The organism is Mycobacterium sp. ACS4331 (assembly GCF_001667265.1).
In the GTDB taxonomy this organism is placed as follows: Bacteria; Actinomycetota; Actinomycetes; order Mycobacteriales; family Mycobacteriaceae; genus Mycobacterium.
Genome location: NZ_LZHW01000048.1, coordinates 1 through 104,900, shown reverse-complemented (window position 1 = coordinate 104,900; position 104,900 = coordinate 1). Strand labels below are relative to the sequence as shown.

Genomic DNA, 104,900 nt, shown 5'->3' with positions numbered 1-104,900 from the left:
CCACATCGACTACACGTAGTCGGCGCCAGCCCACCTCCCCGCCGTGGTGTTCGTCAACATGTGGAGCGACTCACCGCTCTACCGACGTCTCATCGACGACGTGGCCGTCGCCGCGCGGCGACACCGCAAACCCGTGGCGATAGCCGCGGGTGCAGGCGAGGTCGGCGAGTTCGCCAAAGAGGTCATCGGCGATGACGGGGCCGTCGCCCTCGGGTACGGCATCCGGGGCACGCTGCGCGGCCTGCACACACTCGGAAGCATCGTCCGCGACCGACAGAACATCGGCGACCTCGCCGCCGCACCCGCGCCCGTACCGTGCCCATCCGAGCCCGTCGCCGATGCGAGCGGCCTCCGGTTCCTGCCGTTCGGTGACGTCATGGAACTCCTTGGCCGGTTCGACATTCCGACCGCACCGTACGCCGTGATCGGGGCGGAGGACTCAGACATCAGCGCCCCGTTCCCCGGGCCCTACGCCGTCAAACTCGCCGACGTGGCCCACCGGACCGAGTTGGGCGCGGTGGCCCTGAACATCAGCGCCGACGGACTGGCGGAGGCGGTGGCCCACATGCGCGACATCGCAGCACAACATGGCGTCGCGTCGGCCGTGGCCGTGCAGCCGATGACAGCCTCGCGCGGTGAACTGCTCATCGGGGTCGACGGCCGCAGTGAACTGGGCCCGATCGTAATGCTCGGTCTTGGCGGAGTCTTCGTCGAGGTGCTGCAGCGCGTCGGCGGCCGGCCCGCACCGTTGACGACGGCGGATGCCGAGGCCCTGATCGAGGAGTTCCGGGACGTACGACTGTTGCACGGATTCCGCGGATCTCAGCCCTGGCACCTCGACCAACTCGCTCAGACACTCGTCGGTCTGGGGAATCTGGCGACCGCCGGCGGTGACTGGATCGAATCCCTGGACGTCAACCCACTTCTGGTGACCGAGGACGGGCTCGTGGCCGTCGATGCGCTGTGTATCGTGCGCCAGCCGGAATAGCTTCTGACACCACGACGAAGGCCACCACCTGATGGGTGGTGGCCTTCGTCGTCAGCGGCCGATCAGAACGCCGCCTCGTCGAGTTCCATCACGAAGTTGTCCACCCGCAGCGCAGCCTCGCGTTGGGCCGCGACCAGCGGCAGGATCTCACGGGCGAAGAACCGTGCCGCGGCCACCTTGCCCTGGTAGAACGCCACATCGGACGCACTCGGTTCGGCCCCCAGTGCACGCAGAGCGACCTGCGCACCGCGCAGAAGCAGCCAGCCGACGACCACATCGCCCAGTGCGTAGAGCAACCGCGTGGCGTTGAGTCCGACCCGATAGATCTGCTCGGCGCTGTCCTTGGATGCGGCGAGATCATCGGTCATCTTCTCGATGATCGCCTCGACATCGGCCACCGCCGTGCCGAGCAGTTCCCGTTCGAGGGCCAGTTCGGCGGCACCGTGGGACACCAGGCTCCCGATCTCGCCGAGCACGTGGCCCAACGCCCTGCCGCGGTTGCGAATGATCTTGCGGAAGAACAGGTCCTGAGCCTGAATCGCCGTCGTGCCCTCGTAGACGGTGTCGATCTTCGCGTCACGCACATACTGCTCGATCGGGTATTCGCGCAGATAGCCGGAACCGCCGTAGGTCTGCAGTGACTCGGTTCCCAGCACCACCCAGGTCCGTTCCGAGCCGTATCCCTTGACCAGCGGTAGCAGCAGATCGTTGACGGCCTCGGCCAGCGCGGCGTCCTCTCCGGCGGCGGTCTTGATCGCGACCTCGTCCTGCCAGGCGGCGGTGTAGAGGATCAGTGAGCGCAAACCCTCGGCGAAGGCCTTCTGCGTCAGCAGCGAACGGCGGACATCGGGGTGATGGGTGATTGTGACTCGGGGCGCCGCCTTGTCCGAGGACTTCGCCAGGTCCGAACCCTGGAGACGCTGCTTCGCGTAGTCCAGCGCGTTGAGGTAACCACTGGACAGGGTGGCGACGGCCTTGCTGCCCACCATCATCCGGGCGTCCTCGATCACGTCGAACATCTGCGCGATCCCGTCGTGCACCTCACCCAGCAGCCAACCCCGAGCCGGGGTGTCCTCGCCGAGGGTCACCTCGCATGTGGTGGACACGTTCATGCCCATCTTCTTCTCGACGTTGGTCGCATAGGCTCCGTTGCGCTCCCCGGTGAGCTCGCCGGTCTCCAGATCGAAGTGGTACTTCGGCACCAGGAACAGGCTCAGACCCTTGGTGCCGGGTCCGCCGACTCCGTCGACGCCGACCGGGCGGGCCAGCACCAGATGCAGGATGTTGTCCGCCAGATCGTGCTCGGCGGCCGTGATGAACCTCTTCACACCTTCGATGTTCCAGGAGCCGTCCTCGTTCGGGATGGCCCGAGTACGGCCCGCACCGACATCTGAGCCGGCATCCGGCTCGGTGAGCAACATGGTTGCGCCCCAGTGGTTGTCGATAGCGAACCGGGCGATCTTCTTGTCCCGTTCGGTCCCGTGCTTCCACACCACCCGCGCGGCGGTCGGCACACCGACATAGGTCCACAGGGCCGGATTGGCACCCTGGACGAATTCCGCCAGTGCCCAGTTCAGCGAGCTCGGCGCGTTGGTACCCCCGAGCTCGGGAAGCACGCGCAGACGCCACCATTCGGCGTCCATCCACGTCCTGTACGTCGCGGCGAAGGCAGGGGTGACGGTGACCGACTTGGTCACCGGGTCGTAGACCGGCGGGTTGCGGTCGCCCTCCTCGAAGGACTCGGCGAGGTCCTCACGCGCGAGGCGGTCCACCTCCCGGAGGATGAACTTCGCGGTGTCGAGGTCGATCTCCGCATACGGCTGCGCGCCGAAGATGTTCTCGCGGTCGAGCAGTTCGAACAGGTTGAACTCAATGTCGCGCAGGTTGCTCTTGTAATGGCCCATACTGGCTGCCTCTCGATTCTGTCGGCCTGTCTGACGTCCACGCCAGCGCCATCTGTGAACTTTAACTCCGGCATATATCCCGGTCAATAACGGCTTATCCGGCATCGATGGCTTCTCTAGTTAATTCGGACTATAGTCGGTTGGGATAGCGGGCACTGCTGTCGGCGCGCCCGGAACCCTCAGGGCGGACTGGTCTGCAGCATGGATGCGAAACTGGAGCCATGGCCCGGCCGATGGGAAAGAGTGAGATGCCACGATCGACGGCAGCGCGCGTGGAGAACGTGAAGAAGACTCTGCACTCGTCCGCCCGGGGTAGTCATCGGACCGAACAGGTCGCGCGTGCTGCGGCCCACCTCTTCCAGGACTACGGCTACCAGAACGTCAGCATCGATCGGATCGGCGCCGCCGTCGGCCTGACCGGCCCGGCCGTCTACCGGCACTTCAAGGGCAAGCACGAAATCCTGGTGCACGCGCTCATGAGCCAGGTGCGCCTCGCAGAAGATCTGCACGCGGCGGTCAACGACCAGGGCACGACCGCCGAGGAGAGACTCCACCTTCTGCTGGCCGGCTTCGGCGATCTCACGGCCAACGGCAACGAAGCCACCCTATGGCGACGTGAACAGCGTCACCTCGACCCCGCCGAACGCGACGTCTTCCGAAAGTACTTCGCCGACAATCAGGAACGGATCGCCGCACAGATCAACGCTTTCAAGCCCGAACTCGGCGAGTACAAGTCTGAGCTCCTGGGCTTCGCGGTGCTGGCGATGTTCTCGAGCACACCCGACATTCGAGGATCTCTCTCCGCCGATCGGCTGCAGGAGATCCAGCGGGCGCTCGCGTGGTCGATCATCGAATGCCCGCTGCCCGACCATGATCCGGATGTCGCCCCTGATCCAGCACCCACGCACCGGCAACCCGCGGGCCGCCGGGAACGCATCATCGACGCCGCCGCGCGACTGTTCGATGAGCGCGGTTTCTACGACGTGCACATCGACGACATCGCCAAGGCCTCCGAGATGTCCACCGCCACGCTCTACCAGCATGTGGCGAGCAAGACCGAGGTGCTGCGCTTGGTTCTGGACCGGGGCGCTGAGGGTCTGCTCTACGTGACCGCCGATGCGCTGGCCTACGCGGCCACTCCGCAGGAGACGCTCGACGCACTCATCAGCACCTACATCCAGCAGGCCGTGGGCCCATACGGCCGGCTCATGCACATCCTCGCCTCGGATCTGCTGTACCTGCCGGAGGAGGAACAGCAGACGCTGCGCAACGCGCAACGGGAGTATGTGGCCGAGTGGGTTGAGGCCATCGAGACGCTGTCCGACGGGCTCAGCACCGGTGATGCGCGCGCGCTCGCCCAGGCCGCGATCGGCGTCGTCACAGATGTCACCCAGAACCCGAGGCTGCGTCACCGCCCCAAGATCACCGAGGAACTCACGGCCCTGGTGCACGCCATGGTGCGGCCCGAAGGACTGACGTCCGCCTAGTCCGGGAGGCCGGGCAGCAGGCCCCGTGAGATCTCGGACGTGACGTCGGCCGCCGTGAATTCGGCGACCGCACGGGCGATCTCCGGGCCGGAGCCGTCGGCATACGCCGATGCCAGCACATCGCCGATCGCGACGCGGCCGCTGCGCAGTGCCTCGAGACCGTCACCCTCGACGTCGCGGCCGAGCAGTGCGGCCAGCGCCCTGGTCTGCGAGACGCTCTCCGACAACGGCGCCTCGGCCCAGGCCAGCCGCCCGTCGAGGTTGTCCAGCATCTCGATGACGGCGTGCAGTTCGCCTCGGGCGCTATCCGATTCGATCGCGGGCAGCACGCTGTTGACCAGCGTCTCCCGGATCGTGTGCTGCACCTTGTTCAGATCCAGTGCATAGATCGTCATCTCAAGATCCCCACTCTCCGTCGCGCAGCATCTGATTGAGCCATCCGAGGCTGTAGTACACGCTGTGCGCCATGTTTGCGTAGCGCAGTTCGGGCCGGTCTCCGCGTTCGTAGATCGCGACGGCCTGCAGGCACCCGATGGCGGTCTTGGTCAGGGACTGCACGGCCCACCAGGTGAGGCTGGCCGGTTCCGGACGCCATCCGGCGGCCTCGGCGTAGACGTCGAGGAACTCGTCGACCGGGAGAAGCTTGCAGGCCAGCGGTGAGCGACCACGCGAGGTGCGCTGGAAGAACCAGGCCAGATCGGCGATCGGGTCACTGAAATGCGCCGTCTCCCAGTCGAGGATGCCGACGAGGGACCCGTCGTCCGGGCTGACCACGAGGTTGCCCACCCTGAAATCGTTGTGCACCAGCGCGACCCGTCCCGTGACCTGATCGGCGCGGTGGTCCAGCCACGCCAGTGCCAGATCCAGGACGGGTATCCGGACCGAGGCGACTTCGTCGTAGGTCTTGCGCCATTGGTCATTCTCGACCCGTCCCGTGTCCCCGGGTGCCGGCGGCGCGTCGAGTTCGGGCAGGGTCAGCGACTCTGGTGCTGCCGCGTGCAGGGTCGCCATCTCTCGCGCCACCCGGCGGCCGAGCGCCGCGCGGTCCGCGGCGTCGGAGACCATGCGGGATACGTTGTGCGGCATAGGAACCACGCCGACCAGGCGCTCCATCACGAAGAACCCGCGATTGCCGGGCTCGCCGACACGATGCGCGACCACGCCGGGCACCGGCAGGCCCAGGCCGTCGGCGGCGCGCAGCAGCGCAACCTCACGACCCACGTCGTAGCTGCCCACAATGCCGCTGAGGGGTTCACGCTTGACCGCGTAGGACGCACTCTTGGCCCCGGCGTCCCAGGACGCGGTGATCAGATAGGTCTCCCACGAATTGCCCTCGCCGCGCTGATCGACGTCGACCAACTCGACCGGACTGCCGTCGGCCACGCGGGCACTGAGGACCGCGGCCAACTCCTCGAGGAATTCCGAGGTTCCCTCACTCATCTCTGCACCCACCTCAAATCACGCTGACCGGACGGCCGCCGCCGTCGACGGTGACCCGCTGCCCGGTGACATAGCCCGCGTCGGCCGACACCAGGAATGCCACGACCCCGGCGATGTCCTCGGGCGTGCAGACCCGGCCGAACGGATAGGTGCGGGCGAGATCCTCAATCGACCCACCGCCGGTGGCCGCGCGGACCAGGCGTCGTCCCATCTCGGTCTCGACCAGGCCGGGCGCCACGATGTTGGCACGGATGCCGTGCTCGCGCTCCTCCTGCGCCAGCGTGCGGACGCACATCTCCATGGCGGCCTTGGCCATCGTGTAGGGGGCCGACAGCGCCGGCGCCTCGGTCACGGTGCTGCTCGAGATCATCACCACGTCACCGCGTTCCGCGGCGCGCATGTCCGGCAGGACTCTCTGCACCAGGTGGATGGGGCCCAACGCATGCACCTGCAGCAGCGACACGAAGTCAGCGTCCGGCGTGTCACTGACGGGTTGCCCCCTGCTCGCGGTGCCCGCGTTGCTGACCACGATGTCCACCGGGCCGAGGTCCTCGCGCACCGCGTCCACCATCGCGTCGACGGCGTCGTGATCGTCGATCGCCGCACAATACGCCTTGGCTCGGCCACCTGCCGACACGATCTCGGAGACCACCTCGTCCGCCGCCTCAGCGCCGCGACGGTAGTTCACCGCGACCGCCGCCCCGTTGCGCGCCAGGCGCAGGGCGATACCGCGGCCCACTCCTCGAGAACTGCCGGTGACCACTGCCACCCGTCCATCCAACGTCGACATCAACCCACCACCGCTCGTCCGACGAGGTCCTTCATGACCTCGTTCGATCCGCCATAGATCCGCTGGATGCGCGCATCGCGCCACATCCGGGCGATCGGATACTCCTCCATGTAGCCGTAGCCACCGAACAACTGCAGCACGCGGTCGAGAACCTCCCACTGCAGTTCGGTCGCCTTGTACTTCGCGCCGGCGGCCTCTGCGGCGGTGAGCTCACCGGCGTTGAGGGCCAGCACGCAGCGGTCGACGTACTCCTGCAGCACGGCGATGTCGGTGTGCATGTCCGCGATCTGCATCCGGACGGACTGCAGATTCGTCAGCGGTCCGCCGAACGCGTTGCGCGCGCGGGTGTGGTCGAGCCCCAACTCCAGTGCGTGCCGCGCGGAGGCGACCGCCGCCACGGCGATCGACAGCCTTTCACGGGGCAGATTCGCTATCGCGGAGCCGAATCCGCGCCCCGGCTCGCCGATGATGTTGGTCACCGGCACCCGGCAGTCGTCGAAGAACAGTTCGGCGGTGTCCTGGGCCTTGCGGCCGATCTTGTGCATGGGACGGCCACGCTCGAATCCGGGTGTGCCGTTCTCGACGGCCACGAACGTCGTGCCGCGGCCGTCACGTTCACCCGTGCGTACCAGGACGATCGCCAGGTCGCAGGTGGCGCCGCTGGTGATGAAGGTCTTCTGGCCGTTGATCACCAGATGATCGCCGTCTCGGCGTGCGGTCGTCTTGATCGCCGCGAGATCGGATCCGGCGCCCGGTTCAGTCATGCCCAGGGCCGTGACGCAGTCACCACGCGTGAACGCGGGAAGCCAACGCTCCTGCTGTTCGGGGGTGGCCAGATCGCGCAGGTAGGGCACGATGATGTCGTTCTGCATCGAGAAGAGGTCACCGGCCATGCCCGAGGCGACGACCTCTTCGGTCATCACCGCGTTGTAGCGGAAGTCCTCGATGCCCAGACCGCCGTACTCGGCACCGAATTCGAAACCGAGGAAACCGTTTTCGCCGGCGGCCCGGATGAACTCCCGGTCGACGGTTCCGGCCTCCTCCCACGCGTCGACGTGGGGCACCGCGGCATGGTCGATGAACGCGCGGAACGCCTTCCGGAACGCCTCGTGCTCCTCGGTGTAGAGCGTCCTACGCACTCGTCTTCTCCTTCTGGTCCTGCCAGTACTTGTCGCGAAGTTGGCGCTTGTACAACTTTCCGGTCGGCAGCCGGGGCATCTCATCAATGAAGTCAAAGGACTTGGGACACTTGAACTTGGCAATGTGTTCGGTGCAGAACTCACGAAGCCGCTGCGCGAGTTCTTCTGTCCCGCCGCCTGGATCGACAGGCTGGACGACCGCCTTCACGGCCTCCCCGAAGTCCTCGTCCGGGACACCGAACACCGCGGCGTCCATGACCTCGGGATGAGTGATCAGCAGGTTCTCAATCTCCTGCGGGTAGATGTTGACTCCACCGGAGATGATGACGAACGCCTGGCGGTCGGTGAGGAACAGATAGCCCTCCTCGTTGACGTAGCCGATGTCGCCGATCCTCGACATCGTGCCGGTCGAATCCTGTGCCTGCGCGGTCTTCTCCGGGTCGTTCAGGTACTCGAACGAGCTGTTGCCGCCACGGAACCAGATGGTTCCCGGAACTCCCGCGGGAAGTTCGTTGCCGTCGTCGTCCCGGATGACGATCTCGCCGAAGAACGCCCTGCCGACGGTGCCCGGGTTGGCCAGCCACTCCTGCGGGGTGCAGCCACAGGTTCCGTTCGCCTCGGTGCCGCCGTAGTACTCGTAGATCACCGGGCCCCACCAGTCGAGCATGTCCTGCTTGACCTGGCGCGGGCACGGTGCGGCGCCGTGTACGACGGCTTCCAGCGAGGAGTGGTCGTACTTCTCCCGGATCTCCTTGGGCAGCTTGAGCGCTCGGGAGAACATGGTCGGCACCACCATCGTGTGGGTGACCCCGAACTCCTCGATGAGCGCCAGGAACTGCTCGGTGTCGAACTTCTCCATCACGATGTGGGTGGCGCCCAGGCGCAGGCCGATCGAGATGCTGGACTGCGGGCCGGAGTGATACAGCGGCGCGGTCGACAGGAACGTCATACCCTCGCGCATCCGGAAGAGCCGCTTTCCCATCTCCTCGATGCCCAGCTGTTCCTGCGGGGAGACATCGGGAAGCTGGCGCTTGACCGCCTTGGGTCGGCCCGTGGTGCCCGAGGAGTAGAACATCGGGGTGCCGAGTCGCTCGTCATCGCCCGGCGTCGGCGGGTACTGCTCGATGACCGCGGCGAAGTGCTCAAACGGCTGCGGCGGGTCGACCAGATCGATGACCAGCCAGTGCTCGACCTTCGGACAGTGCTGCGGCAGCTGCTGCGCCACATCGAATTTCGCGGCGCTGGTGACCAGCAGTCTGGCGCCGCAGTCATCCGCGATGTAGGCCGCCTCCTCCACCGAGAGGAACGAGTTGATCGGGGTGTAGTACAGCCCGCAGCGTTCAGCCGCCGACATCGTCACGATCATGTCGAGGTGGTTCTCGGTGAAGATCGCGATGGGGTCGGTGCGCCGCAGACCAAGTGCGCGGAAGTGGTGGGCGACTCGGTTGGCACGCTCGTCGAACTGCCGATAGGTGAGTATCTCTCGGCTGCCCGCCATGATCAGCGCGGGACGGTCGGGAATCTCCTGTACGTGACGTCCGGGGTACATCGTTGTTGCCCTCCGTCGTCCGCTATGTGAGGGGCCGCAGGAACTCTGCGATGCCCCAGCCGCCTTGGCCCCCCGCGTAACGGACGGACATCTGTCCCATGCGCGCGGCGCGGTCGGCGGTGCGCTGAGTGACCGGCACGAAGTGGTTGATCGACCCGTCGAGCACCAGCGTCGGAAGACCGTCGGCGGTGATCACTCCGACGTTGCGCCCGTCGTAGGTGGCCTCACCCGCGTAGTCGGTGTAGACGGTGTAGTCCCGAATGGGGTGGAAGGCCCCATCCGGAGTGACCACGACGCCGCCCGACGCGCGTTCACCGTTCGGTTCGAACTCGCCGTATGCGGTGATCGCCGTCCCGTCGGCCAGCCATGCGGCGAGCCACTCCCCGGTGTAGGACGCCCACTCCCGCGGACCCCACGAGTGGTCGCGGAAGGAGGTCGCGCGGTCGATGGTCCACGTCGTCGACCCCAGTCGCACGGTTCCGCTGACATGACCGAACTGCTCGTAGTGGTCGGTGGCGATCTGCGAACTGCCCGGTGTGCAGTCTCCGTCCTCGGCGATGGTGAACATCGGCACCGACGCCTCGAACGTCAGCGAGATTTCGCACTCGACCGACGGGGAGTTCTTCAGCGCCTGCCTGCCCCGCTCGGCCAGCAGCGACGGCGTGCTGATGAGCGCCACAGTGTTGCGGTAGGTCACCTCCCACGACCGAGTCGGTTCCTTGGGCTTGATGGTGAGGCCCTGGGTCGACCACTGCTCGTTGGACTCGTTGGGCTTACGCCCGGCCCGCAGCGCGATGCGCCCGCCCGGCAGCGTCAACTGCACCGTGGCCTCCGAGTACCCCATCGTCGGCCGGTTCCCGATGCGCATCAGAGCGCTCACTTCGCTGATCGGGTCGACGAAGTTGACGTAGACGCTCTCGTTGTAGTTGGCGATACCCGCTGGGTCGTGGGTGAATTCGGCATCCGTGCCGTACTGGCATGCCGTGAACGGCGCTGAGGTGTCCATGCGGGGCCTCCAGGGTGTCGGCGGTCTGTCAGAAGTGGTCGGCGGGATGGTCGTCGAGTGGCGGGAACACCGCGGGGCGGCGCTCCAGGAACGACATCACTCCTTCATGTACGTCGGCGGTACGCAACCGACTCGCGTACACACGGGACTCGTCCTCGCATGCCGCCCTCGGGGTGGCGTGGCCCCAGCTGCGGCCGAGCAGCCGCCGTGACAACGCGACCGATGCCGGTGATGTCTCGGTGACGAACACCCGGGCGTAGGTCATCGCCTCATCGAGAACGGCGTCTGCCGCCACGACGCGGGTCAGCAGACCGGCCTCGTAGGCCTCCGCGGCCCCGAACACCCGCCCGGACAGCACCCAGTCGGTGGCCCGGGTCAGACCCACCAGCCGCGGCAGGAACCACGAGGAGGCGCTTTCCGGAACCACACCGCGACGGGTGAACACGAACCCGAAACGCGAACGCTCACCGGCGATCCGCACGTCGGTGGCCGCCATGATCGACGCTCCCCCGCCCACTGCGTCACCGTTTACCGCGGCGATCACGGGGGTGCGCATGTCGAACAACCGTTCACTGACACGGCCGCCCGGCTCACGGTACCCCATCGGCGTGTGGCCCTGGACGTCCTCCTCGAGTGCCTCGAGGAGGGTGTCCGGTCCGTTGAGCTCAGCTCCGACGCAGAAGTGGTCACCCGCGCCGGTCAGGACGACGGCACGCACGGCCGGGTCCCGATCGGCGATGTCGAGCGCATCCCACAGATCACGCAACATCTGGTTGCGCAATGCATTTCGACGTTGAGGCGCGTTGAAGCTGATGACCGCGACGCCGTCGTCGAAGCGGTAGTCGACCTCTTCGTACGCCGGCGGCGCGATGTGGGCCGCCGGCTCCGCGCCGGTCACGCTCCGCCGCTGCAGACCAGTGTCTGAGCGGTGATGTAGCTCGACTCCGGGGCGCACAGCAGGTACACCGCGCCGGCTGCCTCTTCGACCTCGCCGCCGCGGCCGAGGGCGATCCCGGCGGTGACGGTCTCGTAAACCTGCGGGTTGACACCGACCTTGATCTCGCGGCCCGCAACGTCGATGGTCTTCTCCTCGGTGGTCACCGTGGTGAGCCGGGTGTTGATCACGCCGTAGGCCACCGCGTTGACGGTGACGTTGTAGCGGCCCCACTCCTTGGCCAGCGTCTTGGTCATGCCGAGCAGGCCGGCCTTGGCGGTGGAGTAATTGACCTGGCCGGGGTTGCCCTGCATGCCGGAGATGGACGAGGTGTTGACGATGGCGCGGCGGTTGGCCGTGCCGGTCTCGGCCTTCTCCTTCTTGGCCAGACCGGAGATCACCGGCTGGGCGGCGCGCAGGATGCGGAACGGCGCGGTGAGGTGCACATCGATGATGTCGTTCCACTGCTGGTCGGTCATCTTCTGGATGACGCTGTCCCAGGTGTAGCCGGCGTTGTTGACGATGATGTCCAGCCCACCGAAATTGTCGACCGCCGCCGCGACGAAACGATCGGCGAACTCAGGGTCGGTGACGCTGCCGGTGCACGCGACGGCTTGACCGCCGGCGGCCTGGATCGCGGCAACCACTTCCTTGGCCGGTTCAGCGTCCAGATCGTTGATGACCACCTTGGCACCCTCGGCGGCCAGCTTCTCCGCGACCGCACGCCCAATTCCACGGCCCGAACCCGAAACCAGCGCGACCTTTCCGTCAAGTCGTCCTGTGGTCACTGCAACGTCCTCTCAAGTGGTGAAATCCCTACGTTGTTGTGAACCCTAACTCTATAGCGTGGTTAGGTCAACTACTGGTTTACCTGGGGTTATACACATTTGGTGAATCATGAGTATGCACTGAGGCGGTGGTATTGCCCTTTGGTGCCTGGCGGCGCCACGAAGCCGGCGCTGGCCAACACCAGCGCGCGACGATCTCGATATTCGCCTCTGCGGTCAGGCCTCTGGTCGATGCGTGAACGACTGTCAGCTCGTGTCCCGTTTTGCGCGTCGGCTTTTGATGCGTTGGAGTCTGTCTTCCTCACGGGTGCGCCGACGACGAGGCATCTGCACACCCTTGTCGAGGCTTGGCGTGCTCGACGGCGCGAGATTCGGCAGCGGCGCGGTGGTGGTGTCCCAGCTGGGGAAGAACAACCGACTGCCCGGATACGTGGTGTAGGTGTGACCCGTGGGCGAAGTCCACTCGATGCGACCGTCGGGGTGCTGCACATCCGACCAACCACCCTCACCGACGTAGAACGTCTTGAGCAGATGATTTTTGCGACACAGGCACCGCAGGTCCGACGGATGCGTGGGCCCCGCCGGGTACGGCACCCAATGATCGATATCGCAGGCCTGCGCTGGGGTGGTGCAGCCAGGGAACCGGCACCACATATCCCGACTGCGCACGAACGCCGCCAACGCCGCCGAGGGCCGATAGTGCGGCTCCGGCTCGGCCGACGGGGTCTTGAGCGGGGTGACCTTCGCCCCACCGAGCAACAGCTCCCGCAACAGCCGGTTGGGGATGGCACGGCCCTCCTCCAGCACCGCCGCAGGGCGCCGCACCGGCGCGCTTGGCGCTGCCGGAGGCGCGGCGTCGGCTGAGGGTGCTGTGGTCGCGGTAGGTCCTGCAATTGCGGTTGGTGCCGCCGTCTGCGGGCCGCGACGGCGGGCCGCAGCCACCGCAGCCTCATCGGCCACCACATGGATCACCACTGGACTGCGCTCCGGCCTCACCTGCGTGCCCACACACTCAGGCCTGCCGCACCGACACGTCAGCGGCCCCGCATCAGCGGCCAACGCACCCAACGCATCAGCCCGACGCTCCCCGGCACTGCGCGGATCATCGGCGCACAGCTGACGGGTGAGCTCGGCGAGGCGCTTCCTCAGCAGCGCGGCATCAGTGCTGTAGATCCGCCCCCACATCGAGCAGGTGCCGGTCGCGTCATCCTGCTTGCCGAACTCCACATCACGCCGGCGGGCGGCCTCCTCAAACGTAGCCAGCGCCAGCGGGTCGTACTCGGCAAGCACATGATCGATGGCCGCATCCAACCTGGCATCCGACAGCCCGCCCCAGCTCGCGGCCTGGGCGGCGATCACCCGATCAATCGTGGCGATCACCGCGTCCTCAAGCACATCACGGGTACGGAAGGAGATGGTCGAGGCAGTCCGAGCACTCACCGACCCCGCCTGCAACAACGCGAAGACTCGGGGCAGGCGGGTGTGCATCGCGCGGGCGAAACACATCTGCCCCGAGGCCTTCCGGCGGCTGATACCCATCGCTGCCCCGACCTCGGCGACCGTGGCATCCCACAGATCGCAGGGTTGATAGTTCCGCTGGTCATCCGGAGTCAGGCGCAACTCCATCAGCGCATGAATCGCCGCCAACCGATGCGCCGTCGCAGCCGCCTCCGCGCGTGCGAAAACGCTGATCGCGGACACGACAGCCACGTCATCCTCCGGATCAAACCCCGCATCGCACATACGTTCGATTCTTGTCCGTGGCCAACTCCCACACCACCTCCGACCTGCGATCTGGGGATGAAGTCGCAACTGTGGATAACGTCCGGCATAACTTTCGCCACCTCGGGTAACCATCCGGCGCACGCGAAGCGATACACCGTTATCAACCCGGGTCGGGGTGAACGGAAAACTCATGTTCAGAAAGTTCGTCCTCGCCCTGGCGGTCGCCCTGACCGCCGGGTTCCTCACCGTGGCCACTCCGCCGTCGGCGTCGGCCGACACCGTCGAAGTGCTCGAGGTCCCGTCGGCCGCCATGGGCCGCAACATCCGAGTCCAGTTCCAGGGCGGGGGTCCGCACGCGGTGTATCTGCTCGACGGCCTGCGCGCGCAGGACGACCGCAGCGGATGGGACATCAACACCGGCGCGTTCTCGTGGTTCAACGGATCGGGACTTTCGGTGGTGATGCCCGTCGGCGGTATGTCCAGCTTCTACACCGACTGGTACCGACCCGCCGTCGGCAACGGCACCACGCAGACCTACAAGTGGGAGACCTTCCTGACCTCGGAACTGCCCGCGTGGCTGTCCGCCAACCGCGGCATCAACCCCAACGGCAATGCCGTGGTGGGCCTTTCGATGTCCGGAAGCGCGGCGTTGATCCTGGCCGCCTACCACCCGGGACAGTTCATCTACGCCGCATCGCTGTCGGGATTCCTGAATCTGTCCGACCGGTTCTGGCCCATCCTGGTCAGCGTGGCCATGGCCGACGCCGGCGGGTTCAACGCCCTCGACATGTGGGGGCCCTATGGCGGCGCGTCGTGGAAGCGCAACGACCCCATGCTGCAGATCGGCCGACTCGTCGGCAACAACACCCGCATCTGGGTGTACTGCGGCAACGGCAACCCCTCCGATCTGGACGCCGGACTGGGCAACGCCCAGATCCCCGCGCAGTTCCTCGAGGGCGTCACCATCCGCACCAACAAGGAGTTCGCCGCGGCCTATCAGGCGGCGGGCGGCACCAACGGAGTGTTCAACTTCCCCGCCAACGGAACTCACAGCTGGGGGTACTGGGGCGGACAACTCCAAGCGATGCTGCCGGACCTGCAGCGCGTCTTGGGGGCGACGCCGGCGGCGTGAGTCCGCTGAACCGCGGGTGGCCACAAGTCGAACAGTGACCACCCGGCGGTTCGGCGCACACCCGGCTCAATATGCTGCCGAGGGCATGCCGTCGCCCGAAGGAGTTGCCGATGAGCCCCACCGACACCACCGAGCCCGCAGTCAGCATCCGAGCGGCCATTGCCCTGCGCACCACCGAGGCCGTGCAGCTGTGGCTTGAGGTCATCGACGATCCAGCGCAGCGGGAACGGGAACTCAACTCGCTTTCCAGAGCCGATCTGAAAGCCCTCGGCGAACTCCTGGACACCGACACTGGCATCGATCTGCTGGAAAGCCTCAGCCAAGACTCCGGGGCGACACTTCTGCGGGTGCTGCCGACACCGCGCGCGACCGGATATCTCGACCTCCTCGACTCCGACCACGCCGCCGACCTGCTGCGTGAAGTCGACGCCGGCACCCGCGAGGAATGGCTCACGGCGATGCCGCATGAACGCTCGCAGGTGCTCCGTGGCCTGCTGTCCTGGCCGCAGGACTGCGTCGCGGCGCACATGGTGCCCGAGACGCTGACGGTGCACCCGGACATGACCGCGGCCGAGGCCGTCGAGGCGATCCGCCGCCACGCCTCGCGGTTGCGCAGCGACTCCCGCTCCGGGGCCTACGTCTACGTCACCGACGCCGACGCCCGCCTGCTCGGCGTGGTGCCGTTCCGGAATCTCGTACTGGCCGAGGCCAATCAGGCCGTGGCCGACATGATGAAGCGCGACATCGTCACGGTGTCGCCGCTCACCGATCAGGAGGACGCGGCAACTCTGCTGGCCGACCACCGCCTGGTGGCCCTGCCGGTGGTGGACGCCGACGACAGGCTGCTCGGTGTGCTGACCGAAGACGACGCGGCCGGAATCGCCGAGGAGGAGGCCACCGAAGACGCCGAGAAACAGGGCGGGTCCGCACCTTTGGAGGTGCCCTACCTCAAGGCCTCACCATGGTTGTTGTGGCGCAAGCGGATCGTCTGGCTGCTGGTCCTGTTCATCGCGGAGGCCTACACCGGGACGGTGCTGCGTCACTTCGAGGAGGAGATGGAAGCCGTTGTGGCGCTGGCGTTCTTCATCCCCCTGCTGATCGGCACCGGCGGCAACACCGGGACTCAGATCACCACCACGTTGGTGCGTGCGATGGCCACCGGAGACGTGCGCCTGCGCGATCTCCCCCAGATCCTGAGCAAGGAGATGACGACCGGATCCATGATCGCCTTGGCGATGGCCGCCGCCGCCACGATCCGGGCCTGGACCCTGGGCGTCGGCCCAGAGGTGACGGTGACGGTCGCGCTGACCGTCGCCGCGATCGTGCTCTGGGCGTCGTTGGTGTCCTCGATCCTGCCGATGGTGCTCAAGAAACTTCGGATCGACCCGGCCGTGGTGTCGGCGCCCATGATCGCCACGATCGTCGACGGCACCGGCCTGATGATCTACTTCTGGATCGCGCACCTGACCCTGCCGCAGTTGGCCGGCCTCTAGAGCTTGAAGCGACCCGCGAAACCACGCAACGGCACGTCGGCGCTCGTCAACAGTCCGGGCGGCGCGGCCACCACCGAGCGGATGGCGTTCAGGGCCGGCAGACCCGTGACGGTCATCCCGATCGAGGCGAAGCTGGTCGGATCCGACAGGTCCACACCGGGTTTGGGGAAGATCATGTGCTTGTTGTACACACACGGATCACCCTTGATCTGGGTGATGTAGCAGCCCTTGATGTTCCAGCTCGGATCGGTGTGCGGTGTCATCTGCCACTCCAGGTGGGTCTCGACGCGCGGCACGCCGTCGACCATGCCCTGGTACTTGATGTAGTTGCCGCCCAACGACCCCTTCGGCAGCTGATACCAGCCGAGGTCGACGTCCTTGGTGCACGCGCCCAGTTCGGCGCTGAACTTCACCTCGTCCAAAGTCAGGCCGAAGCAGTCGGCCATCATCAGCACGCTGTCGGCGAAGACGCGGGTGTACTTCTCCAGCTTTCCGGGGATCGCCGGATCATCGACCGGTTGGCCGTAACCGACCTCGATCCATGTGTCGCGCGAATGGTGACAGGACACGTCGACCGACTCGATGGTGGTGACGTTCTCGATCTCGGCGACGTCGGCCGAACACACCACGCCCAGAATCTGATTGACGCCGGGGTTCATTCCGGTGCCGTAGAACGTCGCACCGCCCTTGGCGCACGCCTCGGCCAGCAGTTCGGAGACCGGCCTGCCCGACGGATGCGGATGGTTGGTGTCGCGGTGCCACCCGGTGATCCAGTCGGCCGTCGTGACGATGTTGATGCCGGCTTCGAGCACCCGCACGTACAGGTCCTCGTCGGGAAACACGCCGTGGAAGGTCACCACATCCGGCTTGGCGGCGATGATCTCTTCGACGGTCCCGGTGGCTGTCACACCGATGGGCCCGATGCCGACCAGCTCACCGGCGTCACGCCCCACCTTGTCCGCCGAGTAGCAGTGCACACCAACCAGTTCCAGATCCGTACGGTGCTGCAGCCGCTTGATCATCTCGGAGCCGACGTTGCCGGTGGCCACCTGGAAGATGCGGATGGGTTCGGTCATGCTGGTCAGCCTCTCTGCTGTGCGGCGTAGACTTCGGCGGCGCTGCCCCCGATGCCGTCGGGATAGAACTGCTTGGCCCAGTTGCGGATTGCGGTGAACCCCTCGTACTCAGACGTGGAGAGCGCGGGCGGGTCGGAGTAGCGCTGATGCGCCCAGATCGCGATGTCCTGGCTGAACTGGCGGATCACCTCGAGGCCGAACTCCTCGGCCTTGGCCTGTGCCCGTTCGGGATTCCTGCTCGGCGTACGACCGATGTAGACCATGAACCGCACGTCCGAGGTGTACTCGTCGACCGGGGTGATCGCGGAGATCGTCCGGTTGTCGATCATTCCCCAACTCTTGGTGACCGCGATGCCCAGGCCGCCGTTGATGGCCTCCACACCGCTCTTGACGTCGTCGATGCTCTGCTGATCGTCGCCTTCGAAGGTGATGGTGAAATCGACATAGGAGACCGGTTCGGCGAAGTCGTGCCGCGTGAACACCGGCACGATCGGGGTGTTGTGGACGTACTTGAAATGCGCGAAGTCGACCCCATTTTCGAGCACATACTGCGGGTGCATCTCCAGGCCGCGTTCGAAGAGCCGCTGTTGTGGGTAGTAGTCGTCGGCACTGCTGCCGTCACCGAAGCTGGCGAACACATCGGGCGCGTCGAAGTACGGATCACGCCCGTGCACGTCGTGCCAGATGTAGATCGACTGATTGCGCTCGGCCACGGGATAGGTCTTGATGCGCCTACCGCGGTTGGGCCGGTCCTCGTACGGGATACAGACGTTGCGGCCCTGGGCATTCCACTGCCAACCGTGGAACGGGCACTGCAGCACCTCACCGACGACTTTGCCGCCGTGGCCGAGGTGCGCGCCGAGATGCTCACAGTAGGCGTTCATCACCGTGACCTGACCGGATTCCGCACGCCAGGCGATCATCTCCTGACCGAAATACGTCATCCGGTGGACGTCACCGATCGCGACCTCGTCGGACCAGGCGACCTGGAACCATCCCGTCGGCTTCATCGACAGTGGCGGTTTTGCCATGAAAGAGATGATAGGGGCCACTGTGAAACTTTCATAGAGGGGCCTGTGAAAATCCGCGACCACAACTACCATCGCATCCATGACCGTCGCGGGCACCGAAGGCAGGCGCAGCAACCGCCGCGGCCTGGCGACCCGGGAGAACATGCTCGACGCCGCGCTCCGGTCCCTGGCCTCCGGCGACCCGGGGGCCGTCTCGGCCAGTCGCATCGCCAAGGAGATCGGAGCGACCTGGGGGGCGGTGAAATACCAGTTCGGAGACGTCGACGGATTCTGGGCGGCCGTGCTGCACCATTCCGCGCAGCGCCGCGGCGACATCCCAGCCGCGGTCACGGCCGTCGGCGCACCGTTGCACACACGCGTGGCCGCCATCATCGACACGCTCTACGACGGCCTGACATCCAGCCACTCCCGCGCGATCGAGAACCTGCGTGCCGCACTGCCGAGTGACCGCGCCGAACTCGAACGCCTCTTCCCCCGCACGGCCGCCGAGCTGTCCTCCTGGGGCGACACGTGGCTGCTGGCCTGTCAGCACGCCTTCGCCGACCTCGACGTCGACCCGCGCCGGGTTCGTGAAGTGGCGTCGTTCATCCCGGGCGCCATGCGCGGCATCGTCTCGGAACGCCAGCTCGGCAGCTACTACGACCTCGACGAGGCCAAGCGGGGACTGACGAACGCGATCGTCGCCTATCTGGAGCAGACGCAACAACGCTGAAACTCCCACGACATCAGAATTCACCGCAACTGTCGGATTCTGGTCCGATGTCGGCACCGACCAGCAGTCAGAAACTGAGCCGCCAGCATCCCGTCGACGAGATGCTGCCGATTCCGAAACTCGCGACCTACGGCTTCCAACATGTCGTGGCGTTCTACGCCGGCGCGGTGCTGGTGCCGATCATCATCGCGGGCGCGGTGGGGTTGTCCGAGCAGGAACTGGTCATGCTCATCACGGCCGACCTGTTCACCTGCGGCATCGCCTCGATCATCCAGGCCGTCGGGTTCTGGAAGATCGGGGTGCGTCTGCCGCTGCTGCAGGGCGTCACCTTTGCGGGCGTCTCCCCCATCATCGCGATCGGGCTGGCCAACGGCGGCGGCGCGGCCAGCATGCTGTATGTCTACGGCGCGGTCATCGTCGCGGGAATCTTCACATTCCTGATCGCGCCGATCTTCATCAGACTGCTGAAGTACTTCCCACCGGTGGTGACGGGCACGCTGATCACGATCATCGGTCTGTGCCTGGTACCGGTGGGCGCGCTCGACGCCGTGACGAACCCACACACCCATGAGACCGACCCGACCAACATCCGCTGGTTTCTCTACGCGCTGGGCACCATCGCCATCATCGTGGCGATACAGCGCCTGTTCCGGGGCTTCCTGGCCACCATCGCGGTGCTGCTCGGTCTGGTGATCGGGTGCGTGATCGCATATGCGCTGGGCGACATGAACTTCGACAGGGTCGGTGAAGCCTCGATGTTCGGCTTCACACCCCCGTTCCTGTTCGGCCTGCCCAAGTTCGACTTCGTCGCATGCCTGACCATGATCATCGTCCTGATGATCACGGCCGTGGAGTCGACGGGGTCGACCATCGCGACGGGCGAGATCGTCGGCAAGCGCGTCAAGCCGTCCGACATCGGCAACGTGCTGCGCGCCGACGGCGTGGCCACCGCGATCGGCGGCGTCTTCAACTCCTTCCCCTACACCGCGTTCTCGGAGAACGTCGGCCTGGTCCGTCTGACCGGCGTCAAGAGTCGCTGGGTGGTGGCCGCAGCCGGAGTGATCATGATCCTGCTGGGCTTCCTGCCCAAGGTGGCCGCCGTCGTCGCCTCCATCCCGAACCCGGTGCTCGGCGGTGCGGCGTTGACACTGTTCGCCACGGTCGCCGTCGTCGGAATCCAGACGCTGGGCAAGGTCGACTTCACCGACCACCGCAACCTCATCATCGTCACCACCAGTCTTGCGCTGGCGTTGTGGGTGACGTCGTACCCCGACATCGCCAAGGCCATGCCCACGGGTCTGGACCTCATCTTCGGCAGCGGCATCAGCATCGGCGCGGTCAGCGCGATCCTGCTCAATGTCGTGTTCTTCCATACCGGTTCGCGCGGACCTCGCGTCGCCGGCGGGGGATCCATCACGCTCGACGAGGTCAACTCGATGACCAAGGAGCGCTTCTCGTCGATCTTCGGCCACGTCGTGCAGGACGTTCCGTGGGCCATCGAGCGGGCCTTCGAGCAGCGGCCCTTCGCCGACACCACGGCCCTGCGCGAAGCGTTCCAGGACGCGGTGCTCACCGGCTCCTCCGAGCAGCAGCACGAACTGCTCAGTGCCTTCCCGGACCTCGGCGCCGAGGACGAGACGGGCCAGGTGCTGGCCGTCGACCACGTCGCACTGTCCAACCTCGACGAGGACGACCACAATGACGTCGTGGAGTTGGCGACGGCGTATCGGGAGCACTTCGGTTTCCCGCTGATCATCTGCGCCCGCGAAACCGAACGCTTCGACCGAGTGCTGCGCAACGGATGGTCGCGGATGGACAACTCCCCGGCAACCGAGACGGCGTTCGCGTTGATCGAGGTCGCCAAGATCGCCAACCACCGGTTCACCGATCTGGTCGCCGACGCCAATCCGATCGCCGCGGCCCGCTTCAGCCGTTTCAGTGACTTGTCGTGAAAGCCGTTGGACTGCAGGAGTTCAACTCGGCATCCGAGCGTCAGCGGATGCACCTGCTGTTCCAGGTGTGCTCGTCGACCATCTGGGCACGCCGAGTCCTCGCGGGTGCCCCGTTCCGCGATGTCGACGCCCTGTACGACCGCGCCGAACGGGTGCTGGCCGAGCTCCCCGACGCAGAGATCGACGCCGCACTCGACGGACATCCCCGGATCGGCGCCAAGCCCGACAACCCGTCGTCGGCGCGGGAGCAGGCGCGCGTGGCCGATGCCGACGCCGACGTGAAGGCGGAGTTGGCGGCCAAGAACCGCGAGTACGAGGACCGGTTCGGCTACGTGTACCTGGTGTGCGCCAGCGGTCGTTCGGCCGAGGAACTGCTGGCGATCCTGTCCGACCGGTTGGGCAACGACCCCGACACCGAACGCCGGGTGATGCGCAGCGAGCTGGCCAAGATCAATCGGCTCAGGTTGGAGCGGTTGATGAGCGAGCCCACGGGACCAGCCTGATGATCAGCCCCGTGAGCGTGCACCTTTGTACGCGATGTGCGGCGTGTCGGCGTACAGACACGGGCGCTCGCGGAATAGGGAGGAGGGCATGAGCCTCTCCACCCATGTCCTGGATGCCAGCACGGGCCGCCCGGCCGCCGGTGTGGCCGTCTCGCTGTCGCACTCAGGCGCCGAACTGGCCGCGGGAGTCACCGACGACGACGGCCGCATCGGCGAGCTGGGCGGCGAACTGCGCGCGGGCATCTACCGCCTGCGGTTCGACACGGGCGCGTACTTCGCGGCGCAGCGCGTGACCGGTTTCTACCCCGAGGTGGTGATCACCTTCGAGATCACCGACTCCGCCGCCCATCATCACGTGCCCCTGCTGCTGTCGCCGTATTCGTACTCCACCTACCGAGGGAGCTGAATGAAGGCCGTGATCATCGGCGCCGGCATGGGAGGGATGAGCGCCGCAATCGCGTTGCGCCGGATCGGCGTCGACACCCACGTCTACGAGCGGGTCAGTGAGAACAGACCCGTCGGCGCGGCGATCTCGGTGTGGTCCAACGGCGTCCTGTGCCTCAACCACCTCGGCCTGGAACAGCAGACCGCCGAACTGGGCGGGATCGTCGACTCCATGAGTTACGTCGACGGCCACACCGGCGAGACCATGTGCCGGTTCTCGATGCAGCCACTGATCGACGAGGTCGGCCAGCGCCCCTATCCCATCGCGCGCGCCGAACTGCAGCAGATGCTCATGGACGCCTACGGTATGGACGCCATCAACTTCGGTATGAAGATGGTCCAGGTCGAGACCAGCGCCGACGGCGACCGCGCCGTCGCCGCCTTCGCCGACGGCACCACGGTGTCGGCCGACCTCATCATCGGTGCCGACGGCGCCAATTCGATCACCCGCGAGTACGTGCTGGGTGGCCCCGTCGAGCGACGCTACGCCGGCTACGTCAACTTCAACGGCCTGGTGGACGTCGATGAGGAGATCGGCCCGGCCAACGAGTGGACCACCTATGTGGGCGACGGCAAGCGCGCGTCGGTGATGCCGGTGGCCGTGGGCAGGTTCTACTTCTTCTTCGACGTCGTCGAACCACAGGGCCAGCCCTACGAACGAGGCAGTGCGCGTGAGGTGCTGCGCCACCACTTCGCCGGGTGGGCGCCCGGTGTGCAGAAGCTGATCGACAGTCTGGACCCGGCCACCACCAACCGGGTGGAGATCCTGGACCTCGACCCGTTCGAAACCTGGGTCAAGGGCCGGGTCGCGGTGTTGGGAGACGCCGCGCACAACACCACCCCGGACATCGGCCAGGGTGGGTGCTCGGCCATGGAGGACGCCGTGGCGCTGCAGTGGGCGTTCCAGGATCATCCCGACGACGTGCATGCCGCCCTGGCCGCGTATCAGGCCGCCCGCACCGAGCGCGCCGGCGACCTGGTGCTGCGCGCCAGGAAACGCTGCGACGTCACCCATGCCAAGGATCCGCAGGCCACCGCGCGGTGGTATGACGAACTGCGAAACGAGACGGGCGAGAACATCATCCGCGGAATCGTCGGCAACATCATGGGCGGACCGCTGACACCGATCAGCCCGCGCTGAGCCTCCCCGCCCGCCCGCAGTCCGGCTCCTTCGTCCTGCGGGCGGACCCGAGGGCAACTACCGTCGGGCCATGGACCTCAACTCCGTCGAGGCCGTGCGAACCCCCGCCCGCCGCGAGGACGTGTGGCCACTCGGTCCAGCCGACGCGATCCTGGCCGGCGGCACCTGGCTGTTCTCGGAGCCACAACCGGACGTGCGCCGGCTCGTCGACATCACCGGCCTGGGCTGGCCGTCGATCACCGTGACCGACAACGGAATCGAACTGGCCGCGACCTGCACGCTGGCCGAGGTGGCCCGGCTGTCGGCCACTCTGCCCGTACAGCGCCCCGACTGGGTGGCCGCGCCGCTGTTCCGGCAGTGCTGCACAGCACTGTTGGCGTCGTTCAAGATCTGGGGCACCGCGACCGTCGGCGGCAACATCTGCCTGTCGCTTCCGGCGGGGTCCATGATCTCGCTTACATCGGTCCTCGACGGCGCCGTCACGGTGTGGCGCGCCGACGGCTCCGACTACACCGTCGCGGTCACCGAGTTCGTCACGGGAGCGGCCAGCAACATCCTGGAGCCCGGCGACGTGCTGCGCGCCGTGCACCTGCCCGCCGCCGCGCTGCGGGCGCGCACCGCCTACCGCAAACTCGCCCCCTCACCGCTGGGCCGCTCGGCTGTGGTCGTCCTCGGTCGCCGCGACGCCGACGGCACAGCCTTCGTCCTGTCCGTCACGGCCGCCACCGTCCGGCCCCACGTCTTCGCCTTCCCCGCCACCCCGGACTCCGCGACGCTGCACGACGCCCTGTCCACGATCCCCGACGACGCCTGGACCCTCGACGCCCACGGGGATCCGGACTGGCGCCGCGCGATGACCTCGACGCTCGCCGAGCAGATCCGAGCCGAGTTGTCATGAGGTTCGAGCTCAACGGAGAGAGCCGAGACGACGAACCGCGGCCGGGTCAGTGCCTGCGGACTTTCCTGCGTGACCTCGGCCGGTTCGAGGTCAAGAAGGGCTGCGACGCCGGGGACTGCGGTGCCTGTTCGGTGCTGGTCGACGGGACCGCGGTGCATTCGTGTGTGTTTCCGGCGTTCCGGGCCGCAGGTGGGACGGTGACCACGGTCGCCGGCCTCGGCACGCCTGGGGACCTGCACCCGCTCCAGCGCCGGTTCGTCGAGGCGGGCGGGTTCCAGTGCGGATTCTGCACCGCCGGGATGATCACCACCGCCAGCACATTGTCCGACGAGCAGGCCGCGGACCTGCCGCAGCACTTGAAGGGAAACCTCTGCCGCTGCACCGGATATCGGGCGATCTTGGACGCGCTGTCGGGCACGGTGAACGTCGACAAGCCCAGCGGCCGAGACGCCGGCCGGTCGATCGGTGCCCCCGCCGGGGTGCGCGTGGTCACCGGGACCGAGGAGTACACCATGGACAGCGACCCACCGGGTCTGCTGCATATGGCCGTGTTGCCCAGCCCGATCGCCCACGCCCGGATCACCTCGATCGACACCACCGCCGCGTCGTCGATTCCCGGCGTGCGCCTGATCCTGACGCACCACGACGGCCCGGCAATCCCGTTCTCCACGGCACGCCACCAGTTCCGTGAGGATGACCCCGACGACACCGTGATCCTGGACCGCACCGTGCGTTTCGTCGGCCAACGGGTGGCTGCGGTGGTCGCCGACTCGCTCGCCGCCGCCGAGGCCGCCTGCCACGCCATCGTCGTCGACTTCGAACCGCTGCCCGCGGTGTTCGACCCCGACGAGGCGCGGACGCCGGGCGCACCGCTGGTGCACGGCGACAAGGGAACTGAGTCTCGCATCGCCGATCCGAGTCGCAACATCGTGGCCGAACTGCACGGTGAGGTCGGCGACGTCGCGGCCGCGGTGACGGCCGCCGAGGCCGACGGCGCGGTGGTGCGCGGGCGATGGCACACTCAACGGGTACAGCACGCGCATCTGGAGACGCACGGCTGCACGGGATGGCGAGATGGACTGGGCAGGCTGGTGATTCGGACCAGTTCGCAGGTGCCGTTCCTGGTGCGCGACGAGCTGTGCCACCTGTTCGACCTGGCTCCGGCCGAGGTCCACGTCTTCACCAGGAGACTGGGCGGCGGATTCGGTGCCAAGCAGGAGATGCTCGTCGAAGACCTGGTGGCGCTGGCTGTGCTGCGCCTCGGCGAACCCGTGCGCTACGAGTTCACCCGCAGTGACCAGTTCACGATCGCACCATGTCGGCACCCGTTCCGCGTCGACGTCACCGCGGCCGCCGACTCGGCCGGAACCCTGACCGCATTGGCCGTCGACGTGCTGATCGACGCCGGCGCCTACGGGAACCACAGTCCCGGGGTGATGTACCACGGGTGCGGCGAGTCGCTGTCGATCTACCGGTGTGCGAACAAGCGTGTGGACGCGCAGGCGGTGTACACCAACAACCTGCCGTCGGGCGCGTTCCGCGGTTACGGTCTCGGGCAGGTGATGTTCGCGGTCGAGTCGGCCCTCGACGAACTCGCCTCGACGCTGGCCATCGACCCCTTCGAGTTCCGCCGCCGCAACGTCGTGGTCCCAGGAGACCCGTTCGTCGACGCGCATGTACTCGACGACGACTTGACCTTCGGCAGTTACGGTTTGGACCAGTGCCTGGACCTCGCCGAGGCCGCCCTGCGACACGGCAACGGTGTCGCGGCCCCCGACGGTCCGCAGTGGCAGGTGGGCGAGGGGATGGCGGTGTCGATGATCGCGACCATTCCCCCGCGCGGTCATTTCGCCGACGCGTCGGTGTCCGTGGACCCCGACGGCTTCTACACCCTGCGGGTCGGCACCGCGGAGTTCGGCAACGGCACCACGACCGTGCACACCCAGTTGGCCGCCACCGAACTCAACACCGTCGCCGACCGCATCGAGGTGCACCAGTCCGACACCGACACCAACGGGTTCGACACCGGAGCGTTCGGTTCGGCGGGCACCGTGGTCGCCGGCCGCGCGGTGCTGCGGGCCTGCCGGGACCTGCGTACCGCCCTGACCGACGCCGCCGCGGAACTCACCGGCTCATCACCGGCGTCCTGCGTGCTGGGCCGCAACGGCGTGCAGTGCGGCGACCGTCTCGTCGACTTCGCGGCCCTGCCCGAGTTGACCGGCCACGGAAGCCACGACGGCACACCGCGTTCGGTGGCGTTCAACGTGCACGCCTTCCGGGTCGCGGTGAACACCGAAACCGGAGAGGTGCGGATCCTGCAGAGCGTTCAGGCCGCCGACGCCGGGGTGGTGCTCAACCCGCAGCAGTGCCGCGGTCAGATCGAAGGCGGTGTGGCCCAAGCGATCGGCTCAGCCCTCTACGAGCAGATGCTGATCGGCCCCGACGGCACCGTGCTCACGCAGACCCTGCGCAATTACCACATCCCGCAGCTGGCCGACGTGCCCGTCACCGAGGTGTACTTCGCCGACTCCCACGACGAACTCGGACCACTGGGGGCGAAGTCGATGAGCGAGGCACCGTACAACCCTGTGGCGCCGGCCCTGGCGAACGCGATCGCCCGGGCCTGCGGGTCGCGCGTTCGTGAACTGCCCATGACGCCTGCCCGCGTGTGGCGGGCGATGATCACTGGGTGACCGAACGCTCCAGCGCGGCAAGCGATTCGGTGAGGTAGCCCTCCCCGAAGGGCGGCATGCCTCCGATCTCGTCACGGAAGCTCTGCGGGGTGGCGCTCCAGTCGTAGGCCAGGGTGACCTCGGTGCCCGATCCGACCGGCCACAGGTCATAACGCCAACTCCAGCCGCCGGGTTGATGTTGGCCGGATTCATCGAGTGAACCGGTCAACCAACCGATGGCGCGGTCCGGCTCGAAGGCGTTGACCAGGTTGTGCGTCACGTAGTGCCCGCCCGCGGCGTCGAGGAACATGTTCATCTCGAACATCTGCCCGGCGCCGGTGATTGGCTTCGGATCCACCGCGTCGCGCACCCAGTCGCCGGGCTCGGTCTGGTGGTGCCGGGCCGGATCGGCGAGCAGGGCGAAGACCTGTGACGGTGGGGCCGCGATCGTGCGGGTGGCGACGAAGTGTTCGGGGCCGTAGGCGCGGGCGACGTCGGGGCTGTCCAGCCAGCCCGAATACGTCGGGCGTGACGGCCATCCGGCTGGTGAGTCCTGCCACTCCTCCTGGCGCCCCCACGGCAGGAGGTCGATCAGGGCGAAGGAATGGCTCAACTGCTCGGTGCCGCGACCGTTGGTGTGCCACGTGCGGTACACGGTGTCCCCGTCGCGCAGGAACACGTTGACCGCGAACCCCTCGCCGGGCGCGGCGTCGACGTCGGCACCGAACGAGCTGCCCGCCGCCGAGTACCACTCCATCTTGTTGCCCACCTTCTCGCGGTAGGCCAGCGCCTCCTCGATGGGCCCGTTGGTGACGATGACGAATCGGGCGTCGTAGTTGTCCAGGAACTCCAGCCTGGTGAACTGCGAGGTGAAACCGGTGCATCCGCCGCACTGCCACTCCGCGCCGTCGGTCCACATGTGGTTGTAGACGATCAGCTGGGACCTCCCGCGGAACACGTCGGCCAGGCTCACGGGCCCGTCCGCGCCGACCAGGGTGTACTCGGGCAGCTGCACCATCGGCAGTCTGCGCCGCTCGGCCGCGATCGCGTCGAGTTCCCGAGTGGCCGCCTTCTCGCGTTCGCGCAGCCTCGCCAACGCCTGTGACCAGGTGTTCTTGTCGACAATCGGCGGCAACGCAGTGGCGACCGGGGCTTCTGTGCTCATCGATGACTCCTCAACATGTCTGCGCGTGATTCTGCTCATACAGACACACGTGAGGGCCGAAAATCATCGCGAACCGTGGGCCAGGTAGATTCCCGTCAACAAAGGATGCCCTAACACCAGAAGGCAGGTCACCTGTGAGCGGTCAACTGCAAGACGCGGCCGGGTTGCGGATCCTGGTGGTCGGCGCCTCGTCCGGGATCGGCCACGCCGTCGCCACGAGCGCCGCCGAACGCGGCGCCAAGGTCGCGGTCGCGGCACGGCGGATGGACCTGTTGACCCAACTGGCGAAGTCGATCGACGGCACGGCCTTCGAACTCGACGTCGAGGACCTCAAAGCCATCGAGCGGGTGGTCGGCGAGGCGGCGGATGCTCTGGGCGGCCTGGACGCCGTGGTGTTCACCAGCACCGTGGTGCCCTTCGCCTACATCGAGGACACCGACGTCGCCACCTGGCTGCACGCCTTCGCGGTCAACACGATCGGCGCCAACAACGTGCTCCGCGCCGCGCTGCCGCACCTGGCGGAGAACGGCGTCGCGCTGATCACCTCCAGCCGCGATGTCGGCCGCCCCCGCGCGGGCGTCGCGGCCTACGACGCCAGCAAGGCCGCACTCGACGAGATCCTGCACTCGTGGCGCAGCGAGCATCCCGAACTGTCGGTCATCCGCGTGGGCATGGGCCCCACCGAGGACACCGAGATCCTCCGCGGTGCGGATCGTGACCTGCTGCAGGAGCTGTTCAAGTCGTGGGTCGAGCACGGTCAGCTGCCGGCCCAGATGTCAGCCCTGCGCGATGTCGCCGAAACCCTGGTGTCGCTCGTGACCACCGCGCACGCCAACCCGAGCGTGGTCCCGGAGATCGTCCAGTTGGCGCCCCGCATCCGGCCGCGCACGAAAGCTGCCGGCGACGAGCAGTGACCGCACCGTGTGGCGCGTGTGGCAGATTAAGATTCCTGTGAATTCGCTGCGCAAAACTGACGCTGGCGACTACCGTTCTGCTTTCGACCAGAGAGGGTTCTCCATGACCAAGCACGTTGCAGGAATCTCCACGCTCAGCGCGATTCTCGCGGCAGGCGCCCTGATGTTGGCCGGGCCGGCGTCGGCCGCCGACGAGGAGGGCACCTTGGAGATGCCGGACGTGCGCGGTATGAGCCTGGCCGCGGCTTACGCCGAGGTCGCGGGCTTGGACGAGAGCGTCCGGATCCCCACCGGCACCCTGGACATGAACGGCCTGGCCCGCCAGCAGTTGAGTCCCGCGAACTGGACCGTGTGCGCCACCGCGCCGCGCGCCGGAAGCGCATTCGTGCCCCAGGAGGGTGTGCTGTTCGGCGTCGTGCGCCGCGGCCTCGAGTCCTGCTGAGTCCGTCTCACACGTCTCACGCGGCGACGTAGGCCGCCAGGTGTTTCCCCGTCAGCGTCGTCGCGTTGGCCACCAGGTCTGCGGGCGTGCCCTCGAAGACCACGCGGCCACCGGCGTGGCCGGCACCCGGGCCCAGATCGATGATCCAGTCGGCGTGAGCCATCACGGCCTGGTGGTGTTCGATCACGATGACCGATCGGCCGCCGTCGACGAGACGGTCCAGCAGGCCGAGAAGATGCTGGACGTCGGCCAGGTGCAGACCCGAGGTCGGCTCATCGAGGACGAAGACGTCCGCCTTGTCCTTGTCGCCGAGACGGGTCGCCAGTTTGAGGCGTTGACGCTCGCCGCCTGACAGCGTGGTGAGCGGTTGGCCCAGTTGCAGGTATCCGAGTCCGACGTCCGCGAGGCGTTCCAGGATGCTGTGCGCCGCCGGTGTCCGTGCCTCACCGTCGCCGAAGAAGGCCTGCGCCTCGGCCACGGGCATCGCCAGCACCTCGGCGATGTTGCGGCCCCCCAGGGTGTACTCCAGCACCGACGCCTGGAACCGACGGCCCTCGCACTCCTCACAGGGGGATTCGACGGTGGCCATGACACCGAGTTCGGTGTAGATCACGCCTGCACCGTTGCACGTGGGGCAGGCGCCCTCGGAGTTGGAACTGAACAGCGCCGGTTTGACCCCGTTGGCCTTGGCGAAGGCCTTGCGGATCGGGTCGAGCAGGCCACTGTAGGTGGCCGGGTTGCTGCGGCGCGAACCACGGATCGGGCTCTGGTCGACGGTCACGACCCCTTCGCGGCCGGCCACCGATCCCGTGATCAGCGAACTCTTGCCCGAGCCCGCGACACCCGTCAGCACCACCAGCACTCCCGTGGGGATGTCGACATCGATGTCACGCAGGTTGTTGGTGGCGGCCCCGCGGATCTCGAACGCGCCGTTGGGCTTCCGCACCGAGTCCTTCAGCGCCGCCCGATCCTCGAGGTGCCGCCCGGTAACAGTGCCACTGGCGCGCAGGCCGTCGACGGTGCCTTCGAACACCACCTCGCCGCCTCCCGAACCGGCGTCCGGCCCCAGGTCGACGACGTGGTCCGCGATCACGATCGTCTCGGGCTTGTGCTCGACCACCAGCACGGTGTTGCCCTTGTCTCGCAGTCGCAGCAGCAGGCCGTTCATCCGGTCGATGTCGTGCGGGTGCAGTCCGATCGTGGGCTCGTCGAACACATAGGTGACGTCGGTCAGTGAACTGCCGAGGTGGCGGATCATCTTGGTGCGCTGAGCCTCTCCCCCGGACAGCGTGCCAGCCGGTCTGTCGAGGGACAGGTAACCCAGCCCGATCTCGGTGAACGAGTCCAGCAGGTGTTGCAGGCCCTGCACCAGGGGCGCCACCGACTTCTCGTCGACACCCCGCAGCCACTCGGCCAGGTCGCTGATCTGCATCGCGGACACATCGGCGATGTTGAGGCCCTTGATCTTTGATGACCGCGCCAGGTCCGACAACCGGGTGCCAGCACAGTCGGGGCACACCGTGAAGGTGATCGCCTTCTCGACGAAGGCCCGGATGTGCGGTTGCATGGCATCGACATCCTTGGCCAGGAACGACTTCCGGATCTGCGGGATCAGCCCCGCATACGTCAGGTTGACGCCGTCGACCTTGATCTTGGTCGGCTCCTTGTGCAGCAGAGCGTCAAGTTCCTTCTTCGCGAACTTGGCGATGGGCTTGTCAGGGTCAAAGTATCCGCAGCCCCGGTAGATTCGCCCGTACCAGCCATCCATGCTGTAGCCGGGCACGGTGATCGCGCCCTCGTTGAGCGACTTGGAGTCGTCATACAGCGCGGTGAGGTCGAAGTCATTGACCGATCCGCGCCCCTCGCATCGAGGACACATGCCGCCGGTGATGGCGAACTCCCGACGTTCTTTGACGGTCCTGCCGTCCTTTTCGACCGTCACCGCACCGGCGCCGCTGATCGAGGCGACGTTGAACGAGAACGCCTGCGGTGAGCCGATATGCGGCTTGCCGAGCCGACTGAACAGGATGCGCAGCAGAGCCCCCGCGTCCGTGGCCGTCCCGACCGTCGAGCGCGGGTCGGAGCCCATCCGCTGCTGGTCGACGATGATCGCCGTCGTCAACCCCTCGAGCAGGTCCACCTCGGGCCGGGTCAGCGTCGGCATGAACCCCTGCACGAAGGCACTGTAGGTCTCATTGATCAGGCGTTGCGACTCGGCGGCGATGGTGTCGAAGACCAATGAACTCTTGCCCGACCCGGACACACCCGTGAACACCGTGAGGCGTCGTTTGGGGAGTTCGAGGTCGACGTCCTTGAGGTTGTTCTCCCGTGCCCCGACCACGCGGATCACGTCGTGACTGTCAGCGATGTGCTTGCCGGGCATGCAGTTTCGTCCTCTCGGCGGTCAGGCGGCCTGCTGGATACGGATCATGGTCCCCGCGGGGTCGCGCACGGCACAGTCCCGCACGCCGTACGGCTGGTCGGTGGGCTCCTGCACGATCTCGGCGTTGCCCGTGACCAGCCGATCGAACGTCGCATCGAGGTCCTTGGCGGCCAGGACCACCATGGCGTAGGTGCCCTTGGCCATCATCTCGGCGATCACGCGGCGCTCGTCGTCGGTGGCGCCCGGATCGGCGACGGGTGGTGCCAGCACGATCGCGGTGTCCGGTTGGTTCGGCGGGCCGACCGTGATCCAGCGCATGGCGCCGCCGCCGACGTCGAGACGGACCTCGAATCCCAGGAGGTCGCGGTAGAACTCCAGCGACGCTTGGGGGTCGTCGTGTGGGAGGAAGGTGTTGTGAATGGTGATGTCCATTCCGGTCACGCTAAGTGCAGTGTCGGGGGTGGCGCTTCTTGATTCCTGATCGGTCTGGTGGCGTGCCTCTCGACGCACGACGGCATCCCGTCGCTCGCGCCCCCGTGCCGGCGGCGATACTCGCTGGGGGCCATGCCCATCAACTCGCTGAACCGTGTGCTGAAGGTGCCCAACGAGGAGCAGCCGACCGCGAAACAGACCTCGGTGACGGTCATGTCCCCTCGGCGCAGTAGGGCCGCGGCGCGTTCGATGCGGCGCGTCATCAGGTAGCTGTACGGCGATTCGCCGTAGGCGAGGCGAAATTGACGAGACAGGTGGCCGGCCGACATATTCACGCCGCGGGCCAGTGCCTCGACGTTGAGTGGCTGCGCGTACTCGCGGTCCATCCGGTCGCGCACACGCCGCAGCAGCTTCAGGTCGCGCAGCCGCTGTGGGTCCAACGGGGTGGGCACACACTCGATGCTGCCACGGCGTCGCGCCCGCATTCCACTCTGTCCGGTGAGCAGTACCGACACGGCAGCGCCATGAGTACATCATTTTCTGTACTATGAGCACCATGAAGACCGTGGCCCACACTGATGCGCTTGCCCGATTCGGCCATGCTCTGTCCGATGCCACACGCGCCCGAATACTGCTCAACCTGAATATGGAACCGAACTACCCCGCCGATCTGGCGGATCGGATCGGCGTCTCGCGGCAGACCCTCTCGAATCATCTGGCCTGTCTGCGCGGCTGCGGCCTGGTGGTGGCGATTCCGGAGGGCCGGCGCACTCGTTACGAACTGGCCGACCCACGCATCGGTCACGCCCTCGACGACCTGATGGGCCTGGTGCTCGCCGTCGATCCCGACTGTCGATGCGTCGGTCCCGACGGCGCGATGTGCGGCTGCGGGTGAGCTAACCGGCCGCGCCGCAGAGATCAGGCCGCAGAAGCAGAGCGGGCAGCGCGTGGGCGAGCCACTGCTCGTAGCGCTCAGATGACCAGCCCGAGTCCGCGGTGAGCATCGAGTACACCTCCGGCGACACCATCGTCGCCAACACGTCCGCCGCCTCGTCCTCCGGGAGCTCGGGACGCAACGCGGTGCGCCACGCCTTCGCGACCGCCACCGCGCAGTCCGAACGGATGCCGCCGATCAGTCGTGTGCGCAGCTCCTGCAGGGCCGGATCCGTCGAGGCCGCCTGCTCCATGACCCGAATCAATGGCGCCACCCTCTCATTGAGGGTGCGGATGAACTGCGCGACGGCGACCAACTGCTCAACCTCGCCGGCGCCGGCCCCCTCGATGACCGCCAGGATGCGGTCCACAACCGGGATGTCCCGATAGTCACCGACGACCGCAATATCGATCACCCGGGCCAGCAGGCCGGCCTTGTTGCCGAAGGTCGCGTAGATGGTCGGCGCCGACACCTCAGCCGCCGTGGCGACCTGATCGATCGAGGTGGCCCCGAAGCCGTGCTCGAGGAACAGGGACGTCGCGGCCTCGACGATCCTGCGCTGACGCGCCTCGGCGTCCGCGCGCCGGCGGCTGTTGTCGTACCTGCGACTCATTGACACGGTGGCACCACGTTCCTATAGTCAACTCTATTCAATAGACCTGACTCTAACAAAGTTGTTCCGGAGGTTGCCATGGCAACCCGCTCAGACACCCAGACGGCGTTGGACTGGTCCACGATCAGCGACCAGGCCGCGGCGTTCATCACCACCGAGTACGCCTCACTGGACCGCCACGGCGCGCCCATCACGTGGCCGGTGACCCCGTACCAGGCCGCCGACAGAGCCACCCTGGACGTCGCCACCGGCCTCACCTACCCCCTCAAGGCCGAGCGCGCGCGGCGCAATCCAAAAGTGGCGCTGTCCTTTTCACAGCCTCTCGGATCTGGACTCGCCGAACCCGCGACGTTCGTCGTTCAGGGGCTGGCCACGGTCCGCGACGCGGACCTGCGCGCCAACGCCGCCCGCTATCTCACCGACGTGTCGACACACCTGCCGGAGGCATTCGACGCCATCCCGCCGGTTCTGCTTCCCCACATGGCCTGGTACTGGGCCCGCATCTGGATCGAGGTCACCCCGGTGCGCGTGCTGTGGTGGCCGGGTGGCGATCTCGACACTCCCCCGCAGCTGTGGGTGCCGCCGGATGCGCCCAGCGCGCCGCCGTCAGATCCCGCACCCGCCGGGCGCAGTTCCGGTTCCTGGAGCGACCGCACCCCCGCCGACTGGCAGGTCCGAACGGGCGATGCCGTCGACCGACTGGGGATGCCGGTGCTGACCACCGTCACGTCCGACGGGTGGCCACTGCCACTGCGCGTGCGCGACGCCGAACCCACGTCCACCGGGTTCGTCGTCCGTCCACCCGCCGGCGTCGAGATCATCGACGGGCCAGCGTGCCTGACGTTCCATGCCCACGGCCCGGCCTTCGAGAGCCAGGAGAACACCACCGTGACGGGGCGATGCCGCGCCGTGGATGACCGCATCGAGTTTGAGGCGCAGCGAGCACTCAACGATTTCGGCATTCCAGCCAACCCGCTCCGGCGGGCCGTGCACCTGATGTCGGCGGGCCACAAGCTCAAGGGCCGCGTGGAGATCGAGGCGCGTCGGCGGGGGCAGACCGTACCGCGGTTCGACGAGTTGGGCTTCACCCGGCCTGCCGACACGCGGATGATGCGCATCGTCCACAACGCACTGCGGCGCGACCTGGCACGCGCGCAGTCGGCGTTGACCACGTGGCCGTACCCCAACCCCCGCCAACGTGTCGCGATCGCCGAGCATCTGCAGTGGATGATGGAGTTCCTGCACCGCCACCACCACATGGAGGATGAGGGCCTCTATCCCCTGGTCCGACAACGTGTCCCGGAGGCCGCCAGGATTCTGGACATCATGGACGCCGACCACCAGGCCTTGTCCTCGGCGATCGACCGGCTGACCTCATCCTGCCGCAGCTATGCGCAGGATCCTGGCGCGCGCACCGAGGTCGCCGCCGCGCTCGATGCTCTGGCGGCGGTGATGCTGCCGCATCTGGAGCGCGAGGAGTCCGAGATGATGCCGATCGTGGCGGCCGCGGTGTCCAAAGCTGAATGGGACGCCGTCGAAAAGGACCACGCCGTCACACCGCTGAGTCGCGCCGAGTTGGCATTCACCGCGCACTGGCTGTTCGACGGCGTCACCGACGCCGGCCGTGCGCTCATCCGGTCGGTGGTCCCCAGACCGGTCGCGTGGGCCGTCGAAACCTTCGCGGCGCGCAGCTATGAGCGGCGGGCCTGGCAATGCTGGTATCTGCCGCAGCACAGCCGATTACGGCGCAGTCTTGCGTCGAAGGTCAGTGTCGATGTCGCCGCACCGATCGACACGGTGTGGAGCGTGGTCTCCGATCCGCTGCGGGTTCCTGAGTGGAGCCATGAGTGCCGCGAGGTGCAATACCTCGACGGCGCCACATCGGCAAAGACGGGCCACCGATTCCGGGGCAGCAATCGCAGTGGCCGGTGGGGGTGGTCGCGGGACTGCACTGTCTTCCTCCATGACGAACCGAACGAGTTCGCCTACCTCACCTCCGGTGGATTCGGTGACGCCACGGCATGGCATTTCCGGCTCGAACCGACCGCTTCCGGGACTCGACTGACGCAGGCGTTCCAAGGGGTGGCGATGCCGCGGTGGTTGTCGGCTCTGGTCACGGTGCTCATTCCTGGGCACGACGACCGAACCGAGGCGTTGCGCGGGGATCTCCTGCGGTTGGCGGGACTGGCCGAGGCCGAGGCGGGCGAGGGGCACCCGCAGCGACAAGCGCTGAGTCCTCCGGCTTGCGCGGGCCAATGACATTCAGCCTCAATCCTTTCGGATTCCCCACCGGAGTTCTGGAGTTCGCCTGCGAGAAAGGGCCTGACCACGGCGACCTCAGACCCGACGGGCGCAATGATCCGTCAACGGCGGCGCCGCTCGAGACCTGACAATCCTGCGCGGGCGTCAACCCGATCCGCTACCCTCCTGGTTGTATGAGGGGGAATGTCATCACCAGCGGGCGAAGGCCGACCCGGGGCTATCGGCGTGGATGCACGGCACCGAAGTTGAGGCGTCGACGTGACTGATCTCGTTCGTCGGGTCATCTGTCCACACTGTGGCACGAAGCTCAACCTCGCGGCCACGTCGACATCAAAGTTCTTCAAGTGCGCGCAATGTGGCGCCCGATCTCAGATGCCAGCGGTTCCGACCCTGACAGCCAGAAACAAGCCCAAGACCGCGGACAACGGCAAAGCGACTCGGCCCGCGCGCAGTACGGCCAAGAACGTGACATCGCCTGCCGACTTACCGCCGCCTGCCCCAGCAGCGGGCTGGTATCCGGACCCGAACGGAAATCCGACGCAGCGGTACTTCGACGGGTCGAAGTGGACGGATCAACTGGCACCCCTCACTACGAGGCCTGACTATTCGGTGAAATCAGGCGTTGTTGCGGGGCTGTTGCAGCTGTTCCTCGGCTGGTTCGGCCTCGGACGATTCTACTTGGGATACAACGGCATCGGTGCGGTTCAACTGACACTCGGCATCATCGGGCTGGTGACATCCGTAGCTCTGGTCGGTCTGATCATCCTTGTGCCACTGTCCATCTGGCTGATCATCGAGGCGTTCATGATGATCGCCGGCGCAATTCCCGACGCACAGGGCCGTAAGGTCCGCTAGACACCGCACGCTAGTCCCGGGAGATTGGTTTGGATCCGTCATCACAACAGCCACCGGTGACCCACTGGCAATGGCCTGCCCCGCCATCGGATTCCCCAAGTTCGACGTGTTCGGGCAAGTTTGGAAACGGCGTCGTGCTCGGCTTCATCACCGCGGCGGTGCTCGCTCTCGCCGGCGTCGGCGCCTACTTCGTGATCACACGCTTCGACGCCGCCGAACCGTTCAGGATCACCGGCACCATGACGCTGTACGCCGCCGGTGACGCGGCGGGCCGTGGATGTCGTGGCACCGGCGGGTACGGCGACGTCGGCCCCGGCACCGCAGTCACTGTGTCAGACGAGTCGGGAACGCTGCTCGCCAAGACTGTGCTCGGCTCCGGCGACGGCGGCGACGGCTACTGCACGTTCCCCATCAGCATCACCGATGTGCCGAGTGGAAAGAAGTTCTACCGGGTGGAGGTCGCGCACCGAGGTGAGGTGAACTTCACTGAGACCGAGGCCCGCGCGGGCATAAGCCTTCAACTCGGAAACGAGCCGGAGATCTCGAAACGCGCTGACACACCGACGGGCCCGGCCGCCTCTCCCCGGACACCAGCGGCTCGCCCACCGACAGCACTCCCGCCCCCAAGAGCCGTCGCCCTACCGCCCTCCCGTTCGGGGATGGTCTACATCGTCACCAGATCGGGCCGAACCCGTTGCCAGATCATGAACGACGAGGTGGACTGCCAGGCGCGGTTCACCAATTCTCCGTCCGTTCAAGGCAGCCCGGCGAATGGCGTACGGTTCATGGCCGACGGCACCTTCGAATGGATCGTCGGTGACCTCGGTGACATCCCTGTCGTCCCGCTCGAGTATCAGAACTACCGAGCCTTGGACTGGATCATCGTGGCCACAAAAGACGGCACAACCTTCACACACAGCCGGACAGGCCGAAGCCTGTTCGTCAGCATCGACAGAGTCTCCACACGTTGAGGGCCTCGGGTAAGTGAGAGAGGCCCACGAAAAAACCCGCCCCGGCCAAAGCCGGAACGGGTTTGAGAGTGGAGCTAAGGGGATTCGAACCCCTGACCCCCACACTGCCAGTGTGGTGCGCTACCAACTGCGCCATAGCCCCTCAAGTGGTGCGTGTAGAAGTTACACCACATCAGCCCCAAGCCTCAAAACGGCTGTTCAGGGCACCTCTCCACCGGCCTCCGGGCCGATCGAACGAGCCGGAGTGTGCCCCGCGGGCGGTTCCCGATGGGTCTCCGGGGCGAAGATCCAGCCCAGCGCGGCCAGCAGCAGGATCAGCCCGCTGATGACAAAGGCCCAGGAGAACGACAGGTACTGCGCGATCAGCCCGACCAACAGCGATCCGCCGATCGATCCGACGTCGGCCATCATCTGGAACGTCGCCACCGCGGTCCCGCCGCGCGCCTTGTTGCCCACCACGTCGGCGACCGCGGCCTGCTGCGGCGAGATGAAGATCCCGGTCGCCGCGCCCGCCACGTAACCGGCCACCAAAAACACCGTCAGCGAGTCGCTGAAGCCCACCAAACCGGTCGACACGGCCGCCAGCACCAGACCGAAGATCACCAGCCTGCGCCGGCCGAACCGATCGGACATGTACCCGCTGGGCACCACCACCGAGATGTTGCCCACCGCGAAGGCGGTCAGCGCCAGCCCGGCCGCGCCCGGGCTGCGACCCAGCACCTCCACCACGAACAGCGGCACCAGCGCGATCCGCAGCCCGAACGACGCCCATCCGGTCGCGAAGTTCGACAACAGCGCCGCCCTGTACGCCCCATGCCGGAACACCGTCGTGAACGGCACCGGCGGCTCGGTGGACTCGTCCGGGGCGGCCAGGTGGGAATGCCGCAGGCTGACGAACACCACCAACGCGGCGACCACCAGCGCGGCGCCGTAGATCAGAAACGGCGCCGACAGGCCGAACCCGGCGGTCAGGGCACCCAGGATCGGCCCGCCCACCGAGCCGATCATGAAGCCGGAGGAGAACAACCCGGCGACCCGGCCCCGCGCGTCGGCCGGCGAGATCCGGATCATCAGGCCCAGCGAGGACACCGTGAACATGGCCGACCCGACGCCGCCCAGCGAGCGGAACAACAGCAGCTGCCAATAACTCTCGGCCAGCGCGCAGGCCGCGGTCGAGACTGCGACGATCAGCAGGCCGGAGATGTAAACGCGCCGCTCCCCCAACCGCTGCACCAGGAAACCGGCCGGCGGCGCCCCGACCAGTCGCATGACGGCGAAGGCGGTGATGACGAACGTCGCCGCAGCGATGCTGACGCCGAAGTGGCGGGCGTACTGCGGCAACACCGGAGCGACCACCCCGTAGCCCAGCGCGACCACCACGTTTGCTGCGACCAGTACCCAGACCTCGCGCGGCAGCTTCCGCTTGGCGGGCTTCTTACAGTCGTCCTCCGTACACGAACTCACGCGATGACTGTATTCACGACATCGCGCGCGGCCTCCTGGACCTCCGCGAGATGCTCGGGCCCCAGGAAGGACTCCGCGTAGATCTTGTAGACGTCCTCGGTGCCCGACGGGCGCGCGGCGAACCAGGCGTTCTCGGTGGTCACCTTCAAGCCCCCGAGGGCCGCGCCGTTGCCGGGTGCGGTGGTCAGCTTGGCGGTGATCGCCTCGCCCGCCAGTTCGGTGGCAGTGACCTGTTCCGCGGACAGCTTCGACAGCCGGGCCTTCTGCTCCCGGTCAGCCGGGGCGTCGATACGCGCATAGGTCGGCGCGCCGTACTTGGCCGCCAGTTCGGCGTATCGCTGCGACGGGGTCTGTCCGGTCACCGCCAGGATCTCCGAGGCCAGCAGCGCCAGGATGATGCCGTCCTTGTCGGTGGTCCACACCGTGCCGTCCTTGCGCAGGAACGACGCACCGGCGGACTCCTCGCCACCGAATCCGATTGTCCCGCCCATCAACCCGTCCACGAACCATTTGAAGCCGACGGGCACCTCGACGAGTTTGCGCCCAATCCCGGCCACCACGCGGTCGATGATCGAACTGCTGACCGCGGTCTTGCCGACGGCCACGGTGTCGGGCCAGTCGGGCCGGTGGGTGTAGAGATAGTCGATGGCCACCGCCAGGTAGTGATTCGGGTTCATCAAACCGCCGTCGGGAGTGACGATGCCGTGCCGGTCAGAGTCGGCGTCGTTGCCGGTGGCGATCTGGTAGGCCGCGTCGCCCGCGTCGAGCTTGTGGATCAGCGACGCCATGGCGTTGGGTGAACTGCAGTCCATCCGGATCTTGCCGTCGGTGTCCAGCGTCATGAACCGCCATGTCGCATCCACCAACGGATTGACCACGGTGAGGTCGAGGCCGTGGCGTTCGGCGATCGCGCCCCAGTAGTCCACGCTGGCGCCGCCCAGCGGGTCGGCCCCGATCCGCACGCCCTCGGCGCGGATCGCATGCAGGTCGACGACGTTGGGCAGGTCGGCCACATAGGCGTCGAGGTAGTCGTGGCGCTGCGCGGTCTGCAGCGCGCGCACCAGCGGGATGCGTTTGATGTCTTTGCGACCGTCGCGCAGGATCTCGTTGGCGCGCTTCGCGATTGCGGCGGTGGCGTCGGTGTCGGCCGGGCCGCCGTTGGGCGGGTTGTACTTGAAGCCGCCGTCGCGGGGCGGATTGTGTGACGGGGTGACCACGATGCCGTCGGCGAGGTCGGTGTCGCGGCCGGCGTTGAAGGTCAGGATCGCGTGGCTGACGGCGGGTGTCGGCGTGTACCGGTCAGCCGAATCGATCACCGCGACAACGTCGTTGGCGGCCAGCACCTCCAGCGCCGACGTCCACGCCGGCTCCGACAGGCCGTGCGTGTCGCGCCCGATGAACAACGGCCCCGTGGTGCCCTGGGCGGCACGGTATTCGACAATGGCCTGCGTGGTGGCCAGAATGTGCGCCTCGTTGAACGCACCGTCCAGGCTGGACCCGCGATGGCCCGAGGTCCCGAACACCACCTGCTGGGCGACGTCGTCGGGGTCGGGTTGCACGCTGTAGTAGGCGGTGACCAGGTGCGGCAGGTCGATCAGGTCTTCGGGTTGCGCCGGTTGCCCGGCACGCGGATTGGCGGCCATGGGCCAATTCTGCCCACCTTCTGCCGACCGTGCGCGCATGACGACCGCGCCCGTCATACTTTGCCTCGTGTTCGGTCACGACAGCCGCGAACTGGCCGCGGTCTTCATCGGCGGGGCCCTGGGCACGTTGGCACGCGCGGGCCTGGCGAACCTGACCGCGCCCGACCCGGCGCAGTGGCCGTGGCCGACGTTCATCGTCAACATCGTCGGGGCATTCCTGCTGGGTTACTTCAGCACCCGACTGCTCGAACGACTGCCCCTGTCGAGTTACCGGCGGCCACTGCTGGGCACGGGCCTGTGCGGCGGCCTGACGACGTTCTCGACCATGCAGGTGGAGACCGTGCGGATGATCGCCCATCAGCACTACGGATTGGCCGCCGGTTACGTCGCCGCGAGCCTGATCCTGGGTCTGCTGGCCATCCACGTCGCCACCGGACTGGTGCGCCGGTCTCGGGTGCGTGCGTGACGACCGCGCTGGTGTGGCTGGGGGTGGCGGCGATCGGGGGCCTCGGTTCGGTGGCCCGCTTCGTCGTCGACCGCGCGGTCGCGCGTCGGATGGCCGCCGCGTTCCCCTACGGCACGCTGGCCGTCAACCTGACGGGCGCGGTGCTGCTGGGCTTCATCGCCGGCCTGGCGCTGAGCCACCACGCCGCCCTGCTCGCCGGAACCGCCTTCGTCGGCGCCTACACGACGTTCTCCACCTGGATGTATGAGACCCACCGGCTCGCCGAGGAGCGCCAGTACCGGCCGGCAATCGCCAACATCGTGGTCAGCGTGGTGCTCGGCGTCGCGGCGGCCTGGCTGGGCCAGTCGATCGCGAGGCTGTGGTGAGCGCCGCGCAGCCAACCGCCAAGCTCGGCGTGTACTTCGCCGAGCGGGAACGCGTCGACGCGGGATTTCTCGCCGATGCACTGCTGGACCGGTTCGCCGAACACCGCGTCGCCGACAGCATCATGTTGCGCGGGGTGGCCAGTTTCGGGCTGCACAACATCGCGCGCACCGACGAGTCACTGACCCTGTCGGAGGATCTGCCGGTGTTGATCAGCGCCGTCGACGAGGCGTCGGTGGTCGAGGCGCTCGTCGCCGGCATCGCCCCGTTGACCGGGCGTGCACTGGTGACCGTCGAACGCGCCGTGGCCGCAGGGGGCACGCAGGGGCTGGTGAGCGGACCGGTGAAACTGAACCTGTATCTGCGGCGCCAGCAACGGGTGGGCCGCACTCCCGCGTACCAGGTGGTGTGCGCGGTGTTGCACCGGCTCGGGTTCGTCAGCGCCACCGCGTTTCTCGGTGTCGACGGGATCGCGGCGGGGCAGCGCCGTCGGGGCCGGTTCTTCAGCCGCAACGCCGAGGTCCCGATGGTCGTGACGGCCGTCGGCACCCCGGCCCAGGTCGCCTTGGCGACCGCGGAACTGGCCGACGTCCTCGCCGGGACGCTGCAGACGGCCCAACCGGTGCAGGTGTGCAAGCGCGACGGGCGGGTGCTGAGCCCGCCCGCCGGCACCGGGGACTTCCAGCAGATGACGGTGTGGTCCGCGGAGGACAACCACGACGACGGGGCGCCGATCCATCGGCTTCTCGTCCGCGCCCTGCGCGAGGGCCGCCACGTCTCCGGCGCGACTGTCCTGCGCGGCCTGTGGGGGTTCCAGAACGGTCAGCCACCGCGGGGGGACACGATGGCGCGACTGTCGCGGCGCGTGCCGGTGGCCACCGTGGTCATCGACACCCCCGCGCGGGTGGCCCGCGCGTTTGAGATCGCGGACACACTGACCGCCCGGCACGGGCTGATCATCTGCGAAGATGTCGAGGTCCACGGGCCATAGGCGGGGGTAAGCCTAGCCTTGGCTAACCCCGCCGTGTAGCGTCGCACGCCATGGAAACGTCTCACCCGGAAGCCGTCACGGCCGCTCTCGAGGAGATCCTGCGCGACGACCTCAACGTCGACATGAGCCGCGTCTCGCGGGATTCCCGCCTGGTCGACGACGTCGGCATGGATTCGGTGGCGTTTGCGGTCGGCATGGTCGCGATCGAGGACAAGCTCGGGGTGGCGCTGTCTGAAGAGGACCTGCTCAGCTGCGACACGGTCGGCGACCTTGAGGCCGCCATCCTGGCCAAGGTCCCCGCCGAGAAGTGAGCGTCCTCGCGTCGGCACTGACGCAGTCCATGACCCGGTCCTCGCACAGCTTGGTGGTGCTGGACCGGGACAGCGGCGAGTGGGTCCCCCACCCGTGGCAGGAGGTGCACACCCGCGCCGAGAACGTCGCCGAGCGGATCGTCGACGGCCCGGCCGGCGACGTCGGCCTGGTGGGCGAGGTCTCCGTCGAGTTCGTCGCCGCCATCCAGGGCGCCTGGCTGGCCGGTCGCGCGGTGTCGATCCTGCCGTCCCCGATCCGCGGCGCCGACCCCGCCCAGTGGGCGGCCTCCACGCTGACCCGGTTCACCGGCATCGGCGTCGGCACCGTGCTGTCGGCCGGCGAGACCCTGGGCCTGCTGCGCGACGCCGGATCGCCGCTGCGTCTCCTCGACCTCACGGACGTCGCACACCGGCAGAGGTCCACGACGTTCCTCGCGGTGCCCAACGACACCGGTCACGCCGTGCTGCAGGGCACCGCCGGCTCCACCGGCACACCCCGCACGGCGGCACTGTCCCCGCACGCCGTGCTCAACAACGTCGGCGGACTGCTCACGCACACCGGTGTGGACCCGAGCATCGACGTCGGCCTGACCTGGCTGCCGGTCTACCACGACATGGGCCTGACGTTCCTGCTCAGTGGCGCACTCTCGGGTGCCGACATGTGGCTGGCGCCCACCTCCGCATTCTCGGCGTCTCCGTTCCGTTGGCTCACGTGGCTGTCTCAGAGCCGCGCATCACTGACCGCCGCACCGAATTTCGCCTACAACGTGATCGGCAAGTACGCCCGCCGCGTGCCTGAGGTTGACCTGTCGGCACTGCGATTCGCCATCAACGGCGGCGAACCGATCGACTGCGACGGGTTCGCGCAGTTCCTGTCCGAACTGAGCCGTTTCGGACTGGATCCGCGCGCCGCCGCACCGTCGTACGGGCTGGCGGAGGCCACCTGCGCCGTCACCGCGCCCGCACCGGGAACCGGCCTGCACTACGACGAACTCCTGGACCCGGCAACGGAATCCGTGCGCCGGCACGCCGTCCTCGGGGAACCGATCCCCGGCATGGAACTGCGCATCGCCCCCTCCGAGCAGCACTCGGCGGACGCCGGGCGTGACGTGGGTGAGGTCGAGATCCGCGGCACCTCGATGATGTCGGGGTATCTCGGCGGTGAAAGCCTGGCTCCCGGCGAATGGTTCCGAACCGGCGACATCGGCTATCTGACCGACGGCGGTCTGGTGGTCTGCGGGCGCGCCAAGGAGCTCATCACGGTGGCGGGGCGCAACATCTTCCCCACCGAGGTCGAACGCGTCGCGGCCGGCGTGCGCGGGGTGCGCGAGGGCGCCGTCGTCGCGGTCGGCACCGACGAGGGATCGACGCGTCCCGGCCTGGTGATCGTCGCGGAATTCCGCGGCCCCGATCAGGACGGCGCCCGCGGTGAACTCATCTCACGCGTGGCCTCCGAATGTGGGGTCGTGCCGGCAGATGTGGTGTTCCTCGCCCCGGGGTCGCTGCCGCGCACATCGTCGGGCAAGCTGCGCCGACTCGAGGTCAAACGCGACCTGGAAGGGGTTCGAGCATGACGGCGACCATCGGGACTTCGCTCGAGGAGTACCGCGAACTGCTCGCCGAGGTCTTCGACGACCGCGTGACGGCGTGGACCGCAGAGGCCGAGGAGACCGAACGCTTTCCTCGTAAACTCATCGAACACCTGGGCCGCTCAGGGGTTTTCACCGCCAAGTGGGGCGATTCCCAGCACCCCGACGTCGCCAAGCTCCTCGAGTTGGCCTACCGGTTGGGGCGGCTGGGCTCGGCCGGCATCGGCGTCGGTGTCAGCCTGCATGATTCGGCGATCGCGATCCTGCGCAGGTTCGGCAAGTCCGATCACCTCAAGGAGATCTGCGAGCAGGCCATCCGGGGCCAGGCCGTGCTGTGCATCGGCGCCTCCGAGGAGTCCGGTGGATCGGATCTGCAGATCTGTGAGACTGAGATCCGTTCGGCACGAGACGGTTTCGAAGTGCGCGGGATCAAGAAGTTCGTGTCCCTGTCCCCCATCGCCGATCACATCATGGTGGTGGCTCGCAGTGTCGACCACGACCCCAACAGCCGCCACGGCAGCGTGGCCCTGATCGCGGTCCCGACCGCGCAGACCGAGATCCAGACGCCCTACCGCAAGGTCGGCGCCGGACCACTGGACACCGCCGCGGTGCACATCGACACCTGGGTGCCCGCCGAGGCCCTGATCGCACGCGCCGGGACCGGCCTGGCCGCCATCTCCTGGGGTCTGGCCCACGAACGGATGTCGGTGGCCGGCCAGGTCGCCTCATCGTGCCAGCGCGTGCTGGGCATCACCCACGCCCGCATGGTCAAGCGCAGGCAGTTCGGCTCAACGCTTTTCGAGCACCAGGCGCTGCGGATGCGGATGGCTGACATGCAGGCCCGAGTCGATCTGCTGCGGCACGGGCTCAACGGGGTCGCCGCGGTGAACAAACTGGATCTGCGCACCGCGGCGGCACTCAAGGTGACGGCCGCCCGCCTGGGCGAAGAGGTCATCAACGAGTGCATGCACATCTTCGGCGGCGCGGGATACCTCGTCGACGAGACACCGCTGGGCCGCTGGTGGCGCGACATGAAGCTGGCGCGCGTGGGCGGCGGCACCGACGAGGTGCTGTGGGAACTGGTGGCCGCGGCGATGAAGCCCGACCACGACGGCTACGCCGAACTCATCGGCGACGCAGTTTCCGACTGATGCCGGCGCGGGCTTCAGTCCCGCCGCCGGTGCAGGGCGTAGAGCGCCATCCTGCGGTTGGCCATGTCGTGCTCGCCGAGGAACTCGCAGCCGGCGAATTCGCACAGGCGCCGGGCCGCCGAGTTGCGGTGGTCCGGGTCGAACATGATGCGCTGGCACTGCGGTTCGAGTTCGAACAGGCTCTTGGCCAGGCGCGGCAGCAGGAGCGGGCCGAAACCCCGGTTGACGATGCGCATGTCGGCGATGGCCGCGTGCAGACCCAGGTCATGCGGGTCGGCGTCATACCGTGGCGCGATGGAGTCCTTGGCGGCGCGGTAGACCTCGACGTAGGCCAGCGGCTCGCCCTTGAAGCTGCCGATCAGGGGGCGCGAATACTGCCCGGCCAGTTGCGCGCGCAGGTAGTCGCGCCAACGCTCCTCGGGCCAGGGGTACTCCCACGCCTCGACCAGGTGCGGTCGGTTCATCCATTCCGAGATCAGTGCGGCGTCCGCATCCGCGTCCACAACCCTGATCGCGTACGGGTCGGCCAGCACCGGCGTCGGGGGCGGCGGCACCGCGCGCACCTCGTCGGAGATGTCCGTGAGTTCGCGGGGCAGAACAGGCAGCGCGGTGGACGAAACGGAATCAGTCATCGTGACCGCTGAGCCTACCCGAGCTGTGAGGCTAGGGTTACCTTACCCTCAGCGCTTCAGTGCGCTTCGCGGCTGTCGGCCAGGACCGTCAGCAGGATCGCGGAATCCTCAAGCGCCTCAAGCGAGTGGCGGGTCCGCGGAATGACGACGAAATCGCCGGTCGAGCACTCGACGGAGTCGTCGCCGGCCACCAGGCGCACCCGGCCGCGCAGAACCTGCAGCGTGGCCTCGCCCGGGCTGTCGTGCTCGGCCAGACCCTGCCCGCCGGCCAGGGCGATCACGGTCTCCCGCAGGAAGTGATCGTGACCGCCGCGCACCGTGTGGGCCGATCGCCCGCTGCTGGCCGCACGGGCCGCCGTCAGCTGCGCCTCGACCACGTCGGTCAACGAAATCGATTCCACACCGCACCTCTTTCAGCTCACCCGCCCAGCAGCAGGATGCCGGCGGCCACCAGGGCCACGACCTTCACAATCTCCAGCGCGACATAAGCGTAGTGAACCCGCGACCTGGACTCGCCCGCATCGGGAGATCCGGCGAGAACCCTGTCGGATCTGCGGGTGAGCGCCGGACGCACCGCCGCCAACTGGATGACCAGCGCGGCGACGGCCAGCACCAGTGCCACCATCGTCGCCGTCGAGGGCCGATGCAGCACGGCACCCACCAGGACCGCTGCGGCGAGCACGACCTCGCAGGCGTTGAGCGCGCGAAACACCAGCCGGCCGATGCCCAGGCCGATCTGCAACGTCACCCCCGGTGCGCGGAACTTCAGTGGCGCCTCGACGAAGGAGATCGCCAGCACCATTCCCAGCCAGATGAAAACTGCTGCCACAGCGATTGATTCGCCCATCATGTGCCCTCCAACAGACGAGTCAACACGATCAGGTGGCTCAGATTGAGGTCTTTGGTCGCCGTCACGAGGGTTAAAGGTCCCTCGTTGGCGAGGCGACGCAGTTCGGCCAGGGCCTCGGCCGCGGGCCCGTCGGCCAGTTCGGCGCGGTAACGCGCAACGAACTCGTCGAACTTCGCCGGGTCGTGTTCGTACCAGTGCCGCAGTTCGGTCGACGGTGCCACATCCCGGAGCCAGCGCCCCACTCGTGGATCCGTTTTGGCGATGCCGCGTGGCCACAGCCGATCAACCAGGACCCGCCGGCCCTCGTCTGACTCGACGGCGTCGTAGACGCGCCTCATCTGCATCAGGTCAGTGCAGCACCCACATCCACTGGCGGGCAAGGTCACCGACCCAGGCCTCCGCCTCGATCGGATCAGCCGGCGGACTTCCCACCAGCACCAGTTCGTCCACGCCGATGTCGGCGAGCCGGCCCACGTCATTCGGCGAGGGGTGCCGCAACGAGACCGACAACCTCAGGTCACCCGGATCACGGTGGGCCGAACGGCACAGTCCCCGCAGCAGCGAGACCCGCTCGGCGACCTCCTCCAGATCGCCGAGGCTGTAGCCGTACCAGCCGTCACCCCACTCCACGACCCGGCGCAGTGCGGCGTCGCTGTTGCCGCCGAGCACCACCGGAATTCGTCCGCGCCGCGGTTTCGGGTTCACCCGGATGCCGTCGAAGTTCACGAACTCGCCGTGGAACGACGCCGGATCGTCACGCCACAGGGTGCGCATGGCTGCGGCGTACTCCTGGACCCGCTGTGCCCGCCCGTCGAACGGCACCCCGAGCGCGTCGAACTCCTCGCGGGACCACCCGACACCCACCCCGAGCGTGAAGCGTCCCCCGCACAGCCTGTCCAACGACGCGGCCTGCTTGGCCACGATGACCGGGTTGTGCTCGGCGAGCAGAAGCACGCCGGTCGCCAGTTCGATCCTGGTGGTGGCGGCCGCGGCGAAGCTCAGCGCGATGAAGGGGTCCAGCCAGTCCGCGGTTGCCGGCACGGCCATCCGGCCGTCGTACGAATAGGGGTAGCGCGACGAGGACTCGTCGACCATGGCGATGTGTTCGCCGGCCCACAGCGTGGAGAATCCGGCCCGTTCGGCCGCCGCGGCCACGGCATCGATCACCGTGCGCTCGGCGCCCGAGTCGATGCCGAGGGCATGCAGTCCTATCTCCACCCGGCCGATCATGGCAGGCAAGATCATGGGAATGAGCCTCGATCCGGTTGCGGTACTGCAACGGTGGGAGCAGTCCGGCGCGCACTGGCGGGTGCTGCATCGCGGCGCCGGTTCGGTGACGGTGGCGCTGGTCACGTGCGACGGCGGGGAAGAGGTCGACCGCCTCACCTCCGAGGACGCCGCACTGCTCGCCTACCTCGGCGAACGCGACTCTGACCTGGACTGATACCGGTCTGAGACATTTAATCGCTGGCCCTTGTCGGGCCTGCCGGTAAGATGGACGAGTCCCGCCGAAAGTCGGCGGGATGTGCGCGAGGGGCTGAACGGTTTCGACTTCGCGCATCGAATCAAGGGAAGCGTGCCGGTGCAGGCAAGAGACCACCGTAAGCGTCGTTGCAACCAATTAAGCGCCGATACCAATCAGCGCGACTACGCTCTCGCTGCCTAAGCGAAGCTAGTCCGTCAGACCGGGACCGCCCTCGACCCGGACCCTGGCGTCATCTAGAGGGATCAACCGATGAGTTCGGTCGCGGGACTCATCGGGACACCCAACAGCGACTGGGATCGTCATCTCGGCTTGTTCGCGTGACTGAGAGATCCGAGTAGAGGCACAGCGAACTGCGCACGGAGAAGCCTCGAGGGAATGCCGTAGGACCCGGGTTCGATTCCCGGCAGCTCCACAGAGAAGAAGCAGGTCAGAGAGAACATCTCTGACCTGTTTTCTTTTCGGTCCCCACGCACACCGCGGCGACCGAAAACCGGACACCGTTCGACCTGCGGTGGCACGATACGGCGATGCACACAGGCCCGAACGGCGGTTTCCGGATTGCGATGGCGACGCGGTGATCCACGGACAAGGACGCCTCGGCGGGAAATCCGCGGTGATCACCGGTGCGGCCTTCGGCATCGGTCGGGCGACCGCTGAGCGCTTCGCGCGTGAGGGCGCACGGCTGACCCTGACCGACATTCAGGGTGATCCGCTGTTGGCCCTGGCCGCCGAACTGCGGCAGGCCGACGCGGAGGTCGAGACGGTCATCGGCGACGTCGCGGTCGAGCAGGACGCGCGGCGGATGATCGGGGCGGCGACCGACCGCTTCGGCCGGCTCGACGTGCTGGTCGCCAACGCCGGCATCATCCCGCTCGGCGATGCGACGGAGATGACCCCCGACGGCTGGGATGAGGTGATGGCCGTCGACGGGCGCGGCATGTTCCTCACGTGCAAGTTCGCGATCGAGGCGATGCTGCCGACCGGCGGTGGCGCCATCGTCTGCCTCTCCTCGATCTCCGGGGTGGCCGGCCAGAAACGGCAGGCGGCTTACGGCCCCGCCAAGTTCATCGCCACCGGCTTGACCAAACATCTGGCGGTCGAGTGGTCCGATCACGGGATCAGAGTCAACGCCGTTGCCCCAGGAACGATTCAAACCGAGCGGGTCAATCAGATGCGGGATGAGCCGGGTGGCTCGGAATATTTGGCGACGGTCGAGCGGATGCATCCGATGGGCCGTCTCGGCGAGCCGGCCGAAGTCGCCAGCGCCATCGCCTTCCTTGCCTCTGACGACGCCTCTTTCATCACCGGCGCGGTGCTGCCTGTCGACGGCGGATACCTCGCGCAGTAGCCGGCGCGAGGCAGAGGTCACCGCGTCGGCGTGGTGACCGCCGGTGAGGAAGGCGAGACACGGCCCAGATACTCCGTGACCGGGACCGGCGCCGTCTCCGAATAGCCCACGGGCAGCAGCACATCGCCGACGACGGTGACGTAGTAGACCTCCCACCGGTGATAGGCGCGAAACGCCGCCGGGTCCGAGTCCATCACCGCGGCGTAGTCGTTGACCGCCCGCACATATCTGTCGGAGTTGTTGTAGCGGAACAGCGCTTGGTCGCGATCGGCCGCAAAGCCCTGTGCGGAGAGAAAACGGGCCGCCGCCATGATGCTGTCGCGAGGCGCGTGGATGTCGCCACCGGCACCGTATTCGGCCCAGGTGGCGGGCATGAACTGCATGGGCCCCTGAGCACCGGCGGTGCTCGTGCCCTCGATCCGGCCGAAGCCGGTCTCGATCATGTTGATCGCCGCCAGGTGCGCCCAGGGCACACCGGTGGCCGCCTCCGCCTCGCGGAAGTGCCCCAGCAGTTCCTCGGCCGGCGCCGGTGCGACGATGCGCCATGCCGGAACCGTGTCGCGGACGCCGGAGCTCTCCCCCAACGCGGTGAGGTTGCGCCGCGCGTCGATGTTGCGGTCGTAGCTCTCCAACAGTGCCGGCGGCACACGACGCCGCACGATCGGCTCCCAGTCCCGACGGCGTCCGAGCACGCGATAGGCCGCCTGCTGCCGCGCAGCCGCGGCGGCAAGTGCGGCCTCTGTCGACGACGGATCGCGCAGGGCCTGCTCATCGTCGAAGAGGTCATCGGCGAGCTGCACGGGATCCTTGGCCAATGCCCCGCGCGGGACCTCCGGCCGCGACGATGGGGCGCCGGCCGTGGTCACCGTCGTCGTGGTCGCCGTGGTCGGCGCCGGATTCTCGGCGTCCGAGCACCCGCTCAGCGTCAGCACCACAGCGACAAGAAACGCAGAACGAGTCCCGCCGGAAGACGCATTGGTCATGGTCCGCACACCTTCGATCGACCGTCGACGCCCAGTCTCGCCGAAACCCGCGTGGATGGCCTGTGATCGGCTCTGACTCTCAGATCACCGACCCCCGGCCGCGGCATGGGGTGACGGCGCCTGCCGCGCCGTGCTTCATGACCTCGAACAGAACTCACGCTTCTCCGGATCGTTATCGACCGGTTGCAGTATTGACGCACGCGAAACATAGTTGCGGCCCACCTGATGCTTGTAGCGTCCGTTGTCTCAGCTCGATCCCCGAACCCGGGCCAACCGCGAGACATCAAGGGAGAACTGACAAGTGAAGAAACCCACCGCATCCTCACTCGGTGTCGCCGCAATCACCCCGCTTCTTCTCTTCGCGCTGCCGATGCCGGAAGCGCAAGCGCACGGCTACATCTCGTCGCCCGGCAGCCGTCAGGCGCAGTGCGCGTCCGGCGTCGTCCAGTGCGGTGCCATCAGATACGAACCGCAGAGCGTGGAAGGCCCCCAGGGCCTGCGCAGCTGCCACGCCAACCTGTCGCAGTTCGCCGAACTCAATGACGACAGCAAGCCGTGGAAGGTGACGCCCGTGGGCAATTCCGCGACCTTCACCTGGACGAACACCGCGCGCCACCGAACGGCGAACTGGGAGTATTACATCGGCAACACCAGGGTGGGCTATGTCAATGGCAACAATGCGCAACCCGGTGCGACGGTGACCCACACTGTGGATCTCGACGGTTTCAGTGGCCGCCAGAAGCTCTTGGGGATCTGGAACATCGGCGACACCTCCAACGCGTTCTATTCGTGTGTCGACCTCGAAATCGGCGGCGGCACAACACCAACGACCACAACAACACCCACCACGACGACAGCACCGACCACCACGACGGCACCCACCACCACGACGGCACCCACCACCACGACAACAGCGCCCGCCACCACGACGACCAAACCGTCGACCACCACGCAGGCGCCGACCACGACCAAACCGCCGTCGGGCACGTCATGGACCGTCGGCGCGAAATATGCGGTGGGCGACACGGTCACCTACAACGGCAGGTCCTACCGGTGCCGGCAGGCGCACACCGTCTACGATCCGAACTGGATGCCGCCGGCCACACCCGCACTCTGGCAGCCCATCTGAGCGCAGCCGGGTCGCCCGCCCCCGCGAATCCTCCGATCCGCTGCGCCCAGCCGGGTCACACCCTAGATTGACAGCGCTGGGAGAGGCCCGGCACGAGAGGCGGGCAGTGATTCCAGAGATGAAGCGGGCGATGCGAATGGCCGGCATGCGCCCACTGCCGCGCTGGCCGGGTGGTGCGCGCATCGACCTGCGCGGCAAGCGGATTCTGCTGACCGGCGCGTCATCGGGGATCGGCGCGGTGGCCGCGGGCGGGCTCGCCGCACAGGGCGCATCGGTCATCCTCGTCGCACGCAGAGCCGATCTGTTGACGCAGATCGCCGATCAGATCACCGCCGTCGGCGGCCACGCACTGGCTGTGCCCGCCGATCTCGCCGACCTCGACGCGGTCGACGAAGTGGCGAAATCAGTCGGCCCGGTGGACATCCTGATCAACAACGCCGCGCGGTCGATCCGCAGGCCGCTGGCTGAATCGCTGGAGCGCTGGCATGACATCGAACGCGTCATGCAACTCAACTACTACGCCCCGCTGCGTCTGATCCGTGGGCTGGCACCGGGGATGATCGAACGCGGCGACGGGCACATCATCAACGTCGCGACCTGGCGGGTGCTTCCGGAGTCGTCGCCGATGTTCGCCGCCTACAACGCATCCAAGGCGGCGCTGAGTGCCGTCAGCCGAGTCATCAGCACCGAATGGGGCTGCCAGGGCGTGGCTTCCACCACCATCTACTACCCGCTGGTGTCCACTCCGATGATCGCCCCGACCCGCGCCTACGACGGCATTGCCGCCCTCTCGGCCGACGAGGCCGCACGGTGGATGGTCCACGCCGCCCGCACCCGCCCGGTGCGCATCGCACCCCGCAAGGCGGTCGCGCTGCGCGCCCTCGACGTCATCTCTCCTCGCGCACTCAACGGCGTCCTCGAACGCGAGACCCGACTGATGAACCGTCGCAGCCCCAGGGCCGGCCACGCGCCCCATGACTGAGCCACGGCCCACCGGCCACCGGCCCGAGAACCTGCCCCTGGCAGCGGTTCTCACCACCGTCGCGTTCTTCTGCGTCGCACTCGTGGGCACGCTGGCGAAGGTCTGCGGGCAGTACACCTCGACCGGGGTGCTGCTGCTGTTCCAGAATCTGATCTGTTTGGTCTTCGTTCTTCCGGTCGCGCTGCGGGGCGGATGGGCCGTTCTGCGGACCGAGCGGATCGCACTGCACATCCTCCGAGCGGCCACCGGCACCGCATGCTGGTATGCCTTGTTCTTCGCCATCACGCAGATCCCGCTGGCCAACGCCACTCTGCTGACCTACAGCGCTCCGCTGTGGATGCCGGCCGTCGCGTGGATGGCCACCCGGACACGCTCGGCGGGCGTGACCTGGCTGGGCGCGGGAATCGGGTTCGTCGGGGTGCTGCTGGTGCTTCAGCCGCAGGGAAAGTCTTTCAACACCGGCGAACTGGCGGCATTGGCGGGCGCGGTGCTGTTGGCCGTCGCGATGATGTCGGTCCGCTGGCTGGGTGCCACCGAGCCCACGGGCCGAATCCTGTTCTACTACTTCCTGCTCTCCACGCTGTTCTCCGTGCCCATCGCGGTGTTGGACTGGCAGCCGTTCCCCGGCCGGGCCTGGCCGGCGCTGATCGGTCTGGGGGTGGCTCAGCTGCTCTCGCAGCTTCTCATCGTGATCGCCTACCGCTACGCGTCAGCGGAGAAGGTGGGCCCGTTCATCTATTCGGTCATCGTGTTCACCGCGATCATCGACTGGCTCGTCTGGGACCACCGACCGACCCTGCTGACGTATGTGGGCATGGCCCTGGTCATCGGCGGCGGCCTGGTCGCGGTGCGAGCCCGCGTCTCGCCGACCTAATCCTGGACCGCCTTGGCGATCGCGACACATCGCGTCACCGCTGCGTCGTCTGCCCCAGCGCCCCTGGTCAGTTCGCGAGTCGCCTGATGAACGACACGCACGATCACCCATGCCCGCGCACGGTCCTCGTCGAAATCCGCGGCGTCGACCAGCGCCCAGAACCGCGCCCGGACCCCGTCTCGGACATGGCCGGCGAGATCATCCCAGCGGTGCCAGAGCATGGGCGCGATCTCGGAGTGCGGGTCACCGTTGACCGGCCGCGGCGAGATGCACAGCCACGGTTCGCGATCGGCGGCCAGCACCGCGCCGTAGTGCAGGTCTCCGTGCAGAGTGCGCTCGGAATCGCTACGCTCCCCTGCCAATTCACGCCCCGTCGCGCTGGCCTGCTCGACGAGACGATGCGGTATCGGCGCGCTGCGGGGCAGCGCCTCGAAATCCTGCACCCAGTTCTGCACCAGAGACGCCAGCGAACCCAACTGGGGCAGCGGCGGCACGTGCAGGCGTCGGTACAGATCGGCGATCACGACGCAGGCTTGCGCGTCGGACACCGCGAGCAGGCTGCGGGCGTGCAGGCGTTCGATGAGCAGCGCACGGCGGTGTGGGTCGGCCCGCAGAAGACGGACCGCGCCGTCACCGGCCCACCGGCGGAGCACAAGGTGCTCCTGGGTGTCCGCCGCACCGGGGTGTCCCACCTTGAGCACGGCCGGCAGCGAGGCCGACGTGCGCACCGGCAGGAGGACCGACCGGGACCCCCGGATCACCGGGCCGTCGGGGCGCAGTTGCCACTCCTCGACGATTCTGTCCACCACCGCACCGATCGCGTCACCCACGCGTTTCACCGTAGGGCGCCGCGGGTACAGGCCCAGCACGCTGCGACACGATCAGCGCTCCCCATGACAGGAAGGCGACCCCCCATGATCCCCTTCATCTGCCCCACCTGCGGTCAGTTCGACCTGGATTCCCCCGCGTGTGCGTCCTGCACCGCCGACGACGGAGCGCGCACGGCCGAGCTCCGGTAGTCCCCGGCCCCCGGCGTTCACGCCACCTGTGAGTTCGCTGTCAATCACCGTCGTCTGCCGTCGAATGCCCGGCGAAAACTTTGATGGGCTACGTATATTTCGGCGATGAGCACGACGCGTGCCGCGCACGGGCGGATCGCCCACGTCATCCGCCTGGCCGCGGTGCCGATCCTGCTCGGCTGGTTGGCGCTGACAGTGCTGTCCAACGTGCTGGTCCCGCCACTGGAGAAGGTCGGCGAGGAGCACACCGTCGGGCTCAGCGCCCACGACGCCCCGGCGATGATCGCCATGAAACGCGTGGGCAGCGTCTTCAAGGAGTTCGACTCCGACTCCAGCGCCATGGTGGTGTTGGAGAGCGTCGGACCGCTGGGTGACGAGGCCCATCACTACTACGACCGCCTGGTCGACAAGCTCGAAGCCGACACCGCCCACGTCCAGCACGTCGCCGACTTCTGGGGCGACCCGCTCACCGCATCGGGCGTGCAGAGCAATGACGGCAGGTCCGCGTACGTCCAGCTGTACCTTCAGGGCAACCAGGGTGAGACCCGGGCCAACGACTCCGTCGCTGCGGTGCGGGAGATCGTCGCGCAGACTCCCCCACCCGCTGGCCTGACGGTCTATGTGACCGGCGGCGCACCGCTGATCTCAGACCAGCACCATGCCGGCGACAAGAGCGTCGCCAGGGTCACCATGATCACCATCGGAGTGATCGCGGCGATGCTGCTGGTGGTGTACCGATCGGTGGCCACCATGCTCCTGGTGCTGCTCATGGTGTTCCTCGAACTCGGCGCCGCGCGCGGTGTGGTCGCCTTCCTCGCACACTACGACCTCATCGGCCTGTCCACCTTCGCCGTCAATCTGCTCACGCTGATGGTGATCGCGGCGGGCACCGACTACGCGATCTTCGCGATCGGCCGTTACCAGGAGGCGCGAGGCGACGGCGACGACCGAGAGACCGCGTACTACACCATGTTCGGCGGTACCGCCCATGTCGTTCTGGGTTCCGGCCTGACCATCGCCGGTGCCATGCTGTGTCTGAGCTTCACCCGCCTGCCCTACTTCCAGACGATGGGCGTGCCGTGTGCCATCGGCACCTTCGTGGCCGTCGTCGCGGCACTGACGCTGGGTCCCGCGATCATCGTGATCGGCAGCAGATTCGGCCGGTTCGAACCACGGCGGGCCATCCGATCACGCGGCTGGCGCAGGATCGGCATCGCGGTGGTGCGTTGGCCCGCCCCCATTCTGGCTGCGACGCTGGCCCTGGCGCTCATCGGCCTGCTCACGCTGCCCGGCTACAAGACCAACTACGACGCGCGCCGCTATCTGCCGTCCGACCTGCCCGCAAACGTCGGATATGCCGCAGCAGAGCGGCATTTCAGCGCCGCCCGGATGAATCCCGAACTGCTGATGGTCGAGACCGATCACGACCTGCGCAATTCGGCGGACTTCCTGGTGATCGACAAGATCGCCAAGTCGATCGTCGCAGTCCCCGGCATCGCCCGCGTGCAGACGATCACCCGTCCCGAGGGCAAGCCCATCAAGCACACCTCCATTCCGTTCCTGCTCAGTCGCCAGGGCACCTCCAACACGATGAATGAGAAGTACCAGCAGGACCGCATGGCCGACATGCTGGTGCAGACCGACGAGATGCAGACCACCATCGACGCGATGGAGAAGATGTCCAGCATCACCGCGCAGATGGCCGAGACCACCCACGACATGGTGGTCAAGACCAAGGACATGACCATCGACGTGGCCGAGTTACGCGATCACATCGCCGATTTCGACGACTTCCTGAGACCGATCCGCAATTACCTCTACTGGGAGCCGCACTGCTACGACATCCCGGTCTGCTGGTCCATGCGGTCGATATTCGACACCCTCGACGGCATCGACACCATGACCGACGACATCCAGACGCTGGTCCCAGACCTCGAACGACTCGATTCGCTGATGCCACAACTGGTCACACTGCTGCCCGAGCAGATCGCGACCATGAAGAACATGAAGACCTACATGCTGACGATGTATCAGACGCAGAAGGGTCTGCAGGATCAGATGGCCGCGGGACAGGAGAACTCGACGGCCATGGGTCGCGCGTTCGACGACGCCCGCAACGACGACACCTTCTACCTGCCCCCGGAGGCCTTCGACAACAAGGACTTCAAGCGTGGCATGAAGAACTTCATCTCCCCCGACGGCAAGTCGGTGCGGTTCATCATCAGTCACGAGGGTGACCCCGCGACCCCCGAGGGCATCGCGCATGTCGCCCCGATCAAACTCGCCGCCAAGGAGGCGCTCAAGGGCACACCGTTGGAGGGCGCCAAGATCCACCTGGCCGGGACGGCGGCCACCTATCAGGACATGCACGACGGCTCCCTCTACGACCTGATGATCGCCGGAATCGCCGCGGTGGCACTCATCTTCATCATCATGCTGCTCATCACCCGCAGCCTGGTGGCGGCAGCGGTGATCGTCGGCACGGTGGTGCTGTCCCTGGGCGCATCGTTCGGTCTGTCGATCCTGTTGTGGCAGCACCTGATCGGCCTCGAACTGCACTGGATGGTGCTGCCGATGTCGGTCATCCTGCTCCTGGCGGTCGGCTCGGACTACAACCTGCTGCTGGTGTCGCGATTCAAGGAGGAGCTGCCGGGAGGCCTCAAGACCGGGATCATCCGCGCGATGGCCGGCACCGGTTCGGTGGTCACGTCGGCGGGCCTGGTGTTCGCCTTCACGATGGCGTCCTTCGCATTCAGCGACCTGCGGGTGATGGCTCAGGTCGGCACCACCATCGCCCTCGGCCTGCTGTTCGACACGCTGGTGGTCCGGTCGTTCATGACCCCGGCCATCGCCTCACTGCTCGGACGGTGGTTCTGGTGGCCGCAGATCATCCGGTCCGAGGCGTCCACGCGCAGGCTGGCCGAGATCGGCGTGGCGCGGTGAGCGCACCGAAGTCCAGTTGACGCTGTTCAGGCTCCGCGGAGGCAGTGGGAAATGAAATAATGTCCTCATGCCCGACACGTCATCAGCTTCGGCCGCCGAGGGTGACTGGGCGGCCCGGGCAGCCGGGGACCTGAGCGTCGGCAGCTTCCGATTCTGGTTCCTCAGCCAGCGCTGGGAATGGTCCGATGAGGTGGCGCGCATGCACGGCTACGAGCCGGGCACGGTGACCCCCACCACCGAACTGCTGCTGTCGCACAAGCATCCGGAGGACCGGCAGCACGTCCAGGAGCTTCTCGACGAGGCGCTGCATTCGGGTGGGTCGTTCTCCAGCCGACACAGGTTCATCGACACCTCCGGGCGTGAACACGCGGTCCTCGTGCTCGGCGACCGAATGGTCGACGACCGCGGCGCAGTGGTGGGCACCGAGGGCTACTACATCGACCTGACCTCGACCGTCGACCAGGTCCGCCGTCACGCGCTCGAGACGCTGCCGGACATGTTCAGGTCCCGCGCGGCCATCGAACAGGCCAAAGGCATGCTGATGCTGGTGTACCGGATCGGCGCTGACCAGGCCTTTGAACTGCTGCAGTGGCGGTCACAGCACACCAACACCAAGCTCCGGACGTTGGCGTCCAACGTGGTCGCGGCGGCGAGCGCCGAGGACCTCGGGTCGGACGCGCTGCGCCGCCGTTTCGACCACCTGCTGCTCACCGCACACATCCGGTCCGGTGAATGACAAATTCGGGTACATACTGATCGCAATGACGGGTTCTCCGGCGACGGATCGACGACGAGCAGGTTCACGGCAGTGGGGCAACTGGACATACAGCAGGACGTCCTCGACGGGGCAGTCGTCGTGTCGGCTGTGGGTGAGGTCGACTCGGGCAACGCCGGCGAACTCAGCGCACATCTCGACGCGGCGCGGGGCGCCGCGGCGAAGTCGAAGCGAAGACTCCTCGTCATCGCGTTGGACCACCTCAAGTATTTCGGCAGCGCCGGGCTCAACGCGGTGCTGGACTGCCATGAACGGGGTGGCGTCGAAGGTGTCACGGTGCGGATCGCGGCAGGCAACGCCGAAGTGCTGCGCCCGATCGAGGTGACCAAGCTCGACGAGGTGCTGGACCTCTACGACACCGTGCACGCGGCCACCCACGACGACGGCCGACCTTAGATGAGCACCCGGGATCCCGACCGCTCACCCCCATCGAGGGTGTTCGCCGACGGCGGTGAGGTCGGCCGGGATCTCGAGCGGGTGGACTGGGACGCGACGCCGCTGGGTTCGCCACAGCAGTGGCCACAGAGTCTGCAGACCGCCGTCGGAATCCTGCTGTCATCACGGTTCCCGATGTGGATGGCGTGGGGTCCGGAACTGACCTTCTTCTGCAACGACGGCTACCGGCGGGACACGCTGGGCGAAAAGTACCCCTGGGCGCTCGGCAGGCCCGCGCAGGACGTGTGGGCCGAGATCTGGGATGACATCGGATGGCGGGTCCACCAGGTGCTGGACACCGGCCAGGCGACGTGGGACGACGCTCTGCTGCTGTTCCTCGAACGCTCGGGATACACCGAGGAGACCTACCACACGTTCTCCTACAGTCCGCTGCGTGACGACGACGGCCGGGTCGTCGGCATGCTGTGTGTGGTCAGCGAGGACACCGACCGGGTGATCGCCGAGCGCCGGATGGCGACGCTGCGCGACCTCGGCTCGGATCTGAGCGTCATCCGCACCGAAGAGGAGATCCTGGCCTTCTCCGACCGCCAGCTGAGCCAGAACCCGCGCGACCTGCCCTTCACCCTGACGTATCTGTTCGACGACGACGGCAACGCTCGGCTCGCCGGCGCGAGCGGGCTCCCGGCGGGCCATCCCGCGGCACCCGAGCACCTTGAGGCGGGCACCGACACCCCGTGGCCGACGCGCCCGCCCGCGCGGGGGGAGACCACGCTGGTCGATCTCGACGAGGATCGCCTGGCCGACCTGCCGACCGGCCCGTGGCCGGCCCCTCCCACGCAGGCCCTCGTGGTGCCACTGCAGCAGCAGAGCGGACAACCGTCGGGATTCCTGGTGGCCGCGCTCAACCGGTATCGCAGGCTCGACGAGTCCTACCGCGGCTTCGTCGCACTGGTGGCCTCGCACGTGGCCACCGGCGTCGGCCTTGCCCGCAGCTACCAACTGCAGCAGCGGCGGGCCGAGGACCTGACCGAACTCGACCGGGCCAAGACGACGTTCTTCTCCAACATCAGCCACGAATTCCGCACTCCCCTGACCCTGATCCTCGACCCGGTCGCCGAACTGCGGCAGTCCCCGGACATCACGCATGAAGCGCGCCAAGAGCTCGACATGGTCTGGCGCAACGGGTTACGCCTCGCCAAGCTGGTCAACTCACTGCTCGACTTCTCCCGGATCGAAGCGGGACAAGGCCAGGCCTCCTACCAGCCCGTCGACATCGGTACGGTCACCGCCGATCTGGCCAGCGTGTTCCGCTCCGCGGTCGACCGCGCCGGGCTGCGTTTCGAGGTGGACTGCCCACCGATGGACACACCGGTGCACCTCGACCTCGGCATGTGGGAGAAGGTGATCTTCAATCTGCTGTCCAATGCGCTGAAGTTCACCTTCGACGGCAGCATCTCGGTCACGGTGGGCCGCGACGAGGACACCGCAGTGATCACGGTGGCCGACACCGGGATCGGGGTTCCCGAGGCCGAGCAGTCCCGGCTGTTCGAGCGGTTCTACCGGATCGAGAACGTGCACGCGCGCTCCAACGAGGGCAGCGGCATCGGACTGGCCCTGGTGAAGGAACTCGTCGGCCTGCACGGCGGCACCATCGACGCCGTCAGCGCCGAGAACGAGGGCACCACCTTCACCATCCGCCTGCCGTTCGGAACCGCCCACCTGCCGTCGACCGCGGTGGCCGCCACCTCCCCGCCGCCGACCGGCGGCGACGGCGCCCAGCCGTACATCGAGGAGGTGTTGCGCTGGCTGCCAAGCGGATACGAACCCGACGACACCACGACGGCCACCACCACAAAACCGGCCGACGGGTCGACGCAGCCCCGGGTTCTCGTCGCCGACGACAACGCCGACATGCGCGCATACCTCGCACGCCTGCTGCGTGGCGACGGCTACCGCGTCGACACAGTGGTCAACGGCCGCGAAGCCCTGGACGCGGTTCGTGCCGACGTGCCGGATCTGCTGATCAGTGACGTCATGATGCCGCGGATGGACGGACTGGCGCTGGTCAGCGCGCTGCGGGCGGACCGAAGGACCGCCCTGGTGCCCATCCTGCTGCTCTCGGCCCGGGCCGGATCGGAGGCATCGATCAGCGGCCTCGGCGCCGGTGCCGACGACTACCTCGTGAAACCGTTCACCGCCGCCGAACTCCTGGCCCGGGTCCGGGCCATCGTCCACCTGGCCCGGCTGCGCGACCACCAGTCGCGTTGGCGCGCAGCCCTGGTGGACTCTCTGCAGGAGGCGTTCTTCCTCTGCGATGAACACGGGTCGGTGATCGAGATCAACGACGCGTTCACCAGGATCCTCGGGTACGACGCGAGCGGACTGCCCTATACCCCGCGGCACCCGTGGTGGCCGTCCGAAGAGTCCGACCCCGACGCCCACCGTCAGGCCCAGGAGGCGGTCCGAACTCTGCTGGACCAGCCGCACGGCATCCTGTCCGCGGTGCCCGTCACCCATCGCGACGGGCACCGGATGTGGGTCACCGCCACGTTCAACCACGCCGACGATCCCGACACCGGCAGGCGCGTCACCATCGGCACGCTGCGCGACGTGACCGCCGAGCACTACCAGGTCCAGCGCGAGACCGCACTGGCAGCGCTGAATGAACAACTCGCTCAATCCGAGACGCTGGACAGCGCCGTCCTGGCCGTCGCCGAGGGCCTGCAGCACGTGTACAACGCGCGCCGCGTCCTCGCGGTCACCCTGCCGGGCAGGCACGACGTCGACGCGGCGCCCGCACTGGTCTCGGTGGGCGATTCCGCCGGGTGGGCAGATCTCCCCCAGGCCACGCGGGCGGCCCTGACGCAGTTGTCGCACGGTGATCTGCTGGTGGCCGAGACCAGTGCCGCCGGTACCGCCGGCATCGCCCTGCAGCATCCCCGCGGGGTCCTCGTCGTCTACGTCGAACTGGGTGAACGGCGGACATTCACCTCCGAGGAGCGCACCCTGCTGACGGTTCTGGCAGGCCGCCTCGGCCAGGGACTGCAGCGGGTCCACCTGCTCGACCAGCAGCGCGAGACCGCCCTGGCTCTGCAGCACGCCATTCTCGGACCCGCGGTGTCGAGCGGGTTCGCGGTCCGTTACCAGCCCGCCAGTCGGCCCCTGCAGGTCGGCGGCGACTGGTATGACGTGGTCAACCTCGACGACGGCCGGATCGGGCTCATTGTCGGCGACTGCGTCGGCCACGGTCTGTCGGCCGCCACCGTCATGGGCCAGCTCCGCAGCGCGTGCAGGGCGCTCCTGCTCGAACACCCCAGTCCCGCAGCGGCATTGATCGGTTTGGACAGGTTCGCCACACATCTGCCCGGCGCTCGCTGCACCACTGTCTTCTGCGGCGTGCTCAACCCGGAGACCGGGGAGCTGGAGTACTCGTGTGCCGGACACCCACCGCCGATCCTGGTCCACGCCGATCTGTCCACCGAACTCCTGGAGGACGCCCGCGCGACGCCGCTGGGACTGCCGCATCGCCGGAGGCGCCCCGAGGCCAGCGTGATCATTCCGCCGCGGGCCACGCTGGTGCTCTACACCGATGGTCTGGTGGAGCGCAGGCGGGAATCGCTCGATGACGGCATCGCCCGGGCCGTCGGCGTGGTGCGAGACGATCGCTCCATTCTGCTCGACGGGCTGGCCAGGCAGTTGATGTCGACTCTGACGCCCACCAGCGGCTACCAGGACGACGTCGCCCTTCTGCTGTATCGGCAACCCGCCCCCCTGGAGATGGAATTCGACTCCGACGCAACGCAACTCGCGACCGTGAGGACCGCCCTTCGCGGGTGGCTTCGGCGGGCGGGCGTGAGCCGGGACCAGGCTCTGGACGTGTTGATCGCCACCGGTGAGGCCATCGCCAACGCGATCGAGCACGGTCATCGCGACGCGCCGGGCACGGTGTGCCTGCGCGCGACCGCCTGGTCTGACCGACTGAAGCTCACGGTCATCGACACCGGGTCGTGGGTGAAACCGCAACCCGCCCTGGACACCCCAGCAGCGCCGTTCCGCGGCCGCGGAATCACCCTGATGCGTGCGTTGATGCAGGATGTCGACATCGAACCGGAGACCACCGGCACCACCGTCCACCTCCACGCGAAGATCGCCTGATGGCCACCCCGCTGACACTGTGCACCCGGCAACTGCCCGACGGAACCCCCGTCCTGCAAGCCGTTGGCGAACTGGATCTCAGCAACATCGCGGCGTTCGGCGCCGCCGTCGCACAGACGCGTGCCACTGCCCCTCGGGACACCCGAGTCACCCTCGACCTCAGCGAGGTCACCTATCTCGACAGCGGCGCCATCAACGTGCTGTTCGACCATGTCGACGCCGTCGACATCGTGGTGCACCGCGATCTGATCGCCGTGCTGAAGATCAGCGGGCTCAGCGACCTCGGATCCGTCCGCTCCGCACCGTGAGGTCAGTCCGCGGGCCCGGATTCGGCGCGGCGCGCACGGGCCCGGCGTTTGCCTTCGTGCATCGCGGCGACACGCGCCACGGGGATCGTTCGCCCCTGCTCGATCAGGTCGGCGGGTAATCGTTGCGCGGCCGGCATGTCCGCCGTCCATGATCTGCGCCCGTCGGCGGCGAGACCGACCGCGGTGTGCACCGTGAAGTCCGCCGGACGCACCCGATCCAGATCGGACCACGCCACCGGGAACGACACGGGCATGCCCGGCCGCCAGCGCGGACTGTACGCGGCCACGACCGTCGCGCCACCGGACCGGGTGGCGTCGACGAAGACCCGGCCACCGCGGTCTTCGACGATGAACGCGGTGGTGGCGAGGCCGGGGTCGAGGGCCTCGGCACGGGCTGCGATCGCCCTCGTCGCCGCGGCGACGTCATCGACCGGCGCGGCGTCGTCGATCGGCACGAACACGTGCAGACCGCGTGATCCGCTGGTCTTGACCGCACCGCGGAGACCACAGTCGTCGAGCACCTGACGCACCAGGTGGGCGACGGCCACGACCGCCGCGAAGTCGTCGCCCGTGGGCGGATCCAAATCGATGACCAGGTGCGTTGGCCGGTAGATGTCGTCGGCCAGGCCCAACGCGGGGTGGTATTCGATGGCCCGCTGATTGGCCAGCCACAGCAGCGTGCGGCGATCGTTGCACAGCGGGTATCTGATCTCGCGGTGGGAGGCCGCCGCCCAGACCGGGACTGTGGCAACCCACTCGGGGGTGTACTTCGGCACGTTCTTCTGCATGAACGCCTCCCGGCCCCGCAGCACCCGCAACACCGTCAGAGGCCGCTGCACCAGGCCGGGCAGCATGCTGTCGGCGATGGCGTCCAGATAGTCGATCAGGTCGCGCTTGGTCGCCCCGGCATCCGGTCCGAGTTGCTGATCGAGGTTGGTCAACTCGACACCGGCGCGCTGCTCCCGGTCGCTCATGTTCCCCACCCTACGATCACGGGTGAGCACTGGGAGGGGACAACGCATGCGGATGCCGCGCCGAGCCGCCGAATTCAATCGCCGAGTGACCAATCGCGCTGCCCGCCGAGTGGCGGGGTGGCTGCCCACCCTCGGCGTGCTCGAGCATGTCGGCCGCACCTCGGGACGGCACTACCGCACCCCACTGAACGTCTTCGACACCGAGGACGGCTTTCTCATCCTCATCGGCTATGGCCTGGAATCCAATTGGGTGAAGAACGCGCTGGCCGGCGGTGCCGTCACCATCCGCAAACACGGCCGGACGCACGCGGTCGCCGATGCTCGGCTGGTGAGCAAGGCCGAGGGCAGCGCGTTGGTGACACCTCGATCCAGACTCCTCTATCGGGTGTTCCCGTATGACGAGGCTGCGCTGGTGCTGACGCGCGCGGACTCGGGGATGTCGCACCATTGACCAGCTGTGCTCCACCGCCTAATTGACGCCTACGTCGAGCGTATTCGGCTGCGGTGGTCTAGGCTCCCGCCATGATCACCCGGCACGTCCTGCTCTGCGCGTCCGCGATTGCGTTGGCATGCACCGGATGTGGCGCGTCGCATGACCGGCACTCCTACGACATCGGCCGCGGTGTGAGTGCGGATGCGCACCGCATCGCGGAGAAGTCGGGCCTGACCGACATGACGGAATCCTGCCGGGAAGCGGTGCGAGCACGGTTCTCCAGCGAGCTGATGTTCCGCGACGAGCCCGCCGGAATCGACATGCCCTCGGCAATCGCCGGGTGCGTGGACGCGGGCTGATCCGTTCGAAACCCGCTCAGCCGCGGACGATCCAGCCGGTGAGGATCAGAAGCTCGCAGGTCTCACCCGACGGCAATGAGCGCGACGGCGGCCAGTGCCGCCATCATCCCGATCGCCTGCCAACGGGTGATCCGCTCCTTGAGCAGCCCCATGGCCAGAAGGACGGTGGCCGCGGGGTACAGCGACATCAGCACACCGGCCAACGACAGCATCGACGCCTGCAGCGCCAACAGCATCGCGACGTTGGCGATGGTGTCCAGCACACCCGCGGCCAGGGCCAGCCGCATCGGCACCCCGGTGGGCAGCCGCAGATTCGCGGTGCAGGCGGCCACCAGAATCACCAGCGCGGTGGCCGACATCCGCGCGAACACCAGCGGCCACAGCTTGGCCTCGACCGGGGCCTGATCGATCAGGACGAAGTTGAGGCCGAACGCGATCCCGGACCCCAGCGTCAACCAGGCCACCTTCGCGGTGAACCGGTGCGGGGTCGAGTCGGCGTCGCCCGCGCCGTGGCTGACCAGCAGGACCGCCAGCAGCGCCAGCACAACTCCCACTCCGGCCAGCAGCCCCGGCCGCTCCCCCAGCGCCAGACCCACGCCGAGCGGAACGCCGGCCACCAGAATCGCTGTCAGAGGTGAGACCACGGAGATGGGCCCAGAGCCGAGTGCGGCATAGAACCACCAGACTCCGAACGCCTGACTGACGCCGCACAGCGTGCCCCACGCGACAGCCGGTGTGGTGATGTCCCCGCCGACCACCGTGGCCGTCACCGCGAGCAGCACCATGGCCACCGGGTAGGACAGCAGGACCACACGCAGCGCGGCGATCCGGCGCGATGCCAGGCCGCCGACGAAATCGCTGACGCCGTAACCGAGCGCTGAGATCAGCGCGAACACCAGGCCGGTCAGGACATGCCCTTGGCGCGGCGCCCCATCTCCCGAATGATCTCGCGATCCGCATCGCGGCGGGCGAGGTCCTGCCGCTTGTCGTGGGCCTGTTTGCCTCGGGCCAACGCCAACTCGACCTTGACCTTGCCTTCGGAGAAGTACAGCGACAACGGCACCAGCGTCAGGTTGCCGTCGCGGATCTTGCCCACCAGATTGTCGATCTGCTTGCGGTGCAACAGAAGTTTTCGGTTGCGCCGGGGCGCGTGGTTGGTCCAGGTGCCGTGAAAGTACTCCGGGATGTGCAGGTTGCGCAGCCAGATCTCACCGTCGTCGACGGTGGCGAACGCGTCGGCCAGCGACGCCTGCCCCTCCCGCAGGCTCTTCACCTCGGTGCCCTGCAGCACCACACCGGCCTCATACGTGTCGAGGATCGTGTAGTTGTGCCGGGCTCTGCGGTTGGTGGCGACAACCTTTCGGTTGTTCTTCGCGGCGTCCTTCTTGGAGTCCTTCTTGGACTTGGCCACAGCTACCAATCACCTTCGGACATAAAGGCGCAGCGTGACGTAGGCCGTAACCCCCGCCATCACCACGCCGACGAAAAACAGAATCGGCGAGATGTAGAGGATATCGGCGAAGTCGATTCTGGCAATCAGATTTGCCTGGTAGAACTGGTCCAGCGCGCGTTCGAGGAACAGCGAGCGCACCACCAACAGGCCGATTATGGCCAGCACCACACCGATCGTCGCGGCCAGCACAGCCTCCAGCAGGAACGGCAGCTGGGTGTACCACCGGCTGGCGCCCACCAGACGCATGATCCCGATCTCCGTGCGCCGGGTGTACGCCGCCACCTGAACCATGTTCGCGATCAGCAGCACCGCGCCGATCGCCTGCACGAGCGCAACGGCGAACGCCGCGTTGGACAGTCCGTCGAGCACCGCGAACAACCGGTCGATCAGGTCCTTCTGATTGAGCACGTTGTACACACCCGGCTGGCCGCGCATCGCGTCGTCGAATTCCTGGTGCTGTTCCGGGTTCTCGAGCTTGACGATGAACGACGCCGGGAACGCGTCGCGCCCCGCGAACTCCTTGAACTGCGGGTTCCGCTTGATCGCGTCCTCGTACGCGTCGTCGCGGTTGAGGAACCGCACCGACTTCACGTCGTCACGAGCATCGATCTGCGCGCGCAGGGCCTTACACGGATCGGCGTCACAGCCCGGGTCGTTGTCCGACACGTCGTTGGTGAGGAAGACCTGGGTCTCGACACGGTCGAGGTAGATGTCGCGGGACTGGTCGGCCAGCCGGACCACCAGCAGGCCGCCGCCGAACAGGCCGATCGAGATGGCGGTCGTCAGGATCATCGCAACCGTCATCGTGACGTTGCGCCGAAGCCCGGTCAGGACCTCGTTGAACAGGAAGCCAAAGCGCACTTATCGATCCATTCCGTAGACGCCGCGCTGTTCGTCGCGGACCAGGCGGCCCAGCGACAGCTCGACCACGCGCTGGCGCATCGAGTCGACGATGTGATGGTCATGGGTCGCCATCAGAACCGTGGTTCCGGTGCGGTTGATCCGCTCCAGCAGATCCATGATGTCCTTACTCGTCTCGGGATCGAGGTTGCCCGTCGGCTCGTCGGCCAGCAGCACCAGCGGACGGTTGACGAAGGCGCGCGCGATCGCGACGCGCTGCTGTTCACCGCCGGACAGCTCGGCGGGCAGCCGGTTGGCTTTGCCGCTCAAACCGACCATCTCCAGCACGTCCGGCACCACGCGGTTGATGGTGTCGGCCCGCTTGCCGATCACCTCGAGCGCGAAGGCGACGTTCTCGAACACGGTCTTCTGCTGCAGCAGGCGGAAGTCCTGGAACACACAGCCCAGCACCTGGCGCAGGCCCGGGATGTGGCGGCTCCGCAGCTTGTTGACGTGGAACTTCGACACCTGGATGTCACCCGCGGTCGGGTGCTCCTCACCGAGCAGCAGGCGCATGAACGTGGACTTGCCCGAACCCGAGGGTCCGATGAGGAACACGAACTCACCCTTGTCGATTTTCAGGCTGACATTGTCGAGCGCGGGACGCGCCGACTGTTTGTACTGCTTGGTGACATGGTCAAGGGTGATCATCACGGCACGCCAGTGTAGCGGGGCTCGTCGCGAGCGCCGTCATTCCGCGCGGGGCAGTGTCGGCGATGGGACCGGCCCCGGCATGACAGGGGTGGTCGCAGGCGGCGCCGGGAAGAGCGGATTGGGCGCGGGAGTGGTCGTCACGGGCGTCGGGGGTACGCCGGGGCCGCTCGGCTCCACCCCATCGGGGGTCGGGGCGTCCGTGTCGTCGGTGGGCTCAGGCGGCGGTGTCGTGGTCGTCGCGGTCGGCGTCGTCGTGGTGGTCGGCGTGGGGGTCCACGGCGTTTCGACCTTGGTGCGCGGCACCCAGGTGTAGGCCGGATCCGGCACGAAACCCGGCGGCACGACCTGTGAACTCGGTGTGGGTGCCGGCTCGGGTGCGGGTGAATAGGTTTCGTAGACCCACCACAGCGCACAGAACGCGACGATCAGCACGAGGGTCGAGGTGCGCATCCGCCCGAGCACATAACCCGGCCAGCGGCGCTGCTCGTCCTCGCGGCGGCCGATGATCTTGAACCTCATCGCCGCTCCTCCTGCGGCGGTTGGGAGCCCTGGGTCTCCTCCTCGGCGCCTGCGGAGGTGGCCGGATGCACGATGGCACCCACCATGGGCTTGGCCTCGGCGGTCGTGACGATGCCGTTGCGGGCCAGCGCGGCGATCACCAGCACACGCAGCCTGCGGCCCACCTCGAACTGTTTTCCGGGCAGCGTGCGCGCGACGATGCGCAGGTTGACGTTGTCCAGCTCGATGCTCTCCACACCCATCAACTGCGGCGCGTCGAGGAGCAGGTCCGTCATCACCGGATCCTTGATGGACGCCTCACACACCCGGTGCAGCACGTCGTTGACGAGGTTGAGGTCGGCGCTCGTCGGAACCGGGACGTCGACGACGGCCCGCGCCCAGTCCTTGGACAGGTTGACGGTCTTGACGATCTGACCATTGGGGATCGTCAGAACCTCGCCCTCGGAGGAGCGCAACTTGGTGACGCGCAGCGTCACGTCGATCACGGTGCCCTCGGCCGGCACGGCGATGCCGGACACGGTCAACGCAACCAGGTCACCGAAGCCGTACTGCTTCTCGGTGATGATGAAGAACCCCGACAACAGGTCCTGGACCAGGCGCTGCGCGCCGAAGCCCAGCGCGGCGCCCAGCACGGCGGCGGGCGCCACCAGGGACGCGACCGGGATCGCCAGGATCTCGGTGAGCTGGACGAACACCATGACGCACAGCAGCGCGATGGTCACCCAGGAGATGACCGATGCCACCGCCTGCCGGTGCTTGGCGGTCTCCGAGCGCACCAGGGCGTCGCTCTCCTGGAAGTCGGCGTCGATGCGCTGGGTGATCCGCTGTGCGGCCCAGCTGACGACGCGGGCGATCAGCACCGCGCCGATGATCAGCATGGCGATCCGCAGACCGCGCGTCAGGATCCATTCGCCCGCGGTGCCGGTCCAGAAGTTGTGCCAACTCTGGTCCCAGTCGAATGCCAGGAGACCGGCTGAGGAGATGTCAGTCATCCTTCCTGTTGCGCCACCGGATGCCGGCCTCGATGAAGCCGTCGATGTCCCCGTCGAGGACGGCGCCCGGGTTGCCGACTTCGTAGTCCGTGCGCAGGTCCTTGACCATCTGGTAGGGCTGCAGCACGTAGGACCGCATCTGCGTGCCCCACGAACTGCCGCCGTCACCCTTGAGCGCGTCCATCTCGGCGCGCTCCTCGAGGCGCTTGCGCTCCAGCAGCTTCGCCTGCAGAACGCGCATCGCGGACACCTTGTTCTGAAGCTGTGACTTCTCGTTCTGGCAGGTCACGACGATGCCGGTCGGAATGTGCGTAAGCCGGACCGCCGAGTCTGTGGTGTTGACCGACTGACCACCGGGACCGCTGGACCGGTAGACGTCGACGCGCAGGTCGCCCTCGGGGATCTCGATGTGGTCGGTGGTCTCGACGACGGGCAGCACCTCGACGTCGGCGAACGAGGTCTGCCGGCGGCTCTGGTTGTCGAACGGGCTGATGCGCACCAGTCGGTGCGTGCCCTGCTCGACCGACAGCGTGCCGTACGCGAACGGCGCGTGCACCGCGAATGTCGCGCTCTTGATGCCCGCCTCCTCGGCGTAGGAGGTGTCGAAGACCTCCACAGGGTAGCCGTGCTTCTCGGCCCAGCGGATGTACATCCGCATCAGCATCTCGGCCCAGTCCGCGGCGTCCACACCGCCGGCACCGGAGCGGATGGTGACGACGGCCTCGCGCTCGTCGTACTCCCCCGACAGCAGCGTCCGGACCTCCAGGGCCTCGATGTCCTCGCGGAGCTTGGCCAGTTCGGCATCGGCCTCCGCGGTGGCGCTCTCCGCGTCGGCGCCACTCTCCTCGGCGGCGAGTTCGTAGAGCACCGGCAGGTCGTCGACGCGCTGACGCAGGTCTTCGACTCGGCGCAGTTCCCCTTGGGCGTGGGACAGCTCGCTGGTCACCTTCTGGGCGCGGGTCTGGTCGTCCCAGAGCTTCGGGTCGGAGGCCTCGTGTTCGAGTTTGGCGATGCGATCGCGGAGGCCTTCGACGTCGAGCACCCGCTCCACGGTGGTCAGAGTCGTGTCCAGCGCGGCGATATCGTTTTGACGGTCGAGGTCCACGGCTGTTCAGGTTACCGGCGTGCCGGTTCCGGTTACTACGGGCGGCAGCCAACCGTGCCGTTTAACATCAAATCTGTAATCACACTTGGCAGCGCACGATCCCACAGCCTCGCCGGTTCAGCCCACGCACCGGCCGGGGTCGCCTGCGCGGCAGTCAATGCGCCACGGCCCCGCGGGACAGCCCTCCTGCGGACGGCCCGGCTTCGACAGGAAGCTCATCCTCCATGCCTGATTCCCGTCCCTTCCATGTGGCGATCGTCGGCGCCGGCCCCTCGGGGTACTTCGCCGCAGCGGCTCTGCTGAAGGCGGGCGGCGACGACCCCGGTCGCCCGGAGGTGTTCGTCGACATGCTCGAGATGCTGCCCACCCCGTGGGGCCTGGTCCGCTCGGGTGTGGCCCCGGACCACCCGAAGATCAAGACCATCAGCGCACAGTTCGAGAAGACGGCCGCCGACCCGCGGTTCCGGTTCTTCGGCAACATCGAGGTCGGCGAGCACGTCTCGGCCGCCGAACTCGCCGAGAGGTACGACGCGGTGGTCTACGCGACGGGCGCACAGTCCGATCGCTCGCTGGGGGTTCCCGGTGAGGATCTGCCCGGCAGCGTGGCGGCCGTCGACTTCGTCGGCTGGTACAACGCACACCCGCACTTCGAGCAGATCGCCCCCGACCTCTCCGGTGGGCGCGCCGTCGTGGTCGGCAACGGCAACGTCGCTCTGGACGTGGCACGCATTCTCGTCACCGATCCCGCTGCCCTCGGCATGACCGACATCGCCGACCACGCCCTGCAGTCGCTGCACGGCAGGGGCGTCGAGGAGGTGGTGGTGATCGGTAGGCGCGGCCCGGTTCAGGCCCCGTTCACGACCCTCGAACTGCGCGAACTCGGCGATATGAAGGGCCTCGAGGAGGTCGACGTGGTCCTCGACCCCGCCGACTTCGCCGACATCACCGATGACGAACTCGAGGCGGCGGGCAAGACCGTCAAGCAGAACATCAAGGTGCTGCGCAGTTACCTCGACCGCGAGCCCACCCCGGGGCACCGACGGATCGTGTTCCGCTTCCAGACGTCGCCGATCGAGATCAAGGGCACCGACCGCGTCGAGTCGATTGTGTTGGGCCGCAACGAACTTGTCACCGACGAGAACGGTCGCGTCGTGGCCAGGGACACCGGTGAGCGCGAAGAACTGCCCGCCCAACTGGTGGTGCGCGCCGTCGGCTACCGGGGTCGCCCGGTTCCGGGCCTGCCGTTCGACGAGCGCAGCGGGATCATCCCCAACACCGGCGGCCGGGTCGACGGCAGCAGCAACGAGTACGTGGTCGGATGGATCAAGCGGGGCCCGTCAGGGGTGATCGGGAGCAACAAGAAGGACTCGGCCGACACGGTGGCACTGCTGCTCGAGGGCCTGCCCGAGCGGGGCGGGCACGAGGCGTCCGGCGATCGCGGCGAGGATCTGGCGCGCTGGCTGCTCTCGCGCCAACCCGCGCTGGTGACCGATGACCACTGGCGCGTGATCGACGCGCACGAACGCGCCGCCGGCGAACCGCACGGCAGGCCGCGGGTGAAGCTGACCAGCGTCGCCGACCTGCTGCGCATCGGGCACGGCTGAGTGAGCACTTCGTAACGGGAGCGACAGTCGCCGCGCCATCGGTTCGTAACGCCCCCACCCGATGCTGGGGCGATGAGCATCTACGACGAGATCGGCGGCGCGAGTGCGGTTTCGGTGGCCGTCGATGATTTCTATGCGCGAGTCCTCGGTGATCCGCAGCTGGCGGGCTACTTCGAAGGCACCGATGTGGCCCGGCTCAAGGGCCACCAACGGGCGTTCCTGTCGGCGGCGATCGGCGGACCGGCGCCCTATCTGGGCCGCACTATGCGTGAGGCGCACGCGCGCCTGGCCATCGATCCGGCCGATTTCGATCGTGTCGTCGACCACCTGGTGGCGACTCTGGCCGCACTCGGTGTCCCCGAGGCGACCATCGGGGCGATCGGTTCCACGCTGGCGCCCCTGAAGGACGAGATCGCGCCGGGATCCGCCGCGCGCGCGGGCTGACGCCTAGTTGAACGGCGGCTCCGGGCTGGCCGACTCCTCGGGCGAGGCGAACCGCCAGTTGTCCGGATTCTTCGGCGAGTAGGCGACGTCGAACAGCTGGCCCATCGTCGGCCAGTTGTTCACATCGAGGGCGAGCCGCTGATAGACGACGTGCTCGCGGACGGTCGGGCCGTTGATGACACCGGTGATGGTGACGAACTGTTCGCCGTCCACGTCGGGGCGTGGGCTCACGCCGGTGACCACCAAGGTCCCGTAGGCGACGGCCGAACCGGGCCGAGGCCCACGCTTGGCGAACCGCGGTCCGATGACCAACACCAGCGCACCCACCAGAAGCAGCAGGACCAGGATTTCCCACACGCTGCTCATGGTAGGACTCCAGTCATGGGTGGATACCAGCAGGACCTTTCCTTTGCGCTCGAACTCGCCGATCGGGCCGACGACATCACGATGGCCCGGTTCGGCGCACTCGATCTGCGCATCGACACGAAACCGGACCTGACACCGGTGACGGATGCCGATCAGTCAGCCGAGGAGCGGCTGCGCGAGGTGCTGTCCCAGGAGCGGCCCGGCGACGCCGTCTTCGGTGAGGAGTTCGGCGGCACCCCGTCGCTGGCCGGCAGGCAGTGGGTCATCGACCCCATCGACGGCACCAAGAACTTCGTCCGCGGAGTCCCGGTCTGGTGCACGCTTGTCGCGCTGCTCGAGGACGGTGAGCCCGTGGTCGGCGTGGTCAGCGCCCCAGCGCTGGGACGCCGGTGGTGGGCCGCCAAGGGCGAGGGCGCGCACGGCTCCTTCAACGGCACACAGCGCACGTTGTCGGTGTCGGCGGTCGCCCAGTTGGACGCCGCGAGCCTGTCCTACTCCGATCTCACCACGGGGTGGGAGGACCGCCGCGACAGGTTCATCGCCCTGACCGACGAGGTCTGGCGTGTACGGGCGTACGGCGATTTCTGGTCGTACTGCATGGTCGCCGAGGGCGCGGTCGACATCGCGGTCGAGCCCGAGGTGAAACTGTGGGATCTGGCCCCGCTCGACATCATCGTGCGCGAGGCCGGCGGCGCCTTCACCAGCATCGATGGCCAGGACGGCCCCCACGGAGGCAGCGCGCTGGCCACCAACGGTCTGCTGCATGATCAGGTGGTGCAGCGGCTGCGCATCGTGTGAATTAAGTAACAGGATTCGCCTACCTTACTTCGGAGTAAGATACGGTTGTTCACACACCTACCCCAGAGGCTGATGATGAATAACCATGAGAGTGCTGTCGGTCTGAAAAAGCACAAGCGCACGGCGACCGACATCGGCTTGGCTCTGATCACGCCGATCATGGGCCAGGAGTTCCTGGACAAGTACAACCTGCGCGACCCGCTCAACCGCGGTCTGCGCTACGGCGTCAAGACCGCGTTCTCCGCCGCGGGCGCCACGACTCGTCAGTTCAAGCGCGTGCAGGGCATCGGCAAGGCGCCCACCCGGTTGCCGTCGAATCGCGCCGAGAAGAAGTCGGACTACTTCGACCTCACCCCCGACGATGACCAGAAGATGATCGTCGAGACGGTCAAGGAGTTCGCCGAGGAGATCCTGCGCCCCGCCGCGTACGACGCCGACGCCGCCGCGCAGTATCCGGCCGACCTTCTGACCAAGGCCGCCGAACTCGGCGTCACCGCGATCAACATCCCCGAGGACTTCGACGGCATCGCCGAGCATCGGTCGACGGTCACCAACGCCCTGGTCGCCGAGGCGCTGGCCTACGGGGACATGGGTCTGGCGCTGCCGATCCTGGCCCCCGGCGGCGTCGCATCGGCCCTGACGCACTGGGGCAGCGCCGACCAGCAGGCCACCTATCTGCGGGAGTTCGCGGGCGAGAACGTGCCTCAGGCATGCCTGGCGATCGCCGAACCGCACGCGCTGTTCGACCCGACCGCGTGCAAGACCACCGCAGTACGGACCCCCAGCGGCTACCGCCTCGACGGCGTCAAGTCCCTGGTGCCCGCCGCGGCAAACGCCGAAATGTTCATCATCGCCGCGCAGTTCAACGGCCGGCCTTCGCTTTTCATCGTCGAGGCCGCCAGCGAGGGGCTGACCGTCAAGGCCGACCCGAGCATGGGCATCCGCGCCGCGGCGCTGGGCCAGGTCGAGCTGAACCGGGTCAACGTCCCCCTGAGCGCGCGTCTCGGCGAGGACATCGCCGAATCGGAGCACGCGCAGAACTACTCCGAGGCCATCGCACTGTCGCGGCTGGGCTGGGCGGCCCTGGCGGTCGGCACCTCCCACGCCGTGCTCGACTACGTCATCCCCTACATCAAGGAGCGACAGGCGTTCGGTGAGCCCATCGCGCACCGCCAGTCGGTGGCGTTCATGGCGGCCAACATCGCCATCGAACTCGACGGCCTGCGCCTGATCACCTGGCGAGGCGCGGCCCGCGCCGAACAGGGCCTGCCGTTCGCCCGCGAGGCGGCACTGGCGCGCAAGCTCGGCACCGACAAGGGCATGCAGATCGGCCTCGACGGCGTGCAGCTGCTCGGTGGCCACGGCTTCACCAAGGAACACCCCGTCGAACGCTGGTACCGCGACCTGCGGGCAATCGGCGTCGCCGAGGGCGTGGTCGTCCTCTAGAAAGGCTGGAAATCATGGCTATCAATCTGGAAATGCCGAAGAAGCTCCAGGCCGTCATCGAGAAGGGCCACCAGGGAGCCGCCGAGATGCTGCGGCCCATCTCCCGCAAGTACGACCTCAAGGAGCACGCCTACCCGGTCGAGCTGGACACGCTGGCCGACCTGTTCGAGGGCATCTCGGAGGCCAAGACCATCTCGTTCGCCGGGGCCGAGGCGTTCGCGGACACCGCCGACGACGGCAAGAAGGCGAACATCAACGGCGGCAACATGTCTGCGCTGTTGAATGCCCTGGAGATCTCGTGGGGTGATGTCGCGCTGCTGCTCTCGGTCCCCCGCCAGGGTCTGGGCAACGCCGCGATCTCGTCGGTGGCCACTCCGGAACAGCTTGAGCGCCTTGGCCGCAACGTCTGGGCGGCGATGGCGATCACCGAGCCGAGTTTCGGTTCGGATTCCGCCGCGGTGACCACCACCGCGACCCTCGACGGCGACGAGTACGTGATCAACGGCGAGAAGATCTTCGTCACCGCGGGCTCGCGCGCGACTCACATCGTTGTGTGGGCCACGCTGGACAAGTCGAAGGGACGCGCGGCGATCAAGTCGTTCATCGTGCCGCGTGAACATCCCGGCGTGATCGTCGAACGGCTCGAGCACAAGCTCGGCATCAAGGCCTCCGACACCGCGGTGATCCGGTTCGACAACGCCCGCATCCCCAAGGACAACCTGCTGGGCGACCCGGAGATCCACGTGGAGAAGGGTTTTGCCGGGGTCATGGAGACCTTCGACAACACCCGCCCGATCGTCGCGGCCATGGCCGCCGGCGTCGCGCGCGCCGCCCTCGAGGACCTGCGCGCCATCCTCACCGACGCCGGCATCGAGATCTCCTACGACAAGCCGGCCCACGCGCAGAGCGCCCCGGCCGCGGAATTCCTGCGGATGGAGGCCGACTGGGAGGCCGGTTACCTGCTGACGGTGCGCTCGGCCTGGCAGGCCGACAACCGGATCCCCAACTCCAAGGAAGCCTCGATGGGCAAGGCCAAAGCCGCCCGCGTCGCCAGCGACATCACCCTCAAGGCTGTCGAGATGGCAGGCACTGTCGGGTATTCCGAGCAGACCCTGCTGGAGAAGTGGGCGCGCGACTCGAAGATTCTCGACATCTTCGAGGGCACGCAGCAGATTCAGCAGCTCGTCGTGGCCCGCCGCCTGCTGGGGCTCTCGTCGGCCGAACTCAAGTAACCGAGTCGAGGCGCTCGCGCAACGACGCGTCGAGTTCGATGTCGGCCACGGCGAGGTTCTCAGTGAGGTGCGCCAGCGACGACGTGCCCGGAATGAGCAGCACGTTGGGTGCCACGCCGAGCGTCCAGGCCAGCACGATCTGGGCGGGCGTGTGGCCGAGTTCCTCGGCTGCCCGGGTGACGATCGGGTTGCCCAGCACGGGATTGTCGGCGACGAAGGCCGACCCCAGAGGGAAGAACGGCACGAAAGCGATGCCGCGCCGGACAGTTTCGTCGAGCACCGCCTGCGAGCTCCGGTCCACCAGGTTGTAGGGGTTCTGCACGCAGACGATCTCGGTGCGGTCCAACGCATGGGTGAGGTGCTCGAGCGTGACGCTGGACAACCCGATTCCGCCGATCAGTCCCTCGTCGCGCGCGGCGATCAACACGTCCAGCTGCTCATCGAACAGGGCGTCGGGCCGCGGGCCCTCCATCACTCGCAGGTTGACCGCCGCGAGACGGTCCACGCCCAGGGTCGCGAGGTTCTTCTCGAGGTCGGCCCGCAGATCGGCCGGTCGCTCGAGCGGCAGCCAGGCGCCGGCGTCGTCCCGTCGACCGCCGACCTTGCTGACCAGCGCCAGATTGTCGGGATAGGGGTGCAGGGCCTCGCGGATCAGCTGATTGGCGACGTCGGGGCCGTAGTACTGCGCGGTGTCGATGTGGTCGACGCCGGCCGCCACCGCGTGCTGCAGCACCGCGATGGCGGCGTCGTGGTCACGTGGAGGTCCGAACACACCCGGTCCGGGCAGCTGCATGGCACCGAAGCCGATCCGGTTGACGGTGAACTGAGCGAGCGGAAGGCGATCCGAGGTCATGTGCGCCCCAACGTCGAAGGATCAGAATCCATTCCGGACCACCACCCGGGTGCGGCCCACGACGCCGCCTGCGAGGATCGTGCGCAGCACGTCGGAGACCTCGAGCACCGACACGTCGGCCGTGATGCGGTCGAGATGGCGGGGGCGCAACTCGGATTCGATCTGACGCCACACCGCACGGCGGCTCTCGATCGGCAGCAGCACCGAGTCGATGCCGGCCAGGGTCACCCCACGCAGGATGAACGGGTGCACCGTGGTGGGCAGTTCGGCCGAGCCCGCCAGTCCCGAGATCGCCGCCACCCCAGCATATTTGAGCGTGCTCAGGGCATAGGCCAGAGTCTGGCCGCCGACGCAGTCCACCACGGCGGCCCACTGCGCCCTGCCGAGTGCCCGCACCTGTTCTCCCGCACCGGGGACCCGCTCGATCACCTGGGCCGCCCCCAGGTCGCTCAACAGGTCCTGCGCGCCGATCTTTCCGGTCGAGGCCACCACCTCATAGCCCAGGCCGGCCAGCAGGTCGACGGCGATGCTGCCGACGCCGCCCGTGGCACCGGTGACCAGAACCGGACCGTCCCCCGGCGCGATGCCGTGCCGACTGATGGCGTTGACGCTCATGGCCGCGGTGAACCCCGCGGTCCCGATCGCCGCGGCGTCGGCCGCGCTGAGATCGTCGAGCCTGACCACGTAGTCCGCCGGACATCGCGCCACCTCGGCGTAACCGCCGTGGCGTCCGGTGCCGATGTCGCGGCCGTGCGCGATCACGGTGTCACCCACGGCGAAGTCCGGCGACGAGCTCGCGGACACGGTGCCGACCACGTCGATGCCCGGAATCAGCGGATACCCCCGGGCCACTCCACCTTTCGGGGTGACCGCCAGGGCGTCCTTGTAGTTGACACCCGAGTACTCGACCGCGATCTCGACGTCACCGTCGGGCAGGAAGGACTCGTCGACCACCTCGGGCCGCAGGACCACGCCCCCCTCGGCGTCCTCGTGTGCGACCAGCGCGTTGATTGCCGTCATGACGGCCATCATGCCGCTGCCCGTAGGCTGCCACCATGACAACCCGCGAATCCGGTACCGGTCGCCGGTCTGTCGACGACTGGATTCAGGCGGGCTACACGATACTGGCGGAGGACGGCGTCGGCGCCCTCAAGATCGATCGGCTGTGCCAACGCCTCGGCGTCACCAAGGGCAGTTTCTACTGGCACTTCACCGATATGGCGAGCTACCGCAACGCGCTGATCGAGTCATGGGCACAGCAGCGGGGCGAGGAGCATCGGGTCTACCACGACATCGATGACAGGGCGCCGGCCGAACGCCTGTCGATCCTGATGACCGCACTGGTGGCGCCGCGGCACTGGAAGCTCGAACGCACGATGCGCGAATGGGCCCGTACCGATGCCAGCGTGGCGGCGAGTGTCGACGAGGCGGATCGCCGCGTGCTGCACACCGTGCGCAAGGCGTTCCTCGATCTCGGGTTTCCCGCCGAGGAGGCAGATCTGCGCGCGCACACCACGTTTGCGGCCGGAATCGGATTCCTTCAGATCGCGCGCGAGAAGACCAGCCCACTGACCACGGCGCAGCGAGATCGCTTCCTGCAGTTCATGCTCCGGCCCTGAGTGATCACTGCGCCGCGAGCTCGGGCGCGGACACCAGGAATGACCACGACCCCGCCACCTCACGCCCGTCCACGGTCTGCGCGCGGTAGCGCGCCGTGTAGCCGCCGACATGACGCAGTGGCATCAGCGGTGCCGACAACTGGGATCCGGACACCTCGACCTGCCCTGTCGTCCAGGTGTAGCTGTCGGGACCGATCACGGTGAGGGTCGCGAACGAGCCCACCGGTTGGTCCAGGGTCGCGGTGACGCGGGTGGGCACGGCGTGCAGGACTGCCCCCGGTGCGGGCGAACTCGCCACCAGCGTCGTGTCCGCCGCCGCAGGCGCCGACGTGCCGATGACGGCCCCCAGAACCACTGCTCCGACGGCGAGAACCCTGCTCCAGATCGACATGGGCCGAACCGTACCGATGGACCTGCGCCGATGGTGGCAAGTTGCCCGAACTGGTCGACTGTTGACCTCGCACCAAGATAAAAGTAATGTCAGTTTTACTTTTGACGGAGCAGGCTGAGAGGGAGCACTCACCCATGGAATCGTTCGTCCACCTGCGCAAAGGCAGGACACCGAAGCGCATCCACGCCGATCTCGACGGGCTCAAGGACGACGAGTTGGGCCGCGGTGGTTTCGTCGGACGCACCGCCAACATGTATCGCCGCAACGACCCCACCGCCTACCGTACGGTCGGTCCCCTGCGCCCCACCGACGTGTTGAGTTCCGAACTCAAACCCAGTGACGCCACGGACGCGCACGGCGGACCCATGCTGCTGTTCTCCAACGCCGACTGCCTGGTGCTGCTGTCCCGGCGGACCGAACCCATGCCGTTCTTCGTCCGCTATGTGGACGGCGACCTGCTGTCATTCGTGCACAGGGGTTCGGGGTCGCTGGAAACCGAGTTCGGTCCCCTCGACTACCACCCGGGCGACTGGATCTACATCCCCAAGGCGTGCACCTGGCGGCAGATCCCGGCCGAGGAGACGACGCTGCTGATGATCCAGGCCACCGATGAGTTCCGGGTCCCGCCCGCGGGCACGCTGGGCCGACACTTCCCATTCGACCCCGCCCAGGTCACCATCCCCGACCCCTCGCCCATCGACGACGACGGCAGGGACGAGTACGAGGTTCGGCTCATCCATGCCGAGATGAACGGAACTGGGACGACCTCCCTTTTCTACCAACACAATCCGCTCGACGTGGAAGGCTGGCGCGGGGACAACTTCCCGTTCACCTTCAACATCGACGACTACACCGTGATCACGTCCGAGAGTGTGCACCTTCCGCCGACCGTGCATCTGTTCATGCAGGCCACCGGCGTCTACGTGATGAACTTCCTGCCGAAGCCGGCTGAGAGCGTGCCGGGCACCGAACGTACGCCGTGGTATCACCGCAACGTCGACTACGACGAGATCGCGTTCTTCCACGGCGGTTCGCTCTACGGCATCCCGATGCCGCCGGGCCTGATCTCGCACGCTCCGCAGGGCGTCCACCACGGCGCCCCGGAGAAGGCCCGCGAACGCGCCCGCCGCAAGTTCGACGACTACGACCGGGTGGACTGGTCGGTGATCGCGATCGACACCCGCCGACGACTGATTCCCTCCGACGAGATCCTGGCCAACGATTTGGGGCAGCACTGACGATGACCACCGCAGAATCCATCGCGGCTCCGCCGCGCCACGACTACGACCGCATTCCCTACCTTGTCGCCTACCAGAACAATTCGGCGGTCCGAGACGTCTACGGAGGCGTCGCCGAACTGGTGGTGCTGGAGAGCTACCTGCTCAGGCCCAGGGACGAGAACGGACCCAAGCCGTCCGATACGGTCCTGGTGTTCATGCACCCCATCGGTGGCGGCGCATACCTGCCGATGATCAACGCCCTGGCCCGGGCCGGCCATCATGTCATCTACTGCAACAGCCGGTTCCGGGGCACCGACTCGGCCCTGCTGATGGAGAAGGTGGTCGAGGACCTCGGCGAGTGCATCAAGGACGCCAAGAACCGCCTCGGCTACTCGAAGGTGGTGCTCGCCGGCTGGAGTGGTGGCGGATCGCTGTCGGTGTTCTACCAGCAGCAGGCGCAGAACCCGACCGTGACGGCCAGCCCGTCCGGCGACGGCCCCGACCTGACCAAGCTGGGCCTGATCCCCGCCGACGGCATCATGCTGCTGGCCGCGCACATCAGCAGGCACGGCACCATGACCGAATGGCTGGACGCCTCGATCCTTGACGAGTCCGACCCGACCAAGCGCGACCCGGAGTTGGACCTCTACAACCCGGACAACCCGAACCAGCCTCCGTACAGCCCTGAGTTCCTCGAGCGTTACCGCGAGGCTCAGATCGCACGGAACCGCCGAATCACGAAGTGGGTCAAGGAGAAACTGGCGGAACTGTCCGCTCAGGGACGGCCCGATGACGAGTTCGCGTTCGTCGTACACGGCACCATGGCCGACCCGCGCTGGCTCGACCCCACCGTCGACCCGAACGAGCGCAAGCCCGGAACCTGCTATCTCGGCGACCCTCAGGTGGTCAACAACTCCCCCGTCGGCCTCGCCCGGTTCTGCACCCTGCGCAGCTGGCTCTCGCAGTGGAGCTACGACGACGCCAACGGCGACGCCGTCAAGGCCGGACCCGACATCGCGGTCCCCGCACTGGTGATCGGCAACCTCGCCGACGACGCGTGCACCCCCAGCCACACACGTCGACTGTTCGAGGCCATCGGGCACCCCGACAAGGAGATGGCCGAGATCCCCGGCGCCAACCACTACTACGCCGGCCCTGACCAACGCGACACTCTGCGCCAGGCCGTCGGCATCTGCACGGACTGGCTCCACCGGCACGGGTTCTCGCTGTGACCACCGGCGCGCTCGACGGTGTTCGGGTCCTCGAACTCGGCACGCTGATCTCCGGTCCCTTCGCGGGCCGTCTGCTCGGCGACATGGGCGCCGAGGTCATCAAGATCGAGCTGCCCACCGCGCCGGATCCGCTGCGCACGTGGGGACAGGCCGAACTCGACGGGCACCACTTCTTCTGGACCGTGCACGCACGCAACAAGAAGGCCGTCACACTGGACCTGCGCACCGACCGCGGACGGGAACTGTTCCTCGAGTTGGTGGACCGCTCCGACGTCATCGTGGAGAACTTCCGGCCCGGCACGCTGGAGAAGTGGAATCTGGGTTACGACGTTCTGCGCGAACGCAATAAGGGCATCATCCTGGTGCGCGTGTCGGGCTACGGACAGACCGGCCCCGAGGCGGGCAAGGCCGGGTACGCCTCGGTGGCCGAGGCCGCCAGCGGGCTTCGGCACATGAACGGCTTCCCGGGCGGACCACCACCGAGGTTGGCCCTGTCACTGGGCGACAGCCTGGCGGGGATGTTCGCAGCGCAGGGCGCCCTGGCGGCGCTCTACCGGCGCAGCGTCACCGGCGAGGGTCAGATCGTGGACACCGCCCTGACCGAAAGCTGCCTGGCCATCCAGGAGTCGACGATTCCGGACTACGACATCGGTGGTGTCGTGCGCGGGCCGTCGGGCACCCGACTGGAGGGCATCGCACCGTCGAACATCTACCAGAGCGCCAACGGGAGCTGGGTGGTGATCGCGGCCAACCAGGACACCGTGTTTCGGCGCCTGTGCTCGGCGATGGGACAACCCGACCTGGCCACTGACGACAGATTCGTCAATCACGTTGCACGCGGGCGCAATCAGGACGAGCTCGACAAGATCATCGGCGACTGGGCGGCGCAGCGTCAGCCCGACGAGATCATCGCCGTCCTCTCGGAGGCGGGCGTGATCAGTGGACCGATCAACACCGTGGCCGAGGTGGTCGCCGATCCCCAACTGCAGGCCCGCGGCATGATCGCCGACCACTTCGACGAACGCATCGGGCGTAACGTCAAGGGTCCGGGTGTCGTGCCGGTGCTCTCGGAGTCTCCCGGCACCATCCGCAACGCCGGTTCGGCCCGGCCCGGCCAGCACAACGACGAGGTCTACACCGGCCTGCTCGGGCACACCGCCGACGAGCTGAACCGTCTGCACAGCGAGGGAGTGATATGACCGAACTGCCCGCCCATGTCGACATCCGTGAGGTGTGCCTGCGCGACGGCCTGCAGATCGAGGAGCCGATCCCGCTGGCCGCCAAGATCGAACTGCTCGAGGCCGTGGTGGCCACCGGTGTCCGCGAAGTCGAGGCCACCGCGTTCGTGTCGCCGTCGAAGGTGCCCGCCCTCGCGGACGCCGAAGCCCTGGCCGCCGAACTCGCACGGTTCGACCACGTGGAGTTCTCCGCGCTGGTCGCCAGCCCCAACGGCGCCAAACGCGCGATCGCCGCGGGGCTGAACTCCATTGAATACGTGGTGTCGGCCTCCGACGCGCACAGCCGCGCCAATGTCGGGCGCGGCACCGCAGAGGCCACCGTCGCGATCGCCGATGTCACCCGCATCGCGCACGACAGCGGCGCCTCGGTGGAGGTCATCGTCGCCACCGCATGGGACTGCCCGTTCGACGGGCCCACCGCACCCCATCGGGTACTCGACATCGTCACCGCCGCCGTCGATCTCGGCGTCGACCGGGTCGCGATCGCCGACACCATCGGCACCGCGACTCCGCGACGGGTCCAGACCCTGATCGACCAGGTGCGGCCCCTCCTCGGAGACACGCCCCTCGGCGCGCACTTCCACAACACCCGCGGGTCGGGTCTTGCCAGTGCGTTCGCGGCGGTCCAGGCCGGTGTCACGCGCCTGGACGCCTCGGTGGGCGGGTTGGGCGGCTGCCCGTTCGCCCCCGGCGCCAGCGGGAACATCGCCACCGAGGATCTGGTGTACCTGCTGCGCGACAGTGACATCGGCACCGACGTCGACCTGCCGACGGCCATCGAGGCGGCCGCGGTCGCCCAACGCCTCATCGGACACGATCTGCCCAGCTCGCTGCTGCGGGCCGGCGACCGGATCATCGGCTGAGCTGTGACCCGCGCGCTCTCGAACAAGGGACAGCAGACCCGCGACGCCATCACAGCGGCAGCGCGGAAGCTGTTCGCCGAGCGCGGTTTCCACGGCACCACGCTGGCCGACATCACCTCGGCCGCGGGCAGATCGCCCGCGGTGTTCTACCGATACTTCGACGACAAGGAGGACCTGCTGGCGGTCCTGGCCGAGTCGTTCCTCCACGACGTGCTGTCCGGACTGCCCGTCCACCTGCCCGAATCGGCGGACGACAGCGAGTTCTTCACCACGATGGCCACCGGGTACTGGAACATCTTCAAGCAGAACCTCGGGATCATGGTGGCCGTCGCGCAACTCGGTTCGGCGCAACAGCGGTTCGCCGAGATGCAGAACGAGTTCCGAAGGTTCGGCATGGACATCGTGCGGGCCTCGGTGCTGCGGGCGCAGGAGCAGGGCTACGGCGCCGACCTGGACCCCGACCACATCGCGTTGGCCATCTCGCTGTTGTTCGAGAACTTCACCGTCGTGTACCTGAGACCCGACGCCGCCGCCCTCGGGGTGCGCACGAGCGACGAGGACGCCATCCGTACTCTGGCGACCATCTGGAAGAAGACGCTCTACGGCTACTGAACTTCAACGACGAAGGAGCACTGTGGATTTCACCCTGCCAGACCATCTTCCCGGTTTGCTGGCCGAGATGGACGAGTTCATCGAAGCCGAGATCAAGCCGCTGGAACGCGAGCACATCCAGTACTTCGACCGGCGCCGGGAGTTCGCCCGCACCGATCTGGAGAACGGCGGCATCCCCCGTCGGGAATGGGAGGACCTGCTCGACGAGATGCGTCGCCGGGCCGACGCCGCCGGGTGGCTGCGCTACGGCCTGCCGTCGGAGTTCGGCGGCCGCGACGGCACCAACCTCGACATGGCGGTGATCCGCGAACACCTGGCCCACAAGGGCCTGGGCCTGCACAACGACCTGCAGGACGAGTCGTCGATCGTCGGCAACTTCCCGCAGGTGATCATGATGGCCCGGTTCGGCACCGAGGCGCAGAAGAAGGACTGGATCGAGGCCATGCTCACCGGTGAGCGCTCCATGGCCTTCGGACTGACCGAACCCAACCACGGCAGCGACGCCACGTGGCTTCAGACCCGCGCCGTGCGCGACGGTGACGAGTGGGTGATCAACGGCGCCAAGCGGTGGAACACCGGCGTGCACCGCGCCACCCACGACCTGGTCTTCGCCCGCACCTCCGGAGAGGACGGACAGGCCACGGGGATCACGGCCTTCCTGGTGCCCACCGACACCCCCGGTTTCGAGGTGCCGTACTACTGGTGGACCTTCAACATGCCCAGCGACCACGGCGAGGTCGAACTCAACGACGTGCGCGTGCCCGCCGATGCGGTTCTCGGTGAGGTCGACCACGGACTGGCGGTCGGCCAGACGTTCCTGCACGAGAACCGCATCCGTCAGGCCGCGAGCAGCCTGGGGGCCGCCCAGTACTGCATCGACCGCGCCGCGGACTACGCCGGCCAGCGAGTCGTGTTCGGCAAGCCGTTGAGCGTGAACCAGGCGGTGCAGTGGCCGCTGGCCGAACTGCAGACCGAGGCCCAGATGGTGCGACTGTTGGTGTACTACGCGGCCTGGCATCTGGACCGCGACCACCATATGGAGGTGTCCGACAAGGTGTCGATGGCCAACTACCGAGCCAACAGGCTGGTGTGCGAGGCGGCCGACCGCGCGATGCAGATCCATGGCGGTGTCGGGTACAGCCGCCATGAACCGTTCGAGCACATCTACCGGCACCACCGGCGCTACCGCATCACCGAGGGCGCCGAGGAGATCCAGATCCGCCGCGTCGCACAGCGCATGCTCAAGTTCGGGCGGAAATGAGTCTCGAGCAGGCGCTGAGTGCCGTGCTCGGCGCCGAGATCGACGGCCTGACCCGGCTGACCGGCGGCGCGAGTCGCACCACGTGGGCGTTCACGGCACGCACGGCCGACGGTGCGCGTCCGCTGATCCTGCGCACCGGCGAGGCCGACGAGGTGCATGCGGGCATGGAGCTTGAGGCGCAGGTGCAGCGGCTGGCGGCCGCCCAGGGGGCGCCGGTGCCCGAGATTCTGGCGGCGTCGAACAGCGTTGAACCGCTGGGACATCCGTACCTGATCTGCTCGGCCATCGCGGGCGAGACGATCGTGCGCAGAATCCAGCGTGCCCTCGACGACGCGGGCCGCGACAAGCTGCTGCGGCAGTGCGCCTCGGCCCTGGCCGCGATCCACCGGGCCGACCCGAACGACGCCGAACTGTCCGACGCCGACCAGCTCGACCAGTGGCGTGCCGAACTCGACGATATGGGCGACACCACCGCGACGTTCGAGTGGGCATTCCGCTGGCTGGACCGCAACCGCCCGAAGACCCTGCGCACGACCCTCGTGCACGGTGACTTCCGGATGGGCAACCTCATCGTCGACGGGTCCGAACTGGCCGCGGTGCTCGACTGGGAGCTCGTGCACGCCGGTGACCCAGCCGAGGATCTGGCCTGGTTCTGCATCCGGGCCTGGCGGTTCGGGGCGCCTCGGGAACTGGGTGCGGGCGGCCTGGGCAGCATCGAGGACTTCCTGACCGCCTACGAACAGGCCGGCGGCGCGCCGATCGACCGTGCCGAGTTCCGTTGGTGGCTGGTGTCGGCGACGCTGCGCTGGGGCATCATCTGCCGGTTCCAGGCGCAGCGGCACCTGTCCGGGCAGACCCCGTCGGTGGAGCTGGCGACCATCGGCCGCCGCGTCTGTGAAACCGAATGGGATCTGCTCGACCTCCTCGGCGCGCCGCTGGTCACCGCGGACCCACCCGGGCAGGCCCGCGACACCCCTGGCCTGCACGGCCGGCCCACCGCGGCCGAACTGCTCGAGGCCGTCGCGGATTTCCTCGACCACGACGTCCGGGACGCCACCACCGGTCAGGTCAACTTCCACACCCGCGTCGCCGCCAACGCGCTGCGCATGGTGCAGCGTGAGCTGACGGCGACGGGAGCGGAGGCGGTCAGGGCCGCGATCACCGACCTCGGCGCTCCCGACGAGGCCGCGTTGGCCGCCGCGATCCGACGCGGCGACTTCGACGACCGCGCCGACGACGTGCTGCCGGCGCTGCGCCGGCTGGTCGGACACCGGTTGGCCGCCGCGCACCCCGGCTACGAAGGACAGTGACATGCCTGTGACGGACGAACCGGCGATCATCGACGTCGCCGACACCCTGTTCGATGCCATCGAGCAGTCCGACATCGGCATGATCGAGGAACTGTTCAACGAGGACATCGCGGTGTGGCACTCCGGTGACGCGGCAGACAACGACCGCGCCCGGGCGCTTCGGGTGCTGACCTGGTTCATCAACCGCACCTCGCAGCGCCGCTATGAGGTGCTGGACCGGCGGGTCTTCGAGGGCGGGTTCGTCCAGCAGCACATCCTGCACGCCACCGGCACCGACGGCGCCACCATCGCACTCCGGGTGTGCATCGTGATCAGGCTCGCCGCCAACGGGCTGATCAGCCGCATCGACGAGTACTTCGACCCCGCCGACATGGCCGCGCTGCTCTGAGCCCGGGTCTGACCCCCGCGGCCTGCCCGAAAACCACGCAGGCGCAGCGGGAGTCGCCGTAGCATCGGCCCCATGACCGACAGACCCGTCCGTGTGCTGGTCTACAGCGACGACGCGCGCACGCGCGAACAGGTCATGCTGGCGCTGGGCAGGCGCATCCACCCCGAACTGCCGGAGTTGAGCTATCTCGAGGTCGCCACCGCGCCGGTGGTGATCCAGCACATGGACGCGGGCGGTGTCGACCTGGCGATCCTGGACGGCGAGGCCACCCCGGCAGGCGGACTGGGCATCGCCAAACAACTCAAGGACGAGATCGAGGACTGCCCGCCGATCCTGGTCCTGACGGGCCGCCGCGACGATGCCTGGCTGGCCCGCTGGTCACGCGCGGAGGCGGCCGTGCCACACCCGATCGACCCCATTGCACTCGGCGAGGCCGTGGTGAGTCTGCTGCGTTCCCCCAGCCTCAGCTGACAGCCTGAACTGACGCGAATTACCCTGAGGCCCTTGGCTGTTCGCCATCTGCGGCCATTCGACGCGCCGTCACTGCCGATAGTAACGAAAATGCGGCGAGTCCCCCGTCAAGATCGCTAGGCTGTGTTGTAGCTCACATCGACAGCCCGAGCGAGGAGCGCAGTACGGTATGGAGCTCTATACGCCCATCCTCATCCTGGGAGCCATCGCGGCCGCATTCGCGGTGGGATCGGTCGGAATCGCGCTGGTGATCGGCCCGCGCCGGTATAACCGAGCCAAACTCGAAGCCTACGAATGCGGCATCGAACCGGCCCGGCAGCCGCCGGGCGGCGGCCGCTTCCCGATCAAGTTCTATCTGACCGCGATGCTGTTCATCGTCTTCGACATCGAGATCGTCTTCCTCTACCCGTGGGCGGTGTCCTTCGACCAGTTGGGCACGTTCGCGCTGGTCGAGATGGGGCTCTTCATGGCAACCGTGTTCGTGGCCTACGCCTACGTGTGGCGTCGCGGCGGACTGGACTGGGATTAGACATGGGACTCGAAGAACAGCTGCCCGGCGGGATCCTCCTGTCCACCGTGGAGAAGGTCGCCGGATTCGTGCGCAAGGGGTCGCTGTGGCCGGCCACGTTCGGTCTGGCCTGCTGCGCGATAGAGATGATGGCCACCGCCGGCCCCCGCTTCGACATCGCCCGCTTCGGCATGGAGCGCTTCTCCGCCACTCCACGGCAGGCCGATCTGATGATCGTGGCAGGCCGGGTCAGCCAGAAGATGGCGCCGGTGCTGCGGCAGGTCTACGACCAGATGGTCGAACCGAAGTGGGTGCTCTCGATGGGGGTCTGCGCCTCCTCGGGCGGGATGTTCAACAACTACGCGATCGTGCAGGGCGTGGACCACATCGTCCCCGTCGACATCTACCTGCCCGGATGTCCGCCCCGCCCGGAGATGCTGCTCAACGCGATTCTGACGCTGCACGCCAAGATCGCCGAGATGCCGCTCGGAGTGCACCGTGACGAGGTGGTCGCGGCCGCCGAACAGGCCGCGCTGTCGGCTCCCACGACCATCGAGTTGAAGGGGCTGCTGCGATGACCCAGGACCCGCACAACCCCGAGGTGATCGGCGTGCGCCGCGGCATGTTCGGAGCGCGCGACACCGGCGACACCTCGGGATACGGCCGCCTGATCCGCGAGGTGGCGCTGCCCGGTGGGTCGCCCCGGCCCTACGGCGGGTGTTTTGATGAGGTCGTCGACCGGTTGGCCGATGTGCTCGGGCCTGAGTTCGACGCGGCCGTCGAGCGCGTCGTGGTGCACCGCGACCAGCTCACCCTCGAGATCCACCGCGACCACCTCCCTGTGGTCGCGCGAGCACTGCGCGACGACCCGGCGCTGCGCTTCGAGCTGTGCGCGGGCGTGTCGGGCGTGCACTATCCGGGCGACGCCGGACGCGAACTTCACGCCGTGTATCCGCTCATGTCGATCACCCACAATCGGCGCATCCAACTCGAAGTGAGCTGCCCGGACACCGATCCGCATGTGCCGTCGCTGTTTTCGGTGTACCCCACCACCGACTGGCACGAACGGGAGACCTATGACTTCTTCGGGATCATCTTCGACGGGCACCCGGGACTGACCCGCATCGAGATGCCGGACGACTGGGTCGGGCACCCGCAGCGCAAGGACTATCCACTCGGCGGCGTGCCCGTCGAGTACCACGGCGCTCAGATACCGCCCCCGGACCAGCGGAGGGCCTACCACTGATGACCGACACGCATGAGACCACAGTCACCCTCGGGGGTCAGGACTGGGACGAGATCGTCACGCTGGCACGAGAATCCGCTCAGGCGGGCGCCGGTGACCGCATCGTGGTCAACATGGGCCCGCAGCACCCGTCCACCCACGGGGTGCTGCGCCTGATCCTCGAGATCGAGGGTGAGACCGTCATCGAGGCGCGCTGCGGCATCGGCTATCTGCACACCGGGATCGAGAAGAACCTCGAATACCGCAACTGGACCCAGGGTGTCACGTTCGTGACCCGGATGGACTATCTGTCCCCGTTCTTCAACGAGACCGCCTACTGCCTGGCCGTGGAGAAGCTGCTCGGCATCACCGACCAGATCCCCGAGCGCGCCAGCGTGATTCGGGTGATGCTCATGGAGCTCAACCGCATCTCGAGCCATCTGGTCGCCCTGGCCACCGGCGGTATGGAACTGGGCGCGATGAGCGCGATGTTCTTCGGGTTCCGGGAACGCGAGGAGATCCTCACGGTCTTCGAGAACATCACCGGCCTGCGGATGAACCACGCCTTCATCAGGCCCGGCGGATTGGCCGCCGACCTCCCCGAGGACGGCGCGGATCGGGTGGCCAGGCTCCTGGACCTGCTGCCCGGCCGGTTGGGTGAGCTGGAGAATCTGCTGCGCGAGAACGCCATCTGGAAGGCACGGACACGCGACGTCGGCTTCCTGGATCTGACCGGATGCATGGCGCTGGGGATCACCGGACCGGTGCTGCGCTCGACCGGCCTGCCGCACGATCTGCGCAAGTCGCAACCCTACTGCGGCTATGAGACCTACGACTTCGACGTCATCACCGGGGAGAACTGCGACTGCTATGACCGCTACGTCATCCGCGTCGAGGAGATGAAGGAGTCGCTCAAGATCGTCGAGCAGTGCCTTGCGCGACTGCGTCCCGGCCCGGTGATGATCGAGGACAGGAAGCTGGCGTGGCCGGCCGACCTGAAACTGGGCCCGGACGGACTGGGCAACAGTCCCGAGCACATCGCCAGGATCATGGGCACCTCGATGGAGGGCCTGATCCACCACTTCAAGCTGGTGACCGAGGGCATCCGGGTGCCGGCCGGGCAGTGCTACGTGGCGGTCGAGTCACCGCGCGGCGAGCTTGGCGTGCACATGGTCTCCGACGGCGGAACGCGACCCTACCGCGTGCACTATCGCGACCCGTCGTTCACCAATCTTCAGGCCGTGGCCGCGATGTGCGAGGGCGGCATGGTCGCCGACGTCATCTCCGCGGTCGCCTCGATCGACCCCGTGATGGGAGGCGTGGACCGGTGACCGTCATCGACCTGACCCTGGGCCCGCGTCCCGACGAACCCGGCCCACCCGTGGGCGGCGCGCTCACCTACCCGCCGGAGGTGACCGAACGCCTGCGGGCCGACGCCGCCGAGATCATCGCCCGATACCCGCACCCACGCTCGGCGCTGCTTCCGCTGCTGCACCTGGTGCAGTCCCAGGACAGCTGCCTGACGGCCGCCGGGATCTCGTTCTGTGCAGCGCAATTGGGGTTGACCGATGCCGAGGTCACCGCCGTCGCCACCTTCTACTCGATGTATCGGCGGACTCCGACCGGCAGATACCTCGTGGGCGTGTGCACCAACACGCTGTGCGCGATCATGGGCGGTGACGCGATCCTCGAGGCTCTGGAGAACCACCTCGGCATCCACCCGGGGCAGACCACGGCCGACGAGTTGATCACCCTCGAGCACATCGAATGCAACGCGGCCTGCGACTACGCACCCGTGGTGATGGTCAACTGGGAGTTCTTCGACAACCAGACACCGTCCAGCGCAAAGGATCTGGCCGACGCCATCACCGCGGGCGAGCCGATCCGGGCCACCCGCGGTGGCGTGGTGTGCCCGTTCACCGAGACCGCGCGGACCCTGGCCGGTCTCACCGACCCCGCGCGCGCCGCCGACAGTGCGGGTCCGGGCCCCGCGACGCTGGCCGGACTGCGGGTGGCCCAGACCCTCGACATGACGGGAGAGTGAATGGCCACGCCGACACCGCTGGCACCGGTCCTGAGCCGGTTCTGGGACGCCGAACAGCCCTGGACACTGCAGACCTACCTCGACCATGACGGATACCGCGCGCTGCACACCGCGCTGCAGATGCCGCCGGACGACGTCATCGCCCTGATCAAGGAGTCCGGCCTGCGCGGCCGCGGCGGTGCGGGGTTCCCCACCGGCACGAAATGGTCCTTCATCCCTCAGGACGACACCGGTGCGGGCGCCAAACCGCACTACCTGGTGATCAACGCCGACGAGTCCGAACCGGGCACCTGCAAAGACATTCCGCTGATGCTGACCACGCCGCATTTCCTGGTCGAGGGGGCGATCATCGCCGCGTACGCGATCCGGGCCCGGCACGCCTTCATCTACGTCCGCGGCGAGGTGGTGCCCGTGCTGCGGCGCCTGCAGACCGCGGTCGCCGAGGCCTACGAGGCCGGATACCTCGGCACCGACATCGGCGGGTCGGGGTTCGACCTGGACCTGATCGTGCATGCCGGTGCCGGCGCCTACATCTGCGGCGAGGAGACCGCACTGCTCGACTCGCTGGAGGGCCGGCGCGGCCAGCCCAGACTGCGTCCGCCGTTTCCGGCCGTCGCCGGGTTGTACGCATGCCCGACCGTGGTGAACAACGTCGAGTCCATCGCGTCGGTGCCACCCGTCGTGCTCGGCGGTGTGGACTGGTTCAAGTCGATGGGTTCGGAGAAGTCACCCGGGTTCACGCTGTACTCGCTGTCGGGCCACGTCACCAATCCCGGCCAGTACGAGGCGCCCCTGGGGATCACGCTGCGCGAACTGCTGTCCTACGCCGGCGGGGTGCGCGCGGGTCACGAACTGAAGTTCTGGACCCCAGGCGGATCGTCGACCCCGCTGCTGACCGCCGACCATCTCGACGTGCCGCTGGACTACGAGGGCATGGCCTCGGTCGGGTCGATGCTGGGCACCAAGGCGCTGCAGGTGTTCGACGACACGACGTGTGTGGTGCGTGCCGTCCGGCGCTGGACCCAGTTCTACGCCCACGAGTCGTGCGGCAAGTGCACACCCTGCCGCGAGGGCACCTCCTGGCTGGCCCAGATCTATGAGCGACTCGAAACCGGTCGCGGCACCGCGGAGGATCTCGACAAGCTGCTCGACATCTCCGACACGATCTTCGGCAAGTCGTTCTGCGCACTCGGCGACGGTGCGGCCAGCCCGATCATGAGCTCACTGCGGTGGTTCCGTGACGAGTACGAGAGCCACCTCGGTGTCGGATGCCCGTTCGACCCGTACGCATCGATGCTGGCCACACCGGAAGGGGTCGGCGCATGACGCTCGCCGAGCACAGCCACGACGCTCCCCCGGTGGAACTGGTCACCCTGACCATCGACGACCACGAGATCACGGTCCCCAAGGGGACTCTGGTGATCCGCGCCGCGGAGTTGATGGGCATTCAGATTCCCCGGTTCTGCGATCATCCGCTGCTCGACCCCGTCGGCGCGTGCCGCCAGTGCCTGGTCGAGGTGGAGGGACAGCGCAAACCGATGGCGTCCTGCACCACGGCCGTCGCACCGGACATGGTGGTGCGCACCCAGCACAGCAGCGCCGCGGCCGACAAGGCCCAGCGCGGCGTGATGGAATTGCTGCTGATCAACCATCCGCTCGACTGTCCGGTGTGCGACAAGGGCGGTGAGTGCCCGCTGCAGAACCAGGCGATGTCCAACGGTCGTGCGGAGACCCGCTTCACCGACGTCAAACGAACGTTCCCCAAACCCATCAACCTCTCCGCCCAGGTCCTGCTGGACCGCGAACGGTGTGTGCTGTGCGCCCGGTGCACCCGGTTCTCCAACCAGATCGCCGGCGACCCGTTCATCGAACTGCTCGAGCGCGGTGCGCTGCAACAGGTCGGCATCGCGCCGGGTGAGGCGTTCGACTCCTACTTCTCCGGCAACACCGTGCAGATCTGCCCGGTGGGTGCGCTCACCGGCACCGCCTACCGGTTCCGAGCCCGCCCCTTCGACCTGGTGTCGGTGCCCAGTGTGTGTGAGCACTGCGCCTCCGGATGTGCGCAACGCACCGATCACCGCCGCGGCAAGGTGCTGCGCCGTCTGGCCGGTGACGACCCCGAGGTCAACGAGGAGTGGAACTGTGACAAGGGACGCTGGGCCTTCACCTACGCCGACACCCGTGACCGGATCCACACGCCGCTGATCCGCGATGCCGACGGCGCGCTGCGACCCGCGTCGTGGTCGGAGGCCGTGCATCTGACGGCCGCCAGACTGTCGGCGGCCGCGGGACGCGCCGGCGTGCTGGTGGGCGGCCGGGTGACCGCCGAGGATGCCGACGGCTACAGCAGGTTCGCCCGAATCGTGCTGAACACCAACGACATCGACATGCGGGCCCGAGCGCATTCGGCCGAGGAGGCCGAATTCCTGGCCGCCCGGGTCGCGGGCCGGGTCATGACGGTGACCTACTCCGACCTCGAGAACGCCCCCGCGGTGGTGCTGGCCGGGTTCGACCCCGAAGAGGAGTCACCCATCGTGTTCCTGCGGCTGCGCAAGGCGGTCCGGCGCAGCGGGCTGGCGGTCACGGCCGTCGCACCATACGCGACCCGGGGGTTGACCAAGCTCAACGCCCACCTGGTGATGTCACCTCCGGGCGGCGAAGCCGACGCCCTCGACGCCCTGAGCGCGGACCTGCCGCCCACCGCGATCATCCTCGTCGGCGAGCGCCTGGCTGCCAGCGCCGGTGCACTGTCCGCGGCGGCCCGGTTGGCCGACCGGACCGGCGCACGACTGGCCTGGATCCCGCGGCGCGCCGGTGAACGCGGCGCCCTCGACGCCGGATGCCTGCCCAATCTGCTGCCCGGCGGGCGGCCCGTCACCGACGCCACAGCCCGCGCCGAGACCGCGGCGGCCTGGAACGTGGCCGACCTGCCCGCAGTCCCCGGCCGGGACACCGCCGCGATCCTGGCCGCCGCCATGGCCGGCGACCTCGACGCGCTGCTGATCGGCGGCGTCGAGCTGACCGACCTGCCCGACCCGGATGCGGCACGGGCCGCCGTGGCCGCGGCACGCTTCGTCGTGAGCCTCGAAGTGCGGCACAGCGCCGTCACCGAACTCGCCGACGTGGTGTTCCCCGTGGCGCCGGTCAGCGAGAAGGCGGGAACATTCCTGAACTGGGAGGGACGTCGTCGACCGTTCGGCGCGGCGCTGCCCAGCAACGCGGCCCCGGATGCGCGGGTGCTGCAGACCCTGGCCGACGAACACGGCGTCGACCTGGGCCTGCGGGATGGCGCGATGGCGCCGTGGAACGGTCCGGCGGCTCCCGACCCGAACCATCCCTCCCGTCCGGTCTCCGCCGGCCCGGGTGAAGCCGTCCTGGCGAGTTGGCGACTGCTGCTCGACGCGGGGCGACTTCAGGACGGTGAACCACATCTGGCGGGTACCGCGCGAGCACCCCAGGCGCGACTGTCGGCGGCCACCGCGGCCGAGATCGGGGTCGACGACTCAGAACTGGTCACCTTACGCTCCGCGCGCGGCGTGCTCACGCTGCCGCTGATCGTCACCGAGATGCCGGACCGGGTGGTGTGGGTACCGATGAACTCCCCCGGCAGCGCGCTGTACGCACAACTGGGCGTCGGCGTCGGCGAGGTGGTGCGCATCGAGCGCGGAGGTGCGGCGTGACCCATCCGGACCCGCAGATCTTCGGCCATGACCCGTGGTGGCTCTCGCTCATCAAAGCCGTGGCGATCTTCGGCTTCCTGGTGTTGACCGTGCTCGTCGCGATTCTCATCGAACGAAAGATTCTGGGCCGCATGCAGATGCGGTTCGGCCCCAACCGGGTCGGGCCCGCCGGGCTGCTGCAGTCCCTGGCCGACGGCGTCAAGCTCGCCCTCAAAGAGGGCCTCATTCCGGCCGGAGTCGACAAACCGATCTATCTGTTGGCACCGATCATCGCGGTGATCCCGGCCATCATGGCCTTCGCGGTGATCCCGCTGGGTCCGGTGGTGTCGGTGTTCGGGCATCAGACCCCGCTGCAGCTGACCGACCTTCCGGTGGCCGTGCTCTATGTGCTCGCGGTCACCTCGATCGGCGTGTACGGAATCGTCCTGGCCGGCTGGGCATCCGGATCAACCTATCCCCTCCTCGGTGGGCTGCGGTCCAGCGCGCAGGTGATCAGCTATGAGATCGCGATGGCGTTGTCGTTCGCCGCGGTCTTCCTCTACGCGGGAACCATGTCCACCTCGGGAATCGTTGCCGCCCAGAACCATACGTGGTACGTGTTCCTGCTGCTGCCGTCGTTCCTGGTGTACGTGACGGCCATGGTCGGTGAGACGAACCGGGCGCCGTTCGACCTCCCCGAGGCCGAGGGAGAACTGGTCGGAGGCTTCCACACCGAATACTCGTCGCTGAAGTTCGCGATGTTCATGCTCGCCGAGTACATCAACATGACCACGGTCTCGGCCCTGGCTGCGACGATGTTCCTGGGCGGCTGGCACGCGCCCTGGCCGATCAGCCTCATCGACGGCGCGAATTCCGGCTGGTGGCCGCTCATCTGGTTCGTGGCCAAGGTGTGGACGTTCCTGTTCCTCTACTTCTGGCTGCGCGCGACGCTGCCGCGGATGCGGTACGACCAGTTCATGGCCCTCGGGTGGAAACTGCTGATCCCGTTGTCGCTGGCCTGGATCCTCACCGTCGCCGTCGCCAAGAACCTGCGGTCCACGGGCGCGGAACCCTGGGTGACCGTCGTCATCTACGGCGCCTTCACACTGGCCCTTCTCGTCGGCGCCGGAGTCTGGAATGCCCGCCGACGGCGCCGGCGCCAGGCGGCGGCGCCGCCCCTGCCCGATGACGGCGGCGCGTTCCCCGTCCCACCGATTCCCAGCAAGGAGAACGCCCGTGTCTAGACTCCTCGACGCCATCGCAGGTTTCGGTGTGACCTTCTCGACGATGTTCAAGAAGCCGATCACCGAGCAGTATCCCGACCACAAGGAGCCCACGCAGGCTCGGTATCACGGTCGCCACCAACTGAATCGGTATGCCGACGGGCTCGAGAAGTGCATCGGTTGCGAACTCTGCGCCTGGGCGTGTCCAGCCGACGCGATCTACGTCGAAGGCGCGGACAACACCGAATCCGAACGCTTCTCGCCCGGTGAGCGGTACGGCCGGGTCTACCAGATCAACTATCTGCGCTGCATCGGGTGCGGGCTGTGCATCGAGGCCTGCCCCACCCGGGCACTGACCATGACCAACGACTACGAGATGGCCGACGACAACCGGTCAGATCTGATCTACGGCAAGGACAGACTGCTGGCCCCCCTGCAGCCGGGAATGACGCCCCCGCCGCACGCGATGGCCGAGGGCACGACCGACGACGACTACTACCTCGGCAGGGTCAGTGGGGTCACGCGATGACCGCCGAGGCCGTCGCGTTCTGGGTGCTGTCCGCCATCGCGGTGGCCGGCGCGGTCGGTGTGGTCGCCGCGCCCAAGGCCGTCTACTCGGCGATCTTCCTGGCCACCACGATGATCAGCCTCGCGGCCCTCTACGTCGCGCAGGACGCACTGTTCCTCGGCATCGTTCAGGTGGTCGTCTACACCGGTGCGGTGATGATGCTGTTCCTGTTCGTGCTCATGCTGATCGGCGTCGACTCCTCGGAGTCGTTGACCGAGACCCTGCGCGGCCAGCGCATCGCCGCGGTCATCGCCGGCCTCGGCTTCGGGCTCCTGCTGATCGCCGGAGTCGGGACCGTCTCCACGACCGGATGGACCGGATTGGCAGAGGCCAACGCCGGCGGCAATGTCCAGGGGTTGGCGGCGTTGATCTTCGTCAAGTACCTGTGGGCGTTCGAACTCACCAGCGCCCTGCTGATCACCGCGGCACTGGGGGCGATGGTGCTGACGCACCGAGAACGCTTCGAGCGCCGCAAGACTCAGCGCGAACTGTCCCAGGAGCGCTTCCGCGGCCTGGGCCACCCAACCACCTGGACCAGTTCCGGCGTGTACGCGCGGCACAACGCGGTCGATGTGCCGGCCCGACTTCCCGACGGATCGGAGGCCACGGTGTCGGTCAGCAGCATCCTGGTGCGGCGAGGATTCGAGGAGGGCGGGGTGGATGAATCCCGATAACTACCTGCATCTCTCGGCACTGCTGTTCACGATCGGCGCGTCCGGAGTGCTGCTGCGCCGCAACGCCATCGTGATGTTCATGTGCGTCGAACTCATGCTCAACGCCTGCAACCTCGCGTTCGTGTCCTTCTCCCGGATGCACGGTCACCTCGACGGTCAGGTGGTGGCGTTCTTCACCATGGTGGTCGCCGCGTGTGAGGTGGTGGTGGGCCTGGCGATCATCATGACCATCTACCGCACCCGCCAGACGGCCAACGTCGACGACGCGCATCTGCTGAGGCACTGATGACGATCCTGCCGCTGATCGCGCTGCCCCTTGCCGGCGCCGTGGTGCTGCTGATCGGTGGCCGCCGGACCAACGCGTGGGGACACCTGCTGGGCTGCGCCACCGTGCTCGCCTCCTTCGTCTGGGGCGCGGTGCTTTTCGCCGATCTGCTGGGACGCGCACCGCAGGACCGGGTCGTGGACGAACGGTTGTTCTCGTGGGTGCCGGTGGCGCAGTTGCAGGTGGACTTCGGTCTGCGCATGGATGCGCTGTCGGTGTGCTTCGTGCTGCTGATCACCGGCGTGGGTGCGCTGATCCACCTGTACTCGATCGGCTACATGGCGCACGATCCCGGGCGCAGAAGGTTCTTCGCCTACCTGAACCTGTTCGTGGCGGCGATGCTGCTGCTGGTGCTGGCCGACAACTACCTGGGCCTCTACGTCGGGTGGGAGGGCGTCGGCCTGGCGTCGTACCTGCTGATCGGTTTCTGGCAGCACAAGCCCAGCGCGGCGACCGCGGCCAAGAAGGCCTTCGTGGTCAACCGTGTCGGCGACATCGGCCTGGCGGTGGCGCTCATGGTGATGTTCGCCGGTTTCGGAACCGTCTCCTACACAGGCGTGTTCGGTGCGGCCCCGCAGGCCTCGACCGGCACGTTGACCGCGATCGGACTGCTGCTGCTGCTCGCGGCGTGCGGAAAGAGTGCCCAGGTGCCCCTGCAGTCCTGGCTCGGGGACGCCATGGAGGGCCCGACTCCGGTGTCGGCGCTCATCCATGCGGCCACCATGGTGACCGCGGGCGTGTACCTCATCGTGCGCTCCGGTCCGGTGTTCGACCTGGCTCCCGCGGCCCAGACCGGCGTCGTGATCGTGGGTGCGATCACCCTGCTGTTCGGCGCGGTGATCGGGTGCGCGAAGGACGACATCAAGAAGGCGCTGGCCGCCTCGACCATGTCCCAGATCGGCTATATGGTGCTGGCCGCGGGCCTGGGTCCGGCGGGCTATGCGGTGGCGATCATGCATCTGCTGACCCACGGCTTCTTCAAGGCGGGCCTGTTCCTCGGCGCCGGTTCGGTGATGCACGGGATGAACGACGAGACCGACATGCGCCGGTACGGCGGGTTGAGGTCGCTGATGCCCGTCACGTTCGTCACCTTCGGCCTCGGCTACCTCGCGATCATCGGCGTACCGCCGTTCGCCGGCTTCTTCTCCAAGGACGCCATCATCGAGACCGCCTTCGCCGCAGGCGGACTGCGCGGCTGGCTGCTGGGCGGCGCGGCGCTGCTGGGTGCCGGCATCACGGCCTTCTACATGACCCGGGTCATGCTGATGACATTCTTCGGCGAGCGGCGCTGGGCGCCGGACACCCACCCGCATGAGTCGCCGCCGGTCATGACACTGTCGATGGTCGTGTTGGCCCTCGGGTCGATCGGGGCCGGAGCGCTTCTGGCCCTCGGCGGTCGTCTGGCGCACTGGTTGGAACCCGTGGTCGGCAGCCATGAGGCCCACCACGTCGTCCCTGTCTGGGTCATGACGGTCATCACCCTGTCGGTGGTCGCCGTGGGTGTCGGTGTCGCCTACCGCATGTACGCGACGCGCGCTGTGGCCGAGGTGGCGCCCGAGGAGGTGTCGGCGCTGACCGTGGCCGCTCGGCGGGACCTGTACGGCGACGCGCTCAACGAGGCCGTGTTCATGCGGCCCGGCGCGCAACTCACCCGGGATCTCGTCGTGGTCGACGACAGGGGCGTCGAAGGCGTCTCCACCGGCCTGGCCGCACTCGTCGGGCGCACGTCCGACGGACTGCGGCGCCTGCAGACCGGATTCGCGCGCTCGTACGCACTCTCGATGCTCGCCGGTGCCGCGTTGGTCATCGGCCTGATGTGGGTGGTGAGCGTGTGGTGAACGTGCCCTGGTTGACGGTGCTGTGGGCCATTCCGATGGTCGGCGCGGCGGTCATCATCCTGCTGCCCGCGGCGGCACGGCACATCGCGAAGTACGCCGCTGTCGCGGTGTCCATCGCGGTGCTGGCCGTGGCACTGCTGCTGGCCGTGCGCTTCGACACCGGCGGCGCGCAGTATCAGTTCATCGAGGACCATCCCTGGATCCCGTCGTTCGGCACCGGATACATCCTGGGCCTGGACGGCATCGCGCTGGCACTGGTGGTGCTGACGGCGGTCCTGGTGCCCCTGCTGCTGATCGCGGGGTGGCACGACACGCCCGATGCGACCGCGCTGTCCGGGCGCGCCCCGCACGCCTACGTCGCGCTGATCCTGGCCGTCGAGGGCATGGTGCTGATCTCGCTGGTCGCCCTGGACGTGCTGCTGTTCTACGTGTTCTTCGAGGCCATGCTGATCCCGATGTACTTCCTGATCGGAGGCTTCGGCGCGGGCGCGGGCCGGTCGCGCGCGGCCGTGAAGTTCCTGCTGTACAACCTCTTCGGCGGTCTGGTGATGCTCGCCGCTGTGATCGGCCTGTACGTGGTGACCGCGGGCGGTCTCGGCGGTGGCACCTTCGACTTCCGGGCCATCGTCACCGCGGTTGCCGACGGTGAGCTCGCGGTCAACCCCGCGATCATGCACGCGCTGTTCCTCGGCTTCATGTTCGCCTTCGCCGTCAAGGCACCGCTGTGGCCGTTCCACCGGTGGCTGCCGGATGCCGCGGTCGAATCGACGCCGGCCACGGCCGTGCTGATGATGGCCGTCGTCGACAAGGTCGGCACGTTCGGCATGCTGCGCTACTGCCTGCCGCTGTTCCCCGACTCGGCCACGCTGTTCCGTCCCGTGATCATCACGCTCGCGGTGATCGGCATCGTCTACGGTGCGATCGTGGCGATCGGACAGACCGATGTCATGCGCCTGATCGCCTACACGTCGATCTCCCACTTCGGGTTCATCATCCTGGGCATTTTCGTGATGACCAGCCAGGGCCAGTCCGGGTCGACGCTGTACATGGTCAACCATGGCATCTCGACGGCCGCGCTCTTCCTCATCGCCGGATTCCTGGTGTCGCGCAGGGGAACCCGGATGATCGCCGACTACGGCGGGGTGCAGAGTGTGGCCCCGGTGCTGGCCGGCACCTTCCTGGTGGCCGGCCTGGCCACGCTCTCGCTGCCGGGTCTGGCGCCGTTCATCAGCGAATTCCTTGTGCTGATAGGAACATTCACGCGCTACCCGGTACTCGCGGTGTTCGCCGCCACCGCACTGGTGCTGTCGGCCGTCTACGTGCTGTGGATGTACCAGCGGATGATGACCGGGCCGGTGACGCCCGGCAACGAGAAGCTTCGCGATCTGCACCGGCGGGAGCTCGCGGTGGTCGCACCCCTGGTGGCGCTGCTGCTGGTGCTGGGGATCTATCCCAAACCCGCGTTGGATGTGATCAATCCGGCCGTCGAGCACACGCTGACCACCATCGGCCAGACCGACCCCGGGCCGGCCGTCGCGGAAGGACCGGGGAAGTGACACTGCAGGCGCCGTCCGTCGAGTACGCCCAACTGGCACCCATGCTGATCGTGTTCGGCGTGGCCGTGGCCGGTGTGCTGGCCGAGGCCTTCCTGCCCCGGGGCCGCCGACTGGGTGCGCAACTGCTGCTGAGCCTCGGGGGCCTGACCGCGGCCCTGATCGCGGTGATCACCGTGAGCCGGGGCCTGCACGGCGGGCCGGGCGACACCGCGGTGACCGGCGCCGTCGCGGTCGACGCGCCCGCGTTGTTCCTGCAGGGCACCATCCTGCTGATCGCGATCCTGGGCGTGCTGCTGATCGCCGAACGAAGGGTGCCCGCACCCGAAACACAGGAGACCGCGGGCGGTCTCGATGCGTTCACCCCTCAGGCCGCGGCGGTCGCGGGCAGCGTCGCCGAGAAGCTCGCGACCCGGGCCGGGATCGTGCAGACCGAGGTCTTCCCGCTGACCATGTTCGCCGTGGGCGGGCTGCTGCTCTTCCCGGCCTCCGACGACCTGCTGACGATGTTCGTCGCCCTCGAGGTGCTGTCGCTGCCGCTGTACCTGATGTGCGGGCTCGCCCGCCACCGCCGTCTGCTCTCGCAGGAGGCGGCGCTGAAATACTTTCTCCTCGGCGCGTTCTCGTCGGCGTTCTTCCTGTACGGCGTCGCGCTGCTGTACGGAGCGACCGGTACGTTCTCGCTGAGCGGCATCGGCGCGGCGATCGCTGAGGACGGCCCCTCGACGCTCGCACTGTTCGGCATCGCGCTGGTCGCGGTCGGCGTGCTGTTCAAAGTCGGTGCGGTGCCGTTCCACTCCTGGGTCCCCGACGTCTACCAGGGTGCGCCGACGCCGATCACCGGGTTCATGGCGGCCGCGACCAAGGTGGCCGCATTCGGCGCGATGCTGCGGTTCTTCTATGTCGCGGTGCCCGAGATGCGCGGGGAGTGGCGACCCGCGCTGTGGGCGATCGCGATCCTGACCATGGTGGTGGGCACCGTCACCGCGATCCGCCAGACCGACGTCAAGCGCATGTTGGCGTACTCGGCCGTCGCGCACGCCGGGTTCCTTCTCACCGGCGTCATCGCGCTCACCGACAGCGGCGTGTCCGGCACGTTGTTCTACCTGTTCGCGTACGGATTCTCGACGCTGGGCGCCTTCGCGGTGGTGAGCCTGGTCCGTGACCGGACCGGCGCCGAGGAGACCGACATGGCTCGCTGGGCCGGCCTGGGCCGACGCTCTCCGGTTGTGGGCGCGGTGTTTTCGCTGTTCCTTCTGGCCTTCGCGGGAATACCGTTGACCAGTGGCTTCGTCAGCAAGTTCGCGGTGTTCAAGGCCGCGGGTGAAGGCGGGGCCATCCCGTTGGTGGTCGTCGGCGTCCTCGCCAGCGCGGTGGCCGCCTACTTCTACGTCCGGGTGATCGTGTTGATGTTCTTCACCGACCCGCCCGCCGACGGCCCGACGGTGATCCGCCCGAGGTGGACCAGTACCGCCACGGTCACCCTGACCGCGGCGATCACCCTGGCATTGGGTGCACTGCCGCAGCCCCTGCTGGACCTGGCGAACAGCTCCACGATGTTCGTACGCTGAGGTCGTCGGGGGGAAACGAACCGAAGGGACTCTTCATGGCCGACAACTGGAACCAGCAGATCATCGACGAGTTCCGCGCCAACGGCGGCAGGGTCGGCGGGCCGTTCGAAGGCTCGACACTGCTGCTGCTGCACACCACCGGCGCCAAGTCCGGGAAGGAGCGCGTCAACCCCGTGATGGCGTTCGAGTTCGACGGACGCCTGCTCATCGTCGGGTCCTACGCGGGCGCCGACGTCGACCCGGCGTGGCTGCACAACCTGCGCGCCAACCCGCAGGCGCACATTGAGATCGGCACCGAGGACTACGACGTGCGGGCCAGCGAACTCCCGCGCGCCGAGCGCGATGCCGTCTACCCCCGAATCGTCGCTCAGACACCGGGATTCGGTGAGTACGAAGCCAAGACCGACCGCGTCATCCCGGTCATCGAGTTGCAGCGGATCTGACTACGCTAGCGTCGATGCATGGCTGACGTCCTCATCACCGATCACGACGCCGTGCGCGTGCTCACGCTGAATCGCCCGCAGGCCCGAAACGCGCTCAACGGCACTCTGATCGAGGAACTCTTCGCCGCGATGTCGGCCGCCGACGAGGCCACCGGGGTGCGGGCGGTGGTCCTCACCGGCACCGACCCCGCGTTCTGCGCGGGCGTCGACCTCAAGGAGGCCCAGCAGTTCGGACGGGAGTACTTCGCGAAGTTCGCATCGCACAACTGCATCGCCAAGCCCGCCGAGATGGCCACCCCGATCATCGGCGCGGTCAACGGCCCGGTCTTCACTGGGGGCCTGGAGATGGCGCTGGCCTGTGACTTCCTGATCGCCTCCGAGCGAGCGGCGTTCGCCGACACCCATGCCCGCGTGGGCATCCTCCCGGGTGGGGGCATGACCGCCCGGCTTCCGCAGCGAGTCGGTGCCGGTATGGCGCGGCGCCTGTCGATGACCGGCGAGGTCGTCGACGCCGAGCGCGCCGAGCGCATCGGTCTGGTGACCGAAGTGGTGCCCCACGATCGGCTCCTCCCCCGAGCCCTGGAGCTGGCCACTCAGATCGCCGATGTGCCGGGGCCCACCATGGCCGCCCTCAAGGAGATCTATCGGCGTGGGTGGGCCGGGGTCACCGAGCCCGCACTGGACGCCGAGAAGGCCATCTCCGGCGCTCAGCAGTTGGACACCAGCGATCTCGCACAACGACGGGAGGCCGTCATGGCCCGGAACAGGGGTCAGTTACTGTAAGTGCCTCGATAACACTCGGGAGGACTGCGCAGTGGCCACCATGACCCCTTACTTCGTGCCCGACGGGGACGCGTTCGCACCCAATGCCATCGCTCAGGGCGGGTGGGGGCCGACGC

Annotated in this window: 103 protein-coding genes, 1 tRNA gene, 1 other RNA gene and 2 pseudogenes; 67 read left to right on the top strand and 40 right to left on the bottom strand. The window is 67.6% G+C overall.

What is annotated here, in order from left to right; all coding sequences use genetic code 11:
* Window positions 1–58: 58 nt before the first annotated feature.
* Window positions 59–988, top strand: a complete 930-nt coding sequence (locus tag A5727_RS12020; RefSeq protein WP_231992050.1) for an acetate--CoA ligase family protein — start codon at window positions 59–61, stop codon at window positions 986–988.
* A 62-nt stretch (window positions 989–1,050) separates the two neighbouring features.
* Here the strand turns inward: A5727_RS12020 and A5727_RS12015 are convergent, their stop codons facing one another.
* On the bottom strand, window positions 1,051–2,892 hold the full coding sequence (locus tag A5727_RS12015; RefSeq protein ID WP_068249247.1) for an acyl-CoA dehydrogenase: 1,842 nt from the start codon (window positions 2,890–2,892) through the stop codon (window positions 1,051–1,053).
* A gap of 248 nt (window positions 2,893–3,140) precedes the next feature.
* Between A5727_RS12015 and A5727_RS12010 the strand changes: the two genes are divergently transcribed.
* Complete coding sequence (locus A5727_RS12010) at window positions 3,141–4,379, top strand: TetR/AcrR family transcriptional regulator (protein WP_068249286.1); 1,239 nt, start codon at window positions 3,141–3,143, stop codon at window positions 4,377–4,379.
* Here the strand turns inward: A5727_RS12010 and A5727_RS12005 are convergent.
* The 9 genes from A5727_RS12005 to A5727_RS11965 all read right to left on the bottom strand — a co-directional run bounded on the left by A5727_RS12005 (window position 4,376) and on the right by A5727_RS11965 (window position 13,735).
* Window positions 4,376–4,774: a hypothetical protein gene (locus A5727_RS12005; protein ID WP_068249245.1), complete on the bottom strand. Its 399-nt coding sequence runs from the start codon at window positions 4,772–4,774 to the stop codon at window positions 4,376–4,378. The genes A5727_RS12010 and A5727_RS12005 overlap by 4 nt on opposite strands.
* 1 nt (window position 4,775) lies before the next feature.
* Entirely contained in the window at window positions 4,776–5,819 is a 1,044-nt protein-coding gene (locus A5727_RS12000) for a phosphotransferase family protein (protein WP_068249284.1), read from the bottom strand.
* Between the two features lie 13 nt (window positions 5,820–5,832).
* Entirely contained in the window at window positions 5,833–6,609 is a 777-nt protein-coding gene (locus A5727_RS11995) for an SDR family NAD(P)-dependent oxidoreductase (protein WP_068249243.1), read from the bottom strand.
* Window positions 6,609–7,748 carry an acyl-CoA dehydrogenase family protein gene (locus A5727_RS11990; RefSeq protein WP_068249240.1) on the bottom strand — a complete coding sequence of 380 codons (1,140 nt, stop codon included), beginning with the start codon at window positions 7,746–7,748 and terminating at the stop codon, window positions 6,609–6,611. The genes A5727_RS11995 and A5727_RS11990 overlap by 1 nt, the downstream gene beginning before the upstream one ends.
* Window positions 7,741–9,297: an AMP-binding protein gene (locus tag A5727_RS11985; RefSeq protein WP_068249238.1), complete on the bottom strand. Its 1,557-nt coding sequence runs from the start codon at window positions 9,295–9,297 to the stop codon at window positions 7,741–7,743. The genes A5727_RS11990 and A5727_RS11985 overlap by 8 nt, the downstream gene beginning before the upstream one ends.
* A gap of 22 nt (window positions 9,298–9,319) precedes the next feature.
* The gene (locus A5727_RS11980; RefSeq protein WP_068249236.1) at window positions 9,320–10,303 is read right to left on the bottom strand and encodes a DUF7064 domain-containing protein; all 984 of its coding nucleotides are present in this window, start codon (window positions 10,301–10,303) and stop codon (window positions 9,320–9,322) included.
* Between the two features lie 28 nt (window positions 10,304–10,331).
* Window positions 10,332–11,201: an enoyl-CoA hydratase-related protein gene (locus A5727_RS11975; RefSeq protein ID WP_082949755.1), complete on the bottom strand. Its 870-nt coding sequence runs from the start codon at window positions 11,199–11,201 to the stop codon at window positions 10,332–10,334.
* A complete protein-coding gene (locus A5727_RS11970; protein ID WP_068249233.1) occupies window positions 11,198–12,025 on the bottom strand; it encodes an SDR family NAD(P)-dependent oxidoreductase in 828 nt (275 codons plus the stop codon). Before A5727_RS11970 ends, A5727_RS11975 begins: the two co-directional genes overlap by 4 nt.
* Window positions 12,026–12,271: 246 nt before the next feature.
* Window positions 12,272–13,735, bottom strand: coding sequence for an HNH endonuclease signature motif containing protein (locus tag A5727_RS11965; RefSeq protein WP_231992049.1), 1,464 nt, complete (start codon window positions 13,733–13,735; stop codon window positions 12,272–12,274).
* Window positions 13,736–13,940: 205 nt separating this feature from the next.
* On the opposite strand from A5727_RS11965, the gene A5727_RS11960 reads away from it, so the two are divergent.
* The gene (locus A5727_RS11960) at window positions 13,941–14,882 is read left to right on the top strand and encodes an esterase family protein (protein WP_068249228.1); all 942 of its coding nucleotides are present in this window, start codon (window positions 13,941–13,943) and stop codon (window positions 14,880–14,882) included.
* 110 nt (window positions 14,883–14,992) lie between these two features.
* Window positions 14,993–16,375, top strand: coding sequence for a magnesium transporter (mgtE, locus tag A5727_RS11955; protein WP_068249226.1), 1,383 nt, complete (start codon window positions 14,993–14,995; stop codon window positions 16,373–16,375).
* Here the strand turns inward: mgtE and A5727_RS11950 are convergent.
* Both A5727_RS11950 and A5727_RS11945 read right to left on the bottom strand, forming a co-directional pair.
* On the bottom strand, window positions 16,372–17,451 hold the full coding sequence (locus A5727_RS11950; RefSeq protein WP_068249224.1) for an NAD(P)H-dependent amine dehydrogenase family protein: 1,080 nt from the start codon (window positions 17,449–17,451) through the stop codon (window positions 16,372–16,374). The genes mgtE and A5727_RS11950 overlap by 4 nt on opposite strands.
* 5 nt (window positions 17,452–17,456) lie before the next feature.
* The gene (locus A5727_RS11945) at window positions 17,457–18,482 is read right to left on the bottom strand and encodes a Rieske 2Fe-2S domain-containing protein (RefSeq protein WP_068249222.1); all 1,026 of its coding nucleotides are present in this window, start codon (window positions 18,480–18,482) and stop codon (window positions 17,457–17,459) included.
* A gap of 79 nt (window positions 18,483–18,561) precedes the next feature.
* Between A5727_RS11945 and A5727_RS11940 the strand changes: the two genes are divergently transcribed.
* From A5727_RS11940 to A5727_RS11910, 7 genes are all read left to right on the top strand, one after another.
* A complete protein-coding gene (locus A5727_RS11940; RefSeq protein WP_068249219.1) occupies window positions 18,562–19,194 on the top strand; it encodes a TetR/AcrR family transcriptional regulator in 633 nt (210 codons plus the stop codon).
* Between the two features lie 47 nt (window positions 19,195–19,241).
* Window positions 19,242–21,146: a solute carrier family 23 protein gene (locus tag A5727_RS11935; protein WP_068249217.1), complete on the top strand. Its 1,905-nt coding sequence runs from the start codon at window positions 19,242–19,244 to the stop codon at window positions 21,144–21,146.
* Entirely contained in the window at window positions 21,143–21,649 is a 507-nt protein-coding gene (gene uraD, locus A5727_RS11930; protein ID WP_082949754.1) for a 2-oxo-4-hydroxy-4-carboxy-5-ureidoimidazoline decarboxylase, read from the top strand. Before A5727_RS11935 ends, uraD begins: the two co-directional genes overlap by 4 nt.
* A gap of 88 nt (window positions 21,650–21,737) precedes the next feature.
* On the top strand, window positions 21,738–22,055 hold the full coding sequence (gene uraH, locus A5727_RS11925) for a hydroxyisourate hydrolase (RefSeq protein ID WP_068249213.1): 318 nt from the start codon (window positions 21,738–21,740) through the stop codon (window positions 22,053–22,055).
* Entirely contained in the window at window positions 22,056–23,234 is a 1,179-nt protein-coding gene (gene hpxO, locus A5727_RS11920; protein WP_068249211.1) for an FAD-dependent urate hydroxylase HpxO, read from the top strand. It begins immediately after the preceding gene.
* Window positions 23,235–23,304: 70 nt separating this feature from the next.
* A complete protein-coding gene (locus A5727_RS11915) occupies window positions 23,305–24,132 on the top strand; it encodes an FAD binding domain-containing protein (protein WP_068249206.1) in 828 nt (275 codons plus the stop codon).
* A complete protein-coding gene (locus A5727_RS11910; RefSeq protein ID WP_068249205.1) occupies window positions 24,129–26,825 on the top strand; it encodes a molybdopterin-dependent oxidoreductase in 2,697 nt (898 codons plus the stop codon). Before A5727_RS11915 ends, A5727_RS11910 begins: the two co-directional genes overlap by 4 nt.
* Here the strand turns inward: A5727_RS11910 and A5727_RS28130 are convergent.
* Together A5727_RS28130 and A5727_RS28125 are read right to left on the bottom strand one after the other, a co-directional pair.
* Window positions 26,815–27,261, bottom strand: a pseudogene (locus tag A5727_RS28130) (SRPBCC family protein); the annotation flags it as partial. The gene A5727_RS11910 and the pseudogene A5727_RS28130 sit on opposite strands and share 11 nt — an antisense overlap.
* An 18-nt stretch (window positions 27,262–27,279) precedes the next feature.
* Window positions 27,280–27,969 (bottom strand): annotated as a pseudogene (locus A5727_RS28125) (DUF899 domain-containing protein); the annotation flags it as partial.
* A 134-nt stretch (window positions 27,970–28,103) separates the two neighbouring features.
* Between A5727_RS28125 and A5727_RS11900 the strand changes: the two are divergent.
* Entirely contained in the window at window positions 28,104–28,883 is a 780-nt protein-coding gene (locus A5727_RS11900; RefSeq protein ID WP_068249203.1) for an SDR family oxidoreductase, read from the top strand.
* Window positions 28,884–28,986: 103 nt separating this feature from the next.
* Entirely contained in the window at window positions 28,987–29,325 is a 339-nt protein-coding gene (locus A5727_RS11895) for a hypothetical protein (protein WP_068249277.1), read from the top strand.
* A 16-nt stretch (window positions 29,326–29,341) separates the two neighbouring features.
* Here the strand turns inward: A5727_RS11895 and A5727_RS11890 are convergent, their stop codons facing one another.
* From A5727_RS11890 to A5727_RS11880, 3 genes are read right to left on the bottom strand one after another with little or no spacing between them, the layout of a single operon-like run.
* On the bottom strand, window positions 29,342–31,708 hold the full coding sequence (locus tag A5727_RS11890; RefSeq protein ID WP_068249199.1) for an ATP-binding cassette domain-containing protein: 2,367 nt from the start codon (window positions 31,706–31,708) through the stop codon (window positions 29,342–29,344).
* A gap of 21 nt (window positions 31,709–31,729) precedes the next feature.
* Window positions 31,730–32,140: a VOC family protein gene (locus tag A5727_RS11885; RefSeq protein ID WP_068249198.1), complete on the bottom strand. Its 411-nt coding sequence runs from the start codon at window positions 32,138–32,140 to the stop codon at window positions 31,730–31,732.
* 5 nt (window positions 32,141–32,145) lie between these two features.
* A complete protein-coding gene (locus A5727_RS11880; RefSeq protein ID WP_068249275.1) occupies window positions 32,146–32,625 on the bottom strand; it encodes a helix-turn-helix transcriptional regulator in 480 nt (159 codons plus the stop codon).
* Window positions 32,626–32,696: 71 nt separating this feature from the next.
* On the opposite strand from A5727_RS11880, the gene A5727_RS11875 reads away from it, so the two are divergent.
* Window positions 32,697–33,035 (top strand): ArsR/SmtB family transcription factor, encoded by a 339-nt coding sequence (locus tag A5727_RS11875; RefSeq protein WP_068249273.1) that lies wholly within the window; start codon window positions 32,697–32,699, stop codon window positions 33,033–33,035.
* A 1-nt stretch (window position 33,036) separates the two neighbouring features.
* On the opposite strand, the gene A5727_RS11870 is transcribed toward A5727_RS11875, so the two are convergent.
* Window positions 33,037–33,687: a TetR/AcrR family transcriptional regulator gene (locus tag A5727_RS11870; protein WP_068249197.1), complete on the bottom strand. Its 651-nt coding sequence runs from the start codon at window positions 33,685–33,687 to the stop codon at window positions 33,037–33,039.
* A 78-nt stretch (window positions 33,688–33,765) separates the two neighbouring features.
* Here A5727_RS11870 and A5727_RS11865 point away from each other — a divergent pair, with 78 nt between their 5' ends.
* From A5727_RS11865 to A5727_RS27845, 3 genes are all read left to right on the top strand, one after another.
* A complete protein-coding gene (locus A5727_RS11865) occupies window positions 33,766–35,946 on the top strand; it encodes a hemerythrin domain-containing protein (RefSeq protein ID WP_068249196.1) in 2,181 nt (726 codons plus the stop codon).
* A gap of 261 nt (window positions 35,947–36,207) precedes the next feature.
* A complete protein-coding gene (locus A5727_RS11860) occupies window positions 36,208–36,804 on the top strand; it encodes a DUF2510 domain-containing protein (RefSeq protein WP_197507647.1) in 597 nt (198 codons plus the stop codon).
* A 134-nt stretch (window positions 36,805–36,938) separates the two neighbouring features.
* Window positions 36,939–37,775, top strand: a complete 837-nt coding sequence (locus A5727_RS27845) for a hypothetical protein (RefSeq protein ID WP_068249195.1) — start codon at window positions 36,939–36,941, stop codon at window positions 37,773–37,775.
* A gap of 69 nt (window positions 37,776–37,844) precedes the next feature.
* Here A5727_RS27845 and A5727_RS11850 read toward each other — a convergent pair.
* The 3 genes from A5727_RS11850 to pgm all read right to left on the bottom strand — a co-directional run bounded on the left by A5727_RS11850 (window position 37,845) and on the right by pgm (window position 40,882).
* Window positions 37,845–37,917 (bottom strand) — tRNA-Ala (locus A5727_RS11850).
* Window positions 37,918–37,973: 56 nt separating this feature from the next.
* Window positions 37,974–39,239 carry an MFS transporter gene (locus A5727_RS11845; RefSeq protein ID WP_068249194.1) on the bottom strand — a complete coding sequence of 422 codons (1,266 nt, stop codon included), beginning with the start codon at window positions 39,237–39,239 and terminating at the stop codon, window positions 37,974–37,976.
* Entirely contained in the window at window positions 39,236–40,882 is a 1,647-nt protein-coding gene (pgm, locus tag A5727_RS11840) for a phosphoglucomutase (alpha-D-glucose-1,6-bisphosphate-dependent) (protein WP_068249193.1), read from the bottom strand. The genes A5727_RS11845 and pgm overlap by 4 nt, the downstream gene beginning before the upstream one ends.
* A 67-nt stretch (window positions 40,883–40,949) precedes the next feature.
* Here pgm and crcB (A5727_RS11835) point away from each other — a divergent pair, with 67 nt between their 5' ends.
* Genes crcB (A5727_RS11835) through mbtN form a run of 6 tightly spaced genes read left to right on the top strand, consistent with a single transcriptional unit; the run spans window position 40,950 to window position 45,753 of the window.
* Window positions 40,950–41,348: a fluoride efflux transporter CrcB gene (crcB, locus tag A5727_RS11835; RefSeq protein WP_157521341.1), complete on the top strand. Its 399-nt coding sequence runs from the start codon at window positions 40,950–40,952 to the stop codon at window positions 41,346–41,348.
* On the top strand, window positions 41,345–41,713 hold the full coding sequence (crcB, locus tag A5727_RS11830; protein ID WP_068249191.1) for a fluoride efflux transporter CrcB: 369 nt from the start codon (window positions 41,345–41,347) through the stop codon (window positions 41,711–41,713). The genes crcB (A5727_RS11835) and crcB (A5727_RS11830) overlap by 4 nt, the downstream gene beginning before the upstream one ends.
* Window positions 41,710–42,702 (top strand): DUF190 domain-containing protein, encoded by a 993-nt coding sequence (locus tag A5727_RS11825; RefSeq protein WP_068249269.1) that lies wholly within the window; start codon window positions 41,710–41,712, stop codon window positions 42,700–42,702. Before crcB (A5727_RS11830) ends, A5727_RS11825 begins: the two co-directional genes overlap by 4 nt.
* A gap of 50 nt (window positions 42,703–42,752) precedes the next feature.
* Window positions 42,753–43,013 carry a mycobactin biosynthesis acyl carrier protein MbtL gene (gene mbtL, locus A5727_RS11820; protein ID WP_068249190.1) on the top strand — a complete coding sequence of 87 codons (261 nt, stop codon included), beginning with the start codon at window positions 42,753–42,755 and terminating at the stop codon, window positions 43,011–43,013.
* The gene (gene mbtM / locus A5727_RS11815; RefSeq protein WP_068249189.1) at window positions 43,010–44,587 is read left to right on the top strand and encodes a long-chain-fatty acid--ACP ligase MbtM; all 1,578 of its coding nucleotides are present in this window, start codon (window positions 43,010–43,012) and stop codon (window positions 44,585–44,587) included. Before mbtL ends, mbtM begins: the two co-directional genes overlap by 4 nt.
* Window positions 44,584–45,753: a mycobactin biosynthesis acyl-ACP dehydrogenase MbtN gene (gene mbtN / locus A5727_RS11810; RefSeq protein WP_068249188.1), complete on the top strand. Its 1,170-nt coding sequence runs from the start codon at window positions 44,584–44,586 to the stop codon at window positions 45,751–45,753. Before mbtM ends, mbtN begins: the two co-directional genes overlap by 4 nt.
* A gap of 14 nt (window positions 45,754–45,767) precedes the next feature.
* Here mbtN and A5727_RS11805 read toward each other — a convergent pair whose 3' ends face one another.
* The 5 genes from A5727_RS11805 to A5727_RS11785 are packed head-to-tail and all read right to left on the bottom strand — an operon-like array spanning window position 45,768 to window position 48,453.
* Complete coding sequence (locus tag A5727_RS11805; protein WP_068249187.1) at window positions 45,768–46,385, bottom strand: GNAT family N-acetyltransferase; 618 nt, start codon at window positions 46,383–46,385, stop codon at window positions 45,768–45,770.
* Window positions 46,386–46,441: 56 nt separating this feature from the next.
* Entirely contained in the window at window positions 46,442–46,786 is a 345-nt protein-coding gene (locus tag A5727_RS11800; RefSeq protein WP_068249186.1) for a cupin domain-containing protein, read from the bottom strand.
* Window positions 46,787–46,803: 17 nt separating this feature from the next.
* Entirely contained in the window at window positions 46,804–47,235 is a 432-nt protein-coding gene (locus tag A5727_RS11795) for a hypothetical protein (RefSeq protein ID WP_068249185.1), read from the bottom strand.
* Complete coding sequence (locus A5727_RS11790; protein WP_068249184.1) at window positions 47,232–47,579, bottom strand: DUF488 domain-containing protein; 348 nt, start codon at window positions 47,577–47,579, stop codon at window positions 47,232–47,234. The genes A5727_RS11795 and A5727_RS11790 overlap by 4 nt, the downstream gene beginning before the upstream one ends.
* Before the next feature lie 4 nt (window positions 47,580–47,583).
* Window positions 47,584–48,453, bottom strand: a complete 870-nt coding sequence (locus A5727_RS11785; RefSeq protein ID WP_068249265.1) for an LLM class F420-dependent oxidoreductase — start codon at window positions 48,451–48,453, stop codon at window positions 47,584–47,586.
* A gap of 10 nt (window positions 48,454–48,463) precedes the next feature.
* On the opposite strand from A5727_RS11785, the gene A5727_RS11780 reads away from it, so the two are divergent.
* The 3 genes from A5727_RS11780 to A5727_RS11770 all read left to right on the top strand — a co-directional run bounded on the left by A5727_RS11780 (window position 48,464) and on the right by A5727_RS11770 (window position 50,069).
* Window positions 48,464–48,679, top strand: coding sequence for a hypothetical protein (locus A5727_RS11780; RefSeq protein WP_502687675.1), 216 nt, complete (start codon window positions 48,464–48,466; stop codon window positions 48,677–48,679).
* Between the two features lie 89 nt (window positions 48,680–48,768).
* Window positions 48,769–49,136: a transfer-messenger RNA gene (gene ssrA, locus A5727_RS11775) on the top strand.
* A 159-nt stretch (window positions 49,137–49,295) separates the two neighbouring features.
* Window positions 49,296–50,069: an SDR family NAD(P)-dependent oxidoreductase gene (locus tag A5727_RS11770; protein ID WP_068249263.1), complete on the top strand. Its 774-nt coding sequence runs from the start codon at window positions 49,296–49,298 to the stop codon at window positions 50,067–50,069.
* Between the two features lie 17 nt (window positions 50,070–50,086).
* On the opposite strand, the gene A5727_RS11765 is transcribed toward A5727_RS11770, so the two are convergent.
* Window positions 50,087–51,052: a lytic transglycosylase domain-containing protein gene (locus tag A5727_RS11765; protein WP_068249261.1), complete on the bottom strand. Its 966-nt coding sequence runs from the start codon at window positions 51,050–51,052 to the stop codon at window positions 50,087–50,089.
* Between the two features lie 301 nt (window positions 51,053–51,353).
* Between A5727_RS11765 and A5727_RS11760 the strand changes: the two genes are divergently transcribed.
* The 3 genes from A5727_RS11760 (at window position 51,354) to A5727_RS11750 (ending at window position 54,037) form a co-directional block, all read left to right on the top strand.
* Window positions 51,354–52,181, top strand: coding sequence for a lytic polysaccharide monooxygenase (locus tag A5727_RS11760; RefSeq protein WP_068249183.1), 828 nt, complete (start codon window positions 51,354–51,356; stop codon window positions 52,179–52,181).
* A 118-nt stretch (window positions 52,182–52,299) separates the two neighbouring features.
* A complete protein-coding gene (locus A5727_RS11755; protein ID WP_082949751.1) occupies window positions 52,300–53,163 on the top strand; it encodes an SDR family oxidoreductase in 864 nt (287 codons plus the stop codon).
* A complete protein-coding gene (locus tag A5727_RS11750; protein WP_068249182.1) occupies window positions 53,156–54,037 on the top strand; it encodes a DMT family transporter in 882 nt (293 codons plus the stop codon). The genes A5727_RS11755 and A5727_RS11750 overlap by 8 nt, the downstream gene beginning before the upstream one ends.
* Here A5727_RS11750 and A5727_RS11745 read toward each other — a convergent pair.
* Window positions 54,034–54,867 carry an aminoglycoside phosphotransferase family protein gene (locus A5727_RS11745; protein ID WP_231992047.1) on the bottom strand — a complete coding sequence of 278 codons (834 nt, stop codon included), beginning with the start codon at window positions 54,865–54,867 and terminating at the stop codon, window positions 54,034–54,036. The two genes, A5727_RS11750 and A5727_RS11745, sit on opposite strands and share 4 nt — an antisense overlap.
* Window positions 54,868–55,161: 294 nt before the next feature.
* On the opposite strand from A5727_RS11745, the gene A5727_RS11740 reads away from it, so the two are divergent.
* The 5 genes from A5727_RS11740 to A5727_RS11720 all read left to right on the top strand — a co-directional run bounded on the left by A5727_RS11740 (window position 55,162) and on the right by A5727_RS11720 (window position 63,633).
* Window positions 55,162–57,999: an MMPL/RND family transporter gene (locus tag A5727_RS11740; protein WP_068249181.1), complete on the top strand. Its 2,838-nt coding sequence runs from the start codon at window positions 55,162–55,164 to the stop codon at window positions 57,997–57,999.
* 67 nt (window positions 58,000–58,066) lie between these two features.
* Window positions 58,067–58,735, top strand: coding sequence for a PAS and ANTAR domain-containing protein (locus tag A5727_RS11735; protein ID WP_068249180.1), 669 nt, complete (start codon window positions 58,067–58,069; stop codon window positions 58,733–58,735).
* Between the two features lie 72 nt (window positions 58,736–58,807).
* Window positions 58,808–59,170, top strand: coding sequence for an STAS domain-containing protein (locus A5727_RS11730; protein WP_068249179.1), 363 nt, complete (start codon window positions 58,808–58,810; stop codon window positions 59,168–59,170).
* Window positions 59,171–63,325: a SpoIIE family protein phosphatase gene (locus tag A5727_RS11725; protein ID WP_068249178.1), complete on the top strand. Its 4,155-nt coding sequence runs from the start codon at window positions 59,171–59,173 to the stop codon at window positions 63,323–63,325.
* Window positions 63,325–63,633: an STAS domain-containing protein gene (locus tag A5727_RS11720; RefSeq protein ID WP_068249177.1), complete on the top strand. Its 309-nt coding sequence runs from the start codon at window positions 63,325–63,327 to the stop codon at window positions 63,631–63,633. The genes A5727_RS11725 and A5727_RS11720 overlap by 1 nt, the downstream gene beginning before the upstream one ends.
* 2 nt (window positions 63,634–63,635) lie before the next feature.
* Here the strand turns inward: A5727_RS11720 and ligD are convergent, their stop codons facing one another.
* A complete protein-coding gene (gene ligD, locus A5727_RS11715; RefSeq protein ID WP_068249176.1) occupies window positions 63,636–64,607 on the bottom strand; it encodes a non-homologous end-joining DNA ligase in 972 nt (323 codons plus the stop codon).
* Between the two features lie 46 nt (window positions 64,608–64,653).
* On the opposite strand from ligD, the gene A5727_RS11710 reads away from it, so the two are divergent.
* Window positions 64,654–65,058 (top strand): nitroreductase family deazaflavin-dependent oxidoreductase, encoded by a 405-nt coding sequence (locus A5727_RS11710; RefSeq protein WP_068249175.1) that lies wholly within the window; start codon window positions 64,654–64,656, stop codon window positions 65,056–65,058.
* 71 nt (window positions 65,059–65,129) lie between these two features.
* The gene (locus A5727_RS11705) at window positions 65,130–65,399 is read left to right on the top strand and encodes a hypothetical protein (protein ID WP_068249174.1); all 270 of its coding nucleotides are present in this window, start codon (window positions 65,130–65,132) and stop codon (window positions 65,397–65,399) included.
* Between the two features lie 62 nt (window positions 65,400–65,461).
* On the opposite strand, the gene A5727_RS11700 is transcribed toward A5727_RS11705, so the two are convergent.
* The 7 genes from A5727_RS11700 to prfB are packed head-to-tail and all read right to left on the bottom strand — an operon-like array spanning window position 65,462 to window position 71,022.
* Window positions 65,462–66,307, bottom strand: coding sequence for an EamA family transporter (locus A5727_RS11700; RefSeq protein ID WP_157521339.1), 846 nt, complete (start codon window positions 66,305–66,307; stop codon window positions 65,462–65,464).
* The gene (gene smpB / locus A5727_RS11695; protein ID WP_068249173.1) at window positions 66,304–66,810 is read right to left on the bottom strand and encodes an SsrA-binding protein SmpB; all 507 of its coding nucleotides are present in this window, start codon (window positions 66,808–66,810) and stop codon (window positions 66,304–66,306) included. The genes A5727_RS11700 and smpB overlap by 4 nt, the downstream gene beginning before the upstream one ends.
* Before the next feature lie 9 nt (window positions 66,811–66,819).
* Window positions 66,820–67,713, bottom strand: a complete 894-nt coding sequence (ftsX, locus tag A5727_RS11690) for a permease-like cell division protein FtsX (protein ID WP_068249167.1) — start codon at window positions 67,711–67,713, stop codon at window positions 66,820–66,822.
* Window positions 67,714–68,403, bottom strand: a complete 690-nt coding sequence (gene ftsE / locus A5727_RS11685; RefSeq protein WP_068249166.1) for a cell division ATP-binding protein FtsE — start codon at window positions 68,401–68,403, stop codon at window positions 67,714–67,716.
* Window positions 68,404–68,442: 39 nt separating this feature from the next.
* Window positions 68,443–68,925 carry an Rv3103c family proline-rich protein gene (locus tag A5727_RS11680; protein WP_082949749.1) on the bottom strand — a complete coding sequence of 161 codons (483 nt, stop codon included), beginning with the start codon at window positions 68,923–68,925 and terminating at the stop codon, window positions 68,443–68,445.
* Window positions 68,922–69,917, bottom strand: coding sequence for a mechanosensitive ion channel family protein (locus tag A5727_RS11675; RefSeq protein WP_068249160.1), 996 nt, complete (start codon window positions 69,915–69,917; stop codon window positions 68,922–68,924). Before A5727_RS11675 ends, A5727_RS11680 begins: the two co-directional genes overlap by 4 nt.
* On the bottom strand, window positions 69,910–71,022 hold the full coding sequence (gene prfB, locus A5727_RS11670) for a peptide chain release factor 2 (protein WP_068249150.1): 1,113 nt from the start codon (window positions 71,020–71,022) through the stop codon (window positions 69,910–69,912). Before prfB ends, A5727_RS11675 begins: the two co-directional genes overlap by 8 nt.
* Before the next feature lie 224 nt (window positions 71,023–71,246).
* Between prfB and A5727_RS11665 the strand changes: the two genes are divergently transcribed.
* Both A5727_RS11665 and A5727_RS11660 read left to right on the top strand, forming a co-directional pair.
* Window positions 71,247–72,626 (top strand): FAD-dependent oxidoreductase, encoded by a 1,380-nt coding sequence (locus tag A5727_RS11665; protein WP_068249149.1) that lies wholly within the window; start codon window positions 71,247–71,249, stop codon window positions 72,624–72,626.
* A 72-nt stretch (window positions 72,627–72,698) separates the two neighbouring features.
* Window positions 72,699–73,070 (top strand): group I truncated hemoglobin, encoded by a 372-nt coding sequence (locus A5727_RS11660; RefSeq protein ID WP_068249148.1) that lies wholly within the window; start codon window positions 72,699–72,701, stop codon window positions 73,068–73,070.
* 3 nt (window positions 73,071–73,073) lie between these two features.
* Here A5727_RS11660 and A5727_RS11655 read toward each other — a convergent pair whose 3' ends face one another.
* Window positions 73,074–73,427, bottom strand: a complete 354-nt coding sequence (locus tag A5727_RS11655; protein WP_068249251.1) for a hypothetical protein — start codon at window positions 73,425–73,427, stop codon at window positions 73,074–73,076.
* A gap of 24 nt (window positions 73,428–73,451) precedes the next feature.
* On the opposite strand from A5727_RS11655, the gene hisN reads away from it, so the two are divergent.
* From hisN to A5727_RS11640, 3 genes are all read left to right on the top strand, one after another.
* Window positions 73,452–74,234, top strand: a complete 783-nt coding sequence (gene hisN / locus A5727_RS11650; protein ID WP_068249147.1) for a histidinol-phosphatase — start codon at window positions 73,452–73,454, stop codon at window positions 74,232–74,234.
* 72 nt (window positions 74,235–74,306) lie between these two features.
* A complete protein-coding gene (locus tag A5727_RS11645) occupies window positions 74,307–75,680 on the top strand; it encodes an acyl-CoA dehydrogenase family protein (RefSeq protein WP_068249145.1) in 1,374 nt (457 codons plus the stop codon).
* 14 nt (window positions 75,681–75,694) lie between these two features.
* On the top strand, window positions 75,695–76,912 hold the full coding sequence (locus A5727_RS11640) for an acyl-CoA dehydrogenase family protein (RefSeq protein ID WP_068249143.1): 1,218 nt from the start codon (window positions 75,695–75,697) through the stop codon (window positions 76,910–76,912).
* Here A5727_RS11640 and A5727_RS11635 read toward each other — a convergent pair.
* Both A5727_RS11635 and A5727_RS11630 read right to left on the bottom strand, forming a co-directional pair.
* Window positions 76,905–77,765 carry an oxidoreductase gene (locus A5727_RS11635; protein ID WP_068249141.1) on the bottom strand — a complete coding sequence of 287 codons (861 nt, stop codon included), beginning with the start codon at window positions 77,763–77,765 and terminating at the stop codon, window positions 76,905–76,907. The genes A5727_RS11640 and A5727_RS11635 overlap by 8 nt on opposite strands.
* Before the next feature lie 21 nt (window positions 77,766–77,786).
* Window positions 77,787–78,785 (bottom strand): acrylyl-CoA reductase family protein, encoded by a 999-nt coding sequence (locus A5727_RS11630; RefSeq protein ID WP_068249250.1) that lies wholly within the window; start codon window positions 78,783–78,785, stop codon window positions 77,787–77,789.
* A gap of 35 nt (window positions 78,786–78,820) precedes the next feature.
* Between A5727_RS11630 and A5727_RS11625 the strand changes: the two genes are divergently transcribed.
* Window positions 78,821–79,384, top strand: coding sequence for a TetR/AcrR family transcriptional regulator (locus A5727_RS11625; protein ID WP_068249139.1), 564 nt, complete (start codon window positions 78,821–78,823; stop codon window positions 79,382–79,384).
* Between the two features lie 4 nt (window positions 79,385–79,388).
* Here A5727_RS11625 and A5727_RS11620 read toward each other — a convergent pair whose 3' ends face one another.
* A complete protein-coding gene (locus tag A5727_RS11620) occupies window positions 79,389–79,775 on the bottom strand; it encodes a copper resistance CopC family protein (protein WP_082949748.1) in 387 nt (128 codons plus the stop codon).
* A gap of 134 nt (window positions 79,776–79,909) precedes the next feature.
* On the opposite strand from A5727_RS11620, the gene A5727_RS11615 reads away from it, so the two are divergent.
* From A5727_RS11615 to A5727_RS11495, 25 genes are all read left to right on the top strand, one after another.
* Window positions 79,910–81,013 carry a homogentisate 1,2-dioxygenase gene (locus A5727_RS11615; protein WP_068249135.1) on the top strand — a complete coding sequence of 368 codons (1,104 nt, stop codon included), beginning with the start codon at window positions 79,910–79,912 and terminating at the stop codon, window positions 81,011–81,013.
* 2 nt (window positions 81,014–81,015) lie between these two features.
* The gene (locus A5727_RS11610; protein WP_068249133.1) at window positions 81,016–82,227 is read left to right on the top strand and encodes an alpha/beta hydrolase family protein; all 1,212 of its coding nucleotides are present in this window, start codon (window positions 81,016–81,018) and stop codon (window positions 82,225–82,227) included.
* On the top strand, window positions 82,224–83,426 hold the full coding sequence (locus A5727_RS11605) for a CaiB/BaiF CoA transferase family protein (protein ID WP_068249131.1): 1,203 nt from the start codon (window positions 82,224–82,226) through the stop codon (window positions 83,424–83,426). Before A5727_RS11610 ends, A5727_RS11605 begins: the two co-directional genes overlap by 4 nt.
* Complete coding sequence (locus A5727_RS11600) at window positions 83,423–84,328, top strand: hydroxymethylglutaryl-CoA lyase (RefSeq protein ID WP_068249130.1); 906 nt, start codon at window positions 83,423–83,425, stop codon at window positions 84,326–84,328. Before A5727_RS11605 ends, A5727_RS11600 begins: the two co-directional genes overlap by 4 nt.
* Window positions 84,329–84,331: 3 nt before the next feature.
* Window positions 84,332–84,940 (top strand): TetR/AcrR family transcriptional regulator, encoded by a 609-nt coding sequence (locus A5727_RS11595; RefSeq protein ID WP_068249129.1) that lies wholly within the window; start codon window positions 84,332–84,334, stop codon window positions 84,938–84,940.
* A 22-nt stretch (window positions 84,941–84,962) separates the two neighbouring features.
* Window positions 84,963–86,201 (top strand): acyl-CoA dehydrogenase family protein, encoded by a 1,239-nt coding sequence (locus A5727_RS11590; protein WP_068249128.1) that lies wholly within the window; start codon window positions 84,963–84,965, stop codon window positions 86,199–86,201.
* Window positions 86,198–87,511, top strand: coding sequence for a phosphotransferase family protein (locus tag A5727_RS11585; protein ID WP_068249126.1), 1,314 nt, complete (start codon window positions 86,198–86,200; stop codon window positions 87,509–87,511). The genes A5727_RS11590 and A5727_RS11585 overlap by 4 nt, the downstream gene beginning before the upstream one ends.
* A gap of 1 nt (window position 87,512) precedes the next feature.
* Window positions 87,513–87,899 carry a nuclear transport factor 2 family protein gene (locus tag A5727_RS11580; RefSeq protein WP_068249122.1) on the top strand — a complete coding sequence of 129 codons (387 nt, stop codon included), beginning with the start codon at window positions 87,513–87,515 and terminating at the stop codon, window positions 87,897–87,899.
* Between the two features lie 72 nt (window positions 87,900–87,971).
* A complete protein-coding gene (locus tag A5727_RS11575; RefSeq protein WP_068249121.1) occupies window positions 87,972–88,370 on the top strand; it encodes an Rv3143 family two-component system response regulator in 399 nt (132 codons plus the stop codon).
* 169 nt (window positions 88,371–88,539) lie between these two features.
* Window positions 88,540–88,899: an NADH-quinone oxidoreductase subunit A gene (locus A5727_RS11570; RefSeq protein ID WP_068249117.1), complete on the top strand. Its 360-nt coding sequence runs from the start codon at window positions 88,540–88,542 to the stop codon at window positions 88,897–88,899.
* Window positions 88,900–88,901: 2 nt separating this feature from the next.
* On the top strand, window positions 88,902–89,456 hold the full coding sequence (locus A5727_RS11565; protein ID WP_068249112.1) for a NuoB/complex I 20 kDa subunit family protein: 555 nt from the start codon (window positions 88,902–88,904) through the stop codon (window positions 89,454–89,456).
* A complete protein-coding gene (locus A5727_RS11560) occupies window positions 89,453–90,124 on the top strand; it encodes an NADH-quinone oxidoreductase subunit C (RefSeq protein ID WP_068249110.1) in 672 nt (223 codons plus the stop codon). Before A5727_RS11565 ends, A5727_RS11560 begins: the two co-directional genes overlap by 4 nt.
* Entirely contained in the window at window positions 90,124–91,434 is a 1,311-nt protein-coding gene (nuoD, locus tag A5727_RS11555) for an NADH dehydrogenase (quinone) subunit D (RefSeq protein WP_068249108.1), read from the top strand. The genes A5727_RS11560 and nuoD overlap by 1 nt, the downstream gene beginning before the upstream one ends.
* Window positions 91,431–92,147, top strand: a complete 717-nt coding sequence (nuoE, locus tag A5727_RS11550) for an NADH-quinone oxidoreductase subunit NuoE (protein WP_068249106.1) — start codon at window positions 91,431–91,433, stop codon at window positions 92,145–92,147. The genes nuoD and nuoE overlap by 4 nt, the downstream gene beginning before the upstream one ends.
* Entirely contained in the window at window positions 92,148–93,473 is a 1,326-nt protein-coding gene (gene nuoF / locus A5727_RS11545) for an NADH-quinone oxidoreductase subunit NuoF (RefSeq protein WP_068249104.1), read from the top strand. It begins immediately after the preceding gene.
* Window positions 93,470–95,827, top strand: a complete 2,358-nt coding sequence (locus A5727_RS11540) for an NADH-quinone oxidoreductase subunit G (protein WP_068249102.1) — start codon at window positions 93,470–93,472, stop codon at window positions 95,825–95,827. Before nuoF ends, A5727_RS11540 begins: the two co-directional genes overlap by 4 nt.
* On the top strand, window positions 95,731–97,050 hold the full coding sequence (gene nuoH, locus A5727_RS11535) for an NADH-quinone oxidoreductase subunit NuoH (RefSeq protein ID WP_502687674.1): 1,320 nt from the start codon (window positions 95,731–95,733) through the stop codon (window positions 97,048–97,050). The genes A5727_RS11540 and nuoH overlap by 97 nt, the downstream gene beginning before the upstream one ends.
* Window positions 96,992–97,558: an NADH-quinone oxidoreductase subunit NuoI gene (nuoI, locus tag A5727_RS11530; protein WP_157521338.1), complete on the top strand. Its 567-nt coding sequence runs from the start codon at window positions 96,992–96,994 to the stop codon at window positions 97,556–97,558. Before nuoH ends, nuoI begins: the two co-directional genes overlap by 59 nt.
* Window positions 97,555–98,271 (top strand): NADH-quinone oxidoreductase subunit J, encoded by a 717-nt coding sequence (locus A5727_RS11525; protein WP_068249096.1) that lies wholly within the window; start codon window positions 97,555–97,557, stop codon window positions 98,269–98,271. The genes nuoI and A5727_RS11525 overlap by 4 nt, the downstream gene beginning before the upstream one ends.
* Entirely contained in the window at window positions 98,258–98,557 is a 300-nt protein-coding gene (gene nuoK / locus A5727_RS11520) for an NADH-quinone oxidoreductase subunit NuoK (RefSeq protein ID WP_068249094.1), read from the top strand. The genes A5727_RS11525 and nuoK overlap by 14 nt, the downstream gene beginning before the upstream one ends.
* Complete coding sequence (gene nuoL, locus A5727_RS11515; RefSeq protein ID WP_068249092.1) at window positions 98,557–100,434, top strand: NADH-quinone oxidoreductase subunit L; 1,878 nt, start codon at window positions 98,557–98,559, stop codon at window positions 100,432–100,434. Before nuoK ends, nuoL begins: the two co-directional genes overlap by 1 nt.
* Window positions 100,428–101,990, top strand: a complete 1,563-nt coding sequence (locus A5727_RS11510; RefSeq protein WP_082949756.1) for an NADH-quinone oxidoreductase subunit M — start codon at window positions 100,428–100,430, stop codon at window positions 101,988–101,990. The genes nuoL and A5727_RS11510 overlap by 7 nt, the downstream gene beginning before the upstream one ends.
* Complete coding sequence (gene nuoN, locus A5727_RS11505; protein WP_068249090.1) at window positions 101,987–103,558, top strand: NADH-quinone oxidoreductase subunit NuoN; 1,572 nt, start codon at window positions 101,987–101,989, stop codon at window positions 103,556–103,558. Before A5727_RS11510 ends, nuoN begins: the two co-directional genes overlap by 4 nt.
* A 35-nt stretch (window positions 103,559–103,593) precedes the next feature.
* A complete protein-coding gene (locus A5727_RS11500; protein ID WP_068249088.1) occupies window positions 103,594–104,001 on the top strand; it encodes a nitroreductase family deazaflavin-dependent oxidoreductase in 408 nt (135 codons plus the stop codon).
* An 18-nt stretch (window positions 104,002–104,019) separates the two neighbouring features.
* Window positions 104,020–104,784: an enoyl-CoA hydratase gene (locus A5727_RS11495; RefSeq protein ID WP_068249086.1), complete on the top strand. Its 765-nt coding sequence runs from the start codon at window positions 104,020–104,022 to the stop codon at window positions 104,782–104,784.
* The last annotated feature ends 116 nt before the right edge of the window (window positions 104,785–104,900 follow it).

What these genes read in the sequence shown, in the direction of transcription:
- A5727_RS11870 (WP_068249197.1), bottom strand. Translation starts at nt 33,687, where the DNA reads ATGAGTCGCAGGTACGACAACAGCCGCCGGCGCGCGGACGCCGAGGCG.
- A5727_RS12005 (WP_068249245.1), bottom strand. Translation starts at nt 4,774, where the DNA reads ATGACGATCTATGCACTGGATCTGAACAAGGTGCAGCACACGATCCGG.
- A5727_RS11945 (WP_068249222.1), bottom strand. Translation starts at nt 18,482, where the DNA reads ATGGCAAAACCGCCACTGTCGATGAAGCCGACGGGATGGTTCCAGGTC.
- A5727_RS11495 (WP_068249086.1), top strand. Translation starts at nt 104,020, where the DNA reads ATGGCTGACGTCCTCATCACCGATCACGACGCCGTGCGCGTGCTCACG.
- A5727_RS11500 (WP_068249088.1), top strand. Translation starts at nt 103,594, where the DNA reads ATGGCCGACAACTGGAACCAGCAGATCATCGACGAGTTCCGCGCCAAC.
- A5727_RS11980 (WP_068249236.1), bottom strand. Translation starts at nt 10,303, where the DNA reads ATGGACACCTCAGCGCCGTTCACGGCATGCCAGTACGGCACGGATGCC.
- A5727_RS11570 (WP_068249117.1), top strand. Translation starts at nt 88,540, where the DNA reads ATGGAGCTCTATACGCCCATCCTCATCCTGGGAGCCATCGCGGCCGCA.
- A5727_RS12010 (WP_068249286.1), top strand. Translation starts at nt 3,141, where the DNA reads ATGCCACGATCGACGGCAGCGCGCGTGGAGAACGTGAAGAAGACTCTG.
- uraH (WP_068249213.1), top strand. Translation starts at nt 21,738, where the DNA reads ATGAGCCTCTCCACCCATGTCCTGGATGCCAGCACGGGCCGCCCGGCC.
- nuoD (WP_068249108.1), top strand. Translation starts at nt 90,124, where the DNA reads ATGACCGACACGCATGAGACCACAGTCACCCTCGGGGGTCAGGACTGG.
- A5727_RS11710 (WP_068249175.1), top strand. Translation starts at nt 64,654, where the DNA reads ATGCGGATGCCGCGCCGAGCCGCCGAATTCAATCGCCGAGTGACCAAT.
- A5727_RS11665 (WP_068249149.1), top strand. Translation starts at nt 71,247, where the DNA reads ATGCCTGATTCCCGTCCCTTCCATGTGGCGATCGTCGGCGCCGGCCCC.
- A5727_RS11540 (WP_068249102.1), top strand. Translation starts at nt 93,470, where the DNA reads ATGACGCTCGCCGAGCACAGCCACGACGCTCCCCCGGTGGAACTGGTC.
- A5727_RS11630 (WP_068249250.1), bottom strand. Translation starts at nt 78,785, where the DNA reads ATGACGGCAATCAACGCGCTGGTCGCACACGAGGACGCCGAGGGGGGC.
- A5727_RS11915 (WP_068249206.1), top strand. Translation starts at nt 23,305, where the DNA reads ATGGACCTCAACTCCGTCGAGGCCGTGCGAACCCCCGCCCGCCGCGAG.
- A5727_RS11625 (WP_068249139.1), top strand. Translation starts at nt 78,821, where the DNA reads ATGACAACCCGCGAATCCGGTACCGGTCGCCGGTCTGTCGACGACTGG.
- A5727_RS11705 (WP_068249174.1), top strand. Translation starts at nt 65,130, where the DNA reads ATGATCACCCGGCACGTCCTGCTCTGCGCGTCCGCGATTGCGTTGGCA.
- nuoI (WP_157521338.1), top strand. Translation starts at nt 96,992, where the DNA reads ATGACGGCGGCGCGTTCCCCGTCCCACCGATTCCCAGCAAGGAGAACG.
- A5727_RS11725 (WP_068249178.1), top strand. Translation starts at nt 59,171, where the DNA reads ATGAGCACCCGGGATCCCGACCGCTCACCCCCATCGAGGGTGTTCGCC.
- A5727_RS11575 (WP_068249121.1), top strand. Translation starts at nt 87,972, where the DNA reads ATGACCGACAGACCCGTCCGTGTGCTGGTCTACAGCGACGACGCGCGC.
- hpxO (WP_068249211.1), top strand. Translation starts at nt 22,056, where the DNA reads ATGAAGGCCGTGATCATCGGCGCCGGCATGGGAGGGATGAGCGCCGCA.
- A5727_RS11960 (WP_068249228.1), top strand. Translation starts at nt 13,941, where the DNA reads ATGTTCAGAAAGTTCGTCCTCGCCCTGGCGGTCGCCCTGACCGCCGGG.
- A5727_RS11615 (WP_068249135.1), top strand. Translation starts at nt 79,910, where the DNA reads ATGGAATCGTTCGTCCACCTGCGCAAAGGCAGGACACCGAAGCGCATC.
- hisN (WP_068249147.1), top strand. Translation starts at nt 73,452, where the DNA reads ATGGGTGGATACCAGCAGGACCTTTCCTTTGCGCTCGAACTCGCCGAT.
- A5727_RS11600 (WP_068249130.1), top strand. Translation starts at nt 83,423, where the DNA reads ATGACCGAACTGCCCGCCCATGTCGACATCCGTGAGGTGTGCCTGCGC.
- A5727_RS11620 (WP_082949748.1), bottom strand. Translation starts at nt 79,775, where the DNA reads ATGTCGATCTGGAGCAGGGTTCTCGCCGTCGGAGCAGTGGTTCTGGGG.
- A5727_RS11740 (WP_068249181.1), top strand. Translation starts at nt 55,162, where the DNA reads ATGAGCACGACGCGTGCCGCGCACGGGCGGATCGCCCACGTCATCCGC.
- mgtE (WP_068249226.1), top strand. Translation starts at nt 14,993, where the DNA reads ATGAGCCCCACCGACACCACCGAGCCCGCAGTCAGCATCCGAGCGGCC.
- A5727_RS11940 (WP_068249219.1), top strand. Translation starts at nt 18,562, where the DNA reads ATGACCGTCGCGGGCACCGAAGGCAGGCGCAGCAACCGCCGCGGCCTG.
- A5727_RS11560 (WP_068249110.1), top strand. Translation starts at nt 89,453, where the DNA reads ATGACCCAGGACCCGCACAACCCCGAGGTGATCGGCGTGCGCCGCGGC.
- A5727_RS11995 (WP_068249243.1), bottom strand. Translation starts at nt 6,609, where the DNA reads ATGTCGACGTTGGATGGACGGGTGGCAGTGGTCACCGGCAGTTCTCGA.
- A5727_RS11950 (WP_068249224.1), bottom strand. Translation starts at nt 17,451, where the DNA reads ATGACCGAACCCATCCGCATCTTCCAGGTGGCCACCGGCAACGTCGGC.
- A5727_RS11525 (WP_068249096.1), top strand. Translation starts at nt 97,555, where the DNA reads ATGACCGCCGAGGCCGTCGCGTTCTGGGTGCTGTCCGCCATCGCGGTG.
- A5727_RS11755 (WP_082949751.1), top strand. Translation starts at nt 52,300, where the DNA reads ATGAAGCGGGCGATGCGAATGGCCGGCATGCGCCCACTGCCGCGCTGG.
- pgm (WP_068249193.1), bottom strand. Translation starts at nt 40,882, where the DNA reads ATGGCCGCCAATCCGCGTGCCGGGCAACCGGCGCAACCCGAAGACCTG.
- A5727_RS11735 (WP_068249180.1), top strand. Translation starts at nt 58,067, where the DNA reads ATGCCCGACACGTCATCAGCTTCGGCCGCCGAGGGTGACTGGGCGGCC.
- A5727_RS12000 (WP_068249284.1), bottom strand. Translation starts at nt 5,819, where the DNA reads ATGAGTGAGGGAACCTCGGAATTCCTCGAGGAGTTGGCCGCGGTCCTC.
- A5727_RS11640 (WP_068249143.1), top strand. Translation starts at nt 75,695, where the DNA reads ATGGCTATCAATCTGGAAATGCCGAAGAAGCTCCAGGCCGTCATCGAG.
- mbtN (WP_068249188.1), top strand. Translation starts at nt 44,584, where the DNA reads ATGACGGCGACCATCGGGACTTCGCTCGAGGAGTACCGCGAACTGCTC.
- A5727_RS11885 (WP_068249198.1), bottom strand. Translation starts at nt 32,140, where the DNA reads ATGGACATCACCATTCACAACACCTTCCTCCCACACGACGACCCCCAA.
- mbtL (WP_068249190.1), top strand. Translation starts at nt 42,753, where the DNA reads ATGGAAACGTCTCACCCGGAAGCCGTCACGGCCGCTCTCGAGGAGATC.
- A5727_RS11985 (WP_068249238.1), bottom strand. Translation starts at nt 9,297, where the DNA reads ATGTACCCCGGACGTCACGTACAGGAGATTCCCGACCGTCCCGCGCTG.
- nuoL (WP_068249092.1), top strand. Translation starts at nt 98,557, where the DNA reads ATGACGATCCTGCCGCTGATCGCGCTGCCCCTTGCCGGCGCCGTGGTG.
- A5727_RS11880 (WP_068249275.1), bottom strand. Translation starts at nt 32,625, where the DNA reads ATGCGGGCGCGACGCCGTGGCAGCATCGAGTGTGTGCCCACCCCGTTG.
- A5727_RS11875 (WP_068249273.1), top strand. Translation starts at nt 32,697, where the DNA reads ATGAAGACCGTGGCCCACACTGATGCGCTTGCCCGATTCGGCCATGCT.
- ligD (WP_068249176.1), bottom strand. Translation starts at nt 64,607, where the DNA reads ATGAGCGACCGGGAGCAGCGCGCCGGTGTCGAGTTGACCAACCTCGAT.
- A5727_RS11565 (WP_068249112.1), top strand. Translation starts at nt 88,902, where the DNA reads ATGGGACTCGAAGAACAGCTGCCCGGCGGGATCCTCCTGTCCACCGTG.
- nuoF (WP_068249104.1), top strand. Translation starts at nt 92,148, where the DNA reads ATGGCCACGCCGACACCGCTGGCACCGGTCCTGAGCCGGTTCTGGGAC.
- A5727_RS11585 (WP_068249126.1), top strand. Translation starts at nt 86,198, where the DNA reads ATGAGTCTCGAGCAGGCGCTGAGTGCCGTGCTCGGCGCCGAGATCGAC.
- A5727_RS11680 (WP_082949749.1), bottom strand. Translation starts at nt 68,925, where the DNA reads ATGAGGTTCAAGATCATCGGCCGCCGCGAGGACGAGCAGCGCCGCTGG.
- A5727_RS11910 (WP_068249205.1), top strand. Translation starts at nt 24,129, where the DNA reads ATGAGGTTCGAGCTCAACGGAGAGAGCCGAGACGACGAACCGCGGCCG.
- A5727_RS11660 (WP_068249148.1), top strand. Translation starts at nt 72,699, where the DNA reads ATGAGCATCTACGACGAGATCGGCGGCGCGAGTGCGGTTTCGGTGGCC.
- A5727_RS11865 (WP_068249196.1), top strand. Translation starts at nt 33,766, where the DNA reads ATGGCAACCCGCTCAGACACCCAGACGGCGTTGGACTGGTCCACGATC.
- A5727_RS11765 (WP_068249261.1), bottom strand. Translation starts at nt 51,052, where the DNA reads ATGACCAATGCGTCTTCCGGCGGGACTCGTTCTGCGTTTCTTGTCGCT.
- ftsE (WP_068249166.1), bottom strand. Translation starts at nt 68,403, where the DNA reads ATGATCACCCTTGACCATGTCACCAAGCAGTACAAACAGTCGGCGCGT.
- A5727_RS11635 (WP_068249141.1), bottom strand. Translation starts at nt 77,765, where the DNA reads ATGACCTCGGATCGCCTTCCGCTCGCTCAGTTCACCGTCAACCGGATC.
- A5727_RS11935 (WP_068249217.1), top strand. Translation starts at nt 19,242, where the DNA reads ATGTCGGCACCGACCAGCAGTCAGAAACTGAGCCGCCAGCATCCCGTC.
- A5727_RS11780 (WP_502687675.1), top strand. Translation starts at nt 48,464, where the DNA reads ATGGCAGGCAAGATCATGGGAATGAGCCTCGATCCGGTTGCGGTACTG.
- A5727_RS11790 (WP_068249184.1), bottom strand. Translation starts at nt 47,579, where the DNA reads ATGCAGATGAGGCGCGTCTACGACGCCGTCGAGTCAGACGAGGGCCGG.
- A5727_RS11895 (WP_068249277.1), top strand. Translation starts at nt 28,987, where the DNA reads ATGACCAAGCACGTTGCAGGAATCTCCACGCTCAGCGCGATTCTCGCG.
- A5727_RS11610 (WP_068249133.1), top strand. Translation starts at nt 81,016, where the DNA reads ATGACCACCGCAGAATCCATCGCGGCTCCGCCGCGCCACGACTACGAC.
- A5727_RS12020 (WP_231992050.1), top strand. Translation starts at nt 59, where the DNA reads ATGTGGAGCGACTCACCGCTCTACCGACGTCTCATCGACGACGTGGCC.
- A5727_RS11720 (WP_068249177.1), top strand. Translation starts at nt 63,325, where the DNA reads ATGGCCACCCCGCTGACACTGTGCACCCGGCAACTGCCCGACGGAACC.
- A5727_RS11675 (WP_068249160.1), bottom strand. Translation starts at nt 69,917, where the DNA reads ATGACTGACATCTCCTCAGCCGGTCTCCTGGCATTCGACTGGGACCAG.
- nuoK (WP_068249094.1), top strand. Translation starts at nt 98,258, where the DNA reads ATGAATCCCGATAACTACCTGCATCTCTCGGCACTGCTGTTCACGATC.
- A5727_RS12015 (WP_068249247.1), bottom strand. Translation starts at nt 2,892, where the DNA reads ATGGGCCATTACAAGAGCAACCTGCGCGACATTGAGTTCAACCTGTTC.
- A5727_RS11805 (WP_068249187.1), bottom strand. Translation starts at nt 46,385, where the DNA reads ATGACTGATTCCGTTTCGTCCACCGCGCTGCCTGTTCTGCCCCGCGAA.
- A5727_RS11645 (WP_068249145.1), top strand. Translation starts at nt 74,307, where the DNA reads ATGATGAATAACCATGAGAGTGCTGTCGGTCTGAAAAAGCACAAGCGC.
- A5727_RS11795 (WP_068249185.1), bottom strand. Translation starts at nt 47,235, where the DNA reads ATGATGGGCGAATCAATCGCTGTGGCAGCAGTTTTCATCTGGCTGGGA.
- A5727_RS11890 (WP_068249199.1), bottom strand. Translation starts at nt 31,708, where the DNA reads ATGCCCGGCAAGCACATCGCTGACAGTCACGACGTGATCCGCGTGGTC.
- A5727_RS11580 (WP_068249122.1), top strand. Translation starts at nt 87,513, where the DNA reads ATGCCTGTGACGGACGAACCGGCGATCATCGACGTCGCCGACACCCTG.
- A5727_RS11750 (WP_068249182.1), top strand. Translation starts at nt 53,156, where the DNA reads ATGACTGAGCCACGGCCCACCGGCCACCGGCCCGAGAACCTGCCCCTG.